Genomic DNA, 115343 nt, shown 5'->3' with positions numbered 1-115343 from the left:
CGCAAATGTGCACGGCCAGCGCCGCCTGTTCGCTCAGGCTTTTCACACGCTTTGGGGGAACATTTTCTTTAATGGCCCGGTCAAACACAATCCAGAGTTCCAGATCACCCGGCTGGTAAAAATCCGTACGCACACCGTCGTTAATCTGGGTATCTTCCAGTTGCCAGCCGGGTGGTGGGGTGATTTCAAAGCGTTCGCTGGCCTGCACTGAACCGGCAAAGGTAGCTGTGGCTACTAACAAGCAACCCAGAATTGTTGATAATTTGATCAATCTTTACCCTCTCGACCCATTATTTCTTTCTTCTCTAAAAGCTTGATATGCTCGAGAACTTCTTCCCTATCTTTATAAGCGCTGAATTTTTTTGATACTCGTGACCTTTTTGCAAGATCAACAAAATCTGTTCCAAAGTTATTTTTAACTTTCCAATCTGCTCCATTATCAATGAGAACCTGTGCGATATCGAAATTATTAGACATTGCTGACTGCTGGAGTGGGGTATACCCTCCGTTACTTTTCACATTAACATCAGCCCCAGATTCTATTAAAAAATTAACATGAGTAATCAACCCTTCACTTACAGATTTAAAAATGGGAGTTTCCTTCATAGAGTTAACAAGGTTTACATCACCCTGAAAATCAACAGTGATTTTCAACCATTCTAGGTCCTTCATTGAAGAAGCTAGATGTATAACACTTATTTTTTTAGACACACCAAAAATCATGTTTGGATTTGCACCGTTATCCAGCAAATATTTATAACCGACTTTATTCTTATTTTTTAAAGCCCAAAATAAAACAGGAGCCTCTACATACCCTTTTGCATTTATGTCAACCCGTTTAAGCAACGCATCTATTTTTCTTTTATCTCCTCTAGCTGAAGCTATTGCAAGATCAGCGAGATCTCCACTTCCATATATTTCACTTACACTTCGATAGAACAACGGTTTATCTGCACTCCATAATGATGGAGAAATAGAAAAAATAGCTGCGATCGAAAATAAACGTATCATAATACTAATCAAAATATATCCCTGCCGAGTGAAACACAGATTCAAGTTTATGTCGCTCAAGAGAATCTGCGACTAACAAAATAGGATTTAAAACATACGATAATGTAGATCTCTTATTGGCCGGCTCCAAAGCAAACCGGCGTCCCCCTGCATCCTTTACAAAAGTATTATCTTGTAAAAAAGTTACAAGCTCTCCACTTATGAAGTAAACATCAACCAATTTATCAACATTTTCATCAGATAAATCCATCCTATTGAGAACGCTATCACTTACGCTGGCAGGATTAAAAACAATAGCTCGAATATCTGTTGCAAGACTTGCTACTGTAGCTAAACCACCACCAAGTGAGTGACCTGCAAAGCTCAACTTACCTAGACTTGAATATGTATTTTGAAAGCGGATAGCATTCTTTCGAGCTGTGGTATACTGAGACGCAGTCCATCCAAAAGGTTCACCTAATGCATTGGCTAAATTATCATCTAAATCAGACCAACCATTTGTTCCAGCAAACGCCTTGATGTAACTACTTCCTGTTCTTCCATTGAAGAATACAGCCGCTTGATATCCGTTATCATCGCTTGAATCAATGCCTTGACTCTTTAGAATCTCTGGAGAGACACGCTCAAGGTATACTGGATCTTCACAACTATAGGCACAAGCTGCAGCTAAGAGATGATCAACTGCATCGAGCGAAAGACGGTGACTCAAATGTATATCGGACAGACCGTTTTGCTTATTATTAATATCACCAGTATCTGGAAGAGCATCTAATGTATACCCACTCGGATCAACCGCACTCAAAGGCCCATTCAACACATAGCTATACCGGTTAAACGACTGCGAAAACTCCGGGAACTGCACCACAATATCCGCTTCCAGGAACCGGCCCAGAGTCGGGTCAAACACCCGGCCATTCATATGGATCAGGCCCACATCATCCAGCATTTCATGGCCGGTAAAGCCGCGGGTGGTGGTGTCGGATTTCACAATGCCATCAGCATCGGTCCAGTCACTGTTGCGGCGTTCACCAAAGGGCGCAAAGTTCATGCGTTCGGTGATGGTGCCGGTTTCATCGGCAATGGCTGCCACAGAACCCAGATGGTCCGGCAGCAGGTAGCGGGTTTCGTCCCTTAAACCATGGCTGTCGTTGATCTGGCTCTGGACCAGAAGACTACCGACGTAGGCTTTACGCTCGGTACGGTTGGGGGCAATGATCTCTTCATAGAGCCCGCCACCAATGGTAAAGGTTTCGGTGATGCCGTTGCCGGTATCATCCTTGCGGTAGTAGCGGCGACGTTCACTGTCGTAGGAAAAGCTGGTGATGGCGTTATTACCGGTATGGGCAATACGGCTGGGTTTGTTAAAGGCGGTATGGGTAATGGTATCCCCGGCCCGCTGGATCATATTACCGCTGGCATCGTAGCTGTAGGTTTTGGTTGTACCATCCAGAGTTACGCTGGTCACTGCATGGAGGCCAGCCGGGTTTTCTGCAGAACCACCGTAGCTGTAACTGCCGACACCGGTTTTGCTGGTGAGGTTGCCCAGGTTGTCGTAGCTGTAATCCAGCACTCTGGCGCTGGCAAAGCCGGTGCCACTGGTGCTGGATTGCGTGAGACGGTTGAGGTTGTCGTAGGTAAAACTTTCGCTGACATTCTGGAAGGTATCACTGCGGGTTTGCAGGTTACCCTGGGAATCCCAGCCAAAGGTCATGCCATACACACTGGCACCGTCTTTGGCGGCATTGATACCGGTCATACGACCGCTGTCAGCTTCAAAGCTGCGGCTCAGGGTTAAGCCGTTACCCAGTACCTGCTGGGTGATATTGCCGCGGTTATCAGCCTCGGTGTTCTGTTCCAGCAGGGCATCGTTAGCGGCGTTGCGCAGTTCGGTATAAAAACCGTTGCTGTCGTACACGTTGCGGGTCCGGAAGCCGCTCGGGTAGAGCATCTCATTCCCACGACCAAAGGCATCGTAGGTGCTGCGGCTCAGGTAGTTTCTAGACTGCCCGTCCACCGTTAACGTGGTGCGGGTGTTGCGCAGGCGCGCCAGATTGTCGTACTCGTAGCTTTCAGCGAACTTTTCTTCGTTATCACTGTTTACCAGACGTGTGCTGACCAGTTGACCTTTAGCATTGGTGCCCTGGTCATACGCCCAGGTGCTGGTTTCCTGCGCGGCGTTGCCGGGGCGATCGACCCGCTGGGTCATCCGGCCCAGTTTGTCGTAACCCACAGTGGTGGTGAAACCACGGGCGTCGGTCTGGCTAAGTAACTGACCGAGAGCGTCGTAGTCGTAAGACAGGGCACCGGTATCCGGATCCGTCATAGTGATCTTGTTGCCCGCCAGATCGTAGCTCATGGTCGCGACTGTATCAGCGTTGCCGTCCACTTGCGTCCAAATCAGATTGCCATGGGCGTCGTAACGGTATTCCACCGGGATGTTCTGCGGGTCAAGGCTCTTGACCAGTTCACCCAGAGCGTTGTTTTCCCGAATATGGGTTTGGGTATTTACATCACCGTTTTGCAGGGTATGAACACGGGTGACTTTGCTACCACCACCGCTACGGGTGCCGTAGGTGCTGGCGGTCTGATGCCCATCAGCACGGATCATACTCTTTTCACGATCCTTCAGGTCATAGCTATAGCTATTCCACAGCACGGTGCTGCCGGCAATATAAGGCTCAGACACCTTGATCATACGACCCAGATTGTCGTATTGGCTATCCACCAGAACCGTATCGCCATTCAGGTTGGTCGAACGGCTGCGCAGCTCACGGCCCAGTCGGTCAAAGTACACAACCGTATCTGGCTGAGCTTTGCCACTGGCCGCGGTATGTTCTACCGAGGTAGTCATCTGCCAGGCACAGTGGGCTGGCTTCTGACTGTCACAGGTTTGATAGGTGTTGCGACTGATCACACCATCAGCAGAGGCTTGCTGAATCACGCGACCAAAGCCGTCGTACCAGCTGCGGGATTTCAAGCCGTTGGCATCATTGGTTTCTGTCACCTGACCAAAGCGGGTATCCCACTGCTGACTGGCACTGTGACCGATCGCGTTGGTCACCGTTTGCGGATACTGGCCGTTCAGGAAGTTGGACGCGGCGCTGCGGCGCTCAATAATATCGGCACCATTGGTGGTGGTTTGGGTAACGTTACCGTGGCTGTCGTAATCGTAAGCCGTGGTCAGGGTCAGCGTGCTGTCGTTTTGGGGTATGGTTATTGTGGTCAGTGCTGGTGCTATCACTGTTCGGTTGGGAGCCAGCCCAGTTGCTGAAAAATAATGGTGTATCAAAAAAGCCCGAACAGTTTCCTGCCCGGGCTTCCACACACACCTGGCTTAGCCAGTATCACAAAAGTCATCCTGCCCCCACAGAACGACTTAGTGATAGGTCGCGTTGCTTGAGGATTCCCCCAGAGCAACTGCATACATAAGGGTCTCTACCGCTTCGATTTTGCTTAGTTCGCCTTCACGAAGTTTTTCCGCTAAAAACTTGTTTACAGGTTCTCCAGACGCCAACGCATCAACAATAATACTTTCGAGTCTCTGAACGGGTGTGGCGATGGAGATGCTGTCCGTAGCAGGCGTAAAGTCGATACCGGGTTGAGGATTCACATACGGCTTAGTCATTATTATTCTCTCTACAGCATACGAACACAATCATACGTACTTGTGCTTACATCCTGTGATCTTATACTGACCCCTGTCAAGCTTGTTTGGGATGTTTCTTAAAATATTCCTATGACATGCCCTGTGATGAAACTTTTCTCAAAAGAGATTGCTGGTTGTTCAAATTATTTTGAAAGTCTACAAAAAAGGGCAACTTTAGAAGTTGCCCTTTTTCATGTTTACGCAGATTTCACATGACTCACGAAATCAAAGCGCTTACCCCGATACTGGGGATTTTTCAGATTTTCGAGGGAGAAAATTTCATCCAGGTCTTCGTTGTCCAGCAGGCCACGCTCCAGTACAACATCACGAACATTACGGCCAGACTCTGCGCAAATACGGCCAACAATATCGCCTTCATGGTGGCCGATATGAGGGTTCAGGAAGGTGATGATACCGATGGAATCCAGTACCTGACGTTCACAGACCTCACGGTTAGCGATGATATCAGTCACACACTTTTCAGTCAGAGTTTCACAGGCGCTGGTCAGCAGGTTCATGGACTCAAACAGGCTCTGTGCAATCACTGGCTCCATCACGTTCAGTTGTAGCTGACCGGATTCTGCTGCCATAGTGATGGTCATATCGTTACCAACAACCTTGTAGCAGATCTGGTTAACCACTTCTGGAATAACCGGATTCACCTTGGCAGGCATGATAGAAGAACCAGCCTGACGCTGTGGCAGGTTAATTTCATTCAAGCCTGCTCGTGGGCCAGACGACAATAGACGCAGGTCGTTACAGATTTTGGAAAGCTTAACAGCCATACGCTTCAGAGCGCTAGACAGCATTACGTAAGCGCCACAATCAGAAGTCGCTTCTACCAGGTCGGCGGCCTGAACATAATGCTGATTGGTGACTTCGGAGAGCTTACGTACGGCCATGGCAGAATAACCGGATGGAGTATTCAGACCGGTACCAATAGCAGTTGCGCCCAGATTCACTTCCAACAGAAGCTCACGGCAACGCTGAATGCTCTTCACTTCTTCTTTCAGGGTAACAGCCCACGCACGAAACTCCTGCCCTAGAGTCATGGGTACAGCATCCTGCAACTGAGTACGACCCATTTTCAGAATATCGGCAAACTCTTCGGACTTGGTTTCCAGAGCTTCAATCAGGCTCTCCAGATTCATCAACACAGTGCCAATTCCGTTGTACAGTGCTACACGGAAGCCAGTTGGGTAGGCATCGTTAGTAGACTGACTTTTGTTGACATGGTCATTAGGATTGATGATGTTGTACTCACCCTTTTTATGACCCATCAGTTCCAGAGCCAGATTGGCAACAACCTCGTTTGTGTTCATATTCACAGAGGTGCCAGCCCCACCTTGGAAAGCATCAACAGGGAACTGATCCATGCAGCGGCCAGTGTCCAGAATCAGATCGCAGGCTTTCACAATGTATTCTGCAACTGTCGGATCAAGTGCACCCAGATCCCGATTAGCCAGCGCCGCAGCTTTTTTGGTGTAAATCATGCCACGAACAAATTCAGGGTTGTCGCCAATACGTTCGCGACTAATCTGAAAGTTCATCAGAGCCCGAAGAGTGTGAATACCGTAGTAAGCATCAGCGGGCACCTCCATGGTACCCAGAAGATCTTCTTCCTTGCGATACTGCATAACATTGTCACCAGAAGATAAAACAGAAAAGCTCTCGGGAGGCAAAATCAGGAAAGAAGCGCTCAGGAGGGCATTGAAATCAGGTCGGCAACGATACTCGTGTAAAGTAACCTCTGTCGATTGTTGCCTTCACGTAAATTATTGAAATATTGACTTGAGTCGATTTTTTTTACGAAATAATTCCTACTGTCTGACAGCACAGAATTCCTTTCCCATTACGGCTACACAAAGCCTGTATTACTCGTATTCCCACGGCTCATGTTCTTTTTTGTTATTTGAGGTAAAAATATATCGAAAACCAGTGCGTTCCATGCTGAATAAACATTGAGCAAAAGCAGCGCCAGCCCTTGCACACAAGGCTTTAGTTGATTTGTATCACCCATCAAACAAAAATCAACTTCCCTCTGTTCATTTACTTTGCATTCCCTGGTTTTTTCTGTTTTATTTCGCGTCACAGGACCTTTTTGATCGTTATACCAGACAGACTTTTGCTCTGGTGGTGTGAACTGAACGAAAGTCCAGCCATCAAATTATTAAATAGAATTACCATCGGAGTATTTGATAATGGCTCAGAATAAACTGTTCATCGGCAACCTTTCTTTCCGTGCTACAGAAGATGAACTGTCTGAACTTTTCGGTCAGCATGGTGAACTGGAAGAAGTAAAAATTATTCTTGATCGTGAAACCGGCCGCTCCCGCGGTTTCGCTTTCGTTACATTTGTTGAGGAACCTGCAGCTCAAGAAGCTCTGGTTCTGGACGGCAATAGTGTTAGCGGCCGGGATATTCGCGTGAGCATTGCAACCGAACGTCCCCGTCGCCCAGCTGGTGGCAATCGCGGTAACCGATTCTAAAAACCTGCTTAATTCCGCTGGTTGATTATCTTGAGAATCAACCGGCTCATCCTCACCCTTTCACCTTAATTCATTTCCACTGGCACACCACCGGCTCTGTTCAGCATATCAGTTGGTAGTCGTCTAAACTCTCTCTACACAAACGTGTTGTATGGAGATCACCATGAACGACACCGGTTAAAGCCCATGGCCTCACATAAGGCATTATCACTGTTAATATTAGGATCGCTTAGGTTTTCAGATTGAACAGGTGTGTGATGTTCTACCAGGTTTCTTTTCCCCAACGACAGGTTCAGCGTTCAACATTGGTATCCCGTCTTGAACCAGTTGGTGACAATACACTTGCAGTGATTGTTGAGGAAACTCCCTTTCACCCCCTCGATTATGCTTGGCCTGACCAGCCTGCTGATCGAGGGAATCTGATATTTAATGACCAGATCTTCCCAGTTGTTGATTGCCTGACCGGTGCAATTAACCAGAACAGCAACCAGCTCTTTATCGACAAAGGTATTCCTGTTCGAAAAGGTGAAGAGGGATGGGATTTTGTCGTTGTTCATATTCTTGAAAAAACACCAGAAACCGACGCTCTCCAGCATGAATCAACAATCACCCTGAGCATTGATGAAAAGTATCAGCACCAGCTCAGCATTGGTCATACGGCCTGCCATTTCAGCGCTATGGCGCTGAACAAAATATTGATTCCACTCTGGCGTAAAAACCCGGGTAAAAGAGATGTTCTGAACAGCCCGGACTTCGATCAGATGGCGATTGTCAGTTCTAAAATTCAACCTGGCGGCTCCCGGGACCATTACCGACTGGGTAAAACTATTCGCAAAAAGGGTCTACAAAGTGCTGAGTTAATGGAGCATATCGCAGAGCTGTTGAAGAAAGCTGAAAGTCAGGCGAATAGCTGGCTACGATTGGAAGCCGAGATTCAAGTTAGGTGCGACGGTCCGTCATTAACAGATCGCCGCTACTGGCAATGTAATCTTGGTGAACATGGGGATGTTGCGATCCCTTGCGGCGGCACCCATGCCTCTAACATGAAAGAGCTGGGAAAGGTAAGTATCACCTATGAGCCCGCTGGAGACATGGAGTTTGTAATGGTAACCAGGACCAATCAATAATCCTGATTAAATACTGGCCACTCATCAATAACCTGCTCTTTGCGCACGATCAGTAAACGACCAAACTGCAAGAATACAAATTCACTCTGGGTTGGCCGCAGAAAAATAAGATCATCGGTTTTGAGCTCTGTGGACTCAGAGCCGGTCAGCAATTCCTGATTCGTGCTTCGACCATAAAGAGCATTGTTATTAAGCCCCTGTGGAGAAACTGGTTTAGCCTTCCACCAACCACCATAACTGAAAAATACTTTCCCCATATTTGGCGAAATCAGTTTCCACAACCCTGAAAGCTTCTCCATCATTGGCAGCTGAAGGCTATCCAATGTTTTCAACACTGGTGCTGCAATAAATGCTGCAGGCTGATGAGCCGTTAATGTTTCCAGATCAAAACCCGTAGGTTTTACAAAAGCAGAACCTATAGCCAGATCATTGACCGATCCGCGATCACTTTCTGGGTATAGGGCATAAGTTGTACTGCCTCCTGAGTTAAAACACAGGTCATCAGCATAAAGATCTGGAAAATCATTTTTCACTGTATCAACAAACTGCTGATAGTTGCTTAATACCTGACTCCTGGCTGCCATTCTTTTTGACGCCAGCAACCCTGAGAGCTTGCTGACATGGGGCTCGTAACCCATAAGGCCAGAAAACGACAAATGATCTTTATTCTCTGAAATCAGCCGAAGTATTTTCTTGAAACTGTCAACACCGGCGACACCTCCACGGTGTAAACCAATATCGATTTCTACAGCTAATTTCAGGGTTTTCTGTTGTTCAATGGCAAGCTCAAGGTACTGCTCCAGACGAGGATAACTGTCCACCAGCCATTGAACCTGAACGCTGGCTCTTTGAGCCTTTTCCTCTGAAGATTCCGCAAAAACTTTACGGACTGCTCCCACAGGAAAAGGTTTGCCCACCAGATAATCCGCGTCAGGAAATCTATCCAGTAACTGATCCAGAAACGGCTGATGAAAAACCATCAGCCTGTTAGTTCCAAGCTCCTTCTGCAGATAATCAAGAAGCTCGAAAGAAGGCAAAGATTTAGCTGGAATTCTTAATTGAGAGGTGTCGCCAATCGCTTTTTTTACTTCAGCAATATTGGCATCCATACGATCCAGATCAATCACCATACGTGGGTGACTAACACCATAATCCTTCAAAAGTTTCTGTAGCTTTTGAAAATAAAGCGTATGGGGGCGACCACGATCTCTGCGCCAGTAAAAAAATGCAGCGAGCAGAGCCAACAGCAGTAACAGCTTCATATACATCCTGTTTTTTCTTTTTATCTAATAAAATGATTTTATTTCGAGTCTTTTTTCATTAACCGCTCAAGGGCAAGGCCAACCCGCGCTAAAGCCAGCAGTTTTCCTGACCCAGAAGGGCTGGTCACTGCTTTCATTAAACGGCTCATCAGGGAAAGCTTTTCCTGTGAGTAGGGATACCAGTTAGGCTCCGGTTTGCCTTTGGTGTTATCAATCAGAACAGCTTTGGATCGAGTCATCCCCAATAAACCTTCAGCACCTTTCATGCGCCCGTAACCGGAATATTTCACACCGCCAAAAGGAAGGTTCACATTGCCTTCGGTGAGCATCACATTGTTGATATTTACACAACCGGTTACCACAGCCCGCGCAATACGGTTGGCCTTGGCACTATCAGTTGTCCAAATACTGGTACTTAAACCAAAATCACACTGGTTATGACCGCGAATAGCATCATCTACGGAGCTGAACTTATAAACGGGAACCACAGGGCCAAAAGTTTCTTCTGATGCAAGACGCATATCTTTAGTGACACCCAGTACAATCGTTGGCTTATACATGCCATGGCCCGCTGGTTCACCACCGCAAATAATCTCTGCGCCTTTTTCCCGGGCATCATGAACCTGCCCATCAATGATGTCCATCTGAAAAGACGTAGTAATTCCGCCCATATCAGAATTAGCTCCGGTACCCAGGGTAATTTTGCCGAATGCCGCTTTCAGGCGCTCCACAAAAACATCATAAATTCCTTCCTGAACATAAAGCCGCTCAATAGCCGTACAACTCTGGCCACTGTTATGCATATTGCCCCAGGTTGCAGCCCCTACGGCACGATCAATATCTGCATCATCGCAAACAATCATGGCATCCTTGGCGCCAAGCTCTGCAACCACAGGAATCACCATAGGGGCGGCCTGCTGCAGTATTTTCTTGCCAGTCCGAACACTGCCGGTAAAGGCAATCAAATCGGGGCGATGGGCAATCAGCTTTTGTGCGGTTTCACCACTACCGTGAACAACGGTAATCGCCCGGGATAAAAGAGGGGAAAGGTTACGAATCTCCTCGAAGATACCCTTCATAGGGGTCTGCTCAGAAGGTTTAATGATAACGGCATTGCCAGCAGCAAAAGCAAACAGGGCAGCAGTGCCAGCAATGGCAAGTGGCAGGTTCCATGGTGAAATAACCAGTACCACACCACGGGCTTCGTGATAAATACGGGACTTCTTCCCCAAGAGCGTTATGGGGGTTGGAACCTTTTCATCGGCCAGAATGCGTGCCGCATTTTCCACCAGCCAATGGCAATCCTCTATCATCTGAACCATGTCAGACAACATGGCATCACCACGACTACGACCAGACTCTTCCACTATCCGGTCAAGCAGGCGCTCTTCATTGCTCTGCAGATAGTTAATAACCCTGTGAATTTCCCGGGTTCGCTCTTCTACTGTCGAGTTGCGCAACTCATCACTGACTAACCGCGCCTTGGCAAAAGCCTCTGAAATTTCAGCATCGCTGGCATTCTCAATGCTGTAGAGCGTTTTGTCTGTCACCGGGTCAATAACATCTATCACTTGCACAGAACCTATTTGTCTTGCTTCACGCATTTCTTATTGAATAGCAACATGCAACATGCAACAGCCGGGGCCAACATCCAGATGGCTCGACCAATGTGTTACCATAGTACCAATCCAAATCAAACAAAACCAGAACAATAGTACAAGGTAATAGTACAAGGTAGAGAGCTTTCTACTTCTTAGCAGACTTATCCATCATCATGCACAACCTTCAGGACACCATCCTTATAAAGCACCTGCAGCATATGGGTTGCCTCAGGTTCTTTCAGGCGTTCCTTAACCGGCACCGTGTAAACATCCCACACCAGGTTATCTTTATTAATGGTCAAAACTGCGAAGCCATGTTTCTCACTATTGAAGTGAACCAGGTGATGATTCTGATCCTTCAGATACATCCGGATAATATCCATCAATAAACTGAACCCACCGAACATTCCGGCTTCATCTTTCATATTGGGAGAGGTTATGGATGGTGTCATCAATTCAATACCGAGATTCACAGGAGAATCTGGTTCTTCAAAGGGCTTAATGTAAGATACCAGTGACGTATGCATATCTCCGGTCAGAACCACCAGATTTTTTATCCCCAGAGATTCTATGCTGTCCTTAATCATTCCTCGCTCATAAATATAGCCGTTCCACTGATCGGTATTAATCAACTCGTCAGGGATAATATCCAAGTGGGAACCATAGGCAACAAAACGGGAAAACATGGTCTGATTGCCCCAAAGACGCCAGTGAGCATCACTGCTTTTGATTTGATCCAGCAACCAGTCTCTCTGCTCGATTCCCAACATGGTTTTATCGGGAGCATCTTCAGGAATCTGCTCTCCATCCCGGAAACTGCGCGAATCGGTCACAAAGAAGTCAGCCATTTTTCCCAGCTGGAATGAGCGAAAGAATTTCACTAAATCTCTGGGGTCTTCAGTGTTGCGGTTGACCTTGGCTTTGGAGGGATTGTAGTTAATCCATGCGGTGCGAGAATCAAGCATCAACTGGTTTTTCTCAGCAGCAGTCAGGTGACGATAACGCTTTCCGGGAATACCTGCTTTGTTATGAACCCTGTCCCAATAATGGTTATCAGCCACTTCGTGATCATCAGGAACAAGAATAAATGGCATAGATGCAAGGGATTCCTGCAGCTGTGGATCAGACAGATAGTTCTGATACAGGAAGCCAAAATCTGCAGCATTCATTGCTGAACGACTACGGCTTGGTAATGTCAGCGGTCTTAGTATTTCTGCTGAATCTGAGTCGTAGGACGCATATTCATAGGTAAAGTCACCATCAAAAAAGGTCAGATCGAGTTCTCCACGCTTCGCCATACCTGCCATTATCTGGTGAGCATTAAAGTAGCCAGTGGAGAAATCCTGGCACGTCAAAACAGCCATACGGAAAGAACGTTCCTGATCCTTCGCGGGCAGGGTTTTTGTTCTTCCCGTTATGCTGACATCACTTTCATGGCGAAAGCGATAGTAGTAAACAGTGTCAGGGGAGAGCCGCCCTTCCAGATTTATATGCAGAGTGTGATCGGTAAGAGAGGAGACGGTTTGGCTTTCCTGAATAATGATTCGCCCAAACTCCGGGTCACGGGCCACTTCCAGCGTAACGGAATGTGTGCCGGGGTGAAGTTTCGGGTCCAGTCTTGTCCAGAGAACTACACCCTCTGAAGAAGGATCACCCGAGCGAACCCCTTGGGGAAAAGAGTTATTTGCAGACACCCCCATAGTGACCAACAAACCGATAACAGCAAGAACACAAGAACAGCCAGATAAGAACACACGGCACTTCATCTTTATCTACAGCCTTCCAAAATACGGAAAGCTGGAAGTCTAGATGGCGTGCCGTGTTTTTCCTGTTTAAGGTGTTCACCTCTCAGTGCGAGGAGTCTGCCATTCCGTCACCCTTAAACGCATTTTGATTGGGGAGTGTGCGGTAGATGATTCTACATCTATAGTGGAGCGACCAGTTCGCCATTTGGCTAGAACAACATCGCCTAAACGTTTGTTGGCCTCATACACTCCATTCTTTTCAATACAAAGGATGTGGTAGGGCTGTGCTCCAGCAGTACCGCCTGAGGGCCAGCCAACCAGTTTTCCTCCATCCTCTCCACTAGCACAAATAGGGCATGTATCATCATCAGATGTTGGTGTATAAGGAGCAAGTATGCGCTTAGCGCTATCCTCCAACGCAACCTTGCTGACCCTCGACTGTCCAATCCACATATTTACAAGGAAGCTCAGAACTGGATTATTCTCCTGTCCAGCTTCTCTTCTGAGCGCGGCCTCTCTAGCAAGATGCTCCCGACGATGGTCAAGCATACGACGATAATGAACAACCCCCGCTGCACGCGTTATCAAATGGCCTGCCTGATCTACAGCAGAGGCCGCTAAATTTCGGCCACGACTAGCCAATTCCGCAGTAAGAAAACGGCTAGCCCATTCGGGGATCAGCCATTGCTTAACTGTTCTACTATTGTCGTTTGCCACAACCGTCATACCAGGCCAGAACATTCCCTCCTGCCAATCAACACTTATGGGTTCTTGCTCATCATCTGATCCAAATGTAAAAATAGATTTCTTGATTTCGTACCCTATATGCGCAACCCGACCAAAGTCATTGGGAACGGAAAAGGCATTACGAGCCCCCGAATCCTTGTCCAAATAAGAACATTCACCCTTCACAGCCCCATGCAGGCAAAGCTGTTGGTCAAAGTAGGCAGAGCAACTGTCTGCCACTGCCTGTATAACGGAGGGATGTAAAGCGCTTCGAACAGATGAAAAACTCTTTCGATCAACTTTCAAATGCATCGCATGCAATAACCAGGGAATCCTACTTTCACCAACATCTTCTGCAGCAAGATTTATTCGAGCCATTTTGTCCTGTTCAGGATCATAGAAAAATGTTGTCAGCGCGCCTTTTCCTCCCTTATCAGGGAGTAGAAGAATACGCTCTATACCATGTTCCCCCAGAACTCGCGCCAGCTGGTGATAACTGCTGTTTTTATTATTCTCAAGTTGGCTGGCAGAAATAACATTCACTTCATACAGTGCAGGCAAGTCAGCTCTTTCCTGAAAGACCGCTTTGATCACAAAATGGTGTGCAATATCTCCGGTCAAAGGCACATGGATATATTGGGTATTCGTGCGACTCTTCATCTGCTTCATGTAACCACCCAAGGAGTGCACACCTTTCAGACCAGCAGCCAAAGAGTAGATATGAGCTTCTGTAAGAGGGTTTCCGGTAAACAACTGATAAAGAGAAGGGATTCCAAAGCTGGTTAATGCAGAAGGTAGTGCGTACCAGGCACCGGCCTTCCAGATATAATAGATATTACTGACAGCGTACCACTCGTTTAAAACATAACCAGCCAGGCTCATCAGGGTAAGTAAAGACCTTACCCCCAAAACCTGACGGGCAACGGCTGTATAGCGAGAGTAATAACCAATAGTTCCCATCACCGGATACACTACGCCCCCCCACACAAAACTGTCATAGATCCACTGAGCACGGCTGCGATCCAGCTCATCAAAATAAAACATCTGATCGCCGATATAAAACGTCGCTCCGGTTTGAGAAAAGACAGCCCGGATCAATGTTCCATCGGGTAGACTCGCTTGCTGTGTATCACTGCTTACATCAAACTGTTCTGTGGCGCTTACAAAATAGCTGCCTATACACAAAGCAGTGATCACTAAAAGAGTCAGTCTCTTCATAACACGCGCTCACAAGGCGTTACTGTTTGGCAGCTTTCGACTATAGGCGTTCAAAAAAGTTCTGAAACAATAATTGTTTCAATACCACCTGTATTTGGGAAAAGATTGTCAAGGATGCTTTTGAAAAATGGCAACAAGAGAACCATCAAACATATAACTCAGCCGGTTTCTGACCAGACGTTTGAAGCAACAAGATTAGAACCCGAGGGACATAAATGGAAAGCCCGCTTGAATCGAACAAAAGCCATTTCCAACCCAAAATCTTCAGTACCAACGTCTTTCAGAACTCTTGGAGAGGGACTGTATGGGAAAGTTGATTCCGCCTCTGAGGAACATGCGGGCAAGTTGCACGTTCGGAAAACCATTTCACTGACAATGTCGTACGCCCCATTAAAGAGCGGACGGCATTAATGGCTTTAATGGTCGCTCACACCTGTAGGCTATCTAAGCCAACACCGCCTTTGAGAGCCCTTGCAGATAAGCACGGCCTTCCGGGCTTTCGATATAGGTCTCGAGAACAGAATCATCAATCTTAAATCCAGGGCTGCCAGAATTGAGTTCCTGAATATTCAGATGGTTGCCCTGCAAGGCAAATTCCATGAAGAGCTGCCGTTCGGACGGTGACAACTCACCAGGGGCAGGAACTTCACCGGTCAGCCGCATTCTGGTCATCAACCACTCGGCATCAGCAACCGCAAGAGCTGTGCGGTCTTTGGCACTCTTGCAGTTCACCAAAGGGGTACCACCGATCATATGGCTTAGTACCATAACCCGCGCCGCCAGCTTTGCCGCCCCACCCTTGTTGTTATGGTGCTGACTGCCTTTATAGAGAACACGAATTTGTGCAACCAGCTCACCGATTAGCTGGATGTCCGGGTGATCAGGGTCGGTCGCCTGCAACTCGGCAAGATACTCTCCCACCAACCCGCCATGCACTGAGGCACCACCAATCAGTGGCCCGATCAAAGCTTCAAGCCCGACTTTATTTAACCGGTCAGAAGGTCCCCAACCTCCCGTGATAGCGGCGGTTCTGCCCAGTGAAAACTTATTCAGCCCAAAATTAAACGACACAACCTTCACCTTCACCCGCACCTGCCGCACCTCTCCGGATGGCAGCCTGACCGGCAGGGTCTGCTGTGTATTCAAACGTTTCCAGGCTGCCACCTGATCCTGAAGCATGGCCTGTTCATCCCCTTCGCTCTTACCGGCTGCGTGGCGAAATACATCCGGGGTCAGTAAGGATGTTGAGGTCAGAACCAGTTCAACCAGTTCCCCTTCTAAAGCAGCTTTCATCTTCTCTGGGTGGAGGTGCAATGCCGCCACGGCCGACTCTTCTGCCCGACGGAACGCACCGCTCTGACGCTCTGCGCTACCCTCCGGATGGCCATAAGGCGAATGTACGCCATGACGCACACACTGAAACACAGTATCACCCTCATCATCTACCAGACGGGAAGTGTTCAGGTTTACGGCATGATCGATTTCATGGGTCGAGTGACTGGAAACGCCACCAGAGGTATAAGGCTTGAGGAAGATGCCGGTCGATGTTTTATCAGCAGTAAAACCATCGGGCAGGTGAGCATCTGTTAACTGCATCTGATTGGCGGGGATCATGGTTTCGGTAAACTTGTGATATTCCCCCTGATACTGAAAATGAATCGCCTTCTCAGAAATATCCCAGTTTTCCAGATTAGCGATATGAGCCAGTGCATGTTTATGGCTGTCCAGGGTAACATTCACGCCTTGTTTCTGAAGTGCCTGTACCAGCCTGCCAGGCATTTTATTAAGGGCGGCAATATTGGCCTTACTAACATTATCGCTGCGAGAAGCAGAGACCATTCGCTGCTCCAACTCGTCTTGCTTATCCAGAAGTTGCTCCATCAATTTCTGTAACTGCCCACGGTTCGAGATATCCGGGTTTTCCAGAGTTTTTGCCACAGCATCTGTGGCGGCTCGGTAATGCCCCTTTTGAGACTTCAATAAATGGTAGGTTGAACCAGGATTATTCGATAACCGCTGCTCCAGAACGGATGTGCGGTCTTCCAGGGCGAGCAGCGTTTTCTCCAGTTCCTCAATTTTCTCCTGAGCCGCAATTTTCTCCTGAGCCGCAATCATAGCCGAAGACGGTAGTGACCTCTCAGGTGATGCACTCTCAGCTTTGAGTTCTTGCAGCAGCATAGTCAGCTGTTGGCATTGATCACTGCAGGCACTCATCGTCCCACGGATATCCCGCTCCTCCAGAGGACAGTGGGAGAGCAAGCGATCTGACTGTCTTTCCGTTGCCTCAACTCGCAATAAACAACGCTGCAAGCCTGGCCCTTGCAAGGCGCCGGCCTTGACCGAGGCATGGCTTTGTTGTGCAACAGGGTTTGCTGTTCGAGACGATAAGCTTTGCCTTTCCAGCTGACGATACTGCCCGCCTACAACCTGCCCTCTCTGTTGTCGCTGGGGGTTAACTTCATAGACTTTACGACGGCCAAACCAGTTACCCACTGTCTTGAGCGCACTAACAACCTTACTGAGGAAACCCTGGGGCGGGCCTCCCGGTTCTATTCCCGGTAACGACATAGGCCTGAAGCAGCCATCCCTGCGCTTTGCTATAGATATTTATTCAGATTGGCTTGGCTTGACCTGTTTGACAAACAAATGGCTGGCATTTCCCTTACCGGCTGCTGCAAATATTTTTTCTTCACGGTTATCTTTATATAAAGAGATATCTTCCAGACCAGTCACAACATACCCATCTGGTAAGCCCTGAGCGTTCAAACACTGTTTGACCAGGCCACAGTACTCTTCAGAAAATATGCTAGCGGGCCGCCGACAATGTTCGTATTTGATGATCCCCGTTATGGCGTTTTGGAACTAGTACAAAAGTAGCATTCATTAAAGCCTCCTACCTTGAGTACTCAATCCATGGCTTGGGCACTTATCCAACCAAAGTTCAATGGTTGAAGTGGGGAACTAATTCAATACTGGGATAGTGAAACAACATAACTCAACACATAAGGGAGAATGAATATGAATATGAACACTCTGGGATCAAGTTCTTACGCATCGAATCACTTTTCACCAGTAACCAGCCAGGAGCAGGAGCTACCGAACCCTCGTGTAAAGGCTCTCACTAATTCAACGCCTCAGTTCTCTGCAGACAAGGCTGGCGATTTCACGACGCCAAAAGACAAGGTACTACAAAAGTATAAGGTGACAATTCTCGATAGAGTGAAGCTGTTTGTTTCTACCTCTGTGCAGGTTGTCGCCTCCTGGACGGGTCTGGGGCTGATAGTTGGAGGTATAGCTTCCGTTTGTACCTTGAGCCCTGCTCCAGTGACGATCGGTGTAGCAGCTGGAAGCGCTATTGGTGCAACTCTGGGAGTCCCTACGGGCATAGTTAGAGCTGCCCTGCTGTCGCCAGAAGATAAGCTCACGAATAAGATTTCTAAGCAGAAAAGTTCCATCGAATTCATGGCAGACTTCAGACTGCCACTTTCAAGAATTCGGGCAGAAAAGCATTTGAGAGAATACAATAAACTTTCTGTTAGCCGTGAACAGTTGGATACGTCTATGATGGGAGAGAAGGAGCCACACTTTACTCCTGAGTTTATTACTTCCATTGACGATAAGATAGCAAGTCTTAGTCAGCTGGAGAATCAATTACTATCAAACAAGCAAACGGTAGCCAAACCAATTCGCCATCGCCTTGAGAAACTGAATGAGCTCAAAAAGAGCATTCTGGCTATACAGCGCAAGAACGAGAAGCTTGGTGAAATGGAAAAATCACTCGTTACAATGCAAAAAGAGTTGAATCTGCTCCAGTCATAACTGCATAGAAGCTTTCACCGCTGAAATAAAACAACCCTGTCTATTAAGACAGGGTTGTTTTCGTTAGTGCTTACTTAATGGCCAGACAATATATGAAAGCAGCATTAAACAATACATTAAACAATGCATTACCAAAAGAACCCGAAGCTTACGCCGACCAGGCCGCTGACCTAATATCAAAAACGCTGGTTTCGAATCCCACAATTCGAATCACACCAAGAAAAGCCCTTCAGTATTCTTTCCTGCAATAGACATTTCCGTCTGCCAGATAGTCTGAATAAACGCTTTCAGGTAAAAATTGCCAGACGGGTAAAACTTTATTTAAGCTGTGGTGACAAAATATCTCTTCCACCGGTCATCGTTTTCATGGCAGACCATGGTTATAATTGCCGACTAAGGAATATTCTGTCTAACAGCGAATCAGTAATATGAACCGAATTCAAAGGATTTTCTCTCCCGTTCTGGTCATGGTTATGGCTTTGATGGTAACCGCCTGCGGCTTTCAGCTCCGCGGCACTATCGATGCCTCCGAAATTCAGAACCTTTCTCTGGAAGTGTCTGACCGCAATTTCCAACGTACCCTGACCCGCACCCTTGAACAAACCGGTATTACCATTACTGAGGATGCTCCCTACACCGTAAATGTTATCAGCCTGGACAGAGAAGAAACCATGACAACAACATCCGGCGGCGGCATCGTTACCGACTACGACGTAGTGGGTACTCTTAACTGGCAGCTGGTTGACAAGAATGGTCTGGTGCTGATTCCTAAAGGCGAGCTGAGCCAGTACGGCACTTACCAGCGACGTGATGGCGAATACAATGCTTCACAGTCTGAACTGGAGCTGGTCTGGAGTGAGATTCAGCGAAACCTGGCATTCAGTCTGACCCGCCGCATTGCATCACTGACCAATACTGAACTAACGACTCTAACGGAAGAGGCCATCGAAGCTCAGGAAGCTGCTGAAAAAACAGCCGCGCAAGTTCGCCCTTCTGGTCTGATGAGCCAGTAACCGCTTTATGAAAGTCCGCATAGACCAGCTACAGGGCCAGCTTCGAAAGAATCTGGCTCCTGTCTATATTGTTTCGGGCGACGAGCCTCTGCAGATTGAAGAAGCCTGTGACACTATTCGAAGGGCTGCCCGGGACAATGGTTACACTGATCGCATTGTGCACCATGTTGACCCCGGTTTTTCCTGGCAGGATATTATGGTGGAAGCTAATAGCCTTTCCCTGTTTGCCAGCAAGCAGCTGATTGAGCTGCGGGTAGCTTTTGACAAGATTGGTGACGGGAAAAAGGTTCTGCAGGAATATGCCGAACGCCTGCCTCCTGACACCATGCTGCTTTTGATCACCACGCGCATTACCAAGAAGCAAGAAAAGGTAAAGTGGTTCACAGCACTTGAGCAACAGAGCGTTTACACCCAGATATGGCCTGTCGAACCCCATCAGTTACCAGGTTGGATCAGTCAGCGGCTGAAACGTGCCGGCCTGAATGCTGAACCAGAGGCTGTCACTCTGCTTGCAGATCTTCTTGAAGGTAACCTGCTGGCAGCGGCCCAGGAAATTGAAAAGCTCAAATTACTCAGTGATCAGGTCATCACTGTTGATACTGTTCGTAATGTTGTTGCAGACAATGCCCGCTATGATGTTTTTGGCTTGGCTGATGCGGTGCTTGCCGGAGATGTTCGCCATAGCCTGAGGATATTTCATGGTCTTTTGGCTGAGGGAACGGAACCGACCATTATGCTCTGGTCATTATCCCGTGAACTGAGATTGGCTAATCATATGGCCAGCGGCCTGCGACAAGGAATGGGATTGGATGCAATCATTGAGCAGGTTGCCCGCCCCCATAAGCAAGTGCCTTTTCTTCTGAAGAAAAAGAAAAACAACTATATGAGCTTTATTCGTCGTCACGGTGAAAAAGCTATCCGCGACATGATTGAGCGCGCAGCATTGATTGACCGCACTCTGAAAGGTGTTGAATCCAACTACAATACCAATGATGAATTACTGGGTCTGACCATGCGCATGGCTGGTATGCCAACCCTGACATCCCTCAACTAAGAAAGCTCAACCAACAAGCAGGATAACAAGAGCAGTATGCCCCTGACGGAATGGTTTCCTATTTTTACAGTCTGCCTGCTGGGGGCCATTTCCCCGGGTCCAAGTCTTGCTGTTGTTTTGCGTAACACCATGAATGGCTCCCGCCTCCATGGTGTTGCCACGGGAGTCAGTCACAGTATGGGCATTGCATTTTATGCCCTGATAGTGACGACTGGAATCTCCGTTCTTATTACTGAAACACCACTTGCCTTTCGTTTCATTACCTGGGGTGGGGCACTCTATCTGGCATGGCTGGCAATCAATGCTTTTAAAGCCTCCGCAGATATCACTCAGGGTGGCGAGGCAAACAAGACGGCAGAACTAACCATCGCTGGAGCTGCCAGACAGGGATTTCTGATTTCCTTTCTGAATCCTAAGATTGCCGTTTTCTTCCTGGCGCTGTTCAGTCAGTTTGTAAAACCGGGAGCCGAGTGGGTTCAACAGGAGATTATAGTGTTGACCGCGACTGCGGTAGATGGCATCTGGTATTCATTGGTCGCCCTTGCCTTCAGCCACCCTCGATTAATGCCGGCGATTCAGAAAAAAGCTGGATTCATTAATAAACTGACTGGCACAGTTTTGCTGCTGATAGCTATCAGGATTGTCTTGTCCTGACAGTCTCTCAATTTAAAGCGCCTTCCAACTGCATTTTGTTTTCTGCCATACAGGCACGGAATATATCGCTGTCTTCAATAAAGTCCTGAAGAACGATATTCACCCGCTTATTATTTTTCTGAGCCGCATTCATCAGATATTTCATCATCCCTGATGGTTTGCGAATCGTGTCAATTAACTGATCCTGGGAACCGGGAATCCCGGGCACAGCCATTTTCGCGATATCACCATCCCTTGGGGTAAGAATCATCTGAGAAACATAAAATTGATCATTACGCCGGTAAGGAATACTGGCAGCAAGTCTCTCCAAAATCTCATCAGGACGGCTTTTGTCATACCAGATATTGGACAGGTTCTGGTACCAGTGCCAGATCATCGGGTGATCACCGCTGTCTTCAGCGACCACAATGACCTGCTTCCCTGCATTCTGGAACTCTTTAATAGAAGATCCAGGTGTCATCACTTTAGGATCTGAAAGCCTTCCCCCAAGCTGCGTTTCAAGAAGCTGATAAATCTCCCGTCTCTCCTCGCGACTCATACCGTGAGCTTCACTAACATGGAAGATAACAACCTCACCTGGATTTTCATCCAAAAATCGGCGCAAATCTTCCACAACTTTTGCTATGGTGGCGCCTTCCAATTGATGCACTGTCACCAGACGCCCCTTGACCTTTCTCGCCCGAATATCCAGATAGCGCACACCTTTCTTCAGCTGCTCATAAACATTCAAATCCTGGTTTTTCGCCCATAGCGCAACAACCTGTTTTACGGGAAGATCCAGAAAGTCAAACTTAACTTTATCCAGAATCTCCCGTACTGGCTTGTCCATAAAAGGATCTTCGCCGGAGAGAGCGCTGATTTTGTAGCTACCGGCATTATGGGTGCCTGGCATGCAGATCTGGTTAAGAGGAATATCACTGTTCGAATATAACTCCGTCATCCAGCGGGACTCAGAAGGTAAACCTTCCTCGAGGTGAGGGTTGTACACATAGTTCAACCCATAAATCTGGTCGATTCTGCCAGATCGCCCAATACGAAGCTCCATATTTTTCAACAGACGGGTTTCTATACTGGCTTTTTGCTTCCATGACCCAAAGGCCTTTTTATCAAAAATCTCCACACGCTCATCACCGGAAACAGCCCGGCAATACTTCTTCCTCCATTTCAGATGGTAAACCCCACCATTTCCAGGAAAAACAACTCGCCCTCTGTCACGAACCTGAATACCAATACTGAGATTGCTCGCCACCGCTGAAGCACTGGTATGAGCCCGGTTATTAATACAGAACTCATCTTCAGGAACAGAGGCGTGAACCGTAGCTACGGACCAAAGTAGCAAGAGCCAAAACCAACGAAGAATTTTCTCTGCAACCACAATTATGCTTCCTTTCTACAAACGCCAATCCCTTGGTTATCGGCCTACAACCGTAATCTATTGAGGATATTGCCAGCTGTCGTTCAGACCTTAGCCGCATCACGACCTATTCCATCGAACTTCTATGGTTCCCGCCGTGTCAATAGAAGCATACGAATGGGATACATGGATATTGGAGGCACTATGAACAGACAGGATATTGTATGGATTTTGGTACGGGCCACAGGGTTCTGGATGCTGGCTCTCAGCCTGCAGATGCTACCATCTCTGTTTATGGCGACGCCTGAAATTATCAACATCTTGCTTTCATGGGATATGTTGATGGAGAGTGGTAACTTGCAGACTCTCCTCAGCCATGGCCCACTTGCTCACTCTGTCAGCATCATTAGCAAGCTGGCTGTTTACCTGATTTCTGCTCTTTATCTGATTGGCAGGGGTGAAGGATTGATTGCAGCAATTAACAGAAGATCTTAAGACAAGACGCCTGGAGCATAAGCTCCAGGCATCCACTTTTCTCAGAAGGTTCTTACCCGCTTTTTACTGTACCACTCATTCGCTTTGTGCTTTTCGTAGTAATACCAGATTTTTCGATAGGCTAGTCCGAAATTAACGAAGTTCTGCCTGAACACCTTCGCCATGGTCTCCGGTGAATAGCCTCGTTTAAACATATCCATCATCTCATCTTTAAAGCCGCTTTTATCTTCTATTGCAGACTCAAAGTGAGTCAAAGCTTCATTAGATAAAACCGCATACCAGGTCAGAGATTGAGCAAGGCGTGGAGGAATACCTTCTGGATTTACGGCCAAACGGGAGTTAAATAGTAGTAAAGCAGCAAGCCTGTCTACAGGAACCAAAGAGGTCAGTTTTGAACCAGCAAGATCTGAAACCGGTTGATAACACTGATAGTAATAATCCGACAGCTGACTGTCCGGTTCATTAGTGGCCAGTTTACCAAGGGCTTCCTCACAACGTGCAGTTATACTCTGTTTTAATGCATCGAAAGATTCAGCACTGGCTTCAGGTGGATTGAAGTAGTAATAAAACGCCTTTTTGGACCACTCCTTGAGTTTCTTTTCCATCCTCTCTTTGGCTCTACCAGGCTCAGAAATCTGCTTGTCCTGATCAGGGCTAGACGAGTGGGAGTTAGATATACCCATTCGTGAATCAATATCGGCAAAGATGAACGCTTTTATCGGGTGATAAACCACTTTCAGATAATTAGTCCACAACAGCTGATCCGGGTTACTCCCTTCAAATTGTTCAGACAACACTTGATGGGAATATTCAATGTAAAGCTTTTTTGCCAGAGCCTTGCTGCCTTCATCAATCTTGCCCATTGGGCTGTGGCTGTAAGCGGTTGCCGGCACCGCATAAGCAATCGCTTTTTTAGCGATCGGGTCGAGTGAATCTCCTGTTCCTGCAGTTGAATCTACCTCTTCAGCAGCCCAGGTAACAGGCAAGAGAAAGCTGGCAGTAACAATTAGACTTCTCACAAACCCCTTCATGTTCACTCCCTGATGGAAATTAAATGATTCCATTTCAGAGTAGACACAGAAATTAGGGGGGTGACAGGAAGAAATTAAAACGCCCACTTATTTGTGGGCGCTTTAATTATCAGTTGTGAATAGCAATCACTAATCAAATAAACTCAAGTCTCGAACAGCGCCACGGTCAGCACTGGTAGCCATCTTGGCATAAGCCTTAAGAGCTGTTGATACTTTACGTGGACGCTCGGCTACAGGCTTCCAGCCATCCTTACCTTTGGCATCCATAGCGGAACGACGCTTAGCCAGCTCCTCGTCGGAAAGCTTCACGTTGATTGTTCGGTTAGGGATATCAATATGAATCATATCTCCCTTTTCTACCAAACCAATAGTTCCACCAGCGGCCGCTTCTGGAGAAACATGACCAATAGAGAGGCCTGATGTACCACCAGAAAAACGACCATCAGTCATCAGAGCACACTCTTTGCCGAGACCTTTGGACTTCAGGTAACTGGTTGGGTACAGCATCTCTTGCATACCCGGGCCACCTTTTGGCCCTTCGTAGCGAATAACCACAACATCGCCGGGCTTCACCCGATCTTCCAACACATCACTGACAGCATCTTCCTGGCTCTCACAGACGTGAGCCGGGCCTTCAAATACCAGAATACTTTCATCAACCCCGGAGGTTTTTACGACACAACCATTTTCTGCAATATTTCCGAACAGCACCGCTAGACCACCTTCCTGACTGTAAGCATGGTCGAGTGAGCGAATGCAGCCATTTTCCCGATCAGCATCCAGGCTCGGCCAGCGCGTGCTCTGACTGAAGGCCTGAGTAGTACGGATACCGGCAGGGCCAGCTTTATAGAAGGTTTTCACGCTGTCATCAGCTGTGATCATGATATCCCACTTAGCCAGCCCCTCGGCAACAGTGGCACTGTGTACGGTAGGAATATCATGGTGCAGCAGACCTGCCCGATCCAGTTCTGCCAGAATACCGAACACTCCACCAGCCCGGTGCACATCTTCCATGTGATATTTCTGAATATTGGGAGCAACCTTACACAGCTGAGGAACCTTACGGGACAGGCGGTCAATATCCTGCATATCAAATGGCACCTCGCCTTCCTGAGCAGCAGCCAACAGATGGAGGATAGTGTTGGTTGAACCGCCCATGGCGATATCAAGGCTCATGGCGTTCTCAAAAGCTTTCACGCTGGCTACAGAGCGAGGCAGTACAGACTCATCGTCCTGTTCATAATAACGGCGAGTAATGTCAACGATGCGACGACCAGCCTCAAGGAATAGCTGTTCACGGTCAGCATGGGTTGCCAGCATGGAACCATTACCCGGCAGAGAAAGACCCAGAGCCTCAGTCAGACAGTTCATGGAGTTAGCTGTAAACATACCAGAGCATGAGCCACAGGTTGGGCAGGCAGAACGTTCATATTCATCTACCTGTTCCTGATCTGCATCAGAAGCGGCAATAACCATCGCATCAACCAAATCAAGCTTATTCTCAGACAGCTTGGTTTTACCGGCTTCCATCGGCCCGCCAGACACAAAGATCACTGGAATATTCAGGCGCATGGATGCCATCAGCATTCCCGGTGTAATCTTGTCACAGTTCGAGATGCAAACCAGCGCATCGGCACAATGAGCATTCACCATGTACTCGACAGAGTCAGCAATAATATCCCGGCTAGGCAGGGAATAGAGCATGCCATCGTGACCCATAGCGATGCCGTCATCTACGGCAATAGTGTTGAACTCTTTGGCTACACCACCCGCCTTTTCAATTTCACGGGCAACCAGCTGCCCCATATCTTTCAAGTGCACATGGCCGGGTACAAACTGGGTAAAAGAGTTGGCAACGGCAATAATAGGCTTCTGGAAATCTTCATCGGTCATACCTGTTGCGCGCCACAGGGAGCGAGCGCCAGCCATGTTACGACCCTGGGTAGAAGTTTTTGAACGATAAACAGGCATGAGCCACCTCAAAAGCAGGTCGCAGTCGTTTACTGCGTGGTATTTTTCTGAATTATGATCCTTAACAGAAAGGCATCATACCAGATTTAGCACTTGCAGTGATTTACTCTGAAATTAAGGCTTTCTGCAATTCAGAGCGAATAACATCCGGTATAGGTGATGACTTTGCAGAAGCATAGTCATAATGAATCATAACGGCATCTCCCCGGGCACAGCATTTTTCCTGTTGCCACACTTCTTGCCGGATAGTCATGGAAGAGTTGCCAATCTTGACCAGGCCAGTACGAATCTCCACATCCTTATCAGTGCCATAATGAATCTCAGCAAGAAAGTCGACGGTAATTCTGGCAATGATCAGTTTCCACTTGTTCACATCCATATCCGGAGTGAATAACTGAAAGATTGGCTCCCGGGCTTTTTCAAACCATACGGGCACAACTGTATTGTTGATATGACCGAGTGCGTCGGTCTCAAAAAAGCGAGGTGAAATAATTTCTTTATACATCGTTATTTATTAGAGACTGAAATCTCAGGCTCCCACTTCTTCTGTTGTTTGTCGGTAAAATCCGGGGGAATGTCCCGTCCATTTTCGGAAGGCACGGCCAAAATTACTAGGATCGTTATAATCCAAACGCTCGGCAATTTCTTCAACGGTTAAACGGGTGTTACGCAGATAATGCAATGCCAGCCGTTTACGTTCGCGGTTCACCAGGGTGCGATAGGTTATATCCAATTCCTGCAGCTGACGACGCAAAGTTCGGGGAGAAATAGAGAGATAATCTGCAGTCTGCTCCAAAGAAGGAATAACACCTTCCCTGCTGCGAATATGGGCAAGCACCCGACCAAGCAGGCCAGTCTCTACCTTCATATCAGCCAGCATTTTCTGACACTGGCGCTCGGCAACTTCCCGGGCAATATCGTCCGCCATAGGCATGGGTGTGGATATATAGTGGGCAGGGAAACGGTATTGGTGAGCAGCATGCCCATAGGTGACAGTGGTATCGGCAAAGTCAAAGTCATCGTAATAATCCACCTTATCCATAGCCAGCTGCAGGGTATGTCCGGCAGAAGCCTGGGGACCAAAGGTGTACATTTTCATAACCTGCTGGGAGCCGATAAAAGCTTCCACGTAAAAGCGACGATTATCTCCAAGATCCAGCGCTTCATCAAACTGGAGAATGGCTGTATCTCCATCCACTTCCAGTGACATAACCATCAACGGAAAACGTGTTCCCAGATAACGAACCGACATACTGATCATTTCGCCAATATAACGACTGGCCATTGCGGCAGTAGCAAGAATGCCATGACTGGGAAGGTTCAGGCGCATACCAAGTTTCCAGCCCAGACCATCAATACCGGACTGCTGACACAGGGTGATCAGCTTGTCACAACGTTCAAAATCAATTGAGCCATCATCCAATTCAAGCTCTGAAAACTGAATACCAGCCCCCCTCAGAAGAGTATTTTTATCAAACCCATATTCAGACATCAGCGCCATCAGGTGGCGGATGTAAACGATAGGCAGAGCTATATTTTTTTTTATATTTTTCATAGCGCCCTATTAACACCTCACTCCGTCAAATATGCCACTACAGAATCAAACGACTTAATGGACTATTGTTCCACATAAAATCCGGAACTCTCTTCATTTCTATCACACCCTGTCTGGTTATCATACTCACACAAACGACGGAATAAATATAATAATGAACCACGTGAAGAATCAGGTAGAAAGACCAGCTGGGGTTGATGTAAAGCCCCGCCATGTTCAGTTCGACCTGAATGATATCGATCGTTACTGGCATGGTGGTGATCCGTTCATTACACATTTTTTTAATGGGCTTTCAACACTGTTCCCACAAGGGGAACGTTTTTTTATTGATTCCGTCCGTGCTGTTATGGATCAGATTGATAATCCAAAACTTCAGGAAGAAGTAAAAGGCTTCATTGCCCAGGAAGCCATTCACGGCAATGAGCATGACAAATATAACCAGCTGTTAAAAGGGCAGGGTTACGATATTGATATGCTGGCACGCCACCAGGATTGGTGGACTCGCCTTGGCAATAAAACCATGACCAAAAAACAGCAGTTGGCGACAACCTGCGCTGTTGAACATTTCACCGCTATTCTTGCCAACGGTATGATGGAAGAACCTGATCGTTGGCTGGGAAATGCCCCGAAGAACATGCAGGCACTCTGGCACTGGCATGCTATTGAAGAGACCGAACATAAAGCGGTGTGCTTTGACGTTTATAACGAGATTGGCGGCTGGTACATCACCCGTAATCTGATGATGATTCAGACCACTATTCACTTTTCTTACATGATTGCCCGCCACGTTTGCCACTTCCTGGCTAGGGACAAGGTTTTATGGAAGTGGCAAACCTGGAAAACCGGCTACCATTTCTTGCTGGGCAAAGGAGGTATTATTCGTCAGGTATTTCGGGATTACATCGATTACTACCGCTCTGGTTTTCACCCGTGGCAGCAGGACAATAGTTCACTGGTAGGCGGCTGGAAAAAGAAATTTGGCGACCGCTACCTGCGCAAGAAGAATCCACAGCCAACGACTTCCTGATCAGGAAGACTCAGATTCACTAAGCGGGCAGGTTTTCTCTAACCCGCCCGCTTCTTTACTAAAGAAAAACGTAAGCCTGCCTTAGGGCGTTCTCCAGAAAGGTAGGTTAAAAACATTTCCTCTCTGGGCGAACAAGCCATTGAAGGCTGTGCCGGCATATTCTGTTTTACCGTTACTAATTGATACGGCAAATGACATATCTGTTTTGGCGACTGACGATGATTTCCCTTGAACAGTGGCCGTATGACTGTGTCCACCAAAACGATCATCTTTTTCGTAGAGGGTAACTTTGTGTTGACGTGAAAGCAGCCATGGCAGGAAATACCAGAGCCAACAAATACCAGAGCCAACCACCGCAACATTCACGCCTCTGCCTTCCATTTTTATTATCCGTTCAATATGTGATTGCCTTGCTTTTACGAGAGTTTTTCAGTTTCAGATCATGATTCGGTTGCTTTTAATAGCCGTATACAGCATTAAATATCTATCGGCTGTTTACCTGTTATGCACTTGGCACTTAACTATAAAAATATGAAACCCAGAAACAGCGCACTTCTAGATTCAGAAGACTTGGAGCAAAAGCTGGTCAACCTTGGCAAATACCGTGACAAACAACTGTTTCTGCCAATTTATGACCATTTCGCCCCTCGCCTGAAAAGCCACCTGATGAGTCATGGTGCTCACAGCGAGCAAGCCGAAGAGCTGGTCCAGGAAGCCATGCTGGCCGTGTGGAAACACTGCGGCACTTTTAATCCGGATAAAGCGACCGCTTCTACCTGGATATTCCGTATCACCAGGAACCTATGGATAGATCGAATGAGAAAGGATAAATCTCACTTACTGTCCCCCATCGATAACTATCCAGACCCAGCTTTCACTCCCAGCCTTGCTTTCGCTGATGGCAAAATATTGAAAAATGCCATCACGTCACTACCGCAATCACAGGCTCAATTGGTTTACAAAGTGTATTACGAAGGAAAAACCCACAAAGAAATCGCTGATGAATGCGAAATTCCTTTAGGCAGTGTGAAGTCAGGATTGCGATTGGCTTTTGAGAAACTTCGGAAATACACAGGAGGAGGACTATGACTCCCCATCATCACCCAGATGCCAGCACCCTGATGAGCTATGCCGCAGGTAGCCTTCCTGATGCCATTGCAACGGTTGTGGCATGCCATGTTTCCGTGTGTGAACAATGCCAGGAAGCTGTAGCAGAAGCAGAACAGCTAGGGCGTTTTCTGATGGAACAGCAGCCAGATGCAGAGCTGTCTAAAGATGCTCGTGCCAAAATGCTCGACCTGTTGGACTCCGTAGAACCAGACACACCAGATACTGAGAAGGCAGTTGAACCTCGAGAAGCTAACGGAGATATCCCCCTGCCCTTGCGTTCTTACCTGGGAACGAGTTTCGACAGCCTGCGCTGGAAAGCAATGGTTCCAGGGATGAAGCAGTTCATTATTCCCTCAACCCAGGGGCAATTAAGACTGCTGAGAATCGCATCAGGTACCAGCATGCCCATTCATAGCCATACCGGATCAGAACTGACCATGGTTTTGAAAGGTTCATATAGTGATGAGCTGGGGCGCTTTGGCGTAGGGGATGTTGCTGATTTAGACCCTGAGATCCAACACCAGCCAGCCACAGATACTCACGAAGATTGTATCTGTCTGATTGCAACAGATGCTCCGTTGAAGTTCACCAAGCTGGTTCCAAGACTTCTGCAACCATTCTTTAGACTGTAAGTTCTTTAGACTGTAAGTGTTTCCCCCTGCCTGCTGCAGGCGGGGAGCCCTTGGTACAGCTAGACTGTTTCCCAATATCTGTACTATTTGAGAAACATTTATGCCATCAGATTCGCCAGAACAAACTGCTTCGCTACCCCGTTTTGGATTCAGTACACGTATTGGTTTTGTTCTGGCTGCCGCTGGCTCTGCCGTTGGCCTTGGCAATATCTGGAGTTTCCCGGCTCAGGTGGCTGAAAATGGTGGCGCCGCCTTTGTTCTGGTGTACTTGGTTTTATCTCTCTTGCTCGCCTATCCCGCCCTTGTGGCAGAGTTGATGATTGGCCGTTATGGCCAGAGCAACCCGGTTACAGCACTGGAATCTGTTCCACAAAATCCTGCCTGGCGCACAGTTACAAAACTCACCGGCATTGTTGCTGTTCTGATGATCTGCCTGATCTTCAGTTTTTACAGCATCGTTGGCGGCTGGCTGGCTGGCTTTACCCTGGCACCTCTTTTTGAAACAACCGGTATGCCTTCTGCAGCATCCTGGTTGCAAACGTTCTCCCCCACCCGAAACCTGCTGCTTGCCATTATTTTCATTGCTCTGACACTGGGAATAGTCAACGGTGGCGTGCAAAAAGGGATTGAGCGCTGGTCTGCCCGGCTCATGCCCCTTCTGGTTCTGCTTCTCGTCGGTTTAATTTTTACAGTTATGACTCAGGAAGGCGCCATAGAAGGGGTACACCACTATCTGATTCCAGATTTCAGCCGGATCAATGAAACACTGATAATGAATGCGCTGGGACAATCCTTCTTCTCAATGTCTCTCGGGGTAGGTGCCATGATGGTTTATGGCTCTTACCTGAAACGCAATGCCAACCTTCCCAATGTTGCACTTCAGGTTTGCCTGCTGGATACCGGAATTGCGTTCCTGGCTGGCCTGCTGATCATCCCCGCCCTGTTCGTGGCAATGAATCTTGGGGTTTCCATCTATCTGCCCGATGGACATCTTGCTAACAACGACACTCTGGTTTTCGAGGTTCTTCCGGCACTTTTTAACAACCTTGGCGTTATGGGCATTCCTATTGCTTTGGCTTTTTTCTCTCTGATGTCTATCGCTGCACTCACATCATCAATCTCGATGCTGGAAGTGCCCGTTGCCTGCCTGACCGAAAGAGCCGGTTTATCACGCAAAAGAGCCAGCCTTATTGTGTGCATTGGAGTGCTCGCCATTGTGGCGATCGTGATCGCAAAATTTGACCCGCTGTTTGGCGCAGTGGTTTCCCTTACAACAGGTTACGCACAACCAATTGATGGTCTTCTGTTTTGTCTTTTTGCGGGCTGGTTGATGGGAAGAAACAGAAAGCTTCAGGAGATTCGCAAAGGCTGGCCGGAGGCTGAAAAAAGTCTGTTCTGGAAAGTTTGGCCCTGGTACATAAAAATCATCTGCCCAATCATGATTACTTCGATCTTTATCCTGCAACACCAGTCGTAAACAGGCATTACCCCTGAGAGATTTTTTGTAGCATTAACTGGTAGATTGCCGACTCACCTTTTTAACTAGTAAATCGAGTATTGCATGCTGACGTCTGCTCTACAGATAGCCAACTCTTAGCCAACTCTTAGCCAACTCTGAACAACCGTATTTTGCGGTTGTTAGCAGTGCACGATTTAACGATTACCTGGCTTACTTTATCTAGCCGGGTTGGCTCTATATGCCGACCTGTAAGACGGTCGGAAGAAATCTATTATAAGAACTCTCCCTCCTCCTCTCTCTTACAGGCCTGCTCTTACAAGAACAGTCATGCAGGAGAAGTACATGACATCAATACAATCGACAACAACCGCTCCCTCTGACATCTCGGCCGGGGAAGCCTCGTCTCGTTCCGGATTCTCATCCCGTATGGGTTTTGTTATGGCCGCGGCAGGCTCTGCAGTTGGCCTGGGAAACATTTGGGGTTTTCCAACTCAGGCCGCTCAAAACGGCGGCGCAGCATTTTTGCTGGTTTACCTGATCATGGTCGTTGTTCTGGCTTACCCTATGCTGGTTGCCGAACTAACTATTGGCCGTCTGGCGAAAAAGAACCCTATTGCCGCCCTATCTTCTCTCTCAGAGAAACCTCTTTGGAGAAAGTCGGGTATTCTCGCAGGCATTGCCGGTATCACTACTCTTTCGCTGATTTTGAGCTTCTACGCAATCATTGCCGGTTGGTTAATCGCCTTTATGATAGAACCTCTGGCCCGTATGGCCGGAATGCCAGAAGTAGCAGACTGGCTGATTAACTTCTCCACAGCTCGAAACATGACCATGATGGCCGTTTTCATTCTGCTGACAACCTATATCGTTAAAAATGGCGTAAGTAATGGCATTGAGGCGTGGTCTAAAAAATTAATGCCCATGTTGTTCATTCTGCTTATTGCACTCGCTGGTTACATTGTGACTTTGCCCGGTGCTGAGGTTGGTTTGAAAATGTACCTGGTGCCAGACTTCAGCCGAATTCTCGAGCCTTCATTGTTAGTCAGCGCGATGGGGCAGGCATTCTTCTCTCTGTCTATTGGTACCTGCGCCATAATGGCTTATGGCAGCTACCTTTCCGAAAAAGAAAACCTGCCTAAAACTGCTGGCATTGTCGCCACACTGGATACCAGTGTTGCAGTACTGGCTGGTTTGTTGATTCTGCCTGCTATGACTGTTGCTCAGGCAAACGGTGTTGCTATTTATGGTAACGACGGCACCTTGCTGTCTTCCGACACTCTGGTATTTACAGTTCTTCCAGCCTTGTTTAATAACATGGGTAGCATTGGTTCTATTGTTGCTGTCGCCTTTTTTGCTCTTATGACCATTGCAGCTCTCACTTCCTCTATTTCCATGCTGGAAGCTCCCGTTAACACTGCCTGTGAATATCTCGATCAGCCACGCCCTAAAATGGCACTGGTTACCGGCAGTATTATTGCTCTGATTTCTGCAATCATTATTTTGAATTTTGGTGAACTGTTCGGATTCGTAATTACTCTGACAACAGTTTATGCCCAGCCCATTCTGGCAATGGCCTTTGGCCTGCTGCTGACTTGGGTATTACATCGTGACCGACTGCTGAAAGAATTGAAGAAAGGCCATCCTGAACTGGAACAAGGGCTGTTCTGGAAAATCTGGCCCTGGTACGTGAAATTCATCTGCCCGGTAATGATGTTGATGGTGTTTATCTAAAACCAGATTTAGACCAAAGCCTCACCCACTTTGGTCTAATTTTCCTCGACGCAGGGAGAGCATATTATTTACGCACTCTCCCCATATTACGGAGTCCACAGTGGCTCCGATTTTTTTGAGAGTTATTGATAAGCCGCTAACTTGCCAGCAATCTGCTCACTCAGCTGGACAAGAGCAGAACTCAGCCCCTGAACAAAAGCTTCTTCTCTTGTCCCATCGTGCATTACTAGAACAACGAAGGGCTCTTCATTCTGTCGATAGATTGTTTCCCGCTCTTTATTCTCAATACGCCAATTCACAGCCATTTCAACGTTTGCGCCAGTAAGAGATACATCTGTGATCTCTACAAACACAGCTCGATCAGGACGATTCCCTCCCAGCCATGGACCAACATTTACTGGTTTTCCAGATAATTCTCTGCTCAGGTTTGTGCTGAGTACATGTTCAATCTGGCTTTTTACATCGAAACTCCAGCGATCGTTATCAGTGCGGTGGATCTTGTATCCATCACTCCAACTCATCAGGTTAGAAGTCATCCAACCCGGAATAATAACGGGAGCAACACCAACGTTTTGAACGACTTTATAGTTTCCGGCGACTGCATCAGGCTTCAATCGATAATAATCAAAAGTCTGCGTAGAGGCGCAACCAGCCAAAGCGGTCAGCAGAACTAAACAGTAAAAAATCCGGTTCATGGGTTTACCTTCGCTCGGCCTGCAAGGATAGAGTTTGGCTGTTGCTCTAACATGGTGGCTAACTGTTCAACAGAACGGGCGGCGCGGTCAAGGCTGTTGAGGCTCTCACCCAGCTTGTAGATAACAGGCGAATCCGGCTGAAGATAAGCATTCATAGCTTCAGCTGTTTCGCTCATAGTGACCATGGTTTCTTCCATACTGGCCATCGCTTCATCCATTCTTATACCAGCAGAATCAGCATTACTGCCCATTTTCCCTGAGGCAAGTTCCACCGCAGTCATTGTGCGATTCATATTGCTGGCAAGTTGTTGGAAATCATCGCCGCCTGTCAGCATTCCCAGATTCTTCACCATGTTGTTCATTTCAGTGGGCAGTTCTTTGAAATCACTGGAGTCGGTGAACTCACGGATATTCGCCATGGTTTGCTGAAAGTCTTTCGCAAGAGCAACCAGATCTACCTCACTGAAGTCGTTCAATTTTTCCATATCGCTGGGAACGGTGGGAATTTGGGGAAATTCGGTATCAACAAGAATTGTACGTGGCTCGCTGTTATAAAAGTCGACTTCAATGTACAAAAGACCAGTGAGCAAACTCTGTAGTTTCAGCTTGGCCCCAAGACCTTCACTGATCAGAAGTTCTATCAACCCTTCTCTATTATCGTCATCATCAAACTCAACCCGACCGGGATAAACATCAATGACAACTGCATTCAGCGGAGTGTTAGAGCCTTTATAAAATCGGGCTTTCACACTGACAACTTCACCAATCTGAACGCCTTTCAAGGTGACTGGCGATCCAGTTTCGAGCCCCTTTACCGAGGCATCGTAAACCAGCTCATAACGCATTCGAGCTTCACCAAAAATGCTACCGGTATTGACGATCATCACCATGCCAATGCCAAGAACCAGCATTACGACAACAAAGAAACCAACACCTGCTGCTTTTGTTCGTGCATTCATTCCATAAGCTCCCTGTTGCTCCCTTCTTCACCACGGGCAAGAAAAGAGCGAACAATATCCTTTTGACTATGATCCCTTAACCATTTGGGATCTCCCTGATCCAGCCAGGTTTTGGTAATGGCATCCAGATAAATACCATTGTTGGCAATAGCGAAAATACTGGCAAGTTCATGGGTCACCATGACCACAGTTGTTCCGGTTGAATCCCGCAGGTTCAGGATCAGGTCATCAAGACGGCGAGCGCTTAACGGATCAAGACCAGCAGAAGGTTCATCGAAAAACAGAATCTCGGGATCAAGAGCAATGGCTCTTGCCAATCCGGCACGTTTACACATACCGCCACTGATTTGGGATGGGTAATAATCCTCAAATCCGGAAAGCCCTACAAGAGCCAGTTTATACGCAACAAGCTCGGCAGTTTCTTTACGTGGAATACCAGCATGGCGCACGGGCAGAGCGATATTTTCAGCCAGGGTCATATCACTGAAAAGAGCACCACTTTGGAAGGTGACTCCCCAACGGGATCGGAGTTTCTGCCGCTCAGATTCATCAGCACAGGTATAGCTGACACCGTTGTAGAGAATATTTCCGGCAACCGGTTCATAAAGACCGGTCAGATGTTTGAGAAGTGTACTCTTGCCGCAACCACTTCCCCCCATCACTACAAAGATGTCACCCTGATTCACTTTGAAGTTGATATTTTCCTGAATAAGCTGAGCTCCATAACCCATAGTCAGCCCACGGGTTTCTATTACAGGGGCATCATTTACAGGCTTTTTGGTAGTCATATCATCCATGATCAAATATCCAGGTGATAGAACATGATATTCAGACCAGCGTCAGCTATCACAAAAAACACAATCGCCAACACAACGGCTCTTGTTGTTGCCCGACCGACAGCCGCGGAAGAACTGCCGCAGTTCATTCCCGACTGACACCCAGCCAGAACAATCAACCAGCCGAACACCAAACCTTTAAAACATCCAACAGCCACATCAACGGGTGTAAATGATGACAGTAACTGGAAAAGGTACATACGGGGGGTCATATCCATGGTCATGGCAATCACCCCTCCTCCAATCATGCCCAGTACAAAACTGTAAATACACAACAACGGCATGGTAATGGTCATAGCCAGCAAGCGCGGCATAACCAGAAAGTCCATAGGACGAATGCCCATGGTGGTTAAGGCATCCACTTCTTCATTAACTTTCATGGCGCCCAGCTCGGCTGCCCAGGATGCGCCGGTTCGACCAGCCATAATCACAGCCGTCATCAATGCGCCCATCTCCCGCACCATCCCTACAGCCACAAGGTTGGCGACATAAACCTCTGCACCAAACTGACGTAGTTGAATAATGCCAAGGTAAGCGAGAATCATCCCCACCAAAATACTGATCAAAGTAATAATACCGATCGCCTGCGGGCCAGACTGATTCAAACAGGACACAGCATCAGCTGCGCGCATATGACTGCGCCCGGCAAACAGGCGCAGGGAGCACATAGTCATTTCACCAATAAAAATCATGGTATCAATGACTTCATCCCAGGCATGTTTTAATCCAGCAAAGCGGCTATGACTATCTGGTGGCTGGGTTGTATTACGGGGAACGGCCGTTGCGAGATCAAACAAACTTGTCAGGTTTGGTGGCAGGGCAGAAAAATCAAGCTGTTGCTGCTTTTCCGGATGATGATGAATAAAAGACAACAGATATGCTGGAAATGAGGAATCCCATGAAAAACTTTCATCGGCAATCAACTTGATAGGTTTTCTGAGTTCCTGTTCTATACAACTTTCCAGCTTTTTGGCTTCGGCAGACCTCGCCTGCCCGCACCAGTTGCCGGAGAGAGTAACCAATAGATGTCGTTCACCTTCATGCTGATAAGAAACTTGTGCTTTCATCGCCCCAGAAAAATCCCGCCTCACTCCCCTCAAGATATAGCAATTTCTGCATACAAACTATTGTGACATCCGACACAAATGGAGAGATTATATTTTGTACAGAATATACAATAAAAAAACCCAGTGATATGATCCAAAAATGCCGTAGAACAGTCGTGTAAATCAGCTTGGAATTAGATGTAAGCAGAATGCACAATAAAAGAAAAAAAACAAATAACGGTTTCACACTTGTGGAATTGATGGTTATTGTCGCCATCATTTCCATACTGGCAACGGTTGCCGTGCCCGGTTTTAATGACTTCATTCAGCGGAACAGTGTCGCTTCTGAAGCCAACCGTCTTATATCCATTCTTCGTTATGCTCGCTCTGAAGCTGTTCAGCTGCAGAGAGATATACGTGTATGTCAGGCCAATGCAACGCAAGATGACTGCGGTACTGGCAACAATGGCTTTCTGGTTATAGACGCATTCAATTCCAAAGTATTACAGGCAACACCTCCTTTCTCAGGAGACCTGGTGATATCGAACGTCAATATCACCTTTTCAGAGGATGGCTCCACCGGGAATGCCGGAGCTATTACAGTCAGGGACGGTAAAAATAAGAATTCAGCTGACATTCAGCTGAATGTCGCCGGACTTGTCACACTCTAAAAAATGAAAAGAAAACATGCCACCCCAGCTTCGGCTCGGGGTTTCTCGCTAGTCGAAATTCTGATCGCCCTGCTGATTCTCTCTGTTGGCATTCTGGGCATGCTGGCACTTCAGGCTCAATCAGTAAAATCCAATATCAGCTCTGACCAGAGAACCCACGCCCTGATGATCCTCGACAGCATTGAAGAAACCATTCTGGCAGATACAGACAACCGGGGTGCGAGCATCTGTGGTGCTGGTGCTCTCGTACCTTTTACAAACAATCTCTCAGGTGTAGATAATACAGCCAAACTTAGCATGGTCGATGTCAATGCACCCTGCCCTATTGTCGACCCTAACAACGACATGAACATCTATCGGTTCCAGGTGTCCTGGGAGGAGCTCCAATCATTTCGTGGTAATGGCCAAGATCCTACCGCCGTAGTTAGGGAGGTAAGATTGTGATATCAATCAGCTCGTTCCAACCTCAGCAAAAAGGTATTTCACTGATAGAACTGATGATCGCTCTGGCGCTTGGCACACTATTGGTATTGGGGATAACCCGCTATTCAATTGATGCCTTGCAAAGCCAGCAAGCAGTCGTCGATCTGGCCGACATTCAAGATTCAGCACGTATAACCATGGGAACCGTTCAAAATAATATCCAACGCGGGGGTTATCAAGGTTGCGGCAGGTTCGCCAGAGATGTTTCGAGCAATTTAAATAAAGAATGGAAAGACAGGGTCAACACCCTAACATCATCCCGTGCTGTAGATATTGAGAATGACAGCATTACAACAATCTCGATGTCACCGCTATTTTCTGTCCCTGTTCCCCTCATTATTTCTGCAGATAGAAGAACAATAACTATCGATAATTCTGCAGCACAAAAACCTGCAGATCGTGTGTTTTTTAGCAGGCGCGATAATACCAATGCTAATCGCCTCATTATTGCAACTTGCCAGATGCTTGAAGTGATAGATCCACCGGCAATCAATCAAGGTGATACAGCTTTCACTCTGGCAACGCCTATTCATGGTGATTTTATTAACCTTGAAACCAATGAGCCCCTGGAAGGTATTGCTTTATATAACTACCGCGAGCATAAGCTTGAATATAATGCAAACGGTATGAACATGGCAGTTACAGGTGGCAAGCCCAAACCATTTATTTCCAATCTGGAAACCAATGGCGCTGCATTTACAAGGGAAGACAACGGCACCTACACCATCACACTCAACTTTCTGGATACCCTGAGAAACGATATAGACGGAGCCCCACCACAGGGGGAAAGCGAACCTGGCCTTTATACCACGAGAGTCATTCCCCGCAACCTGCTGGAGGAACAACGATGAGCCAGCGTCATTCCCAAAACGGTGCCACTCTGATCATTGCATTAGTCATGCTTCTGGTCGTCACTATGGTCGGTCTGTCAGGGCTTTACAATATTACACTCCAGAACAAACAGGTGCGTACAATAGAAGAAAATCGTACCTTTTACAGCGCATCAAATGCCATTTTTCAGCAAGCGCTCGTGGCACTGAATGCAGCCCCTGGTTCAGAGCAGCATATAACTTCCCCCTTCCCCGGAACAGCGAGTGAAACCTCTTATAGAGGCCACGGTAATTGCAACGGTACAGGAAACAATTTAGAACAGCTATATCGCTGCAAATCCGTCCAAACAACAATTGGGTTTCCTGCCACAGGTGATGCAAATCAACCAGACCCTGATGGCCCAAATCGCTCCTATACCTTGCATTATCAATATCGAAATTTCGGCACAGAGTTCTGAGCCATTTAATGCCACTAAACATGGCCACTTAAGAAATAATCGCTTAAGAAAAAGAACAGCCAATGAACAAAAAAATATCGAACAAACTGCTTGCTCTGGCGCTCTCAACTTTTCTGGGAGCGGGAACCTTTCATTCGGCACTGGCCGATGACACTGAGATCTTCTTTGGTGGCCAGGCATCCGGCCAGGTGATAGCGCCTAACGTTCTATTCATATTGGATAACTCAGGCTCCATGAACAACCGGATATGCCGATCCGGTGATCGAGCGTGTGAGAATGACCCAGACAGAGCCAACAAAACCAGAATGCAGCAGCTGCAAGCTTCGTTCTCAGATTTGCTCGACAGCACCCAAAATCTTCCCTTGAATGCAGGCTTGTTAAGGTTCTGGAAAAACAATAGTTATGACGATACCAATGGCGTTTATCACGAAGTCGAGAACCTTGAAAACCCAGTGGCGTCTATTCCTGTTGAAGTGGTAACACCTGATGTCGGAGTCGGTGACGCTGATGAAAACTCTCTCAATAATCAGGTAGATACAACCGATACAGCTGTTCGGGTTGGTGTTATCTCAAACGGAGCCATTGAAGCTTTTCCTCTTCCCATAAATGGCAATAATTTCGGAAGCGAGGCGACCGGTGGCGGAGTTAACCTCGGTAGCTATATGCGCTTCTATCCGAATTACCACAACTCCTATTATTTTGAAGGTTTTAACATTCCAGCAAATGCCGTCATTATCGAAGCCAGACTAGACATGCAGGCATACAATGTAAGCACGTGGGTTAACTCCACCAATACTGTTGAAATCAGTGCGGACACAATTCTTAATACCCCTCTGAATAACTCCAGCAGACATATCTCCAACCGGAAAAGCACCCAGATTCCTGCAGCCAACAGAGTGCAGTGGAGGATGGGAGATAATCGAATTGGTACTGGTAACTGGTTCCAGACACCGGACATCAGCAGTGTTATTCAGGGTGTTGTCAATAGTAACCCCGGCACCGATATTACAAGTCTGGCTTTTCTGTTTAATCCGGAAACTGCCAACAGCAATCTTGAAACCTACTACGATAACCAGGCTGCACGGGTTCCACGTCTTCACATTCGATATAGTGCTCCCGCGAGTGGCGGCCAGCTTGAAGCCCATACAGCAGGCTTTCGCTTCAGTGACGTCGCAGTTCCACAAGGAGCAACAATAACCAAAGCAACTTTACGCCTGACCCCTGACAGCGACAATGCATCAACGCCAACTTTCATCATCAAAGCCGAAAATGTTGGAAACTCTGCTACATTCGCAGAAACTGACAACAACATTTCTGACAGAGCACTCACCAGTTCATCCACATCCTGGACGCTCTCTCCCTGGCAGGTGACAGATTCTAACGGTGACAGGAATCTCTATGAAACAGACGTTACCAGTAGCCTGCAGGAAGTTGTGAGTCGCAGTGACTGGTGTGGTGGCAATGCAGCAACGTTTATTATTGCACCGGAAAATGGCTCTTCCGGCTTCAGGGATATTGCCAGTGAAGAGGCTTCTGCCCCACCACCTGCATTGGCTGTTGAATACACCGTTTCCGGAACACCCGGCTGTAGTTTAAAAACCATCAAATACCCAATCATTGATCGGGGTAATGATGCCATCAAACATAACTCTGCGACATCAACGACGCTCACATCTGTTGCCCTCAACCTTCCCAGAGGTGATGTTGGCCTTCGTTTTTCACAGTTCCCAGTATTGAAAGACGTTGATATTCAAGAGGCGTTTATTGAATTCACAGCCAGTGAAAACTCAAACAGCACTTTCGCTACCACTATCAGTGGGGAAAAAGTCGACGATTCCGAACCATTTACTCAGAGCAAAACAACAATAAGTGCTCGCACTGTAACAAGTTCAACAGTTTCCTGGACCCCTGAAACCGTCTGGGAGGCAAATAAAACATACAGATCTCCAGACGTCAGCGATATTCTTGAAGAAATTGTGAGTAAATCAGGATGGTCAGCAGGAAACGCCCTGACCCTGTTTGTAAAAACCAATACTCCAACCTCCTCAAAAAACAAGCGAGCCTACTCTTGGGATGGCTCCCCATCCCAAGCTCCGAGGTTGATCATTAAGTTATCGGAGGATGGTTTTAACGACTCAATTACAACCCACAGGGTACGAGACCGTCTCAAGAGCTATGTAAATGAACTGAAGCCTGGACGTGGAACCCCTATTATAAAATCACTATTGCAGGCTCAGAGTTACTACTCCGGCAGCAACTCACCGATGACTAACACGTGTCAGAGTAACCATATTGTTTTGCTTTCAGATGGTTCTCCTAACGGATTCCACTCCAGCGAAGCCAGTCAGATTACGAGCCGTACAGGAACAACCTGCAACTACAACAGCTCAATCTCTAGACAACAAACTTGTGGTCGCATCCTGACAAAGTGGATGGAAGAGAACGATCAAAAGTCTTCTCTGGACGGTGAAAATACAATCACCACCCACACAATTGGCTTTGCTGCCAGCGGATCGGCTCTCGGCTTTCTAGAAGGTGTTGCCAGTAAAAAAGATGACGACAGCGCCCGCTACTACACTGCAACAGATGCTGCCTCATTGACTCAGGCATTCGGCAAAATCCTTCAGGAAATTTTGTCTGTGGAGGCCTCATTCAACAGTGCCAGTATTTCCGTAAACCAGTATCGCAGCTACCAGCATAACAACGAGCTGTACTACGCCCTCTTCACTCCTAACGATAAAACCAACTGGAGTGGTAATCTCAAGAAATACAAACTGGGTACCAATAATGACCAGACAAGCTTCTTCCTGGTAGACAAGAACGGCAAAAAAGCTGTTGATAAAGATACAGGCGGCTTTAAAGAGAGAACTACCAGCTTCTGGTCAAGCTCCCCAGATGGTGGCCAAACCCAGTTAGGTGGTGCAGCTTCACGACTGCCAAATCCGGATCAGAGACAAATCTATACCGATGTGGGCTTGGACGCTGGAGATCCGCTAACGGCGGAACCGCTAACAGTGAGTAACAGCACCATTACCAAGGGCATCTTGGGCAACCCAAGCATGAGCAATGACTACCGCAGCGATATTATCAACTGGGGGCGTGGCTACAATCAGTCAGGCTCTATTCGCCAGCAAATTGGTGACCCACTGCACTCTCAACCCGCACTGGTAACCTATGGCTGCAGGGAGTACCAAGATCCGGACGACAAATCGAAAGGCTGCGCTCCAGAAAAAGAAGACATCAGCCTGTTCTTTGGCACAAACCAGGGTTTCCTTCATGCAATTAGTGGCACAACGGGAACGAACCGAGGTCGGGAAATCTTCTCCTATATTCCAGAAGAATTACTGAAAAATCTGGAAGACTATATGGTTGATCCAGAGACAGGAAATAGTATTAAAAAACCCTATGGCATAGATGGCAGCCCAATCGCATGGCGAATTGACCACAATAAGAACGGTGCAATAGAAGCCAGCGAAGGGGATAAAGTTTATCTCTACTTTGGTCTGCGCCGTGGCGGCGATCTTTACTATGCACTGGATATTACCAACCGAAATGACCCCAAACTGAAATGGAAGATTTCATCTGCCAGCACTGGCATGAGTAAACTTGGACAAACCTGGTCCAAGCCTGCCCGCACTAAAGTCATTATCGACAATGTGGTAAAACGTGCTTTGATATTTGGCGGTGGTTACGACACCAGTAACGATATCAGTGGCTCACCCAGGGAAGATGACGCTAAGGGTAATGCTCTATTTATTGTCGACGCAGAAAATGGTGACCTGCTCTGGAGTGCAACAAACAATAGCAGCGGCTCCCTCAAGCTAGACAAAATGGACTACAGCATTCCCGGAGATATTACGGTTCTTGATTTGAACCTTGATGGCTTCGGAGACCAAATCGTATTTGGCGATATGGGTGGGCAAGTATGGCGACTGTTTATTGATCAACGTCAGAGTAGAAGCAGCCAGAGTCTTATTGTTACACCATTCGGTGGTACCAGACAGCAAGACGCACAGGGTGTTGTCGCAGATTTGGCAGGCACCGATGCCAAGGGCAACAGGCGCTTTTACATGAAGCCGGTAACCGGTATTACCCAGACGGGTGACCGCAAGCTGTTCAGCATTGCCATTGGCTCTGGATATCGGGCCCACCCTCTTGACGAAACCGTAGACGACCGAGTTTATGTATTGAAATCTGCTGCTGTTTTTGACAACCCTTTATCTGTAAAAACTTTAACAGAGTCTGATCTTTACGATGCAACGGACAACAAAGTTCAAACTGGCAACGAATCAGAAGTGGAAGCCGCCCAAAGGGCTCTGGATCTGATACCAGTAAACAGTGATGGGTCCCAAAAGACCGGCTCCGATGGAGCACCGCTGCCTCCTTTATCTAATGGCGGCTGGTATATCCGCTTGGAAGAAAGTGGGGAAAAAGCACTATCAGACATTTCTTTGATTGATGGTTATTTCAGCTGGGCTTCTTACGAACCTGCCGCACAGTCTAACAGCTGCAAGGCTGTCTTAGGTACTAACCGTCTGTACCGAGTCAGCGCTAAAGATGGTTCAGCTCCAGACAACCAGCGCAAGAAAATTATCCAGAACACCGGCATTGTCTCTTCTACAAGGTTAGTAGTCATCAAGTCCAGCGAACTCGTTAACGGTGACCCTGATGATGATGGCCACAAACTGTTCGAATGTGTGGGCACTGAATGTTACGAGGCAGGTAGTGGTGGAATCATACAGCAGACAGGTTGGATAGATAAGAAAACCCACTAAAGCTCAAACCCGTTGATATCTGGTATCAACGGGTTTTCTTGTTTAACACTAAAGGAACTCTATGAAAAACTGTAGCCTTTGTACCAAACCACAAGTCCTCAGGCAGCAGGGCTTTACACTTGTAGAGCTGATGATTGTTGTTGCGATAGTTGGCATTCTTGCAGCTGTTGCCTTTCCATCGTACCAGGCCTACGTCATTCGTAACGCCTGCGAAGATGCTAGAGGAACCTTGGTGGCATCAGCCAGTGCACTGGAAAGATATCGAGCCGAGAACAGAGGTTACGCTGGCGCTATTGCTGGAGCACACTTCCCCATACAAAGCCCAGTGGATAGCAACAATATCAATTATGATATTGATTTTCAGGCTCCAGCTACAACATCTACCTTTATTCTCGAAGCCACACCAAGAAGAGCTGATTTGCCGATGCTTACCCTGGACCAATCAGGTGTAGGGTCTGTGGGCGGAGGTGCTTTCTCCTGCAGATAAACTAAAAAGCCCGACTAGTTTGCCGGGCTTGGTTTACATGTTTTGTCTAATTACTTCGCTGGCTCACCCAAGCCAACATTGTTTTTCTGAAGAACCTGTTCCGCACGGTAGCTTGAACGAACAAGCGCGCCAGATACCACCTCCAGGAAACCTTTATCCAACCCCCACTGGCGATACTTTTCAAACTCTTCAGGCGTCACATAGCGCTTGAGTTCAATATGGTTGCGAGTTGGTTGAAGGTATTGCCCAAAAGTCAGGATATCCACGCCGATAGCCCGCAGATCATCCATCGCTTCAATAATTTCATCTTCAGTTTCACCCAAACCAAGCATAATACTGGTTTTGGTCAGAACTTTAGGGTTGTGTTTCTTAGAGTGTTCCAGAACTTTCAGTGTCTGCTCATAGCTAGCTCGTGGATCTCTCACGGGATGCGTCAAACGACGAACAGTTTCTACATTCTGGGCAAACACAGAAATACCGCTATCCACAACAGTTTCGACATCTTTCAGATTGCCGAGAAAATCTGGCGTCAGGGCTTCAACAGCCGTGTCAGGATTCTCATCAACAACTCGCTTTACAACAGCGGCATAGTGTCCGGCACCACCATCTTCAAGGTCATCTCGGTTAACCGAGGTCAGAACCAGATACTTCAGCCCCATGAGCTTTACACTTTCGGCAGTGTTTTCCGGCTCTTTCTCATCCAGCCATCCCTTAGGGTTACCAGTATTTACTGCGCAAAATTTACAGGCACGGGTACAAACATCACCCATCAACATAATGGTGGCGGTACCAGAGCTCCAGCACTCATTGATGTTTGGGCACATGGCCTCTTCACACACCGTACTCAGCTTATGGCCATGAACGGTTTTCTTTACATCGGAATAGCGTTCATCGGTACGTGCTTTGATGCGCAACCAGGAGGGTTTGCGAAGCAGGGGCTTTTGAGGGTCGTTGCTCTGGCTGGCTTTCACACCATTCTTAATGGCACGAATTCCGTTATCGTTTACAAACTTACTGCCGCTTGGGACCTGAACTGTTGGAATAATATTTTCAGACATTTAAAGAACATTCTCCAGGCTCCCCGGGATCACCGGCAGCTCGTCAGTCTTGTTAATTTCAGTATAACCAGTCCGTTCAGCCAGTTGTGAGACCAGAACATCGGTTATCTCAGATAATTTCGCGGAAGAGTTATAGTTACGCACCTGAGCAACAGGCATCCCGGCATAACCACAGGGGTTTATTCTCTGAAAAGGCTCCAGATCCATATCCACATTAAGAGATAAACCGTGGAAAGAGCAACCACGGCGGATACGCAGGCCCAAAGCAGCGATCTTGGCTTCCCCCACATAAACACCCGGAGCATCTGCACGAGCTGCAGACTCAATACCGAACTGTGCCAGTGTGCTAATAATTGCATGTTCCATGCAGGTCACCAGATCACGGACGCCCATACTCAGACGACGAACGTCCAGCATTAGGTAAATGACCCGTTGCCCTGGACCGTGATAAGTCACCTGTCCGCCACGATCAACCTGAACAATTGGTATATCACCCGCAGCCAGAACATGCTCAGCCTTACCGGCCTGCCCCTGAGTAAATACAGGAGGATGTTCCACCAGCCAGAGCTCATCCGCCGTGGTTTTATCCCGGGCACTGGTAAACTCAGTCATGGCCTGCCAGACTGGCGTATACGGCTGTAGTCCAAGATCGCGGACTATAATTTTTTCCGCGTTATTCATTCTTTTTTCCTGCCAATTCTGTGCTTTTTTCATTCCCCGAACAGGGTTTCTTTAAAGCACCATTCTTACATTCTTGTTGGCTTTCAAGTCATTGTGCAGCGCGCGCAACTGCTCTTCACCTGTTGCCCGAATCGTAACTACAACAGCTACAAACCGACCTTTACTGCTGTCTCGCAGGGTGTATTGTCCGTCATGATCAGGAGCGTGTTTGCGAACAACCTCCAGAACAGACTCATGGAAACCATCATCAGCAACACCCATCACGCTTATGCGATAGTTATCACAGGGGAATTCAATTTTTGGAGGTTGCTGTTCAGCCATATCTACTTCAAATCACTTATTTATGATGTGCCATCACGGTAACTGCGATACAGGCCCGCCATGTATTGCCATACAGGCCCTGGTTCGCCGCCACCAACAGCCACACCATCTAACTCAATAATGGGGACAATTTCCCGGCTGGAGCTGGTAATCCAGATTTCATCCGCCTGCTGCAGATCATCAGCAGAAAGCTCACGCTCTTCGCAGACATAGCGACTGTCATTCGCCGCCAGCTGCAAAACCAGCGCCCGGGTCACACCACCCAGAATACGTTCACTTAACGGTGGAGTGATTATACGCCCATCACGGATAACAAAAACATTACTAGAAGCACCTTCTGTAACCCGGCCACTTTCATCAATCTGAATAGCTTCGGTTACACCGGCTTCTTGCGCACGGTGATGAGGAATTAAATTACCCAGCAGAGAAATACTCTTTATATCACACCGCTGCCAGCGCTGATCGGCGACCGTAATGGCTTTTCCTCCCGGATGCTGCTGAACGCGAATTCCCGGAGTAAAAGGCATAGTCATGGCAAACACGGTAGGCTTTACACCATCAGGATAGTTATGGGAGCGTTCTTTCCCGGCACCGCGGGTTATCTGCAGATAGATGGACTGATTATCACCATCATCTTTATTCAGTGCATACAGGGTTTGGAACAGACCATCCCACTCTTCGGGCTTCTGCTCTATCTTCAGGTTTATGGATTCAAGGCTGCGGTAAAGGCGGTCAATATGCTCTTTCTGCCGGAGTGGCCTGCCATCAAAAAAAGGTACGACTTCATACACACCATCACCAAACAGAAATCCCCGATCCAACACGGATATCTTGGCATTTTCAACCGGAAGAAATTCTCCGTTCAGATAAACCTGAGCCATAGCACCCCCATGCTTTCTGCGTTGAGCTTTATCCTTAGCCACTTCGGCAGATAATCAAAATCTGTGCTTCCTCACAGATTAATGCAGATCAACAAATCCGAAAGGAACCTTTTCGTTCTTGGTACGACGATGGAACTCTTCCAGTTTCAGTCATCTGCCAGCTAAAAACAGCTGGCAGTCAACAAAGGCTATTTAGCTAAACAACCCCATAAAGAAACGAACAATGCTATCCCACAAACTCTTGAAGAAACCACCCTCTTCAACAGTTTCAAGAGCGACCAGATCACGTTCAGCGATGATTTCATCATCGACACGAACAATCACAGAACCAATTTTCTGGCCTGCAGCGATAGGTGCTTCCAGATTGTCATCAACAACCATGGAAGCTTTCACATCCTTACCCTTACCACGTGGTACAGTGACAACCAGATCATCGGCCAGACCAACAGGCAGGTTATCAATAGTCCCTTTCCAGGCACGCACCTGCTCCAAAGCAACACCACCACGGTTTACATCTACGTTTTCAAAGAAACGAAAGCCATAAGTCAGCAGTTTCTGGGTTTCGTTGGCACGGGCACGTTCACTGGAGGTTCCCATCACCACAGCGATCAGACGACGCTCACCGTTGGTAGCAGATGCCGCCAGACAATAACCAGCTTCGTCAGTGTGACCCGTTTTCAGACCATCAACACTCGGATTGGTGAACAGCAGGGTATTACGGTTAGGCTGAGGGTTCAGCGGACGACCGGTCTTCTTGTTCACGCCATACTGAAATTCTTTTTCAGCATAAACGGTGTAGTACTCTGGATGATCGTAAATAATATGCTGGGAAAGGATAGAAAGGTCACGGGCTGTAGTGTAGTGATCCTTCATCGGCCAGCCGGAAGCATTTTTGAAATGAGTATTGTTCATGCCCAGCTCTTTAGCTGTCGCATTCATCACCTGCGCAAAAGCACCTTCACTACCGGCAACAAACTCAGACAGAGCGACACTGGCATCATTACCGGAAACAATAATGACGCCTTTCAGAAGATCTTCTACGGATACCTTCTCGCCCACCTCAATAAACATCAGTGAACCACGCATACGCCAGGCTTTTTCACTGACTGTGACCAAGTCATCTCGCTTAATGTTGCCAGCCGCCAGTTCATTCTCTACAACGTAGGCAGTCATCATTTTGGTCAGACTGGCTGGAGGCAGTATCTGGTCAGCATTACTTTCTGCCAGCACTTCGCCACTAACAGCGTCAATCAGAATGTAGCTTTTCGCCGCAACCTTTGGCGGAGAAGGAATCAGACCGGCAGGCAGAGCCTGAGACACTGATGACATTGCTAACAAAGCAATACCGGCCATAGCAGCGGCCAATTTTCGGGATATTGAAGCAGTTAGATTCATGGCTTTTTTCAGTCAAACCTTTTAGTTACAGCATTCCGTGGCAAAAAAATCACACAACATCACTAGCTGGTGAATCACCAGGGATCTGTCCATGATCATCGTGGATTCGATGTAATCCAGCATTATAACAACAGGCCGGGAGTGCATTAATAAGTCATAACCACGGAAAAATTCAAGGGGCTTTTTGTATTAACAGCTTTACATTTCTATAGGAGGACAATCAGTCAAAGACTCTATGCCCCTTACCAAGCTGATATTTCTCTAGGTTTGACTGGGTTTCCAGCAGATCCTGGTCCGAAGAGAAAGGCCCCATACGCACCCGAAACAGTTTGTCTTTAACACTAGGAATAACCTGCACCGGTGTGTCTGTCATTGCCAGCAACCTTTGTTTTAAGCTCAAAGCACCATCTTTGCTGCTGAGGGCGGCTACCTGAAGATACACTAAAGAATCCGCGTCGGTGCCACTCTTTAATGTTTTTTGGGTCGCCCGCTTAAAAGCCAACATGCCTTCAGGAGAGGTATCGATTCCTTCAATCTTTACCTGAGCAACACCCTTACTTTGGTATCCAAGTTTTTTAGCCGCGGCCCAGGACAGATCAATCAGGCGATTACCGTGAAATGGCCCCCGGTCGTTAACCCGCACAATCACGCTGCGATTGTTTTCAAGGTTGGTGATTCGCACGTAGGATGGCAGAGGCAGCGTCTTGTGAGCTGCGGTCATGCCATACATATCGTAAATTTCACCGTTCGCGGTTTTGTAACCGTGAAACTTGGCACCATACCAGGATGCCGTTCCCTTACGGACATATCCGGCAGCCGTAGATCTGGGTGTATACGTTTTGCCGTTCAGGCTGTAAGGATCTGTTTTCACATCTCCAGCAGGAGGACGGGGAACCGCATCAGGGATATTTCTAACATCAATATCCTTATGAGCCCGATCATTCGCGATGTGGTAGCGACTGGCCTGGATTTGCTCCTGGGTTGGCTGACCAGAGCAGCCCGCCATCACCATAATCACGCACACGGGGATAAGCATCTTGAACCCAGACATTGTCGATCTAAAAAAAACCAGCCTCATGTATCAGTCTGGACCAATGTCTGGGATTGCTCTTTAGAAGCAGGTTGATCTTTAGAAGCAGGTTGATCTTTAGAAATGGATTGATTTGCCTGCATTTTCTGCTCAACCTGACGCCCTAACTGATAAACGGCCATCGCGTAGAGGTCGCTTTTGTTGTAACGGGTAATAACGTAGAAATTGGTCATGGTCAGCCAATGTTCGACGCCATTTTTCCCATCCAGTTTCAACCCACGCACTCTGGCACTATCAGGAAGTACTTGCTGGCTTTTCCAACCAAGGTTACGAGCTTCGTTAACTGAACGGGTTGGGCGGGGGTTATCGCTGAGCAAAGCGCTGTATTTCTGCCCCTGAACATGAGCCCGTGACGCCACAGGTTTACCTTCAATCCAACCGTGGCGGTTCAGATAAGAAGCGATAGAGCCAACAGCATCAGCTGGAGATTTCCAGATATCGGCCTGGCCATCTTTATCAAAATCAATGGCATAAGCCCGGTAACTGGAAGGCATAAACTGGGGAATCCCCATGGCTCCAGCATAGGAGCCAGTCAGTGACAGAGGGTCAAACCCCTGTTCTCGGGAAAGAACCAAAAACTCCTTTAATTCTTTGCGGAAAAAGGTTGCTCGGCGTGGATAGCCAAAACCAAGGGTTGATAAAGCATCAACAACACGGAAGCCACCGCTGTTACGGCCAAAACCTGTTTCTATACCCAGAATGCCAATAATGACCGACTGGGAAACACCATAGGTTTTGCTGGCCTGATCAAGAATACCTTTATTCTTCTTCCAGAACTCCACACCCTGATCAATACGCAGGTCATTGATAAACAAGTTGCGATATTCCCACCAGGTCAAGCGGCGCTCGGCAGGTCTGCTGATCAGCTCAACAATACGAGGTTTGAATTCCACCTCTTTAAACATTTTTTCCAGAGCTGGCCGGGAGAAACCCTCATCCCTCACCAACTCATTGATGAATCCGTCAATATCTTCACTTTTAAAACCTTCACTGTGAACTGGAAGGCTTAAACCTATAGTGAATGAAGCACTAGCGGCAAGAAGAGCCGCTTTTTTTGTTATGCGTCTGGCCCTGCTTTTCCCCGGCGTAAGCCCCAACAAAAACGATCGTATCATAAGGATACTTTCCCCTACCGGTTCAGCCGGTTACAAAATAGGTCAATAGCGCAATAAACTGCGCTACTTACAGATACTACTTATCATTTTATAAGGTTGGGAAGTCAAGAAGTTTATCTGCCAAGAAGATTCCTGTGTGTATGGGCAGACATCAAAATCCCGAAACCGGCCATTAGCGTAACCAGTGAAGTTCCCCCTCGGCTCACCAGCGGCAGAGGCACTCCAACAACTGGCAGCAGCCCACTCACCATGCCAATATTTACAAAGATATAGACAAAGAAGGTCAGGGTCACACTTCCCGAAACGAGCCTTGAGAACATATTTTGCGCATGAAGAGTTATGAAGATTCCACGACCAAGAATCAGCGCATAGGCCGCCAAAAGTACCAGTACCCCAGTTAAACCGAACTCTTCCGCCAGAACTGCGATGATAAAATCGGTATGACTTTCCGGCAGGAAATCGAGATGAGATTGTGTTCCTAGCAGCCACCCTTTGCCATACAAACCACCAGAGCCAATGGCAATCTTTGACTGAATAATATTCCAGCCAGAACCCCACGGATCACTCTCTGGATTCAGAAACGTTAATACACGCTGCTTCTGGTATTCCCGCATCACGAAGTGCCACATGCCCCACATTGCAGGTAAGGCCAGTAACACTGCACTACCAATAATCCGCCACTTCAAACCAGCAAGGAGTAAAACAAAAAGGCCAGATGCGGCAATCAGCAGAGAAGTCCCAAGATCAGGTTGCCTGGCTATCAGGGCTGTTGGAATACCAATAAGAATTAACGCAATCACCACATCCTGAAACTTCGGCGGCAACGGCCTGCGGCACAGCCAGGCCGCTACCGTTAGAGGCATAACCAGTTTAATGATTTCGGAAGGCTGGAAGCGAAATCCCGGCAGCGATATCCAACGCTGCGCACCTTTGGCACCATATCCCATCACCAGAACAGTGACTAGCAGCGCAACACCACCAAGATAAGCGAATGGTGCCAGCATCATCAAATAGCGGGGGGGAATCTGGGCAATAATGCACATGCCAACAAAACCCACAAGCATATAGATAGCTTGCCGAATCACCATATCCATATTTTGACTGCTGGCGCTGTAAAGAATAAACAGTCCAGCAGTACAGAAAGCCAACAGCATGGAAATCAGTAGCGGATCAAGGTGCAGACGACTACTGAGTGATGGCGCACTTCTCAGATTGTGGCTTGGATCAAGCTGACGAATAAAATCCTGAGACATTACAGCTCTCCCTCTTTCTTGTTCCCTGAAAGCAGGCTGGTCTTAGTCAGGTCATTCAACTGTGGCAGCAACCAGGCATCCATAACCTTCCGAGCCACACCCACTGCTGCTTTGGAGTCATTCTCGACGATCACTGCCAGTGCGATCTTTGGGTCTTCCACCGGAGCAAAGGCAATAAACAAGCCGTGATCCTTTTGGAATTCCTCAAGCACCTGGGCTTCCTCCTCTTTAATATCCTGAGGAATACCCACAACCTGAGCAGTACCGGTTTTACCGGCCACGGTATACTTCAGGTTTTTACCAATTCGATAGGCTGCTGTACCCCGTGGGTTTTCCACAACCTCACGCATACCTTTGATGACCGTTTCCCAGTCTTTTTCATCCTTTTCCACATGGGCGAAAGGAGGCACTGGTGCCACACCCGGACCTGGTTTCGCCAACCGTGGTTTAACGACTGTTCCTCGATTCGCAAGAACGGCTGTCGCTGTTGCCAGCTGCAATGGCGTGGCCAGCATATAACCCTGACCAATACCGGAAATAACTGTTTCACCGGGATACCAGGGCGCTCCTCTGGCCTGGCGCTTCCACGCACGAGACGGCATCAAGCCGGGACGTTCAGAGGCAATATCCAAACCTGTTCGCTGCCCAAGGCCGAACATAGTCATATATTCATGGATAGTATCGATACCCATTTTTACAGCGATATCATAGAAATAGGTATCATTGGAACGAGCTATAGCGCGAACCAGGTTGGTCCAGCCATCACCTTTCCGTTTCCAGTTACGGTAACGGCGTTCTTCACCGGGAAGCTGAAAGTAACCTTTATCAAAGATTCTGTAGTCACTTTCAACAGTGTCACTGTCCAGTGCCGCCAATCCGACAAACGGTTTGATGGTAGAAGCCGGAGGATATTCACCCAATGTCGCCCGGTTATAGAGCGGGCGGTTAATATTATCTCTGAGGTTGCTGTACTCTTTGTAACCAATACCTGTTACAAAAGAATTAGTATCATAGGAAGGCGTACTGGCTAACGTCAGAACTCCGCCAGTTTTAGGATCAAGCGCAACAACCGCACCACGCTTGCCTTTCAGAGCATTCATAGCCGCTTTCTGCAGATCAAGATCCAGATAGAGATGGAGATCCTTTCCGGGAATTGGATCCACTCGCTTGAGCACGCGGAGTACACGCCCACGGGCGTTTGATTCCACTTCCTGATAGCCGGGTTTACCCAGCAGAATATCTTCGTAATAACGCTCTACACCGGTTTTACCAATAATGTTGGTACCACTGTAAAGTGAAGTATCGAGTTTCTTCAGCTCCCTGTCGTTTATTCGCCCCACATAGCCAACCGCATGGGCCATAGTGTTTTTCTGTGGGTAGTAACGAATCAGTTGCGCCTCAACATTGACCCCTGGCAAACGGTGCTGATTTACGGAAACCCGGGCAATCTCTCGTTCACTGAGTCGATACTTGAGGGGAACACTGTTGAAAGGCCGACTCTGGTAAACCCGCTCTTTAAATTCATCAACATCTTCCTGATCCAGGGTCACCAGTTTACCTAGTTCATCCAGAGTCCAGTCCATATCCTCAACCCGCTCACGAATAATGGTCAAGGTATAACTGGGGCGGTTTTCAGCAAGAAGGCGCCCTTTGGCGTCATAGATAAGGCCCCGCACAGGAGGCACCGTCCGCAGGTGAATACGATTCTCTTCTGACTGTGTCGCCAGTTCATCGTATTGCATCACCTGAAGATTAAACGCGCGAATCACCAGTCCGGTGGTCATGAGAATCATGACCACCACTGCTAGCCACACGCGGAAATTAACCAACCGACGCTCCCTCGGGTGGTCTTTGATCGTATCAGCCGCCATGCATTAAGTTTTCGCTTTATTTAACGGTGGTACGGGTGATTATTCAGGATACTCCATGAACGATACAACTGTTCTGCAACAAGTATCCGTACCATGGGGTGAGGGAGAGTCAGAGGAGAAAGCGACCACTTCACATCGGCTCGGTTCGATATATCCGGAAGCATACCTTCCGGACCACCCACCAGCAGACTTACATTTTCACCATTGTCGTGCCACTGGCCAAGTTTGTCAGCCAGCTGTTCTGTACTCCATTCCCGCCCTTTGACTTCAAGGGCTATCACCCTGTCCCCTTTTCCGATAGCTGCCAGCATCTGCTCCCCTTCCTTCCCACGAAAACGCTGAACATCAGCATTCTTGGTACGCTTATTCAGAGGAATCTCATAGATCTCCAGAGAAAAGCCGGCAGGCAATCGGCGGGCATATTCATTATATCCTTCTGTGACCCAGCCAGGCATTTTCTGGCCGACAGCGATCAGACGAATACGCATTTACTACTTCTCTTCAAAAGCAGCTTCAACCTGCTCAACCGAAGCTTCCCAAAGACGCTCCAGATCGTAAAACTGGCGAGCAGAAGGCATCATCAGATGCACAACAACGTCACCCAAATCTACCAGTACCCATTCCGCCTGTTCTTCACCCTCTACGCCCAAAGGCATAACACCGGCTTCTTTACAGGTTTTCACCAGATTGTCTGCCAAAGATTTTACGTGACGGCTGGAAGTACCAGATACAATGATCATGGCATCGGTCACGTCTGTCTTGTCGCTGACATCCAGCACAGTAATGTCTTTACCCTTGGTTTCTTCAAGAGTGCCTACAACAAGGTTTTTCAGTTCATTAGATTGCATGTAGTGATTTTTAACCTGATCACAATAAATAACGGCACCTGCCAGTGAAGTCAGTAACTACTCACACCAGAAGATACCGTCTAAAAAACTCAAGTGCGGATATGTCCGTCACCCAGAACAACATATTTTTCAGATGTCAGGCCTTCAAGGCCGACAGGGCCACGGGCATGAATTTTGTCTGTGGAAATACCAATTTCCGCCCCCAGACCATATTCAAAGCCATCCGCAAAACGGGTAGAAGCATTGACCATAACCGAGCTGGAATCCACTTCCCGCAGAAAACGGCGGGACAATGTATAGTCCTCGGTTACTATGGCATCAGTATGATGAGAACCATAACGATTGATATGGGTAATCGCCTCATCCATATCCGCAACCACCCGAATGGAAAGTACAGGCGCCAGATACTCAGTACTCCAGTCTTCTTCCTGCGCTGGAACAGCATCGGGGATAATGGAACAGGTTTTCTCACAGCCTCGCAGTTCCACACCTTTCTCACGGTAATCCCCTGCCAGAGCTGGCAGAATGGATTGCGCGATGTCCTGATGCACCAACAGAGTCTCCATGGTGTTACAGGTGCCATAGCGGTGGGTCTTGGCATTCAGGGAAATATTACGCGCTTTGGTCAGGTCTGCCTTATTATCGATAAACACATGACAGATACCGTCCAGATGCTTGATCACTGTTACCTTGGCATCCCGACTGATACGTTCAATCAACCCTTTGCCGCCGCGAGGAACTATAACGTCCACATATTCCGGCATAGTAATCAGCTCACCCACCGCTGCACGGTCTGTGGTTTCCACAACCTGAACAGCATTCAAAGGCAAACCTGATTCACGCATACCATCCTGCAAACAGCGGGCAATGGCACGGTTTGAATGAATCGCTTCACTTCCACCCCGAAGGATTGTGGCATTACCTGATTTCAGGCAGAGGCTGGCCGCTTCCACAGTAACATTGGGGCGAGACTCATAAATGATCCCGATGACTCCCAGAGGTACGCGCATCTTGCCGATCTGGATACCACTGGGCACATATTTCATATCAGTGATACCACCCACAGGGTCTGGCAAAGCAGCAACCTGTTTCAAACCTTCGATCATGGTATCGATACGTTCGGGAGTCAGCTCAAGACGATCCAGCATGGCATCGGTCAGGCCATTAGCCCGACCGTTTTCCAGATCCTTGCGATTAGCTTCTGCCAGCTCTTTACGTGAACTATTGAGAATGTCAGCCGTTGCCAGCAGAGCCCGATTCTTTATGCTGGCCTCAGCCCGAGCAATCAGCGTTGCAGCTTCACGGGCCTGTTGCCCTACACGCTGCATATACGCGTGAACATCTGCGCTCTCAATTTTGGTTCCAGCAACTGACAAAACCATTCTCCCCGTTGACCTGCATCAACCTGATTATCTGAATAATTAACAGGCGATTATAACCATTCAAGGCCAACGGGAATAGCACTCAAACCGCTTCAGGCAACAAGTATCGTAAACCAGAGAATAGCGCCACCCTCAGGGTTTCGCTCAAAACTCAGTACGCCACCATGGGTTTGGATAATGGAGTGACAGACAGAAAGCCCTATTCCCATACCATCAGATTTGGTGGTGTAGAATGGGGTAAACATTTTTTCTTCAGCATCATCGGCAAGGCCGTAGCCCCGGTCGATAACCCGCACCTTGACGAAATGTTCATCCACTTGTCGGGTTTCCACCCATACACCCACATCACGACTGGGCATATCTCGCATAGCCTCCATAGCATTGCGAACCAAATTCAATGCCACCTGCTGTATCTGAATAGGATCAATACGAACCTCAGGCAGATCTTCCGCCAGATCCAAATGAATTTCGATCTGATTATGGCGAGCATCAACTTCTGCGAGTTTTACCACATCTGTTATCAGACGATTGCAGTCTACCCGTTCAAGACAGTGGTCTGGCTTTTTCACAAAACTGCGAATGCGGGAAATAATATCTCCGGCACGCTGAGCCTGAGTCGACACTTTCTCCATCGCTTCGCCCAAAAACTCTTTATCAAGGGTTTCCCTTTGCAAAGCCCTTCGGCAAACCTGTGCGTAGTTATTGATAGCAGTAAGAGGCTGGTTGACTTCGTGGGCAAATCCCGATGCCATCTCCCCCATACTGCTGAGGCGAGACATATGGGTGAGCTTGTCTTTCTGCTCCTGAAGTTCACCCAGAGCCTTATCCAGAATTTCCTGTTGTCTTTTTTTCTCAGTGATGTCCCTGAAAACAACCACAGCCCCCGTAACAATGCCATCTTCAACTATCGGGGTGCAGGAGTAATCAACCGGGAACAAAGTTTCATCCTTTCGGGAAAATATGCCATCGTGAAGCCCCTGCACAATCCCCTGAGACAGGGTTCTGTAAAGTGCAGTATCTTCCCGGGGTGTTGGCTCACCTTCTGGCGTACGGCACATCGCCATACCGTAAAGATCACCATCAATCAGCTCAGCCATTGAATAACCGGTCACACGGCTGGCTGCAGGGTTGGCAAAGGAGATTTTCCCTTCAGAATCCACTCCAAAAATACCTTCCCGCATGGTCTCCAGCAAACGCTCATTGGTCGCTTCCAGCTGGCGATTGCGGGCCGCCAGAGCCTGCTCCAGCCGATGTATTTTTAACTGAGTATCAACCCGGGCAATAACTTCCTCTGCCTGAAACGGTTTGGAGATATAATCAACAGCACCGCTTTCCAGACCACGAACCTTATCGCGGGTATCATCAAGAGCCGATAGAAAAATAACGGTAATATCAGAAACATCCGGATCGGCTTTTAACCGACGGCATACTTCATAACCATCAATCCCCGGCATCATAATATCCAGAAGAATCAGGGCTGGTTTAGCCTTATGGGCAATACGAAGCGCATTTTCACCATCCTTGGCAATCAGCAACTTGTATCCACGCCCATTTAATGTTTGCAGAAGCACCTGAAGGTTGGTGGGGTTATCATCCACAAGAAGAATTTTTTCATCAGGCCCAGCAGGTATATCTTCCCCTTGGGACAGGCTCTGAGTCTGCAACTGCATATCAACGGTCAACTGCTTCTCCCCCATTGCAGGGATCAAGGTAAAAATAGATAACTGTTTGAGCTGACTCTTAACTCGCCTGAGCCAACTCTCTCACAACCCGCTCAAGTTCTTCCATAGCCAGAGCATCGCAACATTCCAATATCCTCTCAGCCCAAAGGGTTTCCGGCGCTCCTTTGTCACCCACAACCCCCTGCGCAACATCACGTATAGCGTCAATATCACCGAGCTCTAACGCGTTTGTTAGCGCGGCATGAAGATTTACTGCCTGCTCTACTGTTAACCCGGAGAGCTTCTCCTCTGGATTCGCTTCCTGAACACTGACCTCTTCCCAACGCAGGGACAGATGTCGGCGAATGGCTCTGAACAGATCCTGACTGCGGAACGGTTTACCGACAAAGTCTGAAAAACCCCAGCGGGTTATCACTTCTGGAAGAGAAGGATAGACACCTGCAGAGATTGCGATAATCGGAGGACAGTGTTTTTTCAGTCGTGAAATGATCATTCTCGCCGTACGGAAACCACTAACTTCCGGCATGCGCAGATCCATCAAAATCAAATCCAGAGAATGGGCTTGAGTCAGACGAACCGCTTCACGCCCATCATTTGCCGTTGTAACCTGAAAGCCGCATTGCAGCAGCATATGTTTCAGAATTTCCCGGTTGGTCTCTGTATCATCAACGACCAGAACATGAACATCCTGGCCTTGCTGAAGACGACAATTTCGAGCATTGATAGACAACTGATTCAGACCACTCTGAGATCCTTCCACCACCTCAAATGGCATGGAGAAAGTGAACAGACTGCCCTGCCCTTCAATACTTTCCACCTCAAGGTGCCCTTTCATAGCGGCAGCCAAACGACGACTGATAGATAATCCAAGCCCTGTACCACCAACACGGTGCCCGCCTTCTCCCTGCCGGAACGGATCAAAAATGGATTCCAGATAATCTTCCGGGATACCTATACCGGTATCCTCAACAGCAAATACCAGGTTGTTATCGTTTACATACACATTCAGGCTTACACGCCCTCTGTCTGTGTATTTAACGGCATTACCAACAAGATTGATGAGAATCTGGCGAAGTTTGGTTTCATCACCAACAACAGATGCCGGAACATCATCCTGAACAACCAGGTCAAACTGCAGCCCGCAGCTTTCAGCCCTTTGGTAAAGAATTTGTTCTACCGACTCCACCAACGTAACCACGTTAACGGGAGCAAAGTTGAGCTCAAGCTCGCCAGCATCAATCTTGGTCAAATCAAGAATGTCATTTATAAGCGTTAGCAAGTGCTGCCCACAGGCTTCAATAGAGAGCAACTGATCATATTGCTGCTTGGATATATCGGAGCCAGATAGCAGCAACTGCACATAACCCAGTACGCCATTCAGTGGTGTACGGAGTTCATGGCTCATATTAGACAGAAACATTGACTTTGCCTGACTGGCCGCCTCTGCCGCATCTTTGGCTTCTGCGAGGCTGACCGCTACAGCTCTCTCATGGGTTCTGTCCCGAACCAAACCTTCGATAACGGTAACTTTTCCTGAAGAGTTAAAACCCGGCGTATCAACGACTTCTATAACGCCAAGGGTCCCATCTGCCCGGATGATTTCCAACTCATAGCCAGGGTGAGTCATGCCCTGACAAATCTGATTGTGCACACGGGCAACCAGCGCTCGATCTTTGTCGGAAGCCAGATAACTATTCGCGTTCGCCATAAATTCAGATGGCGTATATCCCAAAATCTTTTCGACGGAGTCCGTGATATACATGAACGAGCCATCTGTGCGCTGGGTATAGAAAATATACTCCTGCTGCAACGCTTCAATCATACGACGATAGCGTTCTTCACTGGCTCTGAGAGCCTGTTCCGCAGCATGCCGGTCACTGACATCCCGCATAAAAATAGAAAGCTGAGTTCCACTAGAGGTTTCAATGGGGTTCAGCGTGATTTCTACAGGTATTGTCTGGCCGGTTCGTTTGCGGGCTTTTAATTCAAGGCCGGAACGAATACGCAATTTTTTCCGTTCTTCCGGGCTAGCCTTTAACAGGGGGAATCGCTTGGCCTCTTTTACCGGAAACAGGGAAGAGACAGGACGGCCAATAAGAGACGACCGCTGAAAGCCCAGCAAAACCTCCGTTCTGACATTTACCATAGTGATCAAACCATCCGTATCGGTAATCACCATGGCATCAGGGGCAGACTCCAGCAGACCGCGAAACCGGCTAGCATCACTCACTCTCTTTGTGACATCCCGGCCCATAGCCTCACTGCCACAGACTTTTCCTTCGTAGTCATAGGCCGGTACTTTTACAATTTCCATGTGATGGACATTCCCATGACCATCATGCATCTCAACTTCATAAATGCTCAATGGGTCACCACTGAGAACCTTCACGGTTGAGGATTCCCCCGCTAAGTTTTGGGGAGAAGAAGTATAAAACTTGGTGAAGTGCCCATAAAAATCATCCACGTGAATACCAAGGATTTTTTCAATGGAAGGGCTTACAAAGGTCACATTGCCTTCAAGATCATGACGGAGATAAAAGAAATCTCCGGTGATTCCCTGAACTATGTGATCAAATGCTGTTGTTCTTGCCTCATGCTCAAGCCTTTCTCTCAGTTGCAGCTGCCGGGTCATTGTAGTGAACCGCCGTGCCAGCCTGCTGCATTCATCATCTCCTGGAATATCAATGACAGTATCCAACTGCCCACTCGATACTTTGGAAATAGCCTTATCAAGCATTCGTAAAGGCCGCACAATTCGGCCAGCAATGAACCAGGCACTGAGGAAAATAACGCCCAGAGAAACAACCATAAGCACAGCCTGAAACCATATCGCTGAACGAACAACACCCATAAATTCTGAGGTATAAACTGTTCCCACCAAATGCCACCCGGTAGACGGTATGGTATGGCGATAGAGCAGCCGCTCTTCGCCACCAAGCAAAATAGAGATGACTTTACTTTCCGATGCAGCCTGCTGCTCTAGCCCCTGACGAATTTTATTCCGGTATTCACCTGACCTGGCTTTTTCACTTGAGATCAGAGTGTTGTCAGAAAAGGCAAGAAGATAACCATCGCTGTTGAACAAGCCTTGCCGGGATTCAGCTGAATTCAAAAGCTGCCAATCGTTCCCCATAATGGTCGCAGGCAAGAAAACAACTATGGCTCCTTCGATTTCTTGCCCGGTTTGCGTCTTTAAGGTAAATAATCGCCCATATGTGAACCCGGCAGCGTTAGCGACATCAGTCGTATCTAATACCGCAGACCATCCCATGCTCTCCCCATCATCAAACCAAATATCAAGCCAATTGGTTTCAGATGGAGGATATATCCCTGGCAAGTGATTCGGTTTGTACCCGAAACCATCGCGTTTTCTGAGAACGGCTATTTGGGCACTGTTATCATTTCGATCAAGAATTTTGTGGACAGGCACAATATTGTTATACCAATCGCCTTCTGGCGACGCCGAAAGCAGAGCAACTGTCATATCAGACAAAATGGCCGCATCGCGAAAAGCAATGTTAAGCCGTTCAGCTGTTGTAGCCACAGACTCAACCAGCTGGTTTTCTACATAGCGTGTTTCACTGGCAACATTCTGATTAAGAGAGAAGATGAAAATAATGTTGTAAATTAACGTAACCGGTATCACCGTGAAAAAGATGATTTTTTGCCGTATTGAAAAGGTCACGCACGCTTCTCATCAGTGAAAACAGGGATACTTTTGTACAAAAGTACGCGAGATTTACCACAACCAAAATAAGCACTATCCGCACATGTAGCCAGCATATATCAGTTCAATATATCTATGGCTTTTTTTCCTTCTGAATTGTTCTGATATGATCGTTAGCTGATTCATTACACCGTCGGGTACTCCATGGAAGTTCTTGTCATTGGGGGGAGTGGGCAAATTGGCCAGGAGCTTTGCCGATTACTGAAAAGTCACCAGATCCACTTCCAGGCTCCGGATCGCGCGCAACTGGATCTTGAAGATCATCGCACTGTGGTTAAGTTGATCGAAAAGTGGAAACCTGATGTGGTTGTTAATACCGCTGGGTATCGAGCTGCTGGCAATGCGCAAAAGGAACCATCCCGTTGCTTCAGTTTTAATCGTGATGGCGTATCCAACCTTGCGGACACCTGCAATAAGGTAGGTGCTGCGCTGGTTCAGATTTCCTCATGGAGGGTTTTCGACGGCACCAAGAAAGAACCTTACACAGAGAAAGACACACCAAATCCAGAAAGCGTACTTGGAAACAGCTTTTGGCAGGGAGAGCAGCAGATTCATCAGCGCTGCCCACGGCACGTTATTCTGCGCCTGTCATGGATCATCAGCCATTGGGGAAGAAATCGGGCAACTCGCTTGCTGGACAGCTTTCAAGATAACGGAAGTCCACTACCTGTATTCACCAGTTCTCACCAAAGAGGGTGCCCAACAACCGCGGAAGATGTAGCCCGTGTACTTCTCGCGATTACTCAGCAAATAGGCTGTAACTCAAACTGTTGGGGTACTTATCATTACAGTGCCGCAGAGCCAACCGATGAATACACTCTTGCAGAAGTTATTCTCGCGGAAGCTTCGCAATATCTGGACATCTCCAAAGACGCACTACCGGAAGACAATACAGAGAGAGAGACTGTTGTTAATGCCTGCCTCGACAGCCGTAGCCTGCGACACACCTTTGGCATAATGTCCCGCCCCTGGCGCAGCGCTGTTACCCGTTTGGTGCGGAATTATTTTGAACAACACAAGTCTTCAAACTAAAAAGGCATAATGAACAAAGGCCATCACTTATGATGGCCTTTGTTCATTATGCCGAGGCAGTTCTAGGTTAAAACTTATAATTCAAGCCAACCATGTAAACCAGAGGGTCGAGTTCTACGTCCACCTTATACTTGGTTCCGTTAGTGGCGTGCTTAAACGTGGCTTCGGTGTCAATATCTATCCACCATACCGCAGCATTAACGCCCAGGTTTTCGGTCAGCGCATAGTCAAAACCAGCCTGAACAGCTACACCAAAAGAATCATCCAGTTCCAAACTACGGAATGCTGCTTTATTACTGCCCTTGAAATCTTCATCAAAGAAAGTGGTGTAGTTCAAACCTGCACCAACATAAGGCTGGAATGCAGAGTCAGAGGCCATTGGGTAGTACTGCACTGTCAGGGTTGGTGGCAGGTGCTTAACATCGGCCAGCTTACCTAAAGAACCCAAATCGCCCTTAGTCTTAATTGTGTGACTGAAAGGTGTTGCTGCCAGCAGCTCGATACCCCAGTGAGAATCAAGCATGTAAGTCATAGACAAGCCCAACTGGGTATTGCTATCAACATCCACAGTTGTGGCACCACCAGCACCTGCATTCAGAACAGTGGAACCATTCGCTTTGAGCTTGCCGCTGTCAACACTGGGATCAACAGTTGCCGCACCTGCACGCAGGATAAAATCACCAGCTTCATAAGCTTGTACGCTGCCAGCAGTTAATACCAGAGCAGCAGAAACCGCTGCAGCAATCCCTGAAAGTTTCATAAATTTATTCATTATTCTTAGCTTCTTTGCTGTGTGTTGGGTGTGTTGTTGTTTTTACTGATATCAGGAGTCAGACTGATCACGCTTCCGATGACTGTCTTTGTAGACGAAAACTCCGAATCCCCCCATAAAGGCGACCACAAGACCTATAGTCAGAACTCCGGCAATTACCAGTGCTTCGAAAGGCATGATCCACTCCTTGCGTGCTCAGTCAGCTTTGGTGTTATTTTTGGCTTACTGCTTACATAGCGCTTACATAATAACCATACATCCAGTACGGCTTTTACCTATTGACGCAGATCAAGAAAACATCAGCATTTTTTTCTATTGCTACCTCGCACGCCCCCTTGGATAATGGTCGGGAAGGAACATGCAGGCTCTTGGGAACAGGGATCTGACGCCAAATAAAAATAATGAATAGAAAAGGTGCCCGATGCTGCGAGCACTCCTCCTGGCAATTACTCTTTATGTAGCCTTTCCCGCTTATGCTCTGGAAGACACTCCCGAGGGCATTATTGCGGCACAGGTTGACGCCCAAAACGCCTCTGCGAACAGCCAGAAGCGCATCAATCAGTTAGATGATGAAACCAGGGTTTCGCTGGAAACATATCGAGCCCTTCAAAAAGAGATTGAAACCCTGTCCCAAGATAATCAGTTACTGGAACAGCATGTGGGTCGGCAGAAAAGAGCCATTGCCCGACAGTCTCAGGAAATTGAAGATACCCGCCGATTGCTTAGTCAGCTCGATGATTTCAGCAATCAACTCCAACGCAACCTGATACAGCTGGATCAGCAGTTTCCATTCAAACCCAAACAATCTCCTGCCGAACTGATTACAGCTCTTGATTCTCCAGAGAGCACACAAAGATTTCTGGCAAGCCTCAAACTTTGGCGAGAAGAGCTTAATAGTGGCTCCAAACTGACAACCTGGGACGGACAACTCAAAAATGATCAACAGGTTGAGTTTGTTCGATTGGGGCGGGTTGCTCTCTATTACCTGACGCCAGATGGTAATGATGCCGCCATGTATCTTTCCGATACAGCAGACTGGCAGCCATTAACACTCTCACAGATCAGGGAGCTGATTCGGGCACGGGATATCGCCCGCAATGACAGAAAGTCCGGCTGGCTCTACCTGCCTGTGCCAGACATTGCTCTGGCGGAGGGAGAAAGCCAATGAACTCTTCCAGAAGGTTTTTCTCTTCTTTACTTTTTGCACTGATCACTTTCTTGCCTGTGAACACAGCTTTTGGAGAAACAGTTCTATCTCCAGAGCAACTTCTGAAAGAGTTGATGCAGCAAACGCTTGCTGACGGAAATAAAGAAAAAACAAACAATCAGCAACGTGAGCAGCGCTTTCTTGCAGAAAGAGATAATCAGGCAGCCAAACTTGCTGAGTTAGAATCGCAACTCAAAGCTCTCAAGCAGCAAAATCAGCAACTACGAGCTGAACAGGAAAACAATACCCTTACTCTCCAGCAGCTAGCTGAACAGAAAAATACTCAACTGGCTAACCGTGATCGTTTTACCAACAGCCTGAATCAGGAATTCCAAAACATTGCTGAGCAAGCCCGCTTGCTTCCGGTCACAGCACTTACACCAGGCCGTTTAGCCTTATTCCAGAACCTCAGCCAATCTCCAGAATTGCCTTCACCCGAAACGTTAAAAAACGCTTTGGCCGCACTTCAGTCTTTGGTAAAAGACACCGGCTTAGCCGGGCCTGTGGATGTGAGTGTGGTTCAGTCGAATGGCTCGGAACAAATCCAGTCGGTGACCTTTGCAGGCCCATTTGCAGCCAATAACAATGGTAACTTCCTGATTTATCAACCTGAGCGTGACCGCCTGCTTACGGCTCCTCGTCAACCAAATATGTTGACCCGTATTTACGCGGCTAGCTTTCGGGGAAGTCGTGGCGACGCCATGGCCATAGACCCTGAACACGGCCAGATTCTGCAACGCATGGCAACAGAACCTACGATGTTTGAACAGGTAAACAACGGTGGTGCAATAGCCTGGTTGATTCTGATTTTTGCAGTAGGTGGAATCATTTTTACAGGAATACGCATACGGTTTCTTAATGCAGAAACCCTTCGCGTGAATCATCAGAAGTACAATCTTCACGCACTGTCTGAAAACAATGCTTTGGGGCGGGTTTTGCAGGCCTGGCAGAATTCTGCACAAAGCGGCAATACCGAATCGCGGGAACTACGGCTGGATGAAGCAGTCATGGCAGAAATGCCACGCCTGGAAGCGGGTCATAGCGTCGTCCGATTGATGGCAGCCCTTGCACCGATGTTGGGTTTGCTGGGAACAATTGTTGGTATGATCGCTACATTTCAGGCCATGACCCTTGGCGGCGGCCGGGAACAATTAATGGCAGCAGGCATTGCGCAGGCGCTGGTAACAACCGCTGCAGGATTGCTGGCTGCAATTCCTCTACTTGCCGGACATGCACTGATTACCTCTCGCAGTAAGCATTTGATGCTGACTCTGGATAAACAGGCTGCTGGATTACTGGCAGATTTTCAGGAGAAGGAAATTGCAGAACAGCAGGCTGCAAGCAGGGAAGAATCAGTAACAACGAAAGCGGAAGCCATTTTATGAATATGGCCTCTGATCTGCTGCAATTTCTTGACCGTGGAGGCTGGGTGTTATGGATGATATTCCTGCTCTGCACAGTACTTTTATCTTTGCTGGCTGAGCGCGTCTGGTTTTTTGGTCACTACACCCAACACCTGAAAAAAACCATTAATCGTTGGAAGAACAGGCAAGACCGAAACTCTCAGGATGCCCAGATGATTCGAACATCATGGCTGGCTCAGGAACAACAGAATCTACAAACAAATTTCCACATAATTCGAACGCTGATAATGATTTGCCCCCTCGCAGGCTTGCTGGGCACGGTAACGGGCATGATTGAACTGTTTAGCCAAATGGGGCAAAGCGGCTTGCCAGAAAGCGATCAATTATTAGCTGGATTAACCCGCATTTGCCTGCCGACCCTTGCGGGGTTAGCAACAGCCGTTACTGGACTTTGGCTATTTACTCTCTGCCAGAATGCGGCTCAAAAACGATTGCAAACCCTTTCCAGAGGGCTGGCACAATGAGACGAGCCAGACGCCATGCTCTACAGGAACCGGAAGAAACCGCTGTTGATATGACGCCAATGATGGACGTGGTTTTCATCATGCTGGTGTTTTTTATTACCACAGCCACATTTATTAAAGATTCCGGCTTAGAAGTTAAGCGCCCACAAGCCAGCTCAGCAATTGAATTAAAAGAACCAGTCACAATCACTCTGCAGGCGGATGGACGACTCACATCTGACAATTCCACCATTCCCGTCGCGGCACTGGGGGTGTGGTTATCCAGCAAGCATCCATTAGATAGCGCGATTGCAGTTCAGGCCGATGCCCGTGCTCCCAGCGGTCAGCTGGTCGAGGTTCTTGATGAATTGCGCCTTACTGGCTTTACAAATATTGCCTTGGTGGCAGACCCTCTGTGATGGCAGGTGCTTCGAGTGTAAGTGCACGACTACCTGTCGTATTGATTGCCGGTGTTACTGGCAGCTTTCTATTATTCAGCCTTCTGCATAGTTTGTTGTATCAACCAGCAACAGCCAGTCGGCAAGAAAACACCGCCCCTATAAAGGTCACAACTGTTTACACCGCAGTTTCGCCGAACCAGCCACAAGAGTCTCAGGAAAGCTCTCCTGGCCATAAGCCTGTGCAACCCAACCCACCACTGAACACATTAACACCAACATTCACAGTTCCGGCTATTGCTGTAGATACAACCACAATTCCAGACACAGGACGTTTTCTAGCCACTCTCCCTGACCTTCCTGCTTTAGCCCCAGCGGCAAAGCCACAAGTTACTCCAGAAACCGACATAGTTACCTTATTTAGCGTTCCTCCCGAGTATCCGCATATTGCTAAACGCAGAGGTATTGAAGGCTGGGTCGATATTCGCTTCACCATCACCGCAAATGGCTCGGTGGAGGATATGGAAATTATCGATGCCCAACCTTCGGGCATTTTTGAAAAATCAGCCCTGAAGGCGTTGAAACATTACAAATTCAAACCCAGAGAGATCAACGGAAAAAAGGTGGCTCGTAAAGCACGTCAGCGGTTGAGGTTTCAACCATGACGCATATACGACTTTTCATTAGCATCTCACTTCTGCTGTTAAGCTCGCACCTTTATGCCAGCGAACTTCATACCCAGCTGGAAAATGCCAACCTGTTTATGATGGCTGGCCAACAGGAAAAAGCGGAGCCTGCTTTTCTGTCCATCGTTAAGCAGACACAATCTGGCGACCCACTGCGTACTAATGCGCTGATTCAGTTATTGGATATTGCAGAGAAACGGGGCGATCCACGGCTGGCATCAAGGTGGGTTGTTGAACTCCTGCCCGCTTACCCAACAGGCACACAACAAAGGGTGAATTTGGAACTTCGTCTGGCACGCCATCAGGTGACTCTCAACAATTTTCCTGTTGTTGTTAACCGGCTGGCGCCATTAATTGCAAAAAACCCTGATAACAGAGAAATTTCTCTTCTTGTCGCTTATGCACTGGTTCAACTCGACAGATTCAAAGAAGCTTCACCAGTGATTGATCTGGCTCTTACAGGTCATAGCAAACCTCCCAAAACCTGGCTGGAGTTACAACTCCATATTCGCTGGGCATTGGATAACTGGAAACCTGCCACTGAAACACTGTTACAGCTTCTCGCTTTAGAACCAAACAACAGTGAACGCTGGCGACAGTTAGCAAGCTTATATTCCTATCAAGACAGCACTGCAAATGTGCTTGCCAGTATGGAAATTGCACACCGCCTCCAGCCTGAAAAAGCATCATTAAAAGAACTGACCCGTGGAACTGTCGTATTAAGGGCGAACCAGGGGCAGCCTGCTTCTGCTGCCATTAAACAGGAGCAGGCTATCGCATCGGGAACCATCGCAAACAATGAAGCAAACTGGGTGCATGCGGCTTCCCTTTGGTTGCAAGCGAAAGAAACAGAGAAAACTCTCTCTGCACTGAAGAAAGCGGGAATAGAAACAGGTGAACCGTTGTGGTTACGGGGAAGGTTATTACTGGCCGACGAACGATGGCGGGAAGCTGCACAGGATTTCCAAAAAGCCGTTAAACTGGGAAAACTGAAACACCCGGATCATGTCGCGCTCCTGGCTGGTTATGCGTGGTGGCAAGCAAAAGAAATTTCCAAAGCAAAATCAGCATTCCAGCAGGCTCTTGCATTTGACGACACCCATCAACCAGCGCAGGATTGGCTGCAATGGATTGATTACATGACTGAGCAAAGTACAGAGTTTAATTAGATTCGTTTCAAACAAGCTATGAAGTTATCTCTGGGTCTTGCCCAATGGTCTACCGCACAATGGCGTGGCCAACTGTTCAGCCCCGACGAAGCGGGCAAACATACTCTTCGCCAATACAGCAGTGTTTTTAATTCTGTTGAAGGCAATACTACTTTTTATGCTCTGCCCAAAGCAGAAACCGTACAAAAGTGGGCAGAGGGTACCGCTTCCGGTTTTGAGTTCTGCTTTAAGCTTCCCCAAAGTGTGACCCACCGGGGAGTTCTTGATGCCAATACCCCTGAGCTAACGGAGTTCTTTCAGCGCATAGAGCCACTGGAAGAACATATTGGCCCTTTTATGCTTCAGCTCCCGGCCAATATAGGCGCAGCCTGCTTACCGGCTCTAACAAGCTTTCTTGATCAACTTCCCTCTCAATTCCATTACACGCTGGAAGTGCGGAATCTCATCTTTTTTCAAAAAGGTGAAGAAGAAAAACAGCTCAACCGCATTCTCGCTGAAAGACAGATTGATCGCACAAGTCTCGATAGCAGAGCGCTATTTTCCGCGCCTGCCGACAGCGAAGCCATGATTGACGCCCAGCAGAAAAAACCACAACTTCCCGTTCATGCCGTTGCCACTGGTAAAAGACCAATGGTGCGTTTTATTGGGCGTATGGAAGAGGAACAAAACACAATTTACTGGCAACCCTGGTTAAAGAAACTTGTGCAGTGGCTGGAGGAAGGCAAAGAACCTGTCGTATTTATCCACACTCCGGATAATCTGCAGGCACCAACTCATGCTCGCTTGTTTTATCAACAGCTCTCCCAGCTGGTTAAATTACCAACTCTCAATACTTTTCCAGCAGATATTGTTCGTCAGGAAAACGACCGCCAGGATGACCTGTTTGGCTGATTCCCGTTAGAATCATCAGGTTCATTCAGGAATTCTCCATGCCCGTTCACGCATCTGCCATTGATCTACCTGTTTCCGCTGTACTTCCCCAACTACGGGAATCCCTTTCAGCCAATGATCGCCTTTTATTACAGGCACCTCCCGGTGCAGGTAAAACAACGCTAGTCCCTCTTGACCTGTTAAATGCAGATTTCCTGACTGGGCAGAAGATTCTGTTACTGGAACCCCGCAAGCTGGCAGCACGTTCTGTTGCCCGGCGCATGGCTGAACTTCTTGGTGAAAAAGTTGGCCAAACCGTTGGCTGGCGTATGCAGCTGGACACTCGCATCAGCAAGTCCACCCGTATCGAAGTAGTCACCGAAGGTGTTCTTACCCGTATGCTGCAATCTGATCCTTCTCTGGAAGGTGTTGGGCTGGTGATATTCGATGAGTTCCACGAACGAAGCCTGCAAGCTGATCTCGGCCTGGCATTGGCTCTGCAAAGCCAGGCTGGTTATCGGGAAGATGACAATCCACTGAAAACCCTGGTGATGTCAGCCACTTTGGCAACTGAAGAGATATCTGAATTTCTCGACTGTCCGCTCATACAAAGTGAGGGCCGCAGTTACCCGGTCACACTGAATTATCAGAGCAAACCTATTCCAAGGGATGATCGCAGGGAAATCATTAAACAGTGTGCTGCCACCATTCATAAAGCCTTAAATTCCCACGAAGGCAGTGTTTTGGTTTTTCTTCCCGGCACTGGAGAAATCAGGCACCTTGCCAGCACACTGGAAAACTCTCTTCCTGAAAACACAACACTGCATACCCTTTACGGTGATCTTGATAAACAGGCTCAGGACAAAGCTATTCAACCCGCAACGGAAGGGCGGCGCAAAGTAGTTTTGGCAACAGCCATTGCAGAATCCAGCCTGACAATCGAAGGGGTTCATATTGTTGTGGATGCCGGGCTCATGCGTGTTCCCAGCTTTGATCCACGATCAGGAATGTCCCGCCTGGAAACCCTGCGTGTTTCCAAAGCCAGTGCAGAGCAACGTGCTGGCCGTGCCGGGCGTCTTGCTCCCGGACATTGTTACCGGCTATGGACCGAACATGAACAACAGCAATTGACTGCTCATACACAGCCAGAAATTATTGCTGCGGATTTAGCTCCTCTCGCTTTGGAGTTATTCACTTGGGGGGTGAGTGAGGCCTGCGAGCTGGACTGGCTAACCCAGCCACCATCATCCACATTTGCCCAGGCTCTGGATCTTTTGGAAAGACTGGGAGCTATCCGCAAGAATTCAGATAGCCGTGTACACATCACCAACCACGGAGAACATATGGCCAGGCTTGGTTTACATCCAAGACTTGCTCATATGATGCTTATCGCAAAAGAACACCAGCAGGAGTGGCTGGCTGCACAACTCTGCGTATTGCTGAATGAACGTGACCCGTTGGCAAGCCATCGTGACGCTGGAGCGGATATCAACCTGCGCATGGCTATTCTTGAGGGGCAACACGTTCCCGGCCTGCCAGTTCCTAAACAGGTTTCAGGGCGGATCCGGCAAGTGGCGTCCCAGTGGAATCAGCGACTAGGCAATCCCAAGCGATCACGCTATGGGAATGATGATATAGCCCGGTTACTTGCCAGCGCTTACCCGGATCGTGTGGCAAAACGCCGTGGTCAGGATGGCCGCTATTTAATGAGCAATGGCCAGGGCGCCTCTTTTCGTACCCAGGAACCACTTTCAGCCACAGATTACCTGGTAATTCCCTCCCTCGGGGGACACCGCAATCAACGTGAAGCGAATATTTTTCTTGCTGTAGAAATCAGCATAGAAATCATTGAAGAGCTGTTTATAGATCATATTGAAGAACAGGAAGATATTGGCTGGGATAAAAAATCGAAATCCGTTATTGCCACTCAGGTCGAACGCTTGGGGGCACTGACATTGAACACTCAGCCAATCCCAAATTTCAACCCAGCGGTTCTATCCAAAGGTTTGCTGGAAGGCATTCGCCAGGAAGGGCTAGAGGTTTTGCCGTGGGATAAAGCCAGTGACAGCCTGCGTAACCGAATCCAGTGTCTTCACCGGATTGATAACAGCTGGCCAGACTTTTCCAGCAACAGCCTGCTTGAGAGCCTGGAAATCTGGCTGGAGCCCTTTCTGACTGGCATGAGTCGCCTCGATCATCTGAAAAAACTCAATCTCACCCAATGCCTGCAATCGTCTCTGGATTGGCCCCGTCTGCAGGAACTGGATAAAGAAGCTCCGGAAACTCTGGAAGTCCCCAGTGGCTCTAATATCCGTATTGATTACAGCAATTCGGTAGAGCCGGTACTGAAGGTAAAACTTCAGGAGCTGTTTGGTCTGCTGGAAACACCTCAACTGGCCTATAGAAAAGTGCCTTTGACTATTGAGCTGCTGTCACCTGCCCAGCGCCCGGTGCAGAAAACCCAAGATTTACGCAGTTTCTGGACAAACACTTACCAGGAAGTAAAAAAGGACTTAAAAGGCCGATATCCAAAGCATTACTGGCCAGAAGATCCATTTACAGCCAAAGCAACCCGCTACGTCCGACCCAGATCCTGACTTTGAAGCCCCGTAACAATTCTCAGCATTTCCATAAGAACTCCTGAACCTACCTGCCAGTCTAACCTTCGCTCACTCCGTTTTCTTTCCGGAAACGGGGTGATAGCAGGCGTGTGCAAGCTGGAGAATTTATGAGTAATAGCCCTAAATACTTACTGAACCGTAGTTTTAAGCCGGAACTGGTTTGTCTCAGAACTGTACCCCTTATTGTTGTAGCAACAGCATTTCTGAACATCTCAACTCCAGCATCTGCTGAACCTTCGCCCCCTGTCACGGCATCAACATGGTATGAAGTCACCCGCGGAAGACCGTTGATCAACAGCTGGAATTCAGAACATTTGCCTTCAAACTTCGACGAATGGCCTCAGGATACAAGAACTCAATATCTGGAGAATCAAGAGCAAATCTCAGCGACTATCACACGCCTGAGTCAGATGAAGTGCTCCCAACTCCCCTGCCTTATCGCAAAAGATCTGGCAGGCCAGCTTTATAACAAATCCGGAGATTTAAAACATAAGTACGAAAGAGGCATAAACCGGGCAGAAATGGAGAACCGCAGCACCACAGTTGCCGCCATTGCTCTGGGAGTTGGGTCTATTATCGCCGGAGCCACAACAGGTAATATTGCGCTGATTGTCACAGGCATCAGCATCAATGCAACCCACCTTGCCCTGAACTATTCGATTACCAACGGAACCGCAGAGGAATTGAATCAGGAGCTGGAACGCACCAAAACGATAATGGCTTCAGAGAAGCATACCCTCGATAAAATTGAAAAAAGTCTGGAAGAAGCAGATCGACTGGCAGAAGATGCCCGCACCAGAATCTTGCGTAATCTTGCTCTGGAGTATGATGGCCAGCCTATCAATTTAAAAATTCCAGAACTGATTACTCTATTCAAAAACAGCCAAGACCTGCCTGCCATAAGCCTCGAGAAAACCAATACAAAAATGCTCGCCATACGCTTTGCTGACTTTCTCGAAGCCCAGCTAGAGGATGAAGTGTTTGCTCTGAACATATTCAACAAAACCACCAGAAATCGCGCAGGCAACACCATAGAAATACCATTGATATTCAAAATAATACGCCATGGCGACCACCACTTTGCTGTTATTCCCGGCAAATCTGGTCATGTTTATTTCGAATTCCGTGAAGCAGGCCAGTTGTTGTCCTTTTTCGCCAATCTTGCAAGCCGATATCGCTCTGAAGAGGTGACTTTTATAAGGTTGATTGCTCATGAAACCTCATAATCTCTGAAATCAGACCATCCATTCCTCTGCTAGTATTTTCCTAACGAAAACTGCACAACAGGGAGTTGTGAGATGAGAAAGTCATGGAAGGTAGTGGGATTGATAGCAGGAATTGGCCTGGCCACACAGGCCATTACAGCGTCTGCAAAGATTACCCTCGGAGACAGTAAGTCGAACCGGTTTGGTAAAGGCGAATCTCTTACCACCAACTGGTCCAGCCTTCACAGCAACCCCCTTGATAACACTTATCAGGAAACTATTCGGGTTATGTCCGTGTGCGTGGACGGCCGCAGCTTTGTTGTTTCCATGGCCATGGCTGGCGTCTGGGATACTACAAGCAATGCTGGCGCCGGTGCCGGCGCGGGTTCAGGCATTACTCAGGTGTTTGATAAGGATGAAAATGGGAATATGACACCCGTTCGCTGTAAGTAAGGCTTACTGAAAAAAAACGGCGGACTTTTGATCATCAAAGGCTCGCCGTTTTTATTGTTGCCTTATGCTTCGGCAAGAGCTTCTTCTAAATATTCAAACAGTTCCAAATACTGCTTAGTCAGCTTGTGATTAGGAGCCAGATACACAAGAGGCGTTGAAGCATGATGAGACTCACGCATTTTCACCGACTGTCCAAGATAAACCGGCAAAACCGGATAACCTTCATCCTTTAGCTCTTCAATCAGCTGAGTAGGCAGATTTGCCTGGGGCTGAAACTGATTAACAATCACGCCTTCCACAACAAGATCATTATTGTGATCTTCCCTGAGTTCGTGAACTTCACCCATGATGGCCATTAACGCCTGCTGTGAAAATGCATCGCAGTCAAAGGGAATCAAAACGCTTTGGGAAGCAATCAAGGCTGAACGTGTGTAGAAATTCAGGGCAGGCGCAGTATCGATATAGATGCGATCAAATTCTTTACTTAAGGCTTTCAGTGCATCTCGAAGTTTGAAGATTTTGTGTTTGCTTTCCAGCTTAAAAATCAACTCTTCAAGTTTTTGGCTGGCTGGCATGACACTGAGATTTTCAAAACAGGTGTCGTGTACAAAATCTTTCGGTTCTTTATTAAAGAGGTTGAACGACAGGCTTTGCTCAAAAAAATCAGCAATTGTATTACGCAGATCTTTTATATCCTGCCCCATAAGGTATTGGCTGGCATTACCTTGAGGATCAAGGTCAACGACCAGCGTTTTATAACCTTGAGAAGCAGATATAGCTGCAAGGTTGCAAACAATACTTGATTTACCAACCCCGCCCTTTTGATTGAATATAACCCTGCGCATGCTGATGCCCTCTTATGATGGAAAAAGTTAATCAGGGTGATTCCCTTAAATCAAGGGCGCGATATCGTCAAAGCAGGTCATTAGGGGGCGTTCACAATTAAGCATACAACTCAGTACCCCCAGAAAGCCTCTATCCGTTAGAAACGGCTTGTGATAATCGAGGGTATTCCACATTTCCACATTGGACAGGTCTGAGTTGCGGGGAAGATTTGGGGGGCACCCGAAGGGCATTCGCGAGATGCTTAACTGTAAACGCCCCTAAGTACGTAAATAAATTTTAACCCTGCGCATAACCATCCACACAAGCAAAGCGACAGTTAGAACGCTGCCCACTAGCACAACAATTGTTTCTGTCTGGCCACCACCACTTTGCAGAAGCTCCACCAGATCACGAGACTGGTTACCTATCCACAAAGAAAGTAACGTTCTGGGCAGCATGCCTGCAGCTCCAGCTAGTAAATAGGTACCAAAATTCACCCTGAGAGCAGCAAGCATCAGATTCATCAGGCAAAAAGGCAGAGCCGGAGAAAGACGAACCAGTACCAGCATTGCCACAGGTTTTTCTCTCAAATCATTGGCTATTTTTTCTGCCACAGGAAACGCCAGCAGACTTTTCATAAAGTGCCCGCCATCAAGCACTCTTCCCAGACCATAGCCAAAACCCGATGCCAGAATATACGCAAACACAAGAACCGCTGCCCCCTGCTCCCCAAGAAAAAAACCACTGGCCAAGGCGACAAATGTTGTGGGAGTCAAACCAATCGCCATGGTCAGGCAGGAGGCCAGCACCAGCCAGATTCCGTACTCAGGCATCAAATTGCTAACCTGATCGACATTCAACAGCAGCCAGCTTCCCAGCATAGAGCTGAATAACAGCGGCATAACAGAGAAGATAACCAGCGCAGATGCCAGAATACGGTTTTCCTTCAAGAAGGAGCGGAAATGGGGAGGAATAACGTTCATCCCCCGATTATGCCATGCTATAGATATTCGTCGATTAAGGATTCACTCATGGCCAGACCGGTATATGAACTTGAACTGGTAGAATCCACCCATCTGGCCATCAGCACTCTGGGGCTGGTATTTCATGTTGATAATCCACCCGAATTTGAAGCTGGGCAGTTTGTTTCCCTACTGTTTGAACACAATGCTGAAAGTCTCAAGCGCAGCTACAGTATTGCCAGCTCACCAGATAAGCTACGCAACGAATGTTTGCTGGAAATAGCGATTGGTCTAGTCCCTGGTGGCGCTGCCAGTGAGCATTTTGCCAACGCAAAGGTGGGAGACAAGTTTCAGATGTCTGGCCCTTTTGGCGCTTTAACATTGCCGAAAGACATGCCTGAACGCCTGATAATGGTTGGCACAGGAACTGGCGTAGCGCCTTACCGGTCAATGTTTCCTCAACTTGAACAATTAACTCAGCAAGGCATTAAGATTCACATTCTTATGGGGGCTCGCAATCGCGGTAATATTTTCTACCGGGAAGACTTCCAGTCTCTGCCTGCAAATTCTCAACCAGTCATCTTCGAAACCTGCCTGAGCAGAGAGGAAACAGTAGACCCCAGCGCTGGTGAGCACAAAGGTTATGTTCAGGAACGTCTATCCAAACTTGATCTAACGCCAGAGAAAGATCTTGTATACCTGTGCGGCAACCCACCCATGATAGACGACACCGTGAAATATCTGACCGATCTCGGTTTTGGCCCCAGGCAAATCAAACGGGAGAAGTATACTTTTTCACGGTAATGCCACTCCCGTTAATGCATTCCCTGAGTATTGTGGTACAAACATAGAAGAAAGGTCATACCAAGGGCTGCCAACAATGCCTCTCTTTCGTCATAAAACCGTTGCGATTACTGGAGCCTGCGGAGGCATTGGCCGGGCACTGGCTCTGCGCTTTGGAGAAGGTGGTGCCCGCATAGCCTTACTGGATATCAATAACGAGCAACTGGCTGCATTTACTGAACATCTGACATCAAGAAGCATTCATGCCAAAGAGTATCACTGCGATGTCAGCAACCCAGAGCAGGTTCAGCATTGCTTTCAGCAAATACTTGATGACATGGGCAGCATTGATGTTCTGATCAATAATGCGGGCATTACCCACCACTCCGGCTTTGCTGAAACAGATCCATCCGTCTTCCGCAAAACTATGGATGTGAATTACTTTGGTGCCTTGCACTGCACTCAGTCAGCTCTTGACGGACTCATTGCCAGCCAGGGACAAATCATCACTATGAGCAGCATGTCCGGCTTTGCTCCTCTCTGGAATCGAAGTGCATACAGTGCCAGTAAGCACGCATTGCATGGATTGTTTGATTGTCTCAGGGTAGAACTCCGAGACAAGAATGTTCATGTCATGCTTGTGTGCCCGGGCTTTACTGCAACAGATATTTATAAGAATGCGCTTCAGGCTGACGGCTCAGTCACCAATCATCCATTGGAAATGACCGGCAAAGCCACAACGCCCGCCGATGTTGCTGATGAAATTTATCGCGCCGCAAGAAAGCGCAAGCGGCTTCTGGTTATGTCGAATGTCGACTGGCGCGCTCGCTTGTTTGCCAAATGCCTGCCTGGAATTTTTGCACGTTACCTCGCTCACAAAGTAACGGGGGTGTCGAAGTCAGTGCGCCAGCAAAAGCACTGACAGCCAGAATACACACACCAGTTGCCCAAGGCGCAGCCAGATATGTTCACGTTTCACTGTGAATGGATTTCTGTGTTCAAGAAGGCCCCACAGGGTAAAGCCCAGCGACCCCAGTAATGTTCCGGCGATGACATCGGCTACCCAGTGTTCCCCCAGATAAACCCGGCTCAAACCAGTAAACAGCGCTGCTATTAAACCAAAACTCCACATCCACGGCTTGTATCGTTCAGGCAAATAGCGGGACAAGTACCAGGCAACCCAGATAATCAGGAAGGTTCCATAGGTGGCGTGACCACTGGGATAAGAAAAACTGGTGGCAATGGCCGTCTCCGGGCGAACATCAGAGAACACTGTCTTAAGCAGCTGAACGGCAGCTTCTACACCAAAAGACATCCCAACAAATATCAATGAAGCCTTAAATCCACTGTCACGAAGCAACCAGTAAGCTCCTAGCAACGCCACTGGATACACAACATGAAAACACCCCACCAGGGTGAAAGCTGAAAAAGCTTTGTCCAGCAGCGGCGTATGGTGTAACTGCATCCAGTCCTGAACCGCGTTATTCAGCAGGTCTGCCTGAGGTGACAGGTTCCAGAGGGAAACCAGAACAAACGTACCGAGCAAACCCAATGTGAGTTTGACTATCAACGATGTTTGACTGACTGCCCGCTCACGCAGGTAACGAAGCCCATAAGAAAAAGCGACGGCCCCAAAGCTTAGCGCTGCCAGAATGAAAATAATCTCAAGAGGCAGGTGATGCTGCCAATGCAGGGATGCTCCAACAAAATATCCAGGAAGCAGATAAGCTGGTGCCCAGAAGATAGCAGACAGGATATTAACCAGATAGAAGTAGCGGGCTGGCATGCCCATCATTCCAGCAACAACGGGAATCACCGGACGAATTGGTCCGACAAACCTTCCCAAAGCAATACTCACACCACCGTGGCGATCAAAGAACTGTTCACCCTTTTCCAACCATTGAGGATGGGTTCGAAATGGCCACCAGCTGCGAATACGTTCATGGAAGACCTGACCAACTACAAAGCTGACCCCATCCCCCAGAACAGCGCCAGCAAACCCCGCTAGCAACATTGTCCATACATCGAGCGCACCACCGCCAGCCAGGGATGCCGCGGTAAACAACATCACCACCCCGGGCAGGAGTAATCCGACTACAACGAGAGATTCTAAAAATGCGATAACCGCTATTGTCAGGGCCATCCAGTCTTGGTGAGCTTGTAGCCACTGTGCCATGGTGTTTAAATCTGCCACGCCATTCCCCGATTCATTCTGTCCTGCTATTCTCCGTGCTCTGACAGCAAAATAATAAAAAAAATCCTGCTATAAAAGGACAACTATGTCATCGACCCCTCAGGTTCCTGGCGAACTCAGCACCAGTACCGATACATCCCGCATCAGCATCAGCGCCCTGTATACAGGTCATGTCTGGTATCGTAACGGGCTCTCCTTGCCAGCGCTTTATTCCCGTCTCGGGCAAACTGGTTACTGGTTACTGAAACCTATTAACAGTTTTATTAAGCTGCTGACCGGCGCTGATATTGAAACCTTCCTGCTGGAACGACATAAGGTTATTGATCATAAAGTAGCCGCTTTGATTGAAAAGCACCCTGACCTGCAAATCGTTGAAATTGCCTGCGGCCTATCTCCTCGTGGGGCAAGAATCATGTCTTCTAACTATGCTGGCCTGAGCTATGTCGAAGCGGATCTTCCTGATATGGCTGCAAAAAAACAGAACCTGCTTCAACGACTTGGCCTTTTAAACAACAATCACGTCGTTCAAACCTGTAATATTCTGAACTCAAAAGGCAGCGACAGCCTTGAACACCTTTTAGGTAATCTTGATATAAATCGCCCTGTTTTGATTATTACCGAAGGGTTGGTGAACTACTTTGATCTGCCAGTTATCAGCGATGTATGGCAGCGTATGGCCGAACAGTTGAAATCTTTCCCCGCTGGCTACTATGTCACTGAAGTCTATCCAGACCTTCACAATCATCCCCACTACAAATGGATGAAGAGAGCGAAAAAGGTTGTTGCTCTACTCACTCAGGGAGATTATCCACTTCACTATAACAGTGATGAAAGCATGAAAAGTGGATTCGAGGAGTGCGGTTTTCACAAGGCAGTGGTCAGCAACCCTTCCGATTACTACCAGCTATTGAATATGCCAAAGCTAAAAACAGCGAGTGCTGTTCGTATTGTCGAGTGTACAGCTTAATTGAAAAGGAATACGTTGGCGGAAGCAATCAGACAGCTTCCACTAACTCTTCCTCTGGAACAATAAACTGAGGAATGGAGTCCTGATTGATAAAGTAGCTGTTATCAATCAGATAATTACGGAATTTCTCAGCCTTATTTAAATCCATATGAATAAACTGGCAGCGTATCTCTTCGTCATTCTGCTCCAGCACATGAATAGGCAGTGAGAGGTTAATCGATTCTACGTGCAGCTGCAGGTTTCGAGTTGGCAGTGTTTCCACACTACGTTTATCCAGCGATAAACGACCACCGAAATAATTAATATCTTCAATACGACAGGTAAGCCCTTCCCCTGATTCCGTTTTAATAACACAGGCGCTGTTGCGGATAGGGACAAGTCGCGGACTGATACGCCGCTCAAGAGTCATAGCTCCCCCACGGTCATAAATTCGATAATCATCACAAGTTCTCAGAACATTCCCCCTGGCAAAGGCGAGGAACAGTGCGCACGTTCCCTCCCGGCGGGCAAAGATACTCATGTGGTCAGCATCTTTAATCAGAGCAAATGTTGCCTGAGCACAGTTTAAAGCAAAACTGGCGTTTTCATGGGGCATGGTGAAATGGTCAAGCTCACCTGTTGCAACCAGAGTTGGGCAAGAGGGATACTCCTCAAACCCTTCAAAATCCAGTAATCGTTGCGTATTTTGCAAGAACCTTTCGCGCTCAGCTTCACTGAGACGCAAAACCTGACGCAACAAAAGCTTGCGGTGAACGCCACCCATGCCTGTGCGATCAATGTGATAACCATTGATCATGGTTGATACCGCACCATGGGCGAAATCTTCCATACGCCCGCTTTCACAAAGATGGAAAGACTCTTCCAGCATCAACCGCAAAGCAGGTCGCCCTTTCGCGGTTGTACCACTTAACAGAAGACGATGAATACGCGACGGATGCCTGAGAGCAAACATGCTGGCAACCAGGGAACCGTAGGAAACACCAATAAGGCTTATCTTGGGAACATCAATCTGATCCAGAAATACCTGCACAAGGTCGGCTAAGTCGGCAATATTAAGCTCTGGGGCAAGCTGAAGGTTATTACCCTGAGATGGCAGGTCGACAAGAATGATGGGGAAATGTTCGAGCATGGCTGCAACTTCAAAACGGAAGCTGCGAAAGTTCTGGAATGCACCGGACAAAAACACGATAGGTGTTTTATTTCTGTTTTCCGGGAGTGAATAGGCCTGATATTCGACACGCCATTGTCCGGCTTGCACAACACCAGGAGTGTTGTCCAACTTCCGGGCGGAGAAGTCCAGATCGTATTCCATTATTATTATCCAGCTGCCAGACCACTTTTATTTATTCGTTTTGCCACCCTGCGTGCCAAACGTTTTATTGTGGTTCTTGTTGTTAATTTGAAGGCCTTAAATTGACCCGATTTCGATGGTATACACTTTTTCAAAAAATGTATACCCATCAATGTCAGCCTTCTTTACAGCATATCAAGGAAGGATATTCGCCTGTTCAAGGCATACGATCATTGGCCAGAAAATACCAACCGGCGGCAACTCGGTAAACCAGCCACAACTGGTTTAGCAGCAAAACAAAGTAACCCACCAAAACCCAAAGCAGAATCACGCCGATGATGCCAACGATGAAATTTACCCAGAAAGTTCGAATCTGCCAGTCGTAATGGGCAATCAAAAGCGGATCAATAGCCTTCCTGCGATTCATCCAGGACACGATAATCGCAATCAGCATAGGGAAAGCGGTAAATACACTGACGGCCATCAGGGCATAGCCTATATGAACAGGGGTGCGGTCTGACTGAGGGCGATAATCTGGGTGCATAAATATCGGGAAATTTGCTGACAGGGTACGACAGTCTATATTTCTGCGGTTTGCAAACCAAGTCGGGATAGTTTAGATGTCCGAGAATCAGCCGGTAATTGTTATTCTGTGCGGTGGCCCCTCCCCCGAAGCTGCGGTTTCCCGCCTTTCTGCCGGTCGGATTCAGGGGTTGATGGCCCGTCAGTATGACCACCTTCACGTGCTGGAACTTGACTGCCACGTGGCAAAAGAGCTCGACAGACTCAAGCCTGATGTTGTTTTCCCTCTCCTTCACGGCCCTTTTGGCGAAGATGGAACCATTCAGGGGCTGCTGGATATTATGGGCATTCCTTACATTGGCTCTGGCGTGAAATCCAGCTCCGTAGCTATGGATAAATATTTCACAAAACAGCTATTGGCTCCACTGGGCATCAATCTCGCCCGAAGCCGCCTTCTGCACAAGAGCTCCGGAATAGAAAAAGCAGCTGACAAAACCATCCGATCGCTTGGCCTCCCAGTTGTGGTGAAACCCCGCTCGCAGGGTTCAACTATCGCCATTAACGCAGCCAGTAACCGTGACGAACTGGTATCGGCGCTTAAAGAGTCCTTTGATGTTGAAGAATACGCTCTGGTGGAAGAGCTTATTGATGGCCGGGAAATCACTGTCTCAGTCCTGGATCGTCCAACGCCAGAAGCTCTGCCTGTTCTGGAAGTTCGTACGGCGGGAAATGGCTGGTTTGACTACGACCACAAATATACGCCTGGGCTCAGCGAACATCTTTTGCCAGCTCCTATTCCTGAAGATCAGTATCGTTATTGCCAGGAATGGGCTGTAAGGGTTCATAAAGAACTGGGACTACTCGATATCAGCCGGACAGATTTTATTGTCCCACAAGAGGGTGACCCGGTATTTCTGGAAACCAATTCTATGCCCGGTATGACACCCACAAGTATGCTGCCTGATGCTGCCGAACATGCTGGGCTGTCTATGTTAGATGTGGTCGACTTCATGATTAATAATGCCCTGAACCGCGGCCCACGGAACTAAACCAGAGTATTGTCAGCACATATCATCAGCTCTAAAATCCGGTGTTTCCCCAAAATATCTGCCCATGACACCGGAACGTTTTCAGAAACTGCGCGAAACTCTCGCCCGCCGCCAACCTGACCTCACGGTACTGGCAGATGAGGTTCATAAACCCCACAACCTGGCCGCTATTATCCGCACCTGTGATGCTGTGGGGATACAACAGGTTCATTTGTGTAACCCAGATATTCGTAACCGTCAGCTGCGTGGGCGCTCCATGGGCAGCAGTCGCTGGGTTAATGTTGAGCAGCACGAGAACACCATCGCGGCCGGTAAAACTCTGAAAGAAAAAGGCTTTAAAATTGTTGCCGCGCACTTTTCCGGTCATGCCTGCCCTTATCACGAACTGGATTACACCCAACCCTGTGCCCTGCTTCTGGGGTCAGAAAAACGCGGCGTGAGCCAAGCTGCTGCTGAACTGGCAGACGAGCATGTTATTATCCCCATGCAGGGGATGGTTCAATCATTCAATGTGTCTGTTGCCGCAGCCATTATTTTGATGGAAGCCCAACGACAACGTCAGGAAGCTGGTCTTTACAACGTCAGCCGTATATCTACCAGCGAATACACACACTCTCTGTTTCAATGGGGATATCCGGAGCTGGCACGGTATTGCGACGACAGACAACTTGATTACCCCCAGCTGGATGATGAAGGCCAGCTGATAGAACCCGAAGTCTGGTATGCCCGGGTAAAGTCACAAGAATGACACCGGGCGAATAATAAATATCAAGGGGACACTTGAGCGAGGGGACATATGAGTAAAGTACTGGATGAACTGTTAAGCCTTTTGCAGCTGGAGCAAATCGAAGAGACTATTTTCCGTGGCCAGAGTCAAGATCTGGGTTTTGGCAATGTTTTTGGTGGACAGGTTATTGGACAGGCGTTGTCTGCAGCCAAACAAACCGTTGAGGAAGATCGCGGACTGCACTCCTTCCATTGTTACTTTCTGCGACCCGGCAATGCCCATAAACCGATAGTGTATGAAGTGGATAAATCCCGGGACGGAAAAAGCTTTTCCACCCGAAGAGTCGTTGCTATTCAGAATGGTAAACCTATTTTTAATGTTGCCCTTTCTTTTCAGGAGCAAGAAGAAGGCTTCGACCACCAGCACCCGGATATGCCGCAGGTCACTCCGCCGGAAGAGTTGGAATCTGAGTTGGACAGGGTCAAGAGCATTGCACACCTGATTCCCGAGCAGGTTCGTGACAAGTTAACCTGCGATCGCCCTATTGAACTTCGGGCGGTGAAAATCCCTGATTTCCTTAATCCTCAACCGATGGAACCTGTACGCCACATCTGGCTGCGAGCCAATGGCAAATTGCCAAATGATCTGCGTATCCACAAATACCTGCTGGCTTACGCTTCTGATTTTAGTTTTGTCACCACTTCCCTCAACCCCCATGGCGTAAACTTCTGGCAGCCAAATATGCAGGTAGCCAGCATCGATCACGCCATGTGGTTCCACCGTGATTTCCGTATGGATGAATGGCTGCTGTACAGCATGGACAGTCCGACAGCTGGAGGCGCCAGAGGCTTGGCTCGTGGGCAGATATTCAACCAGAAAGGGCAACTGGTCGCGTCTACCATGCAGGAAGGCTTGATTCGTAAGAAGTTCTAACCACAGCATTGATAGCTTTTGAATATCGATAGCTTTTGAGTATCGACAGCTTTTGAGTATCGATAGCTTTTGAGTATCGACAGCTTTTGAGTATCGACAGCTTTCGAGCCCGGGGTTAACTCCGGGCTCTTTGTTTTACAATGGGTACAGGTTTTGAAAACACGGTTTGCAGCACTGGCCATCGCTTTCGTTATGGCAATTCTCACCATCCGCGCTCAGGCAGTAGTGATACTTCAGTACCACCATATTGACGACTCTACTCCGGCATCAACCAGCACTTCACCAGCACTGTTTGCTGAACACCTTGAGTGGCTCAAACAGAACGAATTCTCTGTGATGCCACTCACAGAAGTAACCGACAAGCTACGCAACAAAGAACCGCTGCCAGATAAAACCGTTGTTATTACCTTTGATGACGCCTACTCCTCAATTTATAAGAACGCGCTACCTCTGCTGAAGAAACACAACTTCCCATTCACAATTTTTGTGAATACCAAAGCTGTCGATAAGCGACAAAGTCGCACTATGACATGGGAGCAGTTAAAGAAAATCGGCGATCAGGGCACAACTCTGGCCAACCACACTGTGCATCACAATCATCTGGTAGAGCGCAATTCTGACGAAACTCAGGGAGCCTGGATCAAACGTATTGAGCAGGATCTAAGAACAGCCGAGAAGCGTATCAAGGAAGAAACAGGACAACACCATAAATTGTTAGCCTGGCCATTCGGAGAAACAGCTCCAGCTCTGGAAAAAATGATTCTAAACAATGGCTATCTGGGTTTTGGGCAGCAATCTGGAGCTGTAAGCCTTTTGTCTAATCCCGCCAAGCTTCCCCGCTACCCTATGGGGGCTGGTTATGGCGCTATGAAAAGTTTCCCATTAAAAGTTCGCAGCCTGCCTTTGTCTGTTTCAGATATCGAGCCTGATTCAGGAATTGCTCCCCAAGATGGCCGAATCGGTCCGCTGACCCTGCATCTTCACCCCGGTGAATGGTCTGCCTCCCAGGTTGCCTGCTATGCCTTGGGCAAAACGCTGGATATCGCCTGGCAGAATAAAGAGAAAACAGAACTGGAAGTGCAAATGCCGGATCAGCTGCCTTTGGGGCGCTCCCGTGTTAACTGTACGGCACCAGGCCCGGATGGTCGCTGGTTCTGGTTTTCCAAGGACTGGGTACGTTTAACAAACGATGGGAGAGCCCTGGATTAAAGTGCCGGATTAAAGTGCCGGGCACATCTGCGACCTTGGTCTGTCACCACAAGGTTGAATAGAGGTTCGACCCTTCCCTACATAGAATCCTCCTGTCACTGACAAACGGGCCCATGAATATGAGGCCAGTTACCCATAACATGGAGGATTAACTATGGCCGCACCACTTCAAAAACAGTTTTCCCCTGTTGGCTATACCAACATAAACACGCATGACTCAGCTCTTCAAACAGGGGCATCAGAAGGTTTAAAGGTAAAAAACACAAAGATGAACATTCAAGTTTCCACGGGTGGTACCTCTGAGTCCTCTACTCCTCAGACAGCCATTAAATCCAGAAAACCTAATAAACTTGTATCTATTTTGTCTTACCTGAAGACTGGCTTTGTAGGGTTCTGTTGTGGTGGTGTTCCCGGTAGTGCTATAGGCGGCGCCATTGGAACATTGGCAGGCATTGCTTTTGGCACGATCAGTGGTGGCACAACCATGCCTTTCGCAATTATTATTGGTGCAACTTGCGGTTCTATCGCCGGTGGAGCTTTCGGTGGCGGAACATCTGCAGCGACCAACATTGCCTGGATGTATACCAACAACCTGCACGAGCAGTATCGTGCCGGGAATATGAATTAATCCCCTGTACTCATACATTCTGAAAAACAACCAACCGGCCGTCAGGGCCGGTTGTTTTTTCTGGAAGAAAACCTCTGAACAAACCCTTTCCGACAAGATTTCCACTCATATACCGCCGCTTCTTGCTGCCCCTTTTATAGCGACTAGGTTTAGAACAAAGTCACAGCTCATCAGGTGTACCATGGACGAGAACACTGTCAAAAAACTTGCGCTGATTATCACTGCGAACTGCCTGCGCAATACGCCTGTCGAGAAAATGAATACATCTGGAGCAATGAGTCAGGAAGACCTGAAAAACCTGCAGAAAGCTATGTCTGACAGAATGTATACCTTCCTTCTCTACTTGTTGAGCAAGCCTGCTCAGGAGTACAGCGCGCTGATGGAAGAGCTTTCCCGTCATTATCCAGCCGACTGGCCTCTTCCTGAACTGGACAGTTCATTCACTAAGATAGCTGGAAACTCAGCCAGGGACGCGGCCCACGGCATCCGCCTTTAAGACTGCTATATTCTGTTTCGGCTTACATGCAGGAGCGGATAATGAAACCAGTCAATCTCTTTACCGAAGCTCCATTTAACCCTGATAAAGAATTTCTCGAACTGCTCGTTGAGCGCCCTGGTCTAAGACTTGAACGCATCGTTTCCCACGGACACAGAACCCCGGAAGGCCAATGGTATGACCAGCCAGAAGATGAGTGGGTCGTACTTCTCTCAGGCCATGCGACTCTGACTTTTGATGGAAACAACGAAGATGTAGATATGACCCCAGGCACCCATGTATTGGTACCTGCCCATACAAAGCATCGGGTGGAATGGACGGAAGAAACCTGTGAAACCGTATGGTTGGCTCTCCATGTAGAGCCAGAAAAAACATGAGGCTAACGTTCAAAGCCTTAATACTGACAGGGATGTTCATTATGTTTCAGGAAGAAACATTTGCCAACGAAATACCTGAGCCGTTGCAGAAACTGGCGGCCCTGCTGTCTATGCCGCCAACTCAGGACTGGGACGAATATCGTCATAGTTTTATACAACGCTGGGGAAGAAAGCCAGATGTAGAACGCTGGCAGATGAAGGAAGTTGGTCTTTCCGAAACCAAGAAAAATCAGGTTATCGCCGTTCTGGATGAACTTGATTTGATATCCCCCTGGTTTCCTAAAAGAAAAACCTATGATTACGCCATCCTGCCGGGTTCAACAGCACCATCCATGAAGGCACGCCTCGACTGGCTGGCAGAGCAGTGGGACTCCGGTGTACGTTTTTCTCAACTTGTTGTCTTGGCTGGGCAGCGACCACTCACTCCAAAGATTGACCGTTTTCCTGAAGTGATGGCAGCCCTCTTACCCAAAAAATCATCACTTCCCGAATCATTCAACAAAGAGAATGCTCCACTGCACGAAACCGAAGCGATACGACTTATCCTTTACTATTACCCTTATCCATCAGAGATGGAGAAAGTGCCGGTTAAGATTATCGACTCTCCTCGGCAATGGCAGGGTGGACACTGGGGTCGCTGCCATACAGCAACAACTATTAAAGACTGGCTTGAGCACTCTCCCAAACCAGGTTCCATGCTGGTTATTTCCAGCCAACCTTCTGCTCATTATCAGGATGCAGTGTTCCGAAGAGAGATGCCAAAGTCATTTACTATTGAAACCAGCACTGCGGGGTTGCCCCCTGGGTACTCAATGGCGGTATTACTTGATGCCGTGGCCACCTGGTTACGCTCTAGCAGCGTGCCTCCATCTCCAAAACATCTGTAATAGCCATATTTCCAACTCTCATCTACTTTTGTGCGTATGCACAGATCAGAAGCCAACGATGGAAATAACCCGCTTACATACAAATGCTGATGGTGATTCTGTTTTAGACGTCGTGCCACTACCAATGGCCCCGGAAGATGAACAGGGACATCTTGCTGCCATATTCCCCACTACTGAAGTCGTGTTTTGCGAGACAGAAAGTGACTTTACCCAAGACTGGCACAATGCTCCCCGCAGACAGCTGGTTGTAGTTCTGTCCGGGTGTATGGAGATAGAACTCCATGGTGGGAATAGAACAACCCTTGAGGCTGGGAAAGTATTACTTGCGGAAGATGTGGGTGGGTCTGGGCATATTACTCGAGCGGCAGGGGGAGCGCCTCTGCGAACTGCTATTATCCCTCTGACCTGATTGCCCCATGAACAACGCCTCTCTGCGCATCATTGATCCAGATCAAGATTCACGATGCCCAGGTGTGCCAATCTGAGGGTGGTTCTTGTAAAACACTGTCACTGGGGAGGGGCAGACAATGATACCAGAAAAGCACGATCTCGCTGATGAGTTCCCTGATCTTAGCGCCCGCCTGAATTCTCTCGATAAAACCAGCCCTGAATTTCACTCCGCCTACAACCGCTACGAAGCTATAGATCAGGAAATCATCCATTACGAAACAGAAGCTGGCTGCTCGGATGAGCATCTGGAAAACCTGAAGAAGCATCGCCTGAAGTTAAAAGATCAACTTTATTACCAGCTTACTCATCCCTGATTTCATAACGATAACACTGCAGCCAGCCGGACGTTTAAAGTCGTCCGGCTAGTTCAACTTCCCTTCTTTAGATAACAGCCAGATCACCATCGTCTCGCCAATATCCGCCAGTTCCTTGCGCGTTAACTGCAGGTTTTCCATTAATTCCGCAGGATGATCAAGGCTGACAAAATGCTTCTGAAAAACCCATTCGCCAGGATCACTGCCTTCACGCTTCTCAACAGTGTCCATAACCATTCCCAGCATTCCTCCGGGGCGCTCTTCCAGAGAAACAAGAATGCCGTGTTTGGCTTTGCGGGCTTGATCCTTTTTCTTACCGGCCATAGGAAACGTTCCTCACGCAGGTGCCGCTCCAGGTAAAGTTACTCCCCCCAACGCGGCATAAGCGCTTGTTCTATGCCCAACTGGTTCAGGATTCGGGCAACAACAAAGTCCACCATATCGCTGACGCTTTCCGGCTGCTGGTAGAAGCCGGGGCTGGCTGGCAGGATAACGGCTCCCATGCGAGTCAGCTTGAGCATATTTTCCAGATGTATTTCTGAGAATGGCGACTCTCTGGGAACCAGTATCAACTGTCGCCGCTCCTTTAAAGCTACATCGGCAGCACGCTCAATGAGATTATTACTGGCTCCCGTGGCAATAGCAGAAACAACTCCCATACTCGCCGGACAGATCACCATTCGACTGGGTGCGCCACTGCCTGAGGCAACAGGAGACATCCACTGCTCAGGACCAAAAACCCGTATCTGACCGTCCTGTGCCCGATAGCGATCGATCAGACAGCTTTCCATCAATTGAGGGCGAGAAGGCAGGGAAACATCGGTTTCCGTTGCAGAAACCAACTGAGCAGCCTTGCTGATCATAAAGAACACATTCCGATCAGCAGCAATCAAGCATTCCAGCAACCTCCAGGCATACTGAGCGCCAGAAGCCCCAGTCACGGCAAGTGTTATTGTTTCATTGTTCTCAGCTTTCATTTTGATCCTTCAAGGCAGCAATCAATTTCTTATGGATGCCGCCAAAACCACCATTACTCATAATCACAATATGCTCATTAGCCCTGCGAGTTTCTACAAGGTGAGCAACAAGCACATCAATATCAGATTGAGACTGAGCAGGAACCGGACTGGTTGCAATCTCCTCATCCAGAGACCAACCCATATTTGGTGACTCAAACCATACAACATCTGTGGCGGTGGCGGTGGCCGCTGCCAGCTGTCCTTTATGAATCCCCATTTTCATAGTATTGGAACGGGGTTCAATCACAGCCCTGATAATACCGCTCTCACCCACCTGAGCCCGAAGCCCTTCAAGAGTCATCGCTATCGCCGTTGGGTGATGGGCAAAGTCATCATAAACCCGTACGCCATCCTCCAACTCAGCTAACAGCTCCATACGCCGCTTCACCCCCTGAAACTGGCCAAGGGCTTCGCAAGCAACTTGTGGAGTCACGCCAACATGCCGAGCTGCAAGCACAGCTGCCAAAGCATTATTGCAATTATGTTCGCCTGTCAGGCTCCAGTTCACGACTCCAGTCTCTTTCTCCTCAGAGATAATTCGAAAAGAGCTGTAATCCCTATTTATGGCTTCGGCACGAAAACCTTCTGAGTCACCAAACCGACAAATGTCACTCCAGCAACCCATCTCCAGAACCTCATCAAGATTCTGGTCGTTTGCCAGAGCAATAACCTGCCCTGAAGGTGGAATAATACGCACCATATAGTGAAACTGTTTCTGGATATCAGCCAGCGAGCCAAAGATATCAGCATGATCAAACTCAAGATTGTTCAGAATGGCTGTACGCGGGTGGTAGTGAACAAACTTGGAACGCTTATCGAAGAATGCTGTGTCGTATTCATCCGCTTCGATCACAAAGAAAGGGGTATCACCCAAACGGGCAGAAATGCCGAAGTTACCAGGAATCCCGCCAATCAAGAATCCCGGAGCCATTCCGGCATATTCAAGAATCCAGGCCAGCATGCTGGATGTTGTAGTTTTACCGTGCGTTCCAGCAGCAGCCAGAACCCAACGTTCAGGCAAAATATGATCTGATAAAAACTGAGGGCCTGATGTATAAGGAAGCCCTTTATCCAGCAAATACTCCACTGCAGGGTTTCCGCGACTCATGGCATTACCAACCACCACAAGATCCGGAGCCGGGTCAAGCTGCTCAGGATCATAACCCACATGCAGCTTAATACCCTGCTCTTCCAACTGGGTGCTCATGGGTGGATAAACATTTTGATCAGAACCTGTCACGGTGTAGCCAGCCTCACGGGCCAGCAAGGCCAGGCTGCCCATAAACGTGCCACAGATTCCTAAAATATGAATATGCTTGCTGATACCTTTCACCCTGATCCCGTTAAGCCGCCCTGGTTACCAAAGCTTTGAAAATTCCATCATAGTGCCATTTGCAGGGGAGATTGAGAACTGCAGACAACCAATCAATAGCCAAACCAACCAATAGCCAAACCAACCAATAGCCAAAACCTATCAGCCTCAAACATTTAAGTCATTTAACCTAAAACAATCACACCCATATACTTCTCTCATCGGGCCAACATCAGCCCCACCAAACAGCCAGTTGAGGGAATATTATGAGCAAGCTACACGCTCTACCTGCAAACCCACAACTTTCACTGGAATGTTACCGGCCCACAATTCCGTGAATTGCACCTGATGTTTGAAGAACATTACACAGAGCTGGCAACAGCGGTTGATGAAATAGCAGAACGTATTCGAACCTTGGGATTCACAGCCCCGGGAACGTACAAAGCCTTTGCCAAACTCAGCTCCATTGAAGAAGTAGAAGATATTCCCGAAGCCAGAAGTATGGTGGAGATATTAACCAAATCTCATGAGCGAGTGGTTACCACCTGCCGGGAAGTATTGAAAACAGCTCAGAATGCTGATGATGAATCCAGCGCGTCGCTGATCTCTGATCGAATGGTTATTCACGAGAAGACAGCCTGGATGCTGCGCAGTATGTTGTAAACCAGAGAGCCTGCACTACTCATAAACCCGGCCACATTGCCGGGTTTATGTTTTCTGTAATCTTCCCGTATCAAGCATGCCAATTCCCTCTATTTCACGTATGATGGCGCCACCCGGCGGCCTGTTAATAACAAAGTTTGGAATGATAACTACAGGAATTTTTTACGTCGGCAATAGCTAAATCTTCAGGAGTTTGCTCGGGATGACCGTCAAAAACGCTTTTTACGCCCAGTCTGGTGGTGTAACAGCCGTTATTAATGCCTCTGCTTGCGGTGTTCTTGAAACCGCCCGTCGCCACCCGGACAAAATCGGCAAAGTTTATGCCGGCCATAACGGTATTCTTGGTGCATTGCGTGAAGAACTGATTGATACCAGCAAGGAATCTGGTGAGACCATTGCCGCCCTGCGTCATACCCCCGGTGGTGCCTTTGGTTCATGTCGTTTCAAAATGTCCAGCATCGAGGCGAATGAAGTCCAGTATCGCCGCCTAATTGAAGTATTTAAAGCCCATAACATTGGCTACTTCTTCTATAACGGTGGGGGTGACTCTATGGACACCGCCCATAAGGTTTCCCTTTACAGTAAACAAATGGGTTATCCCATTACCTGTATTGGTGTTCCTAAAACAGTTGATAATGACCTGCCTGCCACCGATACCTGCCCAGGCTTTGGTTCTGTAGCCAAATATGTTGCCACTTCTGTTAAGGAAGCTTCCAAAGATATCGAATCCATGCACGAAACCTCCACCAAGGTTTTCATTATGGAAGTGATGGGGCGTCACGCAGGCTGGATTACCGCAGCGGCAGCCTTGGCAATGGAAGAAGAGAGCGACCCACCTCACATGTTGCTGTTCCCGGAAGTCGATTTTTGCCGTGAAACCTTCCTGGCCAAAGTTGAGCGTATTGTTGAAAAGCATGGTTACTGCGTAATTGTTGCCTCTGAAGGCACTCATTACGCAGACGGGACTTTCCTCTCTGCATCTCGCACAACCGACGCTTTCGGTCACGTGCAGCTGGGCGGTACCGCCCCCATTTTGGCGCGTATGGTGAAAGACTCTCTCGGTTACAAGTATCACTGGGCCGTTGTTGATTACTTGCAGCGAGCTGCTCGTCACCTGGCTTCCGCTGTTGATGTTGAACAGGCTTACGCTGTTGGTCGTGCTGCCGTTGAGTTTGCACTTGAAGGCAAGAATGGCGTGATGGCCACCATCGTGAGAGAAGAGTCTAACGACGACACCTACGTCTGGAGCATTGGTGAGGCGCCTCTGGAAATGGTCGCCAACGTTGAAATGAAGATCCCTGATCATTTTATCGCCGCAGATGGCTTACACATCACCGAAGAATGCCGCGAATATCTTAAGCCTCTTATTCAGGGCGAAGATTTCCCTCCCTTCAAAAATGGCGTTCCTGTTTTCGTCAAACTGAAAAAAGAGTTTGTGGAAACAAAGCTGGAAAAGTTTGATATCTGATTTATCAGACTCAACAGATCAATGAACCAGGCTCGCAAATGCGAGTCTGAGTTATTAATGGGCATGAATATTCAGCACTTTTTATCAACAAAATCCTGCCAGCGTTTTGTATAGAGCTTGCGCTGATCATTGTTGTAATAAACTCTCTCACCATCATTATTCACGGAAAAAACAGATCCCGCATTCCTGGATCGAACCAGCCGATATCGGGCAATTTCACACTGTTTCGCTAGACTTTGTTCCTCCTTACGAGCCTTTTCAGCAGCTGCTTTTTGTGCTGCCCGGTCACCATCATAAATTTTGAATAGCTTCTTCTGCTCCTGATAAATATCTGCACCGTTGTAACTATTCTGAACATCAACCCTCACAGACTGAGTTTGCACTTTCTGCCCAGGTTGACGATCGGAAAAGTGAACATTTCCCTCAGCATCGACCCAGCGGTACACCTGTGCATAGGATGATGCAGCTAGCAGAAAAGGAATCAGAAACAGATATCTGGCAGACATAAAGACATCCTTTTTTATTGGATTACTTCTTTATACAAAAACGGCAACCATCCCGGTTGCCGTTTGATTCTACCTGATTAACTTTTAATAAATCACTTATTCAGTTTTACCCAATTCTTATTTCCCTTCTCAATAAAGCCAGGAATATCTTTTTCCCATTGTTGCTGAACTGATTGGTCGTAATTCAAATAGAGCCGACCATCAACAATACGCCAGTACTTAGGGTCTCCTTTTACCAAATCTTTTTTTGCTGCAACAGCCCAGGCGCAATGACCACCATATTGAGGAGCGTAAACTTCCGGTGCCTTTTTAAAGGTCTCCAGGTTTTCTTTGGAAGAAAAGAGCCATTTTGCACCGTTCCACTCATAAGAGAACCTGCTTTTACCCTCTACAGGTCTGCCTTTTTCAAAGTAAGCAACTGTATCGTATCCACCAACAGCTTTGTTGCTGAAAAAACTTGTATAAATTTTATCTGCACTCATAGCCTGTTGAGCCATAAACAAACTGGTGAAAAGCAGAAATGGTGTCAAAAAACGCTTTAGCATACTGAATCTCCGTTAGTGTTCTCTAAGCTTCACGAAAAGATACGACCAATCACGCGCTCAGGATTCATAAACAATAGAATAGCTATTCATTTTGTTCAGATGACGAAGAGTTTCTACATACTTCAAGGTTTATCCAGATATCAGCCTGCTCGGCTATTTTCTCCCAATCTGGCTCCGAGTGAAGTTCATGGGCGTGACTGGTCAACAATTGAAAGTTCGCGTTAAACCGGCAGGCAATCTTATGGCAGATATCAGCGGGAGTTATACGATTATCCTGTCCAACCAGGATCATTATCGGGCTATCAGGCTGACTTTCAACCTTTGTGCTTTTGTGAACATCCAAAAACCAGAAGGCTATTTCTGCTGCGGCTCTGCTTGATTCAAACACCATCCCCTGATAATGAGCGGCACGAACCTCATCTGGCTGTTTATGAAAAAGCCCAAGATTCGCTGCACTGGGAGAAAGTTTCATTGGTTTGCGCCAGAATCCCCACCAGCTCAAGATACCGGAAAAAATTTTAACCACACTGTATCGCAGGGCAAGTATGCCTGCTGGAGCTGCCGGGGTCAGCAAAACCGCGCCTTGCGCTAGTCCTTTACTTGCCAGAAGCAAGGCAAAAAGGCCACTCATAGAATGGCCTACCAGAACTGGTTTTTGGGGAAGTTTTTTATATAAGTACTTATTCTCTCACTGTCAGGCACTACTGATACAGTTCAGCGAGGTTAAAAATAAGTTGCTTCTTCCTGAGGCGCTCCAATGTGGCTGTTAAAAGCACTCTGGGCACGCATTTCCATCTGTGTATCCACGAATTTCGTGAAATCATTATATCTATCCTGATCCCTGTCCACGTTGTCAATGATGCGCATCCAGCCAACATGTCGGGCGTCTTCCACAGAACCTTTTGCTGCTGTTTTGATTGTCTGTCCAGATAAGAGATTTTTAGTCGCCATCACAACACCCGCAGGCAGTGCAATAACTGAACCTCCTAGCCCGGCAGCTCCACCCACAATAAAGCTCCCTAAGGTTTTGGCAACAACAGTGGGAATACTATCATGCTTCACATGAGCCAAGTTACAGACTTCGGCAGTTAAGCCGTAACCTAACATGCTACCTGCGGTGGTGCATCTACCGGCGACATCCAGGGCGCATACAACCATATCTGCTAAAAACTTTCGTGGTGGGTGAGTCAATCGTATAAACGCATTTTTAATTGTGGTTATTACTGACGATGAATCAGCAACTGAAACACTACGGTTCAAGGTGTTCTTAGTACCGCCAGACTCTGCTGATAATGTCATTGGCTGGTTAAATGTAGGGCTGGTAGGTGATAGCGGATAGGCTTCCATGACTATTCTCCTTGCTTTTTTAGAGTGCTCCCTAAAGCTAGTTTGGTCTCCCCAATCCATCTATACGACGATAGTATCCCCCAGAATGTTAAGTGGGCTTGGCTCCTACTTTGGTCTAACTCGAACCATGCTATGGCAAAGCAGTCAGGTCATCGACATCATCACGGATACTGGCGGTACCTAAAGCCTGCATATCTTGATTGTCTGGCTGATGATGCCTCAGAGCGGGGGTGTATACTTCATAGCCCTTTTTCATCACCAACATTGGTAACCTGACACTGGGTTTCACAGATATTTTGCTGCTGTTCACAGCCACCACACATTCAGAACCAACCATCCCCATGCCGATAAGCTGATGCTGGCAGGCTGCAGCCGAAACCTTGTGGATGAGGATGAATACCCCAACTCAAGATTATCGAAAACCGTCTGATAAAAATGCAGGCCAGTCTTTTTAATGGATGGATTGTACCTGCCTACTCTCTGCCACCAGCCGCTCAGGAAACCCATGTTTTGCGTATGGTCATTAAAGAAAACTTCAACAGAGATCTTGCGGAGAAGCTGTTACGGGATTTCCAAAGAGCGATGAAATCCTGTGAAAAACAAAGCGGCTTAACTCACACACAATCATCTGGGGCACACGGAGTTTGCTGAAGACCGGGCAACATCAACTAAACTCCCTTCGTTATTCCTTTGTGTTTGGAGCGAACCGTGCCCTTCACTATTGATAAGTCTCATGCTTCAGCAGTGCAGGAACAAAAGCTTCCGGAAGATGATGCAACATGTCACCTGCCTGCAAGCGGAATGGACTCCGACAGCATTCTAAAGCTCTTTCACCATGAAGTTGGCGAGCTGAAAACGGTTCCCCCAGAAAGAAACCTTGGCTCCCTGCTCACCCATGATATGGATGCATATGCAGATCAGTTAATACTGGAAGGCTGCAAACAGAATGTTGTTGATGGCAATTGTAACCCTTACCCCAGAATTATTGAAAATCGCCTTATACAAATGCAGGCACATCTGTTTCACTGCCCGGACACAGCCACTCCCACTGGGATATGCACTGCAGGTTCGTCGGAAGCTATTTTTCTTGCTCTGCAAATGCACAGGTGGCGATGGCATGAAAATCACGCAATGGCTCCCAAACTTGGCGCCAACCTGAATATTATCTGCGGCGCCGATGTGCACACTTGTTGGAGCAAATTTGCTGACTTCTTCAATGTAGAGTTACGGGTTATTCCTATCACAGATACCTGCTTCACCATAAACCCTGAGTCGGTAAAGCCACTTATTGATGCCAACACTCTGGCTGTAGGAGTAGTTGCCGGGAAAACCTATACAGGGCATATAGACGACATTGACGGCATTAATAGTCTTCTGGTCGAACATAAAAAGAAAACCGGAAAGGATATTCCCATCCATGTAGACGCTGCCGGGGGAGGTTTTGTTCTGCCATTTATAGAACCGGATTTGAAATGGGATTTTCGCCTTGAACAGGTACATTCAATCAGTGTATCCAACCACAAATATGGTTTTGTTTACCCTGGCCTGGGCACGGTTATTTTTAGAGACATCAAAACAACGGCTGAAAAGCTTCAGTTCAACATTAATTTTCTAAACAACACCATGCAGAACTATAGCTTTGCCTACTCACGCAACAGCGCAATGCTCTATGCCCAGTACTATATGTTTTTACGTCTTGGTTTCAGCGGCTATAAAACAAACATACAGGACATTATGGAGAGCAAGCATAACCTGGAAAGAAAACTGGTTAATACTGGAGCTATAAGACTGATTTCAGAACAAAGCCCAATGCCTTATATCGTCATCACATTCCTGGATTCCCGCTACAGCCCCTACTCCATATCTGATAGTCTGAGGAAGTGTGGGTGGATTGTTCCGGCTTACTCCCTGCCCCCGGATGCTGATCAAATTCATGTTCTGCGAATGGTCATCAGAAAAAGTTTTACCAAGGCTCTTGCAGAGCAGTTTTTCAGGGATTTTACCATTGCCATGAAAACCTGCCTCCAGAACAGTCAGGCCAGCATCAACTCTTTCGTTCTACCGTCACCGTACAGCGACTGCTGAGCCAAGACACCGATTACGAGACACTAAGTGGAATACAAAACAGTCACTATGCCCGCTACCCGCAACATCGCGCTGGTAGCTCATGACAATATGAAGCAACCTCTTCTGGACTGGGTTGCCAAACACCGCGCCCAGATAGAAAAGCACACTCTCTTTGCCACCGGCACCACCGGCAGCATGATCAACAGTCGTCTGGGGCTGGATATCAACAAGCTTATCAGCGGCCCACTGGGAGGTGATCAGCAGATTGGCTCCATGATTGCTGAAGGCAAGATCGATACTCTGATTTTCTTCTGGGATCCTCTGGAAGCACAACCCCACGACCCGGATATCAAAGCCCTGCTTCGCTTGGCTGCAGTCTGGAATATTCCTGTTGCCTGTAACCAGGCATCTGCCGACCTGCTGGTCACCTCTGCGCTGTTTGATTCAGCCTTTGAGCGTGTCTCCCCCGACTACGATTCCTATAAGGCTGGTCGCCCCAATTAATACTTTGTGGAGCCAGTTTTACTGGCTCCATTTTCTCACCAGCCTTAATTCTGCTTCTTATTTTTTTTGCTTTGCAATGCCCCGGTAATTATAAGATGCAAAGCGTGGCGACTTTGGCATATACCCTTCGTTAATGTCCTGAATATCGAAACCCGACTCACGAAGAAAACGGGGAATATCCCTGTTCAAATGGCACCCACCAGCAATAATGTTCCAGACAGGGTTCAAGCGATCCTGCCACTTCCTTACAGCTTCGTCGGGAGCAAGGCCATGTTCAGAAAACAGCAATACACCATCAGGCTTTAGCACTCTGCGCATCTGCTGGAGCGCATTCTGCCATCCTGGAATTGTACAAAGGGTATAGGTCAGAACCACGGTATCAATACTGTTATCTTCCAGCGGAACCTGTTCCGCTTCCAGATCCAGCCACTGACATTCCATTAACGATTTTTCCAGCAACGGACTACTTTTCTTACGCATTCCCTCAGAAGGTTCCAGCGCAAACAATCGTTCAACATTTTCAGTGTTATAGAACGGAAGGTTCAGTCCAGAACCAAAGCCAATTTCCAGCACTCGCCCGGAGGCCAAAGGCACTATCTGATTGCGCTGCTTACAAATCTGAGGCAATCCACAGGAAAAGTTAATTAATTCGGGCAGAATATAACGGTCATAGAAACCCATAAAAGCTTACAGCGCCTCCCACATAACCAAGAACAGTGTAGCTCTCAGCCTTTAGTTTTCTTTTTGTTGTTTATATTTCTTATCTCTTTTGTACAGGACGCACACATCCCGCACACTGCGTCCCCGCAAGAGAATATTTGGCAGGGCGACACCAATAGCTAAACACAGAAACAGGAAAGCCGTCATCAAACCATTACTGATAATGCTGATAAGCAACGGTTGATCAATTCCCCCAACACGGGTGAACTCCAGCACACCCATCATAGTTCTGTAGGCATAAACTCCGGGCACCATGGGAATAACAGCAGGCAGTGAGAAAACAACCGTCGGAGCATGGTATCGCCAAGCCAGCCACATGCCACAAAGCCCTACTCCCATGGAAGCAACAAAGGTTCCTTCAATCACACTCCAGCCTAAGGCTATCAATGAAAATTTCACCGTGACACCCAACGCTCCCAAAAGAGCTGCAGGGAAAAGTGTTCTAACGGGAACGCTAAACAACACAGCGAAGGCAGAGGCTGTGACCGCCGCCAAGGCGGCGGGTTCAGCAAATGAAGATATCCAGATCAACCAGTCTTTCATAGGGAAACTCCTGCGATCTGCATTCCCACAAGCATGCCACTGGCAAGAGAGAATGCGATAGCAGCTCCCATCGCTGATCGGGCAATCCCTATACTCATGTAGCCGTTAATCAGATCCACAACCCCGTTAATAAGTGGCACTCCAGGAATCAAAAACAGTACAGAAGCTGCCATAGCAAGGCCGCTTGTTGTCCCCATATGAAAATGGGTCGCCATTCCACCAACAATACTGGCGACGGCGGCTGAGGACACAATGACAAGGAAAGTATTAAAGCGCCATTCCGTCATTTTCATGCGCACAAATAATGCCAAACTGGACGCAAGTACAGTGACAGATACCACTGGCCATTCCGCTCCCATAATTCGGGCAAGAGCACCGCAGCCACAACCAATCATTAAAAGAGTTATCCATCGGGGAAAGTGAGGAAGCTCATTAATCTCTTTCAACTCTTTACGAATGTCTGCAATCGTCAGCCCTTCCTCAGCGACTCTCCAGCTCAACTGACTGACCGCCGCAACGACAGAGAGTCGTACACCGTGCACAGCAACACGACCAAATAAGGTTGTGGATTGTTCCGGCCCATGCACAGTGAGGGTAAGGCCTGAGAAGGCAATGAAAATATCGGGCTCATAGCCAAACGCAGAGGCAAACCTTTTGAGGTTGCGGATTGTTCGTTCAGTATGGGCTCCTGATCGCAGCAACAGAACACCGATATCCACCAGTAATCTGGCAATATCTCTGGCCGACGCCGTAGGCATGACTCGTCTCCGGGTCTTATTTATCTATTAGGGAAATTCTGAGAAGAGGCTCAGAGCACACACAATATAGTCAATGTGCTCCAAGCCTTTTGATATCTATCAAATTACTGCGGATCAGGAATAACTACGGGGCTGTCCATTTCTGCAATGTCAACCTGCCAACCATAGCGTTCGCGAATATGCTCAGCCAAAGCTTGTGAAGACTCGGGACTGCCATGGTTAATAAGCACCTGCTTTGGCGGTTGGCGAATTCCACCCAACCACGACAGAATATCTTCATAATCACCGTGGACAGAAAGGTTTTCTATCCGATAAACCTTTGCCTTTACCGGCACGTCCCGGCCAAAGATACGTATCGTTTCGGTTCCACTCACCAGCTTTTCACCCCGTGTCCCTGGAGCCTGGAACCCCATGAACACGATGCTGTTACGGTGGTTGAAGCCATTGCATTAAGGTGATGAACCACTCGCCCACCACTGGCCATACCACTAGCAGAAATAATGATGGATGGGTAGCTACTGCGATTCAGTGCAATGGAGTCTTCCACCGCACGAATATAACGAGTGTTGGCATCAATACGCTCACAGTCTTCCCTGGTCAACTTGTGTTTCTCAGGGTATTTGAAGAATAACTCTGTCGCGCTGATAGCCATGGGGCTGTTGAGGTAAACCGGAATATTACCAGCGATACGACCACTGTCTTTCAACTGTTGAATCAGATGCAAAACCAGCTGAGCCCGCCCCACGGCAAAAGCGGGAATTAGAACAGTGCCGCCCTGCTGTGTAGTTTTTTAATGATTTGTTCAAGCTCAGGCAATGGGTCAACATCGGCATGTAGGCGATTGCCATAGGTGGATTCGAGAACCAACCAATCTGCTCTGGGCAAAGGTTCAGGAGGATACATAATCGGGTCATTCATACGCCCCAGATCACCACTGAATGCCAGAACATGTTTACCGTTGAATAACTCCACAGTGCTGGCACCAAGAATATGGCCAGCCCTGCGAAAGCGCATGGTTAAACCACCAGGCAACTCATGCTGTTTATCAAAACTTTTGGGTTGGAACAGTTTTAAAGACTTACGAGCATCCGCCTCAGTGTAAAGCGGCAGTGCTGGTTTATGTTTGGAATAACCTTTTTTGTTTGCGTAGCGGGCATCTTCTTCCTGCAAAAACCCAGCATCAGGCAGTAGCACCTTGCACAAATCATAGGTTCCTTCACTGCAATAAACCGGACCTTCAAAGCCCTGACGAACCAAAGCAGGCAGGTAACCACTATGGTCTATATGAGCGTGGGTAAGAACAACTGCAGTTGCATAACATACCCCCAGCCAGTTCGCGTTATGCTTTCAGGATAACGCTGATTGCTTCGGTAGAAATTGACCTAAGCCACATGCTACAGGAAAGTGACTCCTGTAAGGTAATGCTTAATGTGGCCGGTTTTCTGGGGAGTTTACCTTACTGCCGGAGGTGACAGGCAGTTCAAAAGCTTCATGATCTATTCTGGTAATACTTTCCGGCCTGCCCATCAACATACCCTGAGCACGGTCGTAACCAAGATCTTTCAAAAACTCCAGCTGTTCGGATGACTCTACCCCCTCAGCCACAACCCGAATCCCCATATCATGGGCAAGACAGGTTATAGCCTTGAGAATACCTTCCACGCGAGAATCCCTGCCTATTTCGCGGATATAAAGCTGGTCAACTTTCACAACATCCACCGGCAGCTTACGCAGGTAATTCAATGCCGACAGACCACTACCAAAATTATCCAACGCAACATGAACACCCTGCTCTCTCAAAGCGTTTAATGATGTTATGAGCTTACCCGGTACATCACTGACAATTCGTTCTGAAACTTCCAGCTCCAGCTGCGCAGGAACAATACCATGCTGCGCCATCGCCTTTTCTACCATTTGCTGAACATCGGCGTCCCTGCATTGGCTTAACGCAAGGTTAACTGCAAAGAACACATCATTCCTTGATCCGTCAGTTCCTCTCCAGCTTTGAGCCTCCCGGCAAACATTCTCCAGAGTCCACAGCCCCAGAGGGTTCATAAGCCGCAAAGACTCCACCGTTGGCAAGAATTCTTCAGGCACCAGAAGCTTGCCTTCATACTCCCAGCGCAACTGAGATGCGTAGCCAGCAACCGCTCCGGTTTCCAGAGAAATCATCGGCTGGTAAACCAGCCCAAAACTGCCATTCCGTATAGCATCTTTAAGAGCATGCTCTTGCTTAACTCGGCGCTGGCCTTCAGCCTGCATATCTGCGGTGAAGAATCGGTATCCTTTGCGACCCGCTTTTTTAGTCACATACATGGCAGTGTCAGCGGCCTTAATGAGTTCATTGGCTTCCCTACCGCACTCCGGCCATGTCGCAACTCCAACACTGGTGCTGGCATGAATTTCACGGCCAGCAATCTGGTGGGGTTTACAGATAGATTCTACAATTTTTTCCGCCACCATCTTCACATCATCAGGGCGGGCAACATCATCCAGAACAATGGCAAATTCATCACCACCAAGGCGGGCAATCATATCTCCATCCCTGACACACTCCTGCAAACGTCCCGCCACACTGGCAAGCAGATCGTCACCTACATCATGCCCCAAGGTATCGTTTATTTGTTTGAAGTGATCCAGATCGAGAAACATAACCGCAGTACCTCTTCCTCGCCTTTCACTACGAGCCAGAGAGGCATTAAGAAACTCCATAAACAGCGTGCGGTTTGCCAACCCGGTAAGGTTGTCGTACTTGGCCATCCTGGTCAGATGTTCCTCCAGCTGTACACGTTCTGTTATGTCGTGAAAAACCAGAACCCCACCAGTTATTTCACCTTTCTTATCGTGCATAGGGGAAAGGTTAAATTCTACTGGCTTGCTGTCTCCGGCTAGCCGCTTCATACGGCTAGTCTGGCGATAAACTGGCTCAGAGGCAGAATCTTTTTCCCAGCTTTTTATAAACTCTTCAACACCGGGATCGTAGAACCAGGGAAATACAGGCTTATTTTTCAGCTCATCTTCATTCACATCCAGAAGCTCTCTGGCTGCCGGGTTGGCAAAATCCACAGCGCCTTCTGGGCCTACACCAATAATCCCTTCGCCGGCACTGTCTAATAACAACTGGTTTTTCTCGCTTAAATCACGCAGATTGTCGGTCAAAGCTTCCATCTCAAGTCTTTGTTCTTCCAACTGCAGAAACACTTTGACTTTGCCCAGCAAAATATCCGGATTCACCGGTTTATAAAGATAATCCACTGCTCCAGATTCATAGCCCATGGTGACATGACGTTCTTCTTTACTGATTGCAGTTACAAAAATAATGGGAATGGCAGCCGTGGCCTTATTCGCCCTCATTAACTGGGCAGTTTCAAATCCATCCATAACCGGCATCTGAACATCGAGCAGAATCACGGCAAACCGGTTCCGCAGAACCTGGGCCAGAGCCTCTTCGCCGGAACTTGCTTTCACCACCTCAATATTCAGGGGTTTGAGCAGTTTTCCCATAGCCAGAAGGTTTTCCGGCATATCATCCACAACCAAAACTTTTGGCAATACGTCCTTGTCACTCATTGGCTAATCCCAATAATTTTGTTGCGAGGCAATCCAACTCCATCGCATTGCTAAGATCACTTTTTCCTAGTGCCGCCTTTGGCATAACAGAAACTTCCGCTGTTTCCGGATTCTGTACAAAAACCTGCCCACCGGCTTTTCTTATCGTTTCAGAACCGTTAGCACCGTCACGACTGGCTCCGGTTAATACGACGCCTATCGCTTGATCACCAAACGCTTCTGCTGCTGTTTCAAACAGCACATCAAGAGAAGGGCGTGAATAGATCACCGGTTCATCAAGGGATAGCTCAACCGAACCATCCTGATCCACCAAAAGATGATAATCCGGTGGGGCAACGATAACGGTGCCAGGCTTCACCTTTTCTTTGTCCTCTGCAAAGTGCGCATCCAGTGCAATTCGACAATCCAGCCAACTAGCCATGTCATTAGCCGCTCCCGGTTTGTGGTGCTTCACCACAACCACGGGCAGTGGGAAGGAAGCAGGTAAGTAGCCGAGCAATTCTGCAAGTGCTTTGCTGCCTCCGGCCGAAGCTCCTATAACAATCACCTTCATTCTGATAAGTCCTTTTTAAGGCGATAAACTTTCCACTCAGTTTCCAATGGTTCAAAGCAGTCATAAACTGAAGCAAAGCGCAGGGTTTCCCTTGGCCCCAGACACAGAGCCCCTCCTGGGACAAGACTATCTCGAAAAAGTGTTAACACTCTGTCCTGCAATTCCCGGCTGAAATAGATCAGGACATTACGGCAAAGGATCAAATGCATTTCACCGAACGACTGGTCCGTGACAAGGTTATGATTCGCAAAGGTAATATTCTTTTGAAGGTGTCTATCCATTCGCAATGAATCGTATCGCTGCAAACAATAATCTGATAAAACACTCGGCCCATCACTTTCTTCATAATTTCGTTGCCAGACCTTCATCAACGAAGATTTATAAATTCCCCTGCGAGCGATATTTAAAGCTTCTTCGTTGTAATCCGTTGCATAAATCTGACACCTGTCTAACAGTTTCGCCTGATCCAGTAAAACAGCCATGGACCAGGCTTCTTCCCCTGTTGCACAACCCGCATGCCATATTCGAACAAAGGGAAATGTCGCCAGCCAGGGAATCATTATGTCCCGGAGGTATTTAAAAAATAGTGGGTCACGAAACATTTCCGTCACAGGAACAGATAAGCTGCGCAGCAGATCTGCAAAAGCCTGTTCATCACCGCTTATTTTCTGCTGCAGACTCTGCACATCATTGACGCCAGACTCCAGCATATGACGCTGAATACGCCGACTCAGTGAGGCCGGAGCATAACCGCTGAAATCATAGCCGTATTGATCGGTCATAGTCTGGAGAAGACTGCTGACGTCTTTCCCAAAAGCTGCCATACCTATTCTCCAGCACCGCTTTGGAGCCAGACTTTGATCATGCTGACAAGCTTATCAATATCAACCGGTTTGGTGAGGTAGTCGGAAGCACCTGCCTGAATGCATTTGTCTTTGTCATCAGCCATGGCTTTAGCCGTCAGAGCTATGACTGGCAGATTCTTAAAACGCTCCTGTTCTCGAATCTTTTTGGTGGCTTCATAACCGTCCATCACCGGCATCATGATGTCCATCAAAACAACCTCAACATCCGGATTGTTTTCGAGTTGCTCCAGTGCCAGTTCGCCGTTATCTGCGATGGTGATATCCATTTCAAAGCGCTGCAAAGCCTTAGAAAGGGCAAAGGTATTACGTAAATCATCATCAACCAGCAATAACTTGCAACCCTTCAGCTGTTCATCGCCAGTCACAGGTTTTGCTGCTGGTTTTTTATGCTTCACTACCGGTTTAGATACGCTGTTCAAGAACAGTGACACTTCATCCTTTAACCGATCCTGGGAGGACACCTCACCTTTCACAACCATGGTATCGGACTCACCGCCCAATACGGTGTAACGCTCTCTATCAAGAGTTTCTGAAGTGTTGATTATTACCGGGGGTAGATTCTCACCATATTCTTGGTGCAGTGACTCCAACAATGCATCACCAGTTTCATCGGGCAGATCAAGCTCAAGAATAATGCTGGTAAAACTGTTGTTCTTTATCTGTTCCCTGGCCTCGGCAGCCGTTTCAGCGGTAATAACCTCGCATTGGCCTGCTATAAATGTATTCACCTGTTTGCTAACGTCAGGGTCTGGGTCAACAAGCAAGATCTTTTCAAACTTGGCGGTTTTTCTCAGTTCTCCAAACATTTTGGTAAGTTGCTGAGTGCTTACCGGTTTGATCAGATAGTCCACAGCCCCCATAGCTCTCAGGGCACTGTCCTCATCACGCCCTGAGATGACATGAACAGGAATATCCTCAGTGCACTTCTGTTCCTTTAGCTCCTTTAGAACGTCTTTGCCGTCCATATCTGGCAAACCCAGATCCAGTATTACTGCTCTGGGATGATATTTAAGGCTCAGCTCAATGGCTTCCTTACCCGTTCCCGTAACCAGACAGGCAGCTCCATTCATTTTGGCCAGTCGGTATATCACCCATGCGAACTCGGAATCATCCTCTACCACTAAAACTGGACGTTCACCATTAAGGTCATAACGGTCATCATCAGCTTCCTGAGGTTCATCTTTGACTTCTTCCTGGACTGCCTCTATCTCAGCTTTAGGCTCCGCTGACGCTGTTGCTTCTGAATGCTCTGGTACTTTATAAGCCACTTCAGAAGTAAACTCATGAACTTGAGCGTCTTGCGATGACAACGCTTCAAGCTGAGCAGGCAACAACAGGCTGAACGTCGCGCCTTTTCCTTCTTCACTGGTTATTCTCATTTCTCCGCCAAGCAGACGGGACATTTCCCGGGCGATGGATAACCCCAATCCGGTGCCACCATATTTCCGGCTGGTTGAGCCATCAGCCTGCTGGAAAGCTTCAAAGATGGCATCCTGTTTCTCTTTGGGAATGCCAATACCCGAATCTTCAACCGCCAGACTAATTGCTCCATGTTTGCACAGAGCTTCGCTTTTAAAACCGCTACCTGCTGGCAACTGCTCTACATGAAGTTTTATTCCACCTTCTTCTGTGAATTTGAAACCGTTGGAGAGAAGATTTTTTAGAATCTGCATAACCCGCTGACTGTCTGTTTGCAGATTCACTTCAGTATTCATCTTTCTATTAATTTCAAAATACAGCTTTCTTTCTTTGGCCAATGGTTTGAACTGGTTATTCATAGATTCAAGTATTGAATCCAGAGAAACATGCTCCATATGAACAGAGAGCTTGCCTGCTTCAACTTTAGAGAGGTCCAGAATATCGTTAATCAGGTTCAGCAGGTCGTGCCCAACTTTGTGGATAACCTGCGCAGACTCCTGCTCATCGCTATCCAGGTTGCCATCTACGTTATCAGCCAGCATTTTGGCCAGTATCAGCATACTGTTTAAAGGTGTTCGCAATTCATGGGACATGTTAGCCAGAAACTCTGATTTATATTTACTGACCATCTCCATCTCTTGCGCACGTTGCTCAAGAATTTTTCGTGAATCCTCTATCTCTTTATTTTTTGCTTCAATTTCTTCTTTCTGGTGAAAAAGAGATTCACTGGTTTCTTCAAGTTCCGCATTGGCACGCTGGAGCTCATCAGACTGCGATTTCAATTCCTCCTCAGATTCCTGAAGAATCTTTGTCTGGTGCTCCAGCTCTTCATTCGCAGTACGCAGGTCTTCCTGCTGTTTCTGGAGAGACTCTGTTTGCTGGGTTGTTTGATGCAACAGCTCCTGAACTCTTTCTCGGGTTTGCGAAGAATTCATGGAGATCGCCAAGCTCTCCATTGATGCATCTACAAACATTTGACTGCGTTCTGACAATGGCCCCTGCAAAGCAAATTCCAGAACCGCCATGACCTTGCCTTCGTAAATAACGGGAACAGCGTATACACGATCTGGCAAATGACTGCCAAGCCCAGATTCTATAGAAAAATAATCATCGGGCACTGTTATTGTGAGGGCCTGTCTTTCCAGTGCAGCCTGCCCAGGTATTCCCTCGCCAAGGGAAAAGTCATTACCTGCACGTTTGCGTGTTGTAAGCGCAAAACTTCCCATCATTTGCAAACGACGCTCGTCCACAAGCAGATACATGGCACCCATGGGAATATCAAGATAGCGACACAGGCAGGTAATGATATTGCGGCAAAGATCTGAGATTGCCTGCTCTCCACGAAGAGTTTCATTCAGTTTCGCTACACCTTCCTGATGCCAATTACGTTCTTCGTTATCTGCACTGACCTTACGCAGGCGTTCGGTCATAACCTGAAAACTTTTTGACAGCTCTCCTATTTCATTCTTCTGTTGAAGCACTTCTCCATCAACAAAGTTCCCTGAAGCGACTTCATTGACCCACTGAGTGATTTTACGGATAGGATTAACAATACGCCGTGTGATAACTCCGGCGATAAGGAGAACTAAAAAACTGGTCACACCAAGAACAAATAAAAGCTGACTACGGAAATCTGTGGCTGGAGCCATCGCCATTTCATAATCCATTTCTGTGATCAACAGCATATTCACTCCCGCGACAACTACGTTACGGGAAACACCCATGACTTTTATATTTTCATTATTTCTATAAACAGAGATGTGTGTATCGCTATGACTATCTGGATCCAGTTCAGCCTCTTCCAGCTCATGATCAATTCCACCATACTCGTCATGTATGTCCTCATCGTAAACATGCACATCTGCATCAAATCTGTCGTCTCCGTGGCCTGGTACATATTCACCATTTTCATTGAAATGGGTTTTCCATTCATTCACAGGCTCCAGATAGAGAGGCGCTTCCGGGAAATTTTTACCTTCCGGGAAAAAGCGTATCCGCTTATCTTCACCAACCACATAAGCTTTAACATGGTTACTCATGCCAATGCTTTGATTCAAAATGAAAGAAACATCATCTCTAGCCCAAATCTGGGCTGCTATGAAGCCGATAGTATTTTCCCGGTCATCAACCAGAGGGAGTACGAAGAAGCTGACCTTTTCGTCGCCAGCCGGAGGGTAGATTTCCTGATCTGAATAAAGGCGATCATCCTGAGCAATGGCTTCACGCACCGTTTTTGAAAAAACAGTTTCACTCAGAGGGCCCGTAAAAATATTTTCTCCGAAGTCACTGTATCGCCCTACTGAGTAAACAATATTGCCCTCAGCATCTCCAACAAGCACATCGGAATAGTCGTAGAAACGCATCAAATCAATGAATTCAACGCTGTACGTATCTATAAGCTGGTAATATCCCTCGCTATCCAGAAATTCTTTTGCAGACAGATTTTGTTCACTGGTCAGCTTTCTAAAATCCGAAAGGAAATCAACAGCCTTACCACTGCGAAAATGGACGTTGACCACGATATCATCAAAGTAATCGCTGATCTGACGATTCAACATGAGATTTACTGTAGATAATTCTTCGTGTCGGCTTTCCAGAATATTAACTCTTGCATTGTTGTACTCAATCATTCCAACAATGGAGAGAGGAAGAAGTGAAAGCATTAAGAACCAACTAAACAGGGTTCTCGCAAGCCCCAAACGAACGGCTCCCATGCTCTTTTTCTGTGAAGATGTATCTACAAACATAACCCGCGCTACCCATTCTATGAGTTTCAGGTCTTTCCTCTCATTTGCCATAAAATTGACAGCAATAATACGGTTTATCTCTTGAGAGGAGAGATATCTGAAATTTCATCGGCCAGACAGGGAATAACTGCACGGAGTGCGGAAGAAAAACACAAAAAGGCCGAACCATGGGTTCGGCCTTTCAAAGACGGGAATCAGCCTTCCTTTCGAATAACTTTCAGCTCTACACGGCGGTTAACCGAGCGACCCAAAATACTCACGTTATCAGCAATAGGCTCTAGTTCACCGGCTCCGGATACTGTCACAATAGAGCTATCAATACCCTGCCCTATAAAGAAGTTCCGCACAGCTCTGGCCCGCTGCAGGGAAAGTATCTGATTGTATTTTTCACCACCAAAATTATCCGTATGCCCGGTAACACTGATTTTAATAGCCGGATTCTCTTTCAGGATTTCTGCTTGTTGGGTCAGAACTTTACTGGCTTGGGGCGTCAAAATTGCCGAGTCAAACTCAAAAGCCACCCCTTCCAGAACAATGTTTTGCACAGGAGGACAGCCTTTCTCATCAACCGCGGAACCTGCGGGAGTTCCGGCACACAGATCCTTCGCATCAACAATGCCATCCAAGTCTTCATCAGCAGGTGTTGGGGTGACGATCAGATCAGATACAGGCTCAACTATATCAACTATAGCTACCCTTTTCGAAACAGAGCAGCCTTCACTGTTAACCTGAGCTCCGAGAGGTGTACCAGGGCACTTATCGCTACTGTTTTTTACACCATCAGAATCATCATCACCATCAAGAAAATGACAAGCCAGTGCTCCTACCAGAGCTCCACCAATGGCGCCTTTAACAGCATTATCACCATCAGTTACCCCACCTGCTGCACCACCAACCGTTGCGCCAACAGCAACGCAGGTTGCATCTATTTCGAAAGAATTCATTGTTGAGCAGCCAGCCATAACTGTCAGTAACACGCTAACAACGGTTCCCTTTAGAATTTTTATTCTCATCGTTTTCAAATCCATTTGATATTTGTTGATTATTAGCTCTGGCTTACTGCAATACCGCAGCTGTTTTCAACTGGCATTGCTACCTGCAGGCTTTTTAGCAACACCCCTCCACTATGCAATAACCGGTATTGACTATAAAGCTGATTAAAATCTGCCCGTATTTTTGAATTTCCTGCACTGAAGTATTCGTTCTGGCTATCAAGTAAATCCAAAAGCGTCCGGGTACCCGCTGTAAACTGCTGGTTATACAGATCAAGTGCCTTCAGAGCATTTTGTTCATGAGCTATTAACTGTTTTAGCCGAGCGGACCCACTGTCTACAGCAATCCAGGACAAGCGTACTTCTTCCTTTATCTGACGAACGGCACGATTACGCACTTCCATTGCTTCATTAATCAGTTTGCTGGTCTGACTCTTACGGGCTTTATCCGCGCCACCATTGTACAAATTAAACGACATGCGAATCATAGCTGTATGATTATAGATTGTTCCTTTACCACCATTTTGATCCTTGCCCCAATCAGCACCAAGTTCCGCTGTAAATGTAGGCATAAACCTACTTTTACTGGCTTCATACTGGGCTTTGGCTTCATCAACATCTGCCATGGTGATACGCATAACCGGATGCGTAGTCATTGCCATGTTAATAGCTTCATCTTCAGATTTGGGAAGCTTGGCAGGCACGGAAGGACGTATATATTCCTTTGGCTGATTACCAACAATTCTCTGAAACGCCGTTCTGCTGTCTCTCAAAGAAGCTTCGGTAGCAATCAGATTGGCACTGGCTAACAATAAGCGACTCTCAGCCTGGGCTTTATCAGCATCATTGGCTTTACCCTTTTTATTACTCTCACGAATGAGTTCCACAATGCGCTGGTGTTCCGCAAGGTTAGCCTTGGCATTAGCTACAAGAGCCTGTTGCCTCATAACATCGGTATAGGCTTCAGTGGCTTGTAAACCGATATCCTCAGAAATAGAGCACACCTCAAAATCAGATGCCCGCTTTCTTGCCAATTGACGATCAACCTCACTATCGGTCGCAAAGCCATCAAATATAATCTGGCGTAAAGTAATGGCAGCTTCACGGCGTGTACGATTCTGGTCTTTTCTTCCAGTTACAGACTCTCTTCCAATCGTTGTAGCATTTCGGCTGTTTTCAAAACCAGCTCCCGCCGTTAAGTCGATAGACGGAAGATAGCCCGCTCGTGCTTGACGTACCTCATCTGTGGTCGCATCAGCACCCGTTGTTCTGATATGAACTTCAGGGTTCGTGGCAATAGCTGTTGCAACAACATCAGACAGTTTTTCAGCCTGAGCTGTTGAAGCTGCTAACAAAACGGGCATTACAACCGGAATAACAAATGCCAATCCCCTGGTCTTTATAGTTTTCATTCTCTTCTCTCCTTGAGATGTTTTATTTTGATACGTTTAGTTTTATACGAGCAGTTGTCCGTTATTAATTAACTGGGTCAGTACATCCACTTCATTAACGCTACTGTTTTGCGTTTCCCAATCCGATTGGGCGACAGTTTCCAATTTGATATTCAAGGTATATTGATCAGCACCTGAATTTTGTTCGTGGGTATAACTGATCGTCGTGCTGTTTTCGTTCGAATCATGAGTAAAGGAAATACTCAGCAATGCCTGAAGATCCTGAACAGACAGCTCAGTTTGCCCCACCAGAAGACCTTTGAGATCCAACACATCTCCGGTCTGACTTGAGTCCGTTAAGATAAAGTCTGTTATCAAATCGTTCTGTTGATAACTTCCTCCTGAAAGCAGGTCGTTATCAACAAGGTCAGCTAAGCTGAACTTGAATGTATCGACACCATCATGTCCCTGCAGTGTGTCATCACCAATGCCGCCAACAATTAAATCGTTGCCTGCATCACCGTTAATAACATCATCGCCCCTGCCACCCACGAGGAAATCATCATCCCCTCCACCATGGAGGACATCATTGCCATTACCGCCATAAATAACATCCTGGCCACCACCGCCGTAAATCACATCTCTATGGTCTCCTCCATCAATGAGATCATCACCGGCCTGACCTCTGATAGTATTCCCAGAATTGGAGCGATCAATAACAAGATCATTACCAGAACCAGCCTGGAAATTGTCTGGAGAGTTACTATCTTCAAATCGATCATCGTCCGCAGTGCCACTCTGCACAATCCAGTTATCAGAAATTGAATTGGGATTCTGATTAGCGGGGAAGGTGAAATCCTCTACATTACCAGTGTCTGTTACTTCAATCGTTAAGGTTGCCTGATTGGATGTATTCCCTTCAGAGTCCTTCAATTGGTATTTCACAACCTCACTCAACGTTCCTCTCCCAGTTATATCTGCAGGCTGAAAGCTGATTTCACCGGAGTAATTGACAATCAAAATACCCAATGCAATACCAGATGACATAACGGTTATTGCTTGCTGCTGGTTAGTCGTTCCATCCAACTGGTAGAGAGTTCCATTCACCTCTAGCAATGAAACAGAAGCAGTAGAACCATTGCCAAGGCTGTGGGTAACCAGGTTATCGATAACGACCTGCGGTACAGTTCCCAGAAGGGTGTCCTTGAGTGAAACAGAACCATCAAGCTTAATAGAGCTTCCGGGGTAGGCGACATCATCTAATTTCGATGCATCGTATGTGTATTCGTCACCTGGCTGAGGATTCTGATTGGGGCGTTTGTTGTATCCTTGAATACCGATAGCATAAGAGTTTTCTATGGCGTAATTCTGCAGGAATCTTTCCCAATCCTCTCTCTGGGGGTTCCCATCGTTAGGCGCACCATCGGAAACAAAATAAACAATATTGTTTGCCGCAGGGTCCAATTCTCCCGTATATAAACCGGAGATAAATCCAGCTTCAACGGCTTTTAAACCATCGTTGTAGTCAGTTCCTCCTCCGGGAGAGAAGTTATCTCCATCATTTAAGTAAGCAATGGCCTCTGCTGCTGTTCCAAACCATGGTCTTGAACCTGTTTCATGGAAAGTCGTCAACATAACATTAACGTTGCCTGACTTCTCATACTCACCAATAAGTTCAACCAGAGCTTCCCGTGCAACTTGATCACTGGTTTTACTTGGGTCATCCACAGAGGCCCAAACCATACTGCCAGACTCATCAAGACTTAAAAGCAAATTGAATGTTGGGGTAGCATTATCATCCGCAGAGATAGAGAGATCCTTCGCAGCATCATCACTAATAACACTGCCTGAGGCCACTGTATGTTTTCCTAACTGTACAGCCCCGGATGGATTACTGATGACAATTGAGAAGTCTTCAGGATTTTCAAAAAACACATCATCTTGAGCTGCGACACGAACAAAGAAACCATTCATCCCGGCAGATAAATCAACCGTTCCACCATTCGCTAAACTCATCCAGAAACTGCTGCCATCAAGCAGAATCTCTAGACCGGAAATATCAAGATCGGTGAGATCAGCTGTTCCTGATTGCACGGTAATATCAACGGATGCATCACCACTAAGAGCGGCTGATGTTTCCGCGATGAAAACAGCGTATCCATCATTGGCATCACTACCAGCTTCCGACGTCAACACATCTGCAGCTCGAATGCCTAAATAAGAAAAGCCAATTGGATCAATAGTGAGAGCACAGTCATGAATATCGCCATCACTGTCGGAGATGACATAGTCAAACTGCAGCCCATTCACATCAGCTTCCAGAGCTTCATACTGTACAAACTCATAGCTTCCATCAGAATTAACAGTCAGAACAAACGCTAGCTTCTCAGTACCGTTCTCATCGTAAATACCTGACAACTGACTGCCACTGTTACTAACCTCCAGAGAAACCACTGTTCCATCGGGCAGCCTAACAACATCACTTTGAGAGTCCTTCAACAAAATACTACCAGGTCCATCAGCACCAAAATCAGCACTTAACTGGCCGCTGGTTGAGCCAATCGCAACATTAGCCGTAAACACCACAGAATGAACATTAAAGTCGCTGTTATCCTGACCTGTAGCATTGCCGTTATCAGCAGCCTGAATCTCAATTTTGTCAAACAACCCTCCAGTTTCACCTGTGTTGTATGAGGTATTAATAAGGGTAAATTCCTGAGAGCTCACTTCCTGCCCATTACGATAAAAAATAACCTTACCCTTCTCACCTTCTCCAGAATAAAAGGCTGAGAGGTTCAAAGTAATTCCGTTAGCCACCTGACCGTTCAAATCAATAACGATTGATTCAGAGTGAGCACTACCATCGGAATCAACCCGGAAATTCAATTCATTAAAACGAGCAGCATTCCCCCCTCCAGTATCACCATTTGTTGACTTAACTCCTGAGCCGCCTGGGGTAATATTAAGGCTTGCTGCAGTCCCACCGTCATAATCCCTAGCCGAAATGGTTGTTCCATAGGTCTGGATAAATTGCTTATTGGAAGCATTTGATGAAGTCAGATCGATTGTCGCATTCAGACCATTCAAATTAACGCTTTCCACATCATCCAAAGTTGGAACGCATGATGGCATATCGTCATCCAGGTTGACGGTCAGTGTGCCCTCGGCACTCTGGTCCCCATCGC

108 protein-coding genes and 2 pseudogenes (1 of these 110 running past the window's edge) are annotated in these 115343 nt (G+C 47.6%); 46 read left to right on the top strand and 64 right to left on the bottom strand.

Annotated elements, in window-relative coordinates:
• The 6 genes from QMA35_RS00550 to QMA35_RS00525 form a co-directional block, all read right to left on the bottom strand.
• On the bottom strand, nt 1–271 hold the start of the coding sequence (locus QMA35_RS00550; RefSeq protein ID WP_281645172.1) for a hypothetical protein. Its footprint begins 284 nt before the window's first position; 271 of the gene's 555 nt are visible here — the first part of the coding sequence; its start codon is at nt 269–271; its stop codon lies beyond the left edge, outside the window.
• A complete protein-coding gene (locus QMA35_RS00545; protein WP_281645171.1) occupies nt 268–1023 on the bottom strand; it encodes an ankyrin repeat domain-containing protein in 756 nt (251 codons plus the stop codon). Before QMA35_RS00545 ends, QMA35_RS00550 begins: the two co-directional genes overlap by 4 nt.
• Nucleotides 1016–4252, bottom strand: coding sequence for an RHS repeat-associated core domain-containing protein (locus QMA35_RS00540; protein WP_281645170.1), 3237 nt, complete (start codon nt 4250–4252; stop codon nt 1016–1018). The genes QMA35_RS00545 and QMA35_RS00540 overlap by 8 nt, the downstream gene beginning before the upstream one ends.
• Before the next feature lie 135 nt (nt 4253–4387).
• A complete protein-coding gene (locus QMA35_RS00535) occupies nt 4388–4636 on the bottom strand; it encodes a hypothetical protein (protein ID WP_281645169.1) in 249 nt (82 codons plus the stop codon).
• A 218-nt stretch (nt 4637–4854) separates the two neighbouring features.
• On the bottom strand, nt 4855–6294 hold the full coding sequence (gene aspA / locus QMA35_RS00530) for an aspartate ammonia-lyase (protein ID WP_281645168.1): 1440 nt from the start codon (nt 6292–6294) through the stop codon (nt 4855–4857).
• Between the two features lie 221 nt (nt 6295–6515).
• Complete coding sequence (locus QMA35_RS00525) at nt 6516–6749, bottom strand: hypothetical protein (RefSeq protein ID WP_281645167.1); 234 nt, start codon at nt 6747–6749, stop codon at nt 6516–6518.
• A gap of 109 nt (nt 6750–6858) precedes the next feature.
• On the opposite strand from QMA35_RS00525, the gene QMA35_RS00520 reads away from it, so the two are divergent.
• Both QMA35_RS00520 and QMA35_RS00515 read left to right on the top strand, forming a co-directional pair.
• Nucleotides 6859–7146, top strand: coding sequence for an RNA-binding protein (locus QMA35_RS00520; RefSeq protein ID WP_281645166.1), 288 nt, complete (start codon nt 6859–6861; stop codon nt 7144–7146).
• A gap of 257 nt (nt 7147–7403) precedes the next feature.
• Nucleotides 7404–8273: a hypothetical protein gene (locus QMA35_RS00515; RefSeq protein ID WP_281645165.1), complete on the top strand. Its 870-nt coding sequence runs from the start codon at nt 7404–7406 to the stop codon at nt 8271–8273.
• Here QMA35_RS00515 and QMA35_RS00510 read toward each other — a convergent pair.
• The 6 genes from QMA35_RS00510 to QMA35_RS00485 form a co-directional block, all read right to left on the bottom strand.
• Nucleotides 8267–9535 (bottom strand): alanine racemase, encoded by a 1269-nt coding sequence (locus tag QMA35_RS00510; protein WP_281645164.1) that lies wholly within the window; start codon nt 9533–9535, stop codon nt 8267–8269. The two genes, QMA35_RS00515 and QMA35_RS00510, sit on opposite strands and share 7 nt — an antisense overlap.
• A 38-nt stretch (nt 9536–9573) precedes the next feature.
• Nucleotides 9574–11112: an aldehyde dehydrogenase family protein gene (locus tag QMA35_RS00505; RefSeq protein WP_281645163.1), complete on the bottom strand. Its 1539-nt coding sequence runs from the start codon at nt 11110–11112 to the stop codon at nt 9574–9576.
• A 185-nt stretch (nt 11113–11297) separates the two neighbouring features.
• Nucleotides 11298–12902 carry an alkaline phosphatase D family protein gene (locus QMA35_RS00500; protein ID WP_281645162.1) on the bottom strand — a complete coding sequence of 535 codons (1605 nt, stop codon included), beginning with the start codon at nt 12900–12902 and terminating at the stop codon, nt 11298–11300.
• A 75-nt stretch (nt 12903–12977) separates the two neighbouring features.
• Nucleotides 12978–14825: a hypothetical protein gene (locus QMA35_RS00495; protein WP_281645161.1), complete on the bottom strand. Its 1848-nt coding sequence runs from the start codon at nt 14823–14825 to the stop codon at nt 12978–12980.
• Nucleotides 14826–15269: 444 nt separating this feature from the next.
• Entirely contained in the window at nt 15270–17393 is a 2124-nt protein-coding gene (locus QMA35_RS00490) for an inositol phosphate phosphatase SopB (protein WP_281645160.1), read from the bottom strand.
• A gap of 39 nt (nt 17394–17432) precedes the next feature.
• Complete coding sequence (locus QMA35_RS00485) at nt 17433–17558, bottom strand: hypothetical protein (RefSeq protein WP_281645159.1); 126 nt, start codon at nt 17556–17558, stop codon at nt 17433–17435.
• A 285-nt stretch (nt 17559–17843) separates the two neighbouring features.
• On the opposite strand from QMA35_RS00485, the gene QMA35_RS00480 reads away from it, so the two are divergent.
• From QMA35_RS00480 to QMA35_RS00465, 4 genes are all read left to right on the top strand, one after another.
• Nucleotides 17844–18644, top strand: coding sequence for a hypothetical protein (locus QMA35_RS00480; protein ID WP_281645158.1), 801 nt, complete (start codon nt 17844–17846; stop codon nt 18642–18644).
• A gap of 428 nt (nt 18645–19072) precedes the next feature.
• Entirely contained in the window at nt 19073–19657 is a 585-nt protein-coding gene (lptE, locus tag QMA35_RS00475) for an LPS assembly lipoprotein LptE (protein ID WP_281645157.1), read from the top strand.
• 7 nt (nt 19658–19664) lie between these two features.
• Entirely contained in the window at nt 19665–20711 is a 1047-nt protein-coding gene (holA, locus tag QMA35_RS00470; RefSeq protein ID WP_281645156.1) for a DNA polymerase III subunit delta, read from the top strand.
• A gap of 36 nt (nt 20712–20747) precedes the next feature.
• A complete protein-coding gene (locus tag QMA35_RS00465) occupies nt 20748–21365 on the top strand; it encodes a LysE family translocator (protein WP_281645155.1) in 618 nt (205 codons plus the stop codon).
• 7 nt (nt 21366–21372) lie between these two features.
• Here the strand turns inward: QMA35_RS00465 and QMA35_RS00460 are convergent, their stop codons facing one another.
• On the bottom strand, nt 21373–22740 hold the full coding sequence (locus tag QMA35_RS00460) for a phosphatidylinositol-specific phospholipase C domain-containing protein (RefSeq protein ID WP_281645154.1): 1368 nt from the start codon (nt 22738–22740) through the stop codon (nt 21373–21375).
• A gap of 183 nt (nt 22741–22923) precedes the next feature.
• On the opposite strand from QMA35_RS00460, the gene QMA35_RS00455 reads away from it, so the two are divergent.
• The gene (locus QMA35_RS00455; protein ID WP_281645153.1) at nt 22924–23214 is read left to right on the top strand and encodes a hypothetical protein; all 291 of its coding nucleotides are present in this window, start codon (nt 22924–22926) and stop codon (nt 23212–23214) included.
• Nucleotides 23215–23255: 41 nt separating this feature from the next.
• On the opposite strand, the gene QMA35_RS00450 is transcribed toward QMA35_RS00455, so the two are convergent.
• The 4 genes from QMA35_RS00450 to QMA35_RS00435 form a co-directional block, all read right to left on the bottom strand.
• The gene (locus QMA35_RS00450; protein ID WP_281645152.1) at nt 23256–24233 is read right to left on the bottom strand and encodes a hypothetical protein; all 978 of its coding nucleotides are present in this window, start codon (nt 24231–24233) and stop codon (nt 23256–23258) included.
• 141 nt (nt 24234–24374) lie between these two features.
• Nucleotides 24375–26216 carry a dihydroxy-acid dehydratase gene (ilvD, locus tag QMA35_RS00445; protein ID WP_281645151.1) on the bottom strand — a complete coding sequence of 614 codons (1842 nt, stop codon included), beginning with the start codon at nt 26214–26216 and terminating at the stop codon, nt 24375–24377.
• Between the two features lie 103 nt (nt 26217–26319).
• Nucleotides 26320–26721 carry a thioesterase family protein gene (locus QMA35_RS00440; RefSeq protein ID WP_281645150.1) on the bottom strand — a complete coding sequence of 134 codons (402 nt, stop codon included), beginning with the start codon at nt 26719–26721 and terminating at the stop codon, nt 26320–26322.
• A gap of 24 nt (nt 26722–26745) precedes the next feature.
• Nucleotides 26746–27771 (bottom strand): AraC family transcriptional regulator, encoded by a 1026-nt coding sequence (locus QMA35_RS00435; protein ID WP_281645149.1) that lies wholly within the window; start codon nt 27769–27771, stop codon nt 26746–26748.
• Between the two features lie 154 nt (nt 27772–27925).
• On the opposite strand from QMA35_RS00435, the gene QMA35_RS00430 reads away from it, so the two are divergent.
• Nucleotides 27926–28798 carry a metal-dependent hydrolase gene (locus tag QMA35_RS00430; protein ID WP_281645148.1) on the top strand — a complete coding sequence of 291 codons (873 nt, stop codon included), beginning with the start codon at nt 27926–27928 and terminating at the stop codon, nt 28796–28798.
• Nucleotides 28799–28879: 81 nt separating this feature from the next.
• Here the strand turns inward: QMA35_RS00430 and QMA35_RS00425 are convergent, their stop codons facing one another.
• Nucleotides 28880–29179, bottom strand: coding sequence for an NAD(P)-binding protein (locus tag QMA35_RS00425; protein WP_281645147.1), 300 nt, complete (start codon nt 29177–29179; stop codon nt 28880–28882).
• Between the two features lie 123 nt (nt 29180–29302).
• Between QMA35_RS00425 and QMA35_RS00420 the strand changes: the two genes are divergently transcribed.
• The 4 genes from QMA35_RS00420 to QMA35_RS00405 all read left to right on the top strand — a co-directional run bounded on the left by QMA35_RS00420 (nt 29303) and on the right by QMA35_RS00405 (nt 33730).
• Nucleotides 29303–29887: a sigma-70 family RNA polymerase sigma factor gene (locus tag QMA35_RS00420; protein ID WP_281645146.1), complete on the top strand. Its 585-nt coding sequence runs from the start codon at nt 29303–29305 to the stop codon at nt 29885–29887.
• Nucleotides 29884–30540, top strand: a complete 657-nt coding sequence (locus QMA35_RS00415; RefSeq protein WP_281645145.1) for a ChrR family anti-sigma-E factor — start codon at nt 29884–29886, stop codon at nt 30538–30540. Before QMA35_RS00420 ends, QMA35_RS00415 begins: the two co-directional genes overlap by 4 nt.
• A gap of 100 nt (nt 30541–30640) precedes the next feature.
• Nucleotides 30641–32017, top strand: a complete 1377-nt coding sequence (locus QMA35_RS00410; RefSeq protein ID WP_281645144.1) for a sodium-dependent transporter — start codon at nt 30641–30643, stop codon at nt 32015–32017.
• Nucleotides 32018–32341: 324 nt separating this feature from the next.
• Nucleotides 32342–33730, top strand: a complete 1389-nt coding sequence (locus tag QMA35_RS00405) for a sodium-dependent transporter (protein WP_281645143.1) — start codon at nt 32342–32344, stop codon at nt 33728–33730.
• 122 nt (nt 33731–33852) lie between these two features.
• Here QMA35_RS00405 and QMA35_RS00400 read toward each other — a convergent pair whose 3' ends face one another.
• Genes QMA35_RS00400 through QMA35_RS00385 form a run of 4 tightly spaced genes read right to left on the bottom strand, consistent with a single transcriptional unit; the run spans nt 33853 to nt 37287 of the window.
• Nucleotides 33853–34425 (bottom strand): PqiC family protein, encoded by a 573-nt coding sequence (locus QMA35_RS00400; RefSeq protein WP_281645142.1) that lies wholly within the window; start codon nt 34423–34425, stop codon nt 33853–33855.
• Nucleotides 34422–35384, bottom strand: coding sequence for an MlaD family protein (locus QMA35_RS00395; RefSeq protein ID WP_281645141.1), 963 nt, complete (start codon nt 35382–35384; stop codon nt 34422–34424). Before QMA35_RS00395 ends, QMA35_RS00400 begins: the two co-directional genes overlap by 4 nt.
• Nucleotides 35381–36181, bottom strand: coding sequence for an ATP-binding cassette domain-containing protein (locus tag QMA35_RS00390; protein WP_281645140.1), 801 nt, complete (start codon nt 36179–36181; stop codon nt 35381–35383). Before QMA35_RS00390 ends, QMA35_RS00395 begins: the two co-directional genes overlap by 4 nt.
• Nucleotides 36182–36183: 2 nt before the next feature.
• Nucleotides 36184–37287: an ABC transporter permease gene (locus QMA35_RS00385; RefSeq protein ID WP_281645139.1), complete on the bottom strand. Its 1104-nt coding sequence runs from the start codon at nt 37285–37287 to the stop codon at nt 36184–36186.
• Between the two features lie 188 nt (nt 37288–37475).
• Here QMA35_RS00385 and QMA35_RS00380 point away from each other — a divergent pair, with 188 nt between their 5' ends.
• From QMA35_RS00380 to QMA35_RS00355, 6 genes are all read left to right on the top strand, one after another.
• Entirely contained in the window at nt 37476–37937 is a 462-nt protein-coding gene (locus tag QMA35_RS00380) for a GspH/FimT family pseudopilin (RefSeq protein ID WP_281645138.1), read from the top strand.
• A 3-nt stretch (nt 37938–37940) separates the two neighbouring features.
• Entirely contained in the window at nt 37941–38381 is a 441-nt protein-coding gene (gene pilV, locus QMA35_RS00375; protein ID WP_281645137.1) for a type IV pilus modification protein PilV, read from the top strand.
• A complete protein-coding gene (locus tag QMA35_RS00370) occupies nt 38378–39271 on the top strand; it encodes a prepilin-type N-terminal cleavage/methylation domain-containing protein (protein WP_281645136.1) in 894 nt (297 codons plus the stop codon). Before pilV ends, QMA35_RS00370 begins: the two co-directional genes overlap by 4 nt.
• Nucleotides 39268–39708 (top strand): hypothetical protein, encoded by a 441-nt coding sequence (locus QMA35_RS00365; protein ID WP_281645135.1) that lies wholly within the window; start codon nt 39268–39270, stop codon nt 39706–39708. The genes QMA35_RS00370 and QMA35_RS00365 overlap by 4 nt, the downstream gene beginning before the upstream one ends.
• A gap of 62 nt (nt 39709–39770) precedes the next feature.
• Entirely contained in the window at nt 39771–44483 is a 4713-nt protein-coding gene (locus tag QMA35_RS00360) for a PilC/PilY family type IV pilus protein (RefSeq protein ID WP_281645134.1), read from the top strand.
• 61 nt (nt 44484–44544) lie between these two features.
• The gene (locus QMA35_RS00355; RefSeq protein ID WP_281645133.1) at nt 44545–44970 is read left to right on the top strand and encodes a type IV pilin protein; all 426 of its coding nucleotides are present in this window, start codon (nt 44545–44547) and stop codon (nt 44968–44970) included.
• A gap of 50 nt (nt 44971–45020) precedes the next feature.
• On the opposite strand, the gene lipA is transcribed toward QMA35_RS00355, so the two are convergent.
• From lipA to QMA35_RS00285, 14 genes are all read right to left on the bottom strand, one after another.
• Nucleotides 45021–46028, bottom strand: coding sequence for a lipoyl synthase (lipA, locus tag QMA35_RS00350; protein WP_281645132.1), 1008 nt, complete (start codon nt 46026–46028; stop codon nt 45021–45023).
• Nucleotides 46029–46709 (bottom strand): lipoyl(octanoyl) transferase LipB, encoded by a 681-nt coding sequence (gene lipB, locus QMA35_RS00345; RefSeq protein WP_281645131.1) that lies wholly within the window; start codon nt 46707–46709, stop codon nt 46029–46031. It lies immediately after the preceding gene.
• 51 nt (nt 46710–46760) lie between these two features.
• Nucleotides 46761–47030 carry a DUF493 domain-containing protein gene (locus tag QMA35_RS00340; protein ID WP_281645130.1) on the bottom strand — a complete coding sequence of 90 codons (270 nt, stop codon included), beginning with the start codon at nt 47028–47030 and terminating at the stop codon, nt 46761–46763.
• A 20-nt stretch (nt 47031–47050) separates the two neighbouring features.
• A complete protein-coding gene (locus QMA35_RS00335; protein WP_281645129.1) occupies nt 47051–47911 on the bottom strand; it encodes a D-amino acid aminotransferase in 861 nt (286 codons plus the stop codon).
• 192 nt (nt 47912–48103) lie between these two features.
• A complete protein-coding gene (locus tag QMA35_RS00330) occupies nt 48104–49306 on the bottom strand; it encodes a D-alanyl-D-alanine carboxypeptidase family protein (RefSeq protein ID WP_281645128.1) in 1203 nt (400 codons plus the stop codon).
• 220 nt (nt 49307–49526) lie between these two features.
• Entirely contained in the window at nt 49527–50342 is an 816-nt protein-coding gene (locus QMA35_RS00325; protein ID WP_281645127.1) for a septal ring lytic transglycosylase RlpA family protein, read from the bottom strand.
• A gap of 38 nt (nt 50343–50380) precedes the next feature.
• Nucleotides 50381–51511: a lytic murein transglycosylase B gene (gene mltB / locus QMA35_RS00320; RefSeq protein WP_281645126.1), complete on the bottom strand. Its 1131-nt coding sequence runs from the start codon at nt 51509–51511 to the stop codon at nt 50381–50383.
• Nucleotides 51512–51624: 113 nt separating this feature from the next.
• Nucleotides 51625–52764, bottom strand: coding sequence for a rod shape-determining protein RodA (gene rodA / locus QMA35_RS00315; RefSeq protein WP_281645125.1), 1140 nt, complete (start codon nt 52762–52764; stop codon nt 51625–51627).
• Nucleotides 52764–54635, bottom strand: coding sequence for a penicillin-binding protein 2 (gene mrdA / locus QMA35_RS00310; protein WP_281645124.1), 1872 nt, complete (start codon nt 54633–54635; stop codon nt 52764–52766). The genes rodA and mrdA overlap by 1 nt, the downstream gene beginning before the upstream one ends.
• Nucleotides 54636–54655: 20 nt before the next feature.
• Nucleotides 54656–55123, bottom strand: a complete 468-nt coding sequence (gene rlmH / locus QMA35_RS00305; protein ID WP_281645123.1) for a 23S rRNA (pseudouridine(1915)-N(3))-methyltransferase RlmH — start codon at nt 55121–55123, stop codon at nt 54656–54658.
• A 3-nt stretch (nt 55124–55126) separates the two neighbouring features.
• Nucleotides 55127–55483: a ribosome silencing factor gene (gene rsfS / locus QMA35_RS00300; protein ID WP_281645122.1), complete on the bottom strand. Its 357-nt coding sequence runs from the start codon at nt 55481–55483 to the stop codon at nt 55127–55129.
• An 89-nt stretch (nt 55484–55572) separates the two neighbouring features.
• The gene (locus QMA35_RS00295) at nt 55573–56865 is read right to left on the bottom strand and encodes a glutamate-5-semialdehyde dehydrogenase (RefSeq protein ID WP_281645121.1); all 1293 of its coding nucleotides are present in this window, start codon (nt 56863–56865) and stop codon (nt 55573–55575) included.
• 92 nt (nt 56866–56957) lie between these two features.
• Nucleotides 56958–58562: a response regulator gene (locus QMA35_RS00290; protein WP_281645120.1), complete on the bottom strand. Its 1605-nt coding sequence runs from the start codon at nt 58560–58562 to the stop codon at nt 56958–56960.
• A gap of 43 nt (nt 58563–58605) precedes the next feature.
• A complete protein-coding gene (locus QMA35_RS00285) occupies nt 58606–62232 on the bottom strand; it encodes a PAS domain S-box protein (RefSeq protein WP_281645119.1) in 3627 nt (1208 codons plus the stop codon).
• A gap of 186 nt (nt 62233–62418) precedes the next feature.
• Here QMA35_RS00285 and QMA35_RS00280 point away from each other — a divergent pair, with 186 nt between their 5' ends.
• The gene (locus QMA35_RS00280) at nt 62419–63306 is read left to right on the top strand and encodes a sugar nucleotide-binding protein (RefSeq protein ID WP_281645118.1); all 888 of its coding nucleotides are present in this window, start codon (nt 62419–62421) and stop codon (nt 63304–63306) included.
• Nucleotides 63307–63373: 67 nt separating this feature from the next.
• On the opposite strand, the gene QMA35_RS00275 is transcribed toward QMA35_RS00280, so the two are convergent.
• Together QMA35_RS00275 and ccoM are read right to left on the bottom strand one after the other, a co-directional pair.
• Nucleotides 63374–64078: an OmpW family outer membrane protein gene (locus QMA35_RS00275; RefSeq protein ID WP_281645117.1), complete on the bottom strand. Its 705-nt coding sequence runs from the start codon at nt 64076–64078 to the stop codon at nt 63374–63376.
• 51 nt (nt 64079–64129) lie between these two features.
• Entirely contained in the window at nt 64130–64255 is a 126-nt protein-coding gene (gene ccoM / locus QMA35_RS00270) for a cytochrome c oxidase subunit CcoM (RefSeq protein WP_281645116.1), read from the bottom strand.
• A gap of 244 nt (nt 64256–64499) precedes the next feature.
• Here ccoM and QMA35_RS00265 point away from each other — a divergent pair, with 244 nt between their 5' ends.
• The 10 genes from QMA35_RS00265 to QMA35_RS00220 all read left to right on the top strand — a co-directional run bounded on the left by QMA35_RS00265 (nt 64500) and on the right by QMA35_RS00220 (nt 74554).
• Complete coding sequence (locus QMA35_RS00265; RefSeq protein ID WP_281645115.1) at nt 64500–65246, top strand: DUF3450 family protein; 747 nt, start codon at nt 64500–64502, stop codon at nt 65244–65246.
• Nucleotides 65243–66670 (top strand): MotA/TolQ/ExbB proton channel family protein, encoded by a 1428-nt coding sequence (locus QMA35_RS00260; protein ID WP_281645114.1) that lies wholly within the window; start codon nt 65243–65245, stop codon nt 66668–66670. Before QMA35_RS00265 ends, QMA35_RS00260 begins: the two co-directional genes overlap by 4 nt.
• A complete protein-coding gene (locus QMA35_RS00255) occupies nt 66667–67173 on the top strand; it encodes a MotA/TolQ/ExbB proton channel family protein (protein ID WP_281645113.1) in 507 nt (168 codons plus the stop codon). The genes QMA35_RS00260 and QMA35_RS00255 overlap by 4 nt, the downstream gene beginning before the upstream one ends.
• Nucleotides 67170–67571, top strand: coding sequence for a biopolymer transporter ExbD (locus QMA35_RS00250; protein WP_281645112.1), 402 nt, complete (start codon nt 67170–67172; stop codon nt 67569–67571). Before QMA35_RS00255 ends, QMA35_RS00250 begins: the two co-directional genes overlap by 4 nt.
• Nucleotides 67571–68215, top strand: a complete 645-nt coding sequence (locus QMA35_RS00245; RefSeq protein ID WP_281645111.1) for an energy transducer TonB — start codon at nt 67571–67573, stop codon at nt 68213–68215. The genes QMA35_RS00250 and QMA35_RS00245 overlap by 1 nt, the downstream gene beginning before the upstream one ends.
• Nucleotides 68212–69405, top strand: coding sequence for a hypothetical protein (locus QMA35_RS00240; protein ID WP_281645110.1), 1194 nt, complete (start codon nt 68212–68214; stop codon nt 69403–69405). Before QMA35_RS00245 ends, QMA35_RS00240 begins: the two co-directional genes overlap by 4 nt.
• Nucleotides 69406–69423: 18 nt before the next feature.
• Entirely contained in the window at nt 69424–70296 is an 873-nt protein-coding gene (locus QMA35_RS00235) for a DUF72 domain-containing protein (RefSeq protein ID WP_281645109.1), read from the top strand.
• 38 nt (nt 70297–70334) lie between these two features.
• Nucleotides 70335–72872, top strand: coding sequence for an ATP-dependent helicase HrpB (hrpB, locus tag QMA35_RS00230; RefSeq protein ID WP_281645108.1), 2538 nt, complete (start codon nt 70335–70337; stop codon nt 72870–72872).
• A gap of 131 nt (nt 72873–73003) precedes the next feature.
• Entirely contained in the window at nt 73004–74122 is a 1119-nt protein-coding gene (locus QMA35_RS00225; protein WP_281645107.1) for a hypothetical protein, read from the top strand.
• 72 nt (nt 74123–74194) lie between these two features.
• Entirely contained in the window at nt 74195–74554 is a 360-nt protein-coding gene (locus QMA35_RS00220) for a hypothetical protein (protein ID WP_281645106.1), read from the top strand.
• Between the two features lie 62 nt (nt 74555–74616).
• Here QMA35_RS00220 and QMA35_RS00215 read toward each other — a convergent pair whose 3' ends face one another.
• Entirely contained in the window at nt 74617–75399 is a 783-nt protein-coding gene (locus QMA35_RS00215) for a ParA family protein (RefSeq protein WP_281645105.1), read from the bottom strand.
• Nucleotides 75400–75657: 258 nt separating this feature from the next.
• Nucleotides 75658–76362: a VTT domain-containing protein gene (locus tag QMA35_RS00210; protein ID WP_281645104.1), complete on the bottom strand. Its 705-nt coding sequence runs from the start codon at nt 76360–76362 to the stop codon at nt 75658–75660.
• Between the two features lie 48 nt (nt 76363–76410).
• Between QMA35_RS00210 and QMA35_RS00205 the strand changes: the two genes are divergently transcribed.
• Nucleotides 76411–77145 (top strand): FAD-binding oxidoreductase, encoded by a 735-nt coding sequence (locus QMA35_RS00205; protein ID WP_281645103.1) that lies wholly within the window; start codon nt 76411–76413, stop codon nt 77143–77145.
• A gap of 76 nt (nt 77146–77221) precedes the next feature.
• A complete protein-coding gene (locus tag QMA35_RS00200; protein ID WP_281645102.1) occupies nt 77222–78046 on the top strand; it encodes an SDR family oxidoreductase in 825 nt (274 codons plus the stop codon).
• On the opposite strand, the gene QMA35_RS00195 is transcribed toward QMA35_RS00200, so the two are convergent.
• Entirely contained in the window at nt 78023–79318 is a 1296-nt protein-coding gene (locus QMA35_RS00195; protein ID WP_281645101.1) for a bifunctional DedA family/phosphatase PAP2 family protein, read from the bottom strand. The genes QMA35_RS00200 and QMA35_RS00195 overlap by 24 nt on opposite strands.
• A gap of 85 nt (nt 79319–79403) precedes the next feature.
• Between QMA35_RS00195 and QMA35_RS00190 the strand changes: the two genes are divergently transcribed.
• Nucleotides 79404–80285, top strand: coding sequence for a class I SAM-dependent methyltransferase (locus QMA35_RS00190; RefSeq protein WP_281645100.1), 882 nt, complete (start codon nt 79404–79406; stop codon nt 80283–80285).
• A 28-nt stretch (nt 80286–80313) separates the two neighbouring features.
• Here the strand turns inward: QMA35_RS00190 and QMA35_RS00185 are convergent, their stop codons facing one another.
• Together QMA35_RS00185 and QMA35_RS00180 are read right to left on the bottom strand one after the other, a co-directional pair.
• Entirely contained in the window at nt 80314–81597 is a 1284-nt protein-coding gene (locus QMA35_RS00185; RefSeq protein ID WP_281645099.1) for an alpha/beta hydrolase, read from the bottom strand.
• Between the two features lie 196 nt (nt 81598–81793).
• A complete protein-coding gene (locus QMA35_RS00180) occupies nt 81794–82060 on the bottom strand; it encodes a hypothetical protein (protein ID WP_281645098.1) in 267 nt (88 codons plus the stop codon).
• Nucleotides 82061–82196: 136 nt separating this feature from the next.
• Between QMA35_RS00180 and QMA35_RS00175 the strand changes: the two genes are divergently transcribed.
• From QMA35_RS00175 to QMA35_RS00130, 10 genes are all read left to right on the top strand, one after another.
• Complete coding sequence (locus QMA35_RS00175) at nt 82197–83147, top strand: D-alanine--D-alanine ligase (protein ID WP_281645097.1); 951 nt, start codon at nt 82197–82199, stop codon at nt 83145–83147.
• 64 nt (nt 83148–83211) lie between these two features.
• Complete coding sequence (gene trmH, locus QMA35_RS00170; protein ID WP_281645096.1) at nt 83212–83895, top strand: tRNA (guanosine(18)-2'-O)-methyltransferase TrmH; 684 nt, start codon at nt 83212–83214, stop codon at nt 83893–83895.
• A 48-nt stretch (nt 83896–83943) separates the two neighbouring features.
• Nucleotides 83944–84807 carry an acyl-CoA thioesterase II gene (tesB, locus tag QMA35_RS00165; protein WP_281645095.1) on the top strand — a complete coding sequence of 288 codons (864 nt, stop codon included), beginning with the start codon at nt 83944–83946 and terminating at the stop codon, nt 84805–84807.
• Between the two features lie 153 nt (nt 84808–84960).
• Entirely contained in the window at nt 84961–86016 is a 1056-nt protein-coding gene (locus QMA35_RS00160; RefSeq protein ID WP_281645094.1) for a polysaccharide deacetylase family protein, read from the top strand.
• A gap of 154 nt (nt 86017–86170) precedes the next feature.
• Complete coding sequence (locus tag QMA35_RS00155; RefSeq protein ID WP_281645093.1) at nt 86171–86644, top strand: hypothetical protein; 474 nt, start codon at nt 86171–86173, stop codon at nt 86642–86644.
• Nucleotides 86645–86825: 181 nt separating this feature from the next.
• On the top strand, nt 86826–87140 hold the full coding sequence (locus QMA35_RS00150) for a hypothetical protein (protein WP_281645092.1): 315 nt from the start codon (nt 86826–86828) through the stop codon (nt 87138–87140).
• 41 nt (nt 87141–87181) lie between these two features.
• Complete coding sequence (locus tag QMA35_RS00145) at nt 87182–87517, top strand: cupin domain-containing protein (RefSeq protein ID WP_281645091.1); 336 nt, start codon at nt 87182–87184, stop codon at nt 87515–87517.
• A gap of 41 nt (nt 87518–87558) precedes the next feature.
• Complete coding sequence (locus QMA35_RS00140; protein ID WP_281645090.1) at nt 87559–88404, top strand: hypothetical protein; 846 nt, start codon at nt 87559–87561, stop codon at nt 88402–88404.
• A 58-nt stretch (nt 88405–88462) separates the two neighbouring features.
• Nucleotides 88463–88813, top strand: a complete 351-nt coding sequence (locus tag QMA35_RS00135) for a hypothetical protein (RefSeq protein WP_281645089.1) — start codon at nt 88463–88465, stop codon at nt 88811–88813.
• A 118-nt stretch (nt 88814–88931) separates the two neighbouring features.
• The gene (locus QMA35_RS00130) at nt 88932–89168 is read left to right on the top strand and encodes a YdcH family protein (RefSeq protein WP_281645088.1); all 237 of its coding nucleotides are present in this window, start codon (nt 88932–88934) and stop codon (nt 89166–89168) included.
• 48 nt (nt 89169–89216) lie between these two features.
• On the opposite strand, the gene QMA35_RS00125 is transcribed toward QMA35_RS00130, so the two are convergent.
• From QMA35_RS00125 to mpl, 3 genes are read right to left on the bottom strand one after another with little or no spacing between them, the layout of a single operon-like run.
• Nucleotides 89217–89492 carry a hypothetical protein gene (locus tag QMA35_RS00125; RefSeq protein ID WP_281645087.1) on the bottom strand — a complete coding sequence of 92 codons (276 nt, stop codon included), beginning with the start codon at nt 89490–89492 and terminating at the stop codon, nt 89217–89219.
• A 38-nt stretch (nt 89493–89530) separates the two neighbouring features.
• Nucleotides 89531–90145 carry a flavin prenyltransferase UbiX gene (locus QMA35_RS00120; RefSeq protein WP_281645086.1) on the bottom strand — a complete coding sequence of 205 codons (615 nt, stop codon included), beginning with the start codon at nt 90143–90145 and terminating at the stop codon, nt 89531–89533.
• Nucleotides 90135–91511 (bottom strand): UDP-N-acetylmuramate:L-alanyl-gamma-D-glutamyl-meso-diaminopimelate ligase, encoded by a 1377-nt coding sequence (gene mpl, locus QMA35_RS00115; RefSeq protein WP_348650917.1) that lies wholly within the window; start codon nt 91509–91511, stop codon nt 90135–90137. Before mpl ends, QMA35_RS00120 begins: the two co-directional genes overlap by 11 nt.
• Before the next feature lie 276 nt (nt 91512–91787).
• Between mpl and QMA35_RS00110 the strand changes: the two genes are divergently transcribed.
• Together QMA35_RS00110 and QMA35_RS00105 are read left to right on the top strand one after the other, a co-directional pair.
• On the top strand, nt 91788–92162 hold the full coding sequence (locus tag QMA35_RS00110) for a DNA starvation/stationary phase protection protein (protein ID WP_281645174.1): 375 nt from the start codon (nt 91788–91790) through the stop codon (nt 92160–92162).
• 202 nt (nt 92163–92364) lie between these two features.
• Nucleotides 92365–93630 (top strand): 6-phosphofructokinase, encoded by a 1266-nt coding sequence (locus QMA35_RS00105; protein WP_281645084.1) that lies wholly within the window; start codon nt 92365–92367, stop codon nt 93628–93630.
• A gap of 71 nt (nt 93631–93701) precedes the next feature.
• Here the strand turns inward: QMA35_RS00105 and QMA35_RS00100 are convergent, their stop codons facing one another.
• The 5 genes and pseudogenes from QMA35_RS00100 to QMA35_RS00080 all read right to left on the bottom strand — a co-directional run bounded on the left by QMA35_RS00100 (nt 93702) and on the right by QMA35_RS00080 (nt 96365).
• Entirely contained in the window at nt 93702–94136 is a 435-nt protein-coding gene (locus QMA35_RS00100; RefSeq protein ID WP_281645083.1) for a DUF4124 domain-containing protein, read from the bottom strand.
• Between the two features lie 92 nt (nt 94137–94228).
• A complete protein-coding gene (locus QMA35_RS00095; protein ID WP_281645082.1) occupies nt 94229–94633 on the bottom strand; it encodes a YHS domain-containing (seleno)protein in 405 nt (134 codons plus the stop codon).
• A gap of 130 nt (nt 94634–94763) precedes the next feature.
• A pseudogene (locus QMA35_RS00090) lies at nt 94764–95333 on the bottom strand (alpha/beta hydrolase); the annotation flags it as partial.
• A 71-nt stretch (nt 95334–95404) separates the two neighbouring features.
• Nucleotides 95405–96028, bottom strand: coding sequence for a hypothetical protein (locus QMA35_RS00085; protein WP_281645081.1), 624 nt, complete (start codon nt 96026–96028; stop codon nt 95405–95407).
• 130 nt (nt 96029–96158) lie between these two features.
• Nucleotides 96159–96365: a hypothetical protein gene (locus QMA35_RS00080; RefSeq protein WP_281645080.1), complete on the bottom strand. Its 207-nt coding sequence runs from the start codon at nt 96363–96365 to the stop codon at nt 96159–96161.
• Nucleotides 96366–96736: 371 nt separating this feature from the next.
• Between QMA35_RS00080 and QMA35_RS00075 the strand changes: the two genes are divergently transcribed.
• Both QMA35_RS00075 and QMA35_RS00070 read left to right on the top strand, forming a co-directional pair.
• Nucleotides 96737–98113, top strand: a complete 1377-nt coding sequence (locus QMA35_RS00075) for a glutamate decarboxylase (protein WP_281645079.1) — start codon at nt 96737–96739, stop codon at nt 98111–98113.
• Between the two features lie 48 nt (nt 98114–98161).
• Nucleotides 98162–98599, top strand: a complete 438-nt coding sequence (locus QMA35_RS00070) for a methylglyoxal synthase (RefSeq protein WP_348650916.1) — start codon at nt 98162–98164, stop codon at nt 98597–98599.
• Between the two features lie 57 nt (nt 98600–98656).
• Here QMA35_RS00070 and QMA35_RS00065 read toward each other — a convergent pair whose 3' ends face one another.
• From QMA35_RS00065 to QMA35_RS00005, 13 genes and pseudogenes are all read right to left on the bottom strand, one after another.
• Nucleotides 98657–99280, bottom strand: coding sequence for a class I SAM-dependent methyltransferase (locus QMA35_RS00065; RefSeq protein ID WP_281645077.1), 624 nt, complete (start codon nt 99278–99280; stop codon nt 98657–98659).
• Between the two features lie 51 nt (nt 99281–99331).
• Nucleotides 99332–99862 carry a threonine/serine exporter family protein gene (locus QMA35_RS00060; RefSeq protein ID WP_281645076.1) on the bottom strand — a complete coding sequence of 177 codons (531 nt, stop codon included), beginning with the start codon at nt 99860–99862 and terminating at the stop codon, nt 99332–99334.
• Complete coding sequence (locus tag QMA35_RS00055) at nt 99859–100620, bottom strand: threonine/serine exporter family protein (protein WP_281645075.1); 762 nt, start codon at nt 100618–100620, stop codon at nt 99859–99861. Before QMA35_RS00055 ends, QMA35_RS00060 begins: the two co-directional genes overlap by 4 nt.
• A gap of 104 nt (nt 100621–100724) precedes the next feature.
• Nucleotides 100725–100994 carry an MBL fold metallo-hydrolase RNA specificity domain-containing protein gene (locus tag QMA35_RS00050; RefSeq protein ID WP_281645074.1) on the bottom strand — a complete coding sequence of 90 codons (270 nt, stop codon included), beginning with the start codon at nt 100992–100994 and terminating at the stop codon, nt 100725–100727.
• A complete protein-coding gene (locus QMA35_RS00045) occupies nt 100991–101365 on the bottom strand; it encodes a hypothetical protein (RefSeq protein WP_281645073.1) in 375 nt (124 codons plus the stop codon). Before QMA35_RS00045 ends, QMA35_RS00050 begins: the two co-directional genes overlap by 4 nt.
• Nucleotides 101366–101379: 14 nt before the next feature.
• Nucleotides 101380–101949, bottom strand: a complete 570-nt coding sequence (locus tag QMA35_RS00040; protein ID WP_281645173.1) for an MBL fold metallo-hydrolase — start codon at nt 101947–101949, stop codon at nt 101380–101382.
• A gap of 96 nt (nt 101950–102045) precedes the next feature.
• Nucleotides 102046–104190 (bottom strand): EAL domain-containing protein, encoded by a 2145-nt coding sequence (locus tag QMA35_RS00035; protein WP_281645072.1) that lies wholly within the window; start codon nt 104188–104190, stop codon nt 102046–102048.
• On the bottom strand, nt 104183–104743 hold the full coding sequence (locus tag QMA35_RS00030; RefSeq protein WP_281645071.1) for a chemotaxis protein CheB: 561 nt from the start codon (nt 104741–104743) through the stop codon (nt 104183–104185). Before QMA35_RS00030 ends, QMA35_RS00035 begins: the two co-directional genes overlap by 8 nt.
• Nucleotides 104740–105567 (bottom strand): protein-glutamate O-methyltransferase CheR, encoded by an 828-nt coding sequence (locus QMA35_RS00025; protein WP_281645070.1) that lies wholly within the window; start codon nt 105565–105567, stop codon nt 104740–104742. The genes QMA35_RS00030 and QMA35_RS00025 overlap by 4 nt, the downstream gene beginning before the upstream one ends.
• 2 nt (nt 105568–105569) lie before the next feature.
• Nucleotides 105570–109826, bottom strand: coding sequence for a response regulator (locus QMA35_RS00020; protein WP_281645069.1), 4257 nt, complete (start codon nt 109824–109826; stop codon nt 105570–105572).
• Nucleotides 109827–109969: 143 nt separating this feature from the next.
• The gene (locus QMA35_RS00015) at nt 109970–110788 is read right to left on the bottom strand and encodes an OmpA family protein (RefSeq protein WP_281645068.1); all 819 of its coding nucleotides are present in this window, start codon (nt 110786–110788) and stop codon (nt 109970–109972) included.
• A gap of 32 nt (nt 110789–110820) precedes the next feature.
• Nucleotides 110821–112179 (bottom strand): TolC family outer membrane protein, encoded by a 1359-nt coding sequence (locus tag QMA35_RS00010; RefSeq protein ID WP_281645067.1) that lies wholly within the window; start codon nt 112177–112179, stop codon nt 110821–110823.
• Nucleotides 112180–112221: 42 nt separating this feature from the next.
• Nucleotides 112222–115343, bottom strand: a pseudogene (locus tag QMA35_RS00005) (hypothetical protein); the annotation flags it as partial.

This window comes from Parendozoicomonas sp. Alg238-R29 (genome assembly GCF_947331445.1).
GTDB lineage: Bacteria > Pseudomonadota > Gammaproteobacteria > Pseudomonadales > Endozoicomonadaceae > Sansalvadorimonas.
This window is presented reverse-complemented; position numbering and strand designations above follow the sequence as displayed.

What these genes read in the sequence shown, in the direction of transcription:
- QMA35_RS00150 (WP_281645092.1), top strand. Translation starts at nt 86,826, where the DNA reads ATGGACGAGAACACTGTCAAAAAACTTGCGCTGATTATCACTGCGAAC.
- QMA35_RS00205 (WP_281645103.1), top strand. Translation starts at nt 76,411, where the DNA reads ATGGCCAGACCGGTATATGAACTTGAACTGGTAGAATCCACCCATCTG.
- QMA35_RS00295 (WP_281645121.1), bottom strand. Translation starts at nt 56,865, where the DNA reads ATGGTTTTGTCAGTTGCTGGAACCAAAATTGAGAGCGCAGATGTTCAC.
- QMA35_RS00025 (WP_281645070.1), bottom strand. Translation starts at nt 105,567, where the DNA reads ATGGCAGCTTTTGGGAAAGACGTCAGCAGTCTTCTCCAGACTATGACC.
- trmH (WP_281645096.1), top strand. Translation starts at nt 83,212, where the DNA reads ATGACACCGGAACGTTTTCAGAAACTGCGCGAAACTCTCGCCCGCCGC.
- QMA35_RS00240 (WP_281645110.1), top strand. Translation starts at nt 68,212, where the DNA reads ATGACGCATATACGACTTTTCATTAGCATCTCACTTCTGCTGTTAAGC.
- QMA35_RS00490 (WP_281645160.1), bottom strand. Translation starts at nt 17,393, where the DNA reads ATGTCGTTACCGGGAATAGAACCGGGAGGCCCGCCCCAGGGTTTCCTC.
- QMA35_RS00325 (WP_281645127.1), bottom strand. Translation starts at nt 50,342, where the DNA reads ATGCTTATCCCCGTGTGCGTGATTATGGTGATGGCGGGCTGCTCTGGT.
- holA (WP_281645156.1), top strand. Translation starts at nt 19,665, where the DNA reads ATGAAAGTCCGCATAGACCAGCTACAGGGCCAGCTTCGAAAGAATCTG.
- QMA35_RS00425 (WP_281645147.1), bottom strand. Translation starts at nt 29,179, where the DNA reads ATGGAAGGCAGAGGCGTGAATGTTGCGGTGGTTGGCTCTGGTATTTGT.
- QMA35_RS00100 (WP_281645083.1), bottom strand. Translation starts at nt 94,136, where the DNA reads ATGTCTGCCAGATATCTGTTTCTGATTCCTTTTCTGCTAGCTGCATCA.
- QMA35_RS00405 (WP_281645143.1), top strand. Translation starts at nt 32,342, where the DNA reads ATGACATCAATACAATCGACAACAACCGCTCCCTCTGACATCTCGGCC.
- ccoM (WP_281645116.1), bottom strand. Translation starts at nt 64,255, where the DNA reads ATGCCTTTCGAAGCACTGGTAATTGCCGGAGTTCTGACTATAGGTCTT.
- QMA35_RS00360 (WP_281645134.1), top strand. Translation starts at nt 39,771, where the DNA reads ATGAACAAAAAAATATCGAACAAACTGCTTGCTCTGGCGCTCTCAACT.
- QMA35_RS00020 (WP_281645069.1), bottom strand. Translation starts at nt 109,826, where the DNA reads ATGGCAAATGAGAGGAAAGACCTGAAACTCATAGAATGGGTAGCGCGG.
- QMA35_RS00060 (WP_281645076.1), bottom strand. Translation starts at nt 99,862, where the DNA reads ATGAAAGACTGGTTGATCTGGATATCTTCATTTGCTGAACCCGCCGCC.
- QMA35_RS00465 (WP_281645155.1), top strand. Translation starts at nt 20,748, where the DNA reads ATGCCCCTGACGGAATGGTTTCCTATTTTTACAGTCTGCCTGCTGGGG.
- QMA35_RS00280 (WP_281645118.1), top strand. Translation starts at nt 62,419, where the DNA reads ATGGAAGTTCTTGTCATTGGGGGGAGTGGGCAAATTGGCCAGGAGCTT.
- QMA35_RS00255 (WP_281645113.1), top strand. Translation starts at nt 66,667, where the DNA reads ATGAATATGGCCTCTGATCTGCTGCAATTTCTTGACCGTGGAGGCTGG.
- QMA35_RS00250 (WP_281645112.1), top strand. Translation starts at nt 67,170, where the DNA reads ATGAGACGAGCCAGACGCCATGCTCTACAGGAACCGGAAGAAACCGCT.
- QMA35_RS00415 (WP_281645145.1), top strand. Translation starts at nt 29,884, where the DNA reads ATGACTCCCCATCATCACCCAGATGCCAGCACCCTGATGAGCTATGCC.
- QMA35_RS00410 (WP_281645144.1), top strand. Translation starts at nt 30,641, where the DNA reads ATGCCATCAGATTCGCCAGAACAAACTGCTTCGCTACCCCGTTTTGGA.
- lptE (WP_281645157.1), top strand. Translation starts at nt 19,073, where the DNA reads ATGAACCGAATTCAAAGGATTTTCTCTCCCGTTCTGGTCATGGTTATG.
- QMA35_RS00395 (WP_281645141.1), bottom strand. Translation starts at nt 35,384, where the DNA reads ATGAATGCACGAACAAAAGCAGCAGGTGTTGGTTTCTTTGTTGTCGTA.
- QMA35_RS00290 (WP_281645120.1), bottom strand. Translation starts at nt 58,562, where the DNA reads ATGGGGGAGAAGCAGTTGACCGTTGATATGCAGTTGCAGACTCAGAGC.
- QMA35_RS00105 (WP_281645084.1), top strand. Translation starts at nt 92,365, where the DNA reads ATGACCGTCAAAAACGCTTTTTACGCCCAGTCTGGTGGTGTAACAGCC.
- mrdA (WP_281645124.1), bottom strand. Translation starts at nt 54,635, where the DNA reads ATGGCGGCTGATACGATCAAAGACCACCCGAGGGAGCGTCGGTTGGTT.
- hrpB (WP_281645108.1), top strand. Translation starts at nt 70,335, where the DNA reads ATGCCCGTTCACGCATCTGCCATTGATCTACCTGTTTCCGCTGTACTT.
- QMA35_RS00055 (WP_281645075.1), bottom strand. Translation starts at nt 100,620, where the DNA reads ATGCCTACGGCGTCGGCCAGAGATATTGCCAGATTACTGGTGGATATC.
- QMA35_RS00220 (WP_281645106.1), top strand. Translation starts at nt 74,195, where the DNA reads ATGAGAAAGTCATGGAAGGTAGTGGGATTGATAGCAGGAATTGGCCTG.
- rsfS (WP_281645122.1), bottom strand. Translation starts at nt 55,483, where the DNA reads ATGCAATCTAATGAACTGAAAAACCTTGTTGTAGGCACTCTTGAAGAA.
- QMA35_RS00185 (WP_281645099.1), bottom strand. Translation starts at nt 81,597, where the DNA reads ATGGAATACGATCTGGACTTCTCCGCCCGGAAGTTGGACAACACTCCT.
- QMA35_RS00455 (WP_281645153.1), top strand. Translation starts at nt 22,924, where the DNA reads ATGAACAGACAGGATATTGTATGGATTTTGGTACGGGCCACAGGGTTC.
- QMA35_RS00535 (WP_281645169.1), bottom strand. Translation starts at nt 4,636, where the DNA reads ATGACTAAGCCGTATGTGAATCCTCAACCCGGTATCGACTTTACGCCT.
- QMA35_RS00355 (WP_281645133.1), top strand. Translation starts at nt 44,545, where the DNA reads ATGAAAAACTGTAGCCTTTGTACCAAACCACAAGTCCTCAGGCAGCAG.
- QMA35_RS00125 (WP_281645087.1), bottom strand. Translation starts at nt 89,492, where the DNA reads ATGGCCGGTAAGAAAAAGGATCAAGCCCGCAAAGCCAAACACGGCATT.
- QMA35_RS00140 (WP_281645090.1), top strand. Translation starts at nt 87,559, where the DNA reads ATGTTTCAGGAAGAAACATTTGCCAACGAAATACCTGAGCCGTTGCAG.
- pilV (WP_281645137.1), top strand. Translation starts at nt 37,941, where the DNA reads ATGAAAAGAAAACATGCCACCCCAGCTTCGGCTCGGGGTTTCTCGCTA.
- QMA35_RS00070 (WP_348650916.1), top strand. Translation starts at nt 98,162, where the DNA reads ATGCCCGCTACCCGCAACATCGCGCTGGTAGCTCATGACAATATGAAG.
- QMA35_RS00260 (WP_281645114.1), top strand. Translation starts at nt 65,243, where the DNA reads ATGAACTCTTCCAGAAGGTTTTTCTCTTCTTTACTTTTTGCACTGATC.
- QMA35_RS00035 (WP_281645072.1), bottom strand. Translation starts at nt 104,190, where the DNA reads ATGAGTGACAAGGACGTATTGCCAAAAGTTTTGGTTGTGGATGATATG.
- QMA35_RS00015 (WP_281645068.1), bottom strand. Translation starts at nt 110,788, where the DNA reads ATGAGAATAAAAATTCTAAAGGGAACCGTTGTTAGCGTGTTACTGACA.
- QMA35_RS00130 (WP_281645088.1), top strand. Translation starts at nt 88,932, where the DNA reads ATGATACCAGAAAAGCACGATCTCGCTGATGAGTTCCCTGATCTTAGC.
- QMA35_RS00420 (WP_281645146.1), top strand. Translation starts at nt 29,303, where the DNA reads ATGCACTTGGCACTTAACTATAAAAATATGAAACCCAGAAACAGCGCA.
- QMA35_RS00340 (WP_281645130.1), bottom strand. Translation starts at nt 47,030, where the DNA reads ATGGCTGAACAGCAACCTCCAAAAATTGAATTCCCCTGTGATAACTAT.
- QMA35_RS00135 (WP_281645089.1), top strand. Translation starts at nt 88,463, where the DNA reads ATGGAAATAACCCGCTTACATACAAATGCTGATGGTGATTCTGTTTTA.
- tesB (WP_281645095.1), top strand. Translation starts at nt 83,944, where the DNA reads ATGAGTAAAGTACTGGATGAACTGTTAAGCCTTTTGCAGCTGGAGCAA.
- QMA35_RS00430 (WP_281645148.1), top strand. Translation starts at nt 27,926, where the DNA reads ATGAACCACGTGAAGAATCAGGTAGAAAGACCAGCTGGGGTTGATGTA.
- QMA35_RS00500 (WP_281645162.1), bottom strand. Translation starts at nt 12,902, where the DNA reads ATGAAGTGCCGTGTGTTCTTATCTGGCTGTTCTTGTGTTCTTGCTGTT.
- QMA35_RS00120 (WP_281645086.1), bottom strand. Translation starts at nt 90,145, where the DNA reads ATGAAAGCTGAGAACAATGAAACAATAACACTTGCCGTGACTGGGGCT.
- rodA (WP_281645125.1), bottom strand. Translation starts at nt 52,764, where the DNA reads ATGTCTCAGGATTTTATTCGTCAGCTTGATCCAAGCCACAATCTGAGA.
- QMA35_RS00215 (WP_281645105.1), bottom strand. Translation starts at nt 75,399, where the DNA reads ATGCGCAGGGTTATATTCAATCAAAAGGGCGGGGTTGGTAAATCAAGT.
- mltB (WP_281645126.1), bottom strand. Translation starts at nt 51,511, where the DNA reads ATGATACGATCGTTTTTGTTGGGGCTTACGCCGGGGAAAAGCAGGGCC.
- QMA35_RS00520 (WP_281645166.1), top strand. Translation starts at nt 6,859, where the DNA reads ATGGCTCAGAATAAACTGTTCATCGGCAACCTTTCTTTCCGTGCTACA.
- QMA35_RS00335 (WP_281645129.1), bottom strand. Translation starts at nt 47,911, where the DNA reads ATGGCTCAGGTTTATCTGAACGGAGAATTTCTTCCGGTTGAAAATGCC.
- QMA35_RS00010 (WP_281645067.1), bottom strand. Translation starts at nt 112,179, where the DNA reads ATGAAAACTATAAAGACCAGGGGATTGGCATTTGTTATTCCGGTTGTA.
- rlmH (WP_281645123.1), bottom strand. Translation starts at nt 55,123, where the DNA reads ATGCGTATTCGTCTGATCGCTGTCGGCCAGAAAATGCCTGGCTGGGTC.
- QMA35_RS00030 (WP_281645071.1), bottom strand. Translation starts at nt 104,743, where the DNA reads ATGAAGGTGATTGTTATAGGAGCTTCGGCCGGAGGCAGCAAAGCACTT.
- QMA35_RS00155 (WP_281645093.1), top strand. Translation starts at nt 86,171, where the DNA reads ATGGCCGCACCACTTCAAAAACAGTTTTCCCCTGTTGGCTATACCAAC.
- aspA (WP_281645168.1), bottom strand. Translation starts at nt 6,294, where the DNA reads ATGCAGTATCGCAAGGAAGAAGATCTTCTGGGTACCATGGAGGTGCCC.
- lipB (WP_281645131.1), bottom strand. Translation starts at nt 46,709, where the DNA reads ATGAATAACGCGGAAAAAATTATAGTCCGCGATCTTGGACTACAGCCG.
- lipA (WP_281645132.1), bottom strand. Translation starts at nt 46,028, where the DNA reads ATGTCTGAAAATATTATTCCAACAGTTCAGGTCCCAAGCGGCAGTAAG.
- QMA35_RS00385 (WP_281645139.1), bottom strand. Translation starts at nt 37,287, where the DNA reads ATGAAAGCACAAGTTTCTTATCAGCATGAAGGTGAACGACATCTATTG.
- QMA35_RS00400 (WP_281645142.1), bottom strand. Translation starts at nt 34,425, where the DNA reads ATGAACCGGATTTTTTACTGTTTAGTTCTGCTGACCGCTTTGGCTGGT.
- QMA35_RS00380 (WP_281645138.1), top strand. Translation starts at nt 37,476, where the DNA reads ATGCACAATAAAAGAAAAAAAACAAATAACGGTTTCACACTTGTGGAA.
- QMA35_RS00365 (WP_281645135.1), top strand. Translation starts at nt 39,268, where the DNA reads ATGAGCCAGCGTCATTCCCAAAACGGTGCCACTCTGATCATTGCATTA.
- QMA35_RS00190 (WP_281645100.1), top strand. Translation starts at nt 79,404, where the DNA reads ATGTCATCGACCCCTCAGGTTCCTGGCGAACTCAGCACCAGTACCGAT.
- QMA35_RS00175 (WP_281645097.1), top strand. Translation starts at nt 82,197, where the DNA reads ATGTCCGAGAATCAGCCGGTAATTGTTATTCTGTGCGGTGGCCCCTCC.
- QMA35_RS00065 (WP_281645077.1), bottom strand. Translation starts at nt 99,280, where the DNA reads ATGGGTTTCTATGACCGTTATATTCTGCCCGAATTAATTAACTTTTCC.
- QMA35_RS00435 (WP_281645149.1), bottom strand. Translation starts at nt 27,771, where the DNA reads ATGAAAAATATAAAAAAAAATATAGCTCTGCCTATCGTTTACATCCGC.
- QMA35_RS00480 (WP_281645158.1), top strand. Translation starts at nt 17,844, where the DNA reads ATGAATATGAACACTCTGGGATCAAGTTCTTACGCATCGAATCACTTT.
- QMA35_RS00275 (WP_281645117.1), bottom strand. Translation starts at nt 64,078, where the DNA reads ATGAATAAATTTATGAAACTTTCAGGGATTGCTGCAGCGGTTTCTGCT.
- ilvD (WP_281645151.1), bottom strand. Translation starts at nt 26,216, where the DNA reads ATGCCTGTTTATCGTTCAAAAACTTCTACCCAGGGTCGTAACATGGCT.
- QMA35_RS00330 (WP_281645128.1), bottom strand. Translation starts at nt 49,306, where the DNA reads ATGAATCTAACTGCTTCAATATCCCGAAAATTGGCCGCTGCTATGGCC.
- QMA35_RS00440 (WP_281645150.1), bottom strand. Translation starts at nt 26,721, where the DNA reads ATGTATAAAGAAATTATTTCACCTCGCTTTTTTGAGACCGACGCACTC.
- QMA35_RS00265 (WP_281645115.1), top strand. Translation starts at nt 64,500, where the DNA reads ATGCTGCGAGCACTCCTCCTGGCAATTACTCTTTATGTAGCCTTTCCC.
- QMA35_RS00180 (WP_281645098.1), bottom strand. Translation starts at nt 82,060, where the DNA reads ATGGCCGTCAGTGTATTTACCGCTTTCCCTATGCTGATTGCGATTATC.
- QMA35_RS00515 (WP_281645165.1), top strand. Translation starts at nt 7,404, where the DNA reads ATGTTCTACCAGGTTTCTTTTCCCCAACGACAGGTTCAGCGTTCAACA.
- QMA35_RS00510 (WP_281645164.1), bottom strand. Translation starts at nt 9,535, where the DNA reads ATGAAGCTGTTACTGCTGTTGGCTCTGCTCGCTGCATTTTTTTACTGG.
- QMA35_RS00245 (WP_281645111.1), top strand. Translation starts at nt 67,571, where the DNA reads ATGGCAGGTGCTTCGAGTGTAAGTGCACGACTACCTGTCGTATTGATT.
- QMA35_RS00085 (WP_281645081.1), bottom strand. Translation starts at nt 96,028, where the DNA reads ATGGAAGCCTATCCGCTATCACCTACCAGCCCTACATTTAACCAGCCA.
- QMA35_RS00200 (WP_281645102.1), top strand. Translation starts at nt 77,222, where the DNA reads ATGCCTCTCTTTCGTCATAAAACCGTTGCGATTACTGGAGCCTGCGGA.
- QMA35_RS00095 (WP_281645082.1), bottom strand. Translation starts at nt 94,633, where the DNA reads ATGGCTCAACAGGCTATGAGTGCAGATAAAATTTATACAAGTTTTTTC.
- QMA35_RS00235 (WP_281645109.1), top strand. Translation starts at nt 69,424, where the DNA reads ATGAAGTTATCTCTGGGTCTTGCCCAATGGTCTACCGCACAATGGCGT.
- QMA35_RS00390 (WP_281645140.1), bottom strand. Translation starts at nt 36,181, where the DNA reads ATGGATGATATGACTACCAAAAAGCCTGTAAATGATGCCCCTGTAATA.
- QMA35_RS00080 (WP_281645080.1), bottom strand. Translation starts at nt 96,365, where the DNA reads ATGGTTGGTTCTGAATGTGTGGTGGCTGTGAACAGCAGCAAAATATCT.
- QMA35_RS00495 (WP_281645161.1), bottom strand. Translation starts at nt 14,825, where the DNA reads ATGAAGAGACTGACTCTTTTAGTGATCACTGCTTTGTGTATAGGCAGC.
- QMA35_RS00210 (WP_281645104.1), bottom strand. Translation starts at nt 76,362, where the DNA reads ATGAACGTTATTCCTCCCCATTTCCGCTCCTTCTTGAAGGAAAACCGT.
- QMA35_RS00225 (WP_281645107.1), top strand. Translation starts at nt 73,004, where the DNA reads ATGAGTAATAGCCCTAAATACTTACTGAACCGTAGTTTTAAGCCGGAA.
- QMA35_RS00145 (WP_281645091.1), top strand. Translation starts at nt 87,182, where the DNA reads ATGAAACCAGTCAATCTCTTTACCGAAGCTCCATTTAACCCTGATAAA.